General features: G+C 34.7%; 102 protein-coding genes, 3 tRNA genes and 3 rRNA genes (2 of these 108 running past the window's edge). 61 read left to right on the top strand and 47 right to left on the bottom strand.

The window, feature by feature from the left end; genetic code table 11:
• Positions 1 to 1,272, top strand: partial view of a replication restart helicase PriA gene (priA, locus tag M666_RS17930; protein ID WP_029445770.1) — the 3' portion only. The gene continues 1,185 nt to the left of window position 1, outside the view; the window shows 1,272 of its 2,457 coding nt (coding positions 1,186-2,457); its start codon lies beyond the left edge, outside the window; its stop codon occupies positions 1,270 to 1,272.
• Between the two features lies 1 nt (position 1,273).
• On the opposite strand, the gene M666_RS17925 is transcribed toward priA, so the two are convergent.
• A complete protein-coding gene (locus M666_RS17925; RefSeq protein ID WP_013548890.1) occupies positions 1,274 to 1,966 on the bottom strand; it encodes a LytR/AlgR family response regulator transcription factor in 693 nt (230 codons plus the stop codon).
• A gap of 244 nt (positions 1,967 to 2,210) precedes the next feature.
• Between M666_RS17925 and rpsF the strand changes: the two genes are divergently transcribed.
• The 6 genes from rpsF (at position 2,211) to hisS (ending at position 8,695) form a co-directional block, all read left to right on the top strand.
• Entirely contained in the window at positions 2,211 to 2,549 is a 339-nt protein-coding gene (gene rpsF, locus M666_RS17920; RefSeq protein WP_024479877.1) for a 30S ribosomal protein S6, read from the top strand.
• A 3-nt stretch (positions 2,550 to 2,552) separates the two neighbouring features.
• On the top strand, positions 2,553 to 2,849 hold the full coding sequence (gene rpsR / locus M666_RS17915; RefSeq protein WP_024479878.1) for a 30S ribosomal protein S18: 297 nt from the start codon (positions 2,553 to 2,555) through the stop codon (positions 2,847 to 2,849).
• 13 nt (positions 2,850 to 2,862) lie between these two features.
• A complete protein-coding gene (rplI, locus tag M666_RS17910; RefSeq protein ID WP_024479879.1) occupies positions 2,863 to 3,312 on the top strand; it encodes a 50S ribosomal protein L9 in 450 nt (149 codons plus the stop codon).
• A 109-nt stretch (positions 3,313 to 3,421) separates the two neighbouring features.
• On the top strand, positions 3,422 to 6,595 hold the full coding sequence (locus tag M666_RS17905) for a TonB-dependent receptor (RefSeq protein WP_029445771.1): 3,174 nt from the start codon (positions 3,422 to 3,424) through the stop codon (positions 6,593 to 6,595).
• Positions 6,596 to 6,707: 112 nt separating this feature from the next.
• Positions 6,708 to 7,178 carry a DUF6495 family protein gene (locus M666_RS17900; protein WP_029445772.1) on the top strand — a complete coding sequence of 157 codons (471 nt, stop codon included), beginning with the start codon at positions 6,708 to 6,710 and terminating at the stop codon, positions 7,176 to 7,178.
• Positions 7,179 to 7,318: 140 nt separating this feature from the next.
• Entirely contained in the window at positions 7,319 to 8,695 is a 1,377-nt protein-coding gene (hisS, locus tag M666_RS17895) for a histidine--tRNA ligase (protein ID WP_029445773.1), read from the top strand.
• Here the strand turns inward: hisS and M666_RS17890 are convergent.
• Positions 8,690 to 9,238: an NUDIX hydrolase gene (locus tag M666_RS17890; protein WP_029445774.1), complete on the bottom strand. Its 549-nt coding sequence runs from the start codon at positions 9,236 to 9,238 to the stop codon at positions 8,690 to 8,692. The genes hisS and M666_RS17890 overlap by 6 nt on opposite strands.
• A 45-nt stretch (positions 9,239 to 9,283) precedes the next feature.
• Positions 9,284 to 10,372, bottom strand: a complete 1,089-nt coding sequence (locus tag M666_RS17885; RefSeq protein ID WP_024479884.1) for a M42 family metallopeptidase — start codon at positions 10,370 to 10,372, stop codon at positions 9,284 to 9,286.
• A 103-nt stretch (positions 10,373 to 10,475) separates the two neighbouring features.
• Here M666_RS17885 and M666_RS17880 point away from each other — a divergent pair, with 103 nt between their 5' ends.
• From M666_RS17880 to rrf, 6 genes are all read left to right on the top strand, one after another.
• Positions 10,476 to 11,153 (top strand): DUF4294 domain-containing protein, encoded by a 678-nt coding sequence (locus M666_RS17880; RefSeq protein WP_029445775.1) that lies wholly within the window; start codon positions 10,476 to 10,478, stop codon positions 11,151 to 11,153.
• Between the two features lie 392 nt (positions 11,154 to 11,545).
• Positions 11,546 to 13,064: ribosomal RNA gene (locus tag M666_RS17875) — 16S ribosomal RNA — on the top strand.
• A gap of 139 nt (positions 13,065 to 13,203) precedes the next feature.
• A tRNA-Ile gene (locus M666_RS17870) sits at positions 13,204 to 13,277 on the top strand.
• Between the two features lie 173 nt (positions 13,278 to 13,450).
• Positions 13,451 to 13,524 (top strand) — tRNA-Ala (locus M666_RS17865).
• Positions 13,525 to 13,758: 234 nt separating this feature from the next.
• Positions 13,759 to 16,593 (top strand): 23S ribosomal RNA (locus tag M666_RS17860).
• A gap of 177 nt (positions 16,594 to 16,770) precedes the next feature.
• Positions 16,771 to 16,882, top strand: a 5S ribosomal RNA gene (gene rrf / locus M666_RS17855).
• Together the 16S, 23S and 5S rRNA genes with 2 tRNA genes alongside form the textbook arrangement of a ribosomal RNA operon.
• Before the next feature lie 521 nt (positions 16,883 to 17,403).
• Here rrf and M666_RS17850 read toward each other — a convergent pair.
• The 9 genes from M666_RS17850 to M666_RS17810 form a co-directional block, all read right to left on the bottom strand.
• The gene (locus tag M666_RS17850; protein WP_024481368.1) at positions 17,404 to 17,646 is read right to left on the bottom strand and encodes a DUF6095 family protein; all 243 of its coding nucleotides are present in this window, start codon (positions 17,644 to 17,646) and stop codon (positions 17,404 to 17,406) included.
• A gap of 9 nt (positions 17,647 to 17,655) precedes the next feature.
• Positions 17,656 to 18,456, bottom strand: coding sequence for a DUF4249 family protein (locus tag M666_RS17845; protein WP_029445100.1), 801 nt, complete (start codon positions 18,454 to 18,456; stop codon positions 17,656 to 17,658).
• Positions 18,457 to 18,459: 3 nt separating this feature from the next.
• Positions 18,460 to 20,859: a TonB-dependent receptor gene (locus M666_RS17840; protein WP_029445101.1), complete on the bottom strand. Its 2,400-nt coding sequence runs from the start codon at positions 20,857 to 20,859 to the stop codon at positions 18,460 to 18,462.
• 118 nt (positions 20,860 to 20,977) lie between these two features.
• Entirely contained in the window at positions 20,978 to 23,197 is a 2,220-nt protein-coding gene (locus M666_RS17835; protein ID WP_029445102.1) for an NADP-dependent isocitrate dehydrogenase, read from the bottom strand.
• A gap of 357 nt (positions 23,198 to 23,554) precedes the next feature.
• Complete coding sequence (rplS, locus tag M666_RS17830; RefSeq protein ID WP_024481364.1) at positions 23,555 to 23,905, bottom strand: 50S ribosomal protein L19; 351 nt, start codon at positions 23,903 to 23,905, stop codon at positions 23,555 to 23,557.
• A 188-nt stretch (positions 23,906 to 24,093) separates the two neighbouring features.
• A complete protein-coding gene (gene trmD / locus M666_RS17825) occupies positions 24,094 to 24,768 on the bottom strand; it encodes a tRNA (guanosine(37)-N1)-methyltransferase TrmD (protein ID WP_029445103.1) in 675 nt (224 codons plus the stop codon).
• Positions 24,769 to 24,845: 77 nt separating this feature from the next.
• Positions 24,846 to 25,472: a hypothetical protein gene (locus tag M666_RS17820; RefSeq protein ID WP_029445104.1), complete on the bottom strand. Its 627-nt coding sequence runs from the start codon at positions 25,470 to 25,472 to the stop codon at positions 24,846 to 24,848.
• A gap of 79 nt (positions 25,473 to 25,551) precedes the next feature.
• The gene (locus M666_RS17815) at positions 25,552 to 27,000 is read right to left on the bottom strand and encodes a glyceraldehyde-3-phosphate dehydrogenase (RefSeq protein WP_029445105.1); all 1,449 of its coding nucleotides are present in this window, start codon (positions 26,998 to 27,000) and stop codon (positions 25,552 to 25,554) included.
• Between the two features lie 123 nt (positions 27,001 to 27,123).
• A complete protein-coding gene (locus M666_RS17810; RefSeq protein WP_025615604.1) occupies positions 27,124 to 28,518 on the bottom strand; it encodes a S1C family serine protease in 1,395 nt (464 codons plus the stop codon).
• Between the two features lie 130 nt (positions 28,519 to 28,648).
• Here M666_RS17810 and dapF point away from each other — a divergent pair, with 130 nt between their 5' ends.
• The 4 genes from dapF to M666_RS17790 all read left to right on the top strand — a co-directional run bounded on the left by dapF (position 28,649) and on the right by M666_RS17790 (position 31,771).
• Complete coding sequence (gene dapF / locus M666_RS17805; RefSeq protein WP_029445106.1) at positions 28,649 to 29,425, top strand: diaminopimelate epimerase; 777 nt, start codon at positions 28,649 to 28,651, stop codon at positions 29,423 to 29,425.
• Positions 29,418 to 29,942, top strand: coding sequence for a GNAT family N-acetyltransferase (locus tag M666_RS17800; protein ID WP_024481358.1), 525 nt, complete (start codon positions 29,418 to 29,420; stop codon positions 29,940 to 29,942). Before dapF ends, M666_RS17800 begins: the two co-directional genes overlap by 8 nt.
• On the top strand, positions 29,942 to 30,985 hold the full coding sequence (mltG, locus tag M666_RS17795; RefSeq protein ID WP_029445107.1) for an endolytic transglycosylase MltG: 1,044 nt from the start codon (positions 29,942 to 29,944) through the stop codon (positions 30,983 to 30,985). Before M666_RS17800 ends, mltG begins: the two co-directional genes overlap by 1 nt.
• 150 nt (positions 30,986 to 31,135) lie before the next feature.
• Complete coding sequence (locus tag M666_RS17790) at positions 31,136 to 31,771, top strand: lysozyme family protein (protein ID WP_024481356.1); 636 nt, start codon at positions 31,136 to 31,138, stop codon at positions 31,769 to 31,771.
• Between the two features lie 43 nt (positions 31,772 to 31,814).
• Here the strand turns inward: M666_RS17790 and M666_RS17785 are convergent, their stop codons facing one another.
• The 3 genes from M666_RS17785 to dnaA are packed head-to-tail and all read right to left on the bottom strand — an operon-like array spanning position 31,815 to position 34,432.
• Positions 31,815 to 32,531, bottom strand: a complete 717-nt coding sequence (locus M666_RS17785) for an SAM-dependent methyltransferase (RefSeq protein WP_029445108.1) — start codon at positions 32,529 to 32,531, stop codon at positions 31,815 to 31,817.
• Between the two features lie 11 nt (positions 32,532 to 32,542).
• Positions 32,543 to 32,998 carry a low molecular weight protein-tyrosine-phosphatase gene (locus tag M666_RS17780; RefSeq protein WP_029445109.1) on the bottom strand — a complete coding sequence of 152 codons (456 nt, stop codon included), beginning with the start codon at positions 32,996 to 32,998 and terminating at the stop codon, positions 32,543 to 32,545.
• Positions 32,999 to 33,007: 9 nt separating this feature from the next.
• The gene (dnaA, locus tag M666_RS17775) at positions 33,008 to 34,432 is read right to left on the bottom strand and encodes a chromosomal replication initiator protein DnaA (RefSeq protein WP_024481353.1); all 1,425 of its coding nucleotides are present in this window, start codon (positions 34,430 to 34,432) and stop codon (positions 33,008 to 33,010) included.
• 211 nt (positions 34,433 to 34,643) lie between these two features.
• Between dnaA and M666_RS17770 the strand changes: the two genes are divergently transcribed.
• Positions 34,644 to 35,069, top strand: a complete 426-nt coding sequence (locus tag M666_RS17770) for an acyl-CoA thioesterase (protein ID WP_029445110.1) — start codon at positions 34,644 to 34,646, stop codon at positions 35,067 to 35,069.
• Here M666_RS17770 and M666_RS17765 read toward each other — a convergent pair.
• Genes M666_RS17765 through ribD form a run of 4 tightly spaced genes read right to left on the bottom strand, consistent with a single transcriptional unit; the run spans position 35,053 to position 38,178 of the window.
• Entirely contained in the window at positions 35,053 to 35,667 is a 615-nt protein-coding gene (locus M666_RS17765) for an IMPACT family protein (protein ID WP_029445111.1), read from the bottom strand. The two genes, M666_RS17770 and M666_RS17765, sit on opposite strands and share 17 nt — an antisense overlap.
• Positions 35,667 to 36,530: an EamA family transporter gene (locus M666_RS17760; protein ID WP_029445112.1), complete on the bottom strand. Its 864-nt coding sequence runs from the start codon at positions 36,528 to 36,530 to the stop codon at positions 35,667 to 35,669. The genes M666_RS17765 and M666_RS17760 overlap by 1 nt, the downstream gene beginning before the upstream one ends.
• Entirely contained in the window at positions 36,531 to 37,133 is a 603-nt protein-coding gene (locus M666_RS17755) for an HAD family hydrolase (RefSeq protein ID WP_029445113.1), read from the bottom strand. It abuts the gene before it with no gap.
• Positions 37,126 to 38,178, bottom strand: a complete 1,053-nt coding sequence (gene ribD / locus M666_RS17750) for a bifunctional diaminohydroxyphosphoribosylaminopyrimidine deaminase/5-amino-6-(5-phosphoribosylamino)uracil reductase RibD (protein WP_029445114.1) — start codon at positions 38,176 to 38,178, stop codon at positions 37,126 to 37,128. Before ribD ends, M666_RS17755 begins: the two co-directional genes overlap by 8 nt.
• Before the next feature lie 43 nt (positions 38,179 to 38,221).
• Here ribD and M666_RS17745 point away from each other — a divergent pair, with 43 nt between their 5' ends.
• Genes M666_RS17745 through ligA form a run of 3 tightly spaced genes read left to right on the top strand, consistent with a single transcriptional unit; the run spans position 38,222 to position 41,586 of the window.
• Positions 38,222 to 38,710, top strand: coding sequence for a GNAT family N-acetyltransferase (locus M666_RS17745; protein WP_024481347.1), 489 nt, complete (start codon positions 38,222 to 38,224; stop codon positions 38,708 to 38,710).
• A 5-nt stretch (positions 38,711 to 38,715) separates the two neighbouring features.
• On the top strand, positions 38,716 to 39,567 hold the full coding sequence (gene prmC, locus M666_RS17740; protein ID WP_029445115.1) for a peptide chain release factor N(5)-glutamine methyltransferase: 852 nt from the start codon (positions 38,716 to 38,718) through the stop codon (positions 39,565 to 39,567).
• 18 nt (positions 39,568 to 39,585) lie between these two features.
• Entirely contained in the window at positions 39,586 to 41,586 is a 2,001-nt protein-coding gene (ligA, locus tag M666_RS17735) for an NAD-dependent DNA ligase LigA (RefSeq protein ID WP_029445116.1), read from the top strand.
• 80 nt (positions 41,587 to 41,666) lie between these two features.
• Here ligA and M666_RS20415 read toward each other — a convergent pair whose 3' ends face one another.
• On the bottom strand, positions 41,667 to 41,834 hold the full coding sequence (locus tag M666_RS20415) for a lmo0937 family membrane protein (RefSeq protein ID WP_024481344.1): 168 nt from the start codon (positions 41,832 to 41,834) through the stop codon (positions 41,667 to 41,669).
• A 207-nt stretch (positions 41,835 to 42,041) separates the two neighbouring features.
• On the opposite strand from M666_RS20415, the gene M666_RS17725 reads away from it, so the two are divergent.
• The 3 genes from M666_RS17725 (at position 42,042) to M666_RS17715 (ending at position 44,668) form a co-directional block, all read left to right on the top strand.
• Entirely contained in the window at positions 42,042 to 43,046 is a 1,005-nt protein-coding gene (locus tag M666_RS17725; protein WP_024481343.1) for a sugar kinase, read from the top strand.
• Positions 43,047 to 43,136: 90 nt separating this feature from the next.
• Positions 43,137 to 44,375, top strand: coding sequence for a cation:proton antiporter (locus tag M666_RS17720; RefSeq protein WP_024481342.1), 1,239 nt, complete (start codon positions 43,137 to 43,139; stop codon positions 44,373 to 44,375).
• Complete coding sequence (locus M666_RS17715) at positions 44,372 to 44,668, top strand: hypothetical protein (RefSeq protein WP_029445117.1); 297 nt, start codon at positions 44,372 to 44,374, stop codon at positions 44,666 to 44,668. The genes M666_RS17720 and M666_RS17715 overlap by 4 nt, the downstream gene beginning before the upstream one ends.
• Before the next feature lie 55 nt (positions 44,669 to 44,723).
• Here the strand turns inward: M666_RS17715 and aqpZ are convergent, their stop codons facing one another.
• From aqpZ to M666_RS17690, 5 genes are all read right to left on the bottom strand, one after another.
• Positions 44,724 to 45,422 carry an aquaporin Z gene (aqpZ, locus tag M666_RS17710; RefSeq protein WP_029445118.1) on the bottom strand — a complete coding sequence of 233 codons (699 nt, stop codon included), beginning with the start codon at positions 45,420 to 45,422 and terminating at the stop codon, positions 44,724 to 44,726.
• 159 nt (positions 45,423 to 45,581) lie between these two features.
• A complete protein-coding gene (locus tag M666_RS17705; protein WP_024481339.1) occupies positions 45,582 to 45,773 on the bottom strand; it encodes a cold-shock protein in 192 nt (63 codons plus the stop codon).
• Positions 45,774 to 45,911: 138 nt separating this feature from the next.
• Positions 45,912 to 46,358 carry a GNAT family N-acetyltransferase gene (locus M666_RS17700; RefSeq protein ID WP_029445119.1) on the bottom strand — a complete coding sequence of 149 codons (447 nt, stop codon included), beginning with the start codon at positions 46,356 to 46,358 and terminating at the stop codon, positions 45,912 to 45,914.
• Positions 46,359 to 46,371: 13 nt separating this feature from the next.
• Positions 46,372 to 47,280 carry a bifunctional metallophosphatase/5'-nucleotidase gene (locus tag M666_RS17695; protein ID WP_029445120.1) on the bottom strand — a complete coding sequence of 303 codons (909 nt, stop codon included), beginning with the start codon at positions 47,278 to 47,280 and terminating at the stop codon, positions 46,372 to 46,374.
• A gap of 3 nt (positions 47,281 to 47,283) precedes the next feature.
• Positions 47,284 to 47,976 carry a 5'-nucleotidase C-terminal domain-containing protein gene (locus M666_RS17690; protein ID WP_316932431.1) on the bottom strand — a complete coding sequence of 231 codons (693 nt, stop codon included), beginning with the start codon at positions 47,974 to 47,976 and terminating at the stop codon, positions 47,284 to 47,286.
• 142 nt (positions 47,977 to 48,118) lie between these two features.
• Between M666_RS17690 and M666_RS17685 the strand changes: the two genes are divergently transcribed.
• From M666_RS17685 to M666_RS17625, 13 genes are all read left to right on the top strand, one after another.
• A complete protein-coding gene (locus M666_RS17685; RefSeq protein WP_029445122.1) occupies positions 48,119 to 48,655 on the top strand; it encodes a DUF6913 domain-containing protein in 537 nt (178 codons plus the stop codon).
• Between the two features lies 1 nt (position 48,656).
• The gene (gene dapA / locus M666_RS17680; protein ID WP_029445123.1) at positions 48,657 to 49,547 is read left to right on the top strand and encodes a 4-hydroxy-tetrahydrodipicolinate synthase; all 891 of its coding nucleotides are present in this window, start codon (positions 48,657 to 48,659) and stop codon (positions 49,545 to 49,547) included.
• 126 nt (positions 49,548 to 49,673) lie between these two features.
• Positions 49,674 to 50,498, top strand: coding sequence for an outer membrane protein assembly factor BamD (locus M666_RS17675; protein ID WP_024481333.1), 825 nt, complete (start codon positions 49,674 to 49,676; stop codon positions 50,496 to 50,498).
• 15 nt (positions 50,499 to 50,513) lie between these two features.
• Positions 50,514 to 50,849 (top strand): DNA-directed RNA polymerase subunit omega, encoded by a 336-nt coding sequence (locus M666_RS17670; RefSeq protein ID WP_029665057.1) that lies wholly within the window; start codon positions 50,514 to 50,516, stop codon positions 50,847 to 50,849.
• Between the two features lie 6 nt (positions 50,850 to 50,855).
• The gene (coaBC, locus tag M666_RS17665) at positions 50,856 to 52,061 is read left to right on the top strand and encodes a bifunctional phosphopantothenoylcysteine decarboxylase/phosphopantothenate--cysteine ligase CoaBC (RefSeq protein ID WP_029445124.1); all 1,206 of its coding nucleotides are present in this window, start codon (positions 50,856 to 50,858) and stop codon (positions 52,059 to 52,061) included.
• Complete coding sequence (gene porD, locus M666_RS17660; protein WP_024481330.1) at positions 52,054 to 52,944, top strand: type IX secretion system protein PorD; 891 nt, start codon at positions 52,054 to 52,056, stop codon at positions 52,942 to 52,944. The genes coaBC and porD overlap by 8 nt, the downstream gene beginning before the upstream one ends.
• A gap of 110 nt (positions 52,945 to 53,054) precedes the next feature.
• Positions 53,055 to 54,707: a DNA repair protein RecN gene (gene recN / locus M666_RS17655; RefSeq protein WP_029445125.1), complete on the top strand. Its 1,653-nt coding sequence runs from the start codon at positions 53,055 to 53,057 to the stop codon at positions 54,705 to 54,707.
• Between the two features lie 100 nt (positions 54,708 to 54,807).
• On the top strand, positions 54,808 to 55,620 hold the full coding sequence (locus M666_RS17650; RefSeq protein ID WP_029445126.1) for an enoyl-ACP reductase FabI: 813 nt from the start codon (positions 54,808 to 54,810) through the stop codon (positions 55,618 to 55,620).
• Between the two features lie 66 nt (positions 55,621 to 55,686).
• Positions 55,687 to 56,691: a glycosyltransferase family 2 protein gene (locus tag M666_RS17645; protein WP_029445127.1), complete on the top strand. Its 1,005-nt coding sequence runs from the start codon at positions 55,687 to 55,689 to the stop codon at positions 56,689 to 56,691.
• Between the two features lie 80 nt (positions 56,692 to 56,771).
• A complete protein-coding gene (locus M666_RS17640) occupies positions 56,772 to 57,656 on the top strand; it encodes a CdaR family protein (protein ID WP_029445128.1) in 885 nt (294 codons plus the stop codon).
• Positions 57,656 to 58,249 carry a dephospho-CoA kinase gene (gene coaE / locus M666_RS17635; RefSeq protein ID WP_316932430.1) on the top strand — a complete coding sequence of 198 codons (594 nt, stop codon included), beginning with the start codon at positions 57,656 to 57,658 and terminating at the stop codon, positions 58,247 to 58,249. The genes M666_RS17640 and coaE overlap by 1 nt, the downstream gene beginning before the upstream one ends.
• 70 nt (positions 58,250 to 58,319) lie before the next feature.
• Entirely contained in the window at positions 58,320 to 59,918 is a 1,599-nt protein-coding gene (locus M666_RS17630) for a sensor histidine kinase (RefSeq protein WP_024481324.1), read from the top strand.
• Positions 59,919 to 59,927: 9 nt separating this feature from the next.
• Positions 59,928 to 60,641, top strand: a complete 714-nt coding sequence (locus M666_RS17625; RefSeq protein ID WP_024481323.1) for a response regulator transcription factor — start codon at positions 59,928 to 59,930, stop codon at positions 60,639 to 60,641.
• Between the two features lie 53 nt (positions 60,642 to 60,694).
• On the opposite strand, the gene M666_RS17620 is transcribed toward M666_RS17625, so the two are convergent.
• The 8 genes from M666_RS17620 to M666_RS17585 form a co-directional block, all read right to left on the bottom strand.
• Positions 60,695 to 62,029 carry a GntP family permease gene (locus M666_RS17620; protein ID WP_029445130.1) on the bottom strand — a complete coding sequence of 445 codons (1,335 nt, stop codon included), beginning with the start codon at positions 62,027 to 62,029 and terminating at the stop codon, positions 60,695 to 60,697.
• A complete protein-coding gene (locus M666_RS17615; RefSeq protein WP_029445131.1) occupies positions 62,029 to 62,532 on the bottom strand; it encodes a gluconokinase in 504 nt (167 codons plus the stop codon). Before M666_RS17615 ends, M666_RS17620 begins: the two co-directional genes overlap by 1 nt.
• Positions 62,529 to 63,434, bottom strand: coding sequence for a tRNA (adenosine(37)-N6)-dimethylallyltransferase MiaA (miaA, locus tag M666_RS17610; protein ID WP_029445132.1), 906 nt, complete (start codon positions 63,432 to 63,434; stop codon positions 62,529 to 62,531). The genes M666_RS17615 and miaA overlap by 4 nt, the downstream gene beginning before the upstream one ends.
• Positions 63,434 to 64,282: an ion transporter gene (locus M666_RS17605; protein ID WP_024481319.1), complete on the bottom strand. Its 849-nt coding sequence runs from the start codon at positions 64,280 to 64,282 to the stop codon at positions 63,434 to 63,436. Before M666_RS17605 ends, miaA begins: the two co-directional genes overlap by 1 nt.
• A 3-nt stretch (positions 64,283 to 64,285) precedes the next feature.
• On the bottom strand, positions 64,286 to 65,656 hold the full coding sequence (locus M666_RS17600) for an exonuclease domain-containing protein (protein ID WP_029445133.1): 1,371 nt from the start codon (positions 65,654 to 65,656) through the stop codon (positions 64,286 to 64,288).
• 110 nt (positions 65,657 to 65,766) lie between these two features.
• On the bottom strand, positions 65,767 to 66,417 hold the full coding sequence (locus M666_RS17595; RefSeq protein WP_029445134.1) for a YggS family pyridoxal phosphate-dependent enzyme: 651 nt from the start codon (positions 66,415 to 66,417) through the stop codon (positions 65,767 to 65,769).
• Between the two features lie 14 nt (positions 66,418 to 66,431).
• Positions 66,432 to 67,322, bottom strand: coding sequence for a 3-hydroxybutyryl-CoA dehydrogenase (locus M666_RS17590; RefSeq protein ID WP_025615574.1), 891 nt, complete (start codon positions 67,320 to 67,322; stop codon positions 66,432 to 66,434).
• A gap of 20 nt (positions 67,323 to 67,342) precedes the next feature.
• Positions 67,343 to 68,302: a Gfo/Idh/MocA family protein gene (locus M666_RS17585; protein WP_025615573.1), complete on the bottom strand. Its 960-nt coding sequence runs from the start codon at positions 68,300 to 68,302 to the stop codon at positions 67,343 to 67,345.
• A 151-nt stretch (positions 68,303 to 68,453) separates the two neighbouring features.
• On the opposite strand from M666_RS17585, the gene M666_RS17580 reads away from it, so the two are divergent.
• Positions 68,454 to 69,095: a protein-L-isoaspartate(D-aspartate) O-methyltransferase gene (locus tag M666_RS17580; protein ID WP_025615572.1), complete on the top strand. Its 642-nt coding sequence runs from the start codon at positions 68,454 to 68,456 to the stop codon at positions 69,093 to 69,095.
• 12 nt (positions 69,096 to 69,107) lie between these two features.
• Here M666_RS17580 and smpB read toward each other — a convergent pair whose 3' ends face one another.
• Positions 69,108 to 69,569 (bottom strand): SsrA-binding protein SmpB, encoded by a 462-nt coding sequence (gene smpB / locus M666_RS17575; protein ID WP_024481313.1) that lies wholly within the window; start codon positions 69,567 to 69,569, stop codon positions 69,108 to 69,110.
• Positions 69,570 to 69,685: 116 nt separating this feature from the next.
• Here smpB and M666_RS17570 point away from each other — a divergent pair, with 116 nt between their 5' ends.
• The gene (locus M666_RS17570; protein WP_029445135.1) at positions 69,686 to 70,423 is read left to right on the top strand and encodes a DUF6503 family protein; all 738 of its coding nucleotides are present in this window, start codon (positions 69,686 to 69,688) and stop codon (positions 70,421 to 70,423) included.
• Here the strand turns inward: M666_RS17570 and M666_RS17565 are convergent.
• Positions 70,420 to 70,953: a SixA phosphatase family protein gene (locus M666_RS17565; RefSeq protein WP_024481311.1), complete on the bottom strand. Its 534-nt coding sequence runs from the start codon at positions 70,951 to 70,953 to the stop codon at positions 70,420 to 70,422. The genes M666_RS17570 and M666_RS17565 overlap by 4 nt on opposite strands.
• A gap of 253 nt (positions 70,954 to 71,206) precedes the next feature.
• Between M666_RS17565 and M666_RS17560 the strand changes: the two genes are divergently transcribed.
• Positions 71,207 to 73,237: a transketolase family protein gene (locus M666_RS17560; RefSeq protein ID WP_029445136.1), complete on the top strand. Its 2,031-nt coding sequence runs from the start codon at positions 71,207 to 71,209 to the stop codon at positions 73,235 to 73,237.
• Between the two features lie 94 nt (positions 73,238 to 73,331).
• Here M666_RS17560 and M666_RS17555 read toward each other — a convergent pair whose 3' ends face one another.
• The 3 genes from M666_RS17555 to M666_RS17545 are packed head-to-tail and all read right to left on the bottom strand — an operon-like array spanning position 73,332 to position 79,625.
• Positions 73,332 to 75,377 (bottom strand): tetratricopeptide repeat-containing sensor histidine kinase, encoded by a 2,046-nt coding sequence (locus M666_RS17555; RefSeq protein WP_029445137.1) that lies wholly within the window; start codon positions 75,375 to 75,377, stop codon positions 73,332 to 73,334.
• A gap of 58 nt (positions 75,378 to 75,435) precedes the next feature.
• Positions 75,436 to 77,487: a tetratricopeptide repeat-containing sensor histidine kinase gene (locus M666_RS17550; RefSeq protein ID WP_029445138.1), complete on the bottom strand. Its 2,052-nt coding sequence runs from the start codon at positions 77,485 to 77,487 to the stop codon at positions 75,436 to 75,438.
• A 59-nt stretch (positions 77,488 to 77,546) separates the two neighbouring features.
• A complete protein-coding gene (locus M666_RS17545) occupies positions 77,547 to 79,625 on the bottom strand; it encodes a tetratricopeptide repeat-containing sensor histidine kinase (RefSeq protein ID WP_029445139.1) in 2,079 nt (692 codons plus the stop codon).
• Positions 79,626 to 79,920: 295 nt separating this feature from the next.
• On the opposite strand from M666_RS17545, the gene M666_RS17540 reads away from it, so the two are divergent.
• Positions 79,921 to 79,996: transfer RNA gene (locus tag M666_RS17540), tRNA-His, on the top strand.
• Positions 79,997 to 80,110: 114 nt separating this feature from the next.
• On the opposite strand, the gene M666_RS17535 is transcribed toward M666_RS17540, so the two are convergent.
• Positions 80,111 to 81,673 carry a M28 family peptidase gene (locus M666_RS17535; RefSeq protein ID WP_029445140.1) on the bottom strand — a complete coding sequence of 521 codons (1,563 nt, stop codon included), beginning with the start codon at positions 81,671 to 81,673 and terminating at the stop codon, positions 80,111 to 80,113.
• A 229-nt stretch (positions 81,674 to 81,902) separates the two neighbouring features.
• On the opposite strand from M666_RS17535, the gene M666_RS17530 reads away from it, so the two are divergent.
• From M666_RS17530 to M666_RS17515, 4 genes are all read left to right on the top strand, one after another.
• Positions 81,903 to 83,486 (top strand): aldehyde dehydrogenase (NADP(+)), encoded by a 1,584-nt coding sequence (locus M666_RS17530; protein WP_029445141.1) that lies wholly within the window; start codon positions 81,903 to 81,905, stop codon positions 83,484 to 83,486.
• 11 nt (positions 83,487 to 83,497) lie between these two features.
• The gene (locus tag M666_RS17525) at positions 83,498 to 84,505 is read left to right on the top strand and encodes a 4-hydroxyproline epimerase (RefSeq protein WP_029445142.1); all 1,008 of its coding nucleotides are present in this window, start codon (positions 83,498 to 83,500) and stop codon (positions 84,503 to 84,505) included.
• A gap of 57 nt (positions 84,506 to 84,562) precedes the next feature.
• The gene (locus M666_RS17520; RefSeq protein WP_226989927.1) at positions 84,563 to 85,432 is read left to right on the top strand and encodes an AraC family transcriptional regulator; all 870 of its coding nucleotides are present in this window, start codon (positions 84,563 to 84,565) and stop codon (positions 85,430 to 85,432) included.
• 113 nt (positions 85,433 to 85,545) lie between these two features.
• Entirely contained in the window at positions 85,546 to 85,815 is a 270-nt protein-coding gene (locus tag M666_RS17515) for a CBU_0592 family membrane protein (protein WP_029445144.1), read from the top strand.
• A gap of 123 nt (positions 85,816 to 85,938) precedes the next feature.
• Here the strand turns inward: M666_RS17515 and cydB are convergent, their stop codons facing one another.
• Together cydB and M666_RS17505 are read right to left on the bottom strand one after the other, a co-directional pair.
• Positions 85,939 to 87,015: a cytochrome d ubiquinol oxidase subunit II gene (cydB, locus tag M666_RS17510; RefSeq protein ID WP_029445145.1), complete on the bottom strand. Its 1,077-nt coding sequence runs from the start codon at positions 87,013 to 87,015 to the stop codon at positions 85,939 to 85,941.
• 2 nt (positions 87,016 to 87,017) lie between these two features.
• Positions 87,018 to 88,349, bottom strand: a complete 1,332-nt coding sequence (locus M666_RS17505; RefSeq protein WP_029445146.1) for a cytochrome ubiquinol oxidase subunit I — start codon at positions 88,347 to 88,349, stop codon at positions 87,018 to 87,020.
• 189 nt (positions 88,350 to 88,538) lie between these two features.
• Here M666_RS17505 and M666_RS17500 point away from each other — a divergent pair, with 189 nt between their 5' ends.
• Genes M666_RS17500 through M666_RS17490 form a run of 3 tightly spaced genes read left to right on the top strand, consistent with a single transcriptional unit; the run spans position 88,539 to position 91,133 of the window.
• Positions 88,539 to 89,759 (top strand): sulfite oxidase, encoded by a 1,221-nt coding sequence (locus tag M666_RS17500; protein WP_029445147.1) that lies wholly within the window; start codon positions 88,539 to 88,541, stop codon positions 89,757 to 89,759.
• Complete coding sequence (locus tag M666_RS17495) at positions 89,760 to 90,242, top strand: hypothetical protein (protein WP_029445148.1); 483 nt, start codon at positions 89,760 to 89,762, stop codon at positions 90,240 to 90,242.
• Between the two features lie 12 nt (positions 90,243 to 90,254).
• A complete protein-coding gene (locus M666_RS17490) occupies positions 90,255 to 91,133 on the top strand; it encodes a sterol desaturase family protein (protein ID WP_029445149.1) in 879 nt (292 codons plus the stop codon).
• A 55-nt stretch (positions 91,134 to 91,188) separates the two neighbouring features.
• On the opposite strand, the gene M666_RS17485 is transcribed toward M666_RS17490, so the two are convergent.
• From M666_RS17485 to M666_RS17470, 4 genes are all read right to left on the bottom strand, one after another.
• The gene (locus M666_RS17485; protein ID WP_029445150.1) at positions 91,189 to 91,806 is read right to left on the bottom strand and encodes a Tll0287-like domain-containing protein; all 618 of its coding nucleotides are present in this window, start codon (positions 91,804 to 91,806) and stop codon (positions 91,189 to 91,191) included.
• Entirely contained in the window at positions 91,806 to 92,075 is a 270-nt protein-coding gene (locus M666_RS17480; protein WP_029445151.1) for a heavy-metal-associated domain-containing protein, read from the bottom strand. The genes M666_RS17485 and M666_RS17480 overlap by 1 nt, the downstream gene beginning before the upstream one ends.
• Positions 92,076 to 92,081: 6 nt before the next feature.
• A complete protein-coding gene (locus tag M666_RS17475; protein WP_316932429.1) occupies positions 92,082 to 92,507 on the bottom strand; it encodes a rhodanese-like domain-containing protein in 426 nt (141 codons plus the stop codon).
• A 71-nt stretch (positions 92,508 to 92,578) separates the two neighbouring features.
• Complete coding sequence (locus M666_RS17470; RefSeq protein ID WP_029445153.1) at positions 92,579 to 93,211, bottom strand: Crp/Fnr family transcriptional regulator; 633 nt, start codon at positions 93,209 to 93,211, stop codon at positions 92,579 to 92,581.
• A gap of 242 nt (positions 93,212 to 93,453) precedes the next feature.
• On the opposite strand from M666_RS17470, the gene M666_RS17465 reads away from it, so the two are divergent.
• From M666_RS17465 to M666_RS17415, 11 genes are all read left to right on the top strand, one after another.
• On the top strand, positions 93,454 to 95,787 hold the full coding sequence (locus tag M666_RS17465) for a chondroitinase-B domain-containing protein (protein WP_039326004.1): 2,334 nt from the start codon (positions 93,454 to 93,456) through the stop codon (positions 95,785 to 95,787).
• A gap of 2 nt (positions 95,788 to 95,789) precedes the next feature.
• On the top strand, positions 95,790 to 98,072 hold the full coding sequence (locus tag M666_RS17460) for an alginate lyase family protein (protein ID WP_029445155.1): 2,283 nt from the start codon (positions 95,790 to 95,792) through the stop codon (positions 98,070 to 98,072).
• A gap of 21 nt (positions 98,073 to 98,093) precedes the next feature.
• A complete protein-coding gene (locus M666_RS17455; RefSeq protein WP_024481290.1) occupies positions 98,094 to 98,468 on the top strand; it encodes a cupin domain-containing protein in 375 nt (124 codons plus the stop codon).
• Between the two features lie 575 nt (positions 98,469 to 99,043).
• Positions 99,044 to 102,145 (top strand): SusC/RagA family TonB-linked outer membrane protein, encoded by a 3,102-nt coding sequence (locus M666_RS17450; RefSeq protein ID WP_029445156.1) that lies wholly within the window; start codon positions 99,044 to 99,046, stop codon positions 102,143 to 102,145.
• Positions 102,146 to 102,166: 21 nt separating this feature from the next.
• The gene (locus M666_RS17445) at positions 102,167 to 103,615 is read left to right on the top strand and encodes a RagB/SusD family nutrient uptake outer membrane protein (RefSeq protein WP_024481288.1); all 1,449 of its coding nucleotides are present in this window, start codon (positions 102,167 to 102,169) and stop codon (positions 103,613 to 103,615) included.
• A gap of 16 nt (positions 103,616 to 103,631) precedes the next feature.
• A complete protein-coding gene (locus tag M666_RS20875; RefSeq protein WP_081977612.1) occupies positions 103,632 to 105,554 on the top strand; it encodes a PKD domain-containing protein in 1,923 nt (640 codons plus the stop codon).
• A gap of 192 nt (positions 105,555 to 105,746) precedes the next feature.
• The gene (locus M666_RS17435) at positions 105,747 to 106,661 is read left to right on the top strand and encodes a polysaccharide lyase family 7 protein (RefSeq protein WP_024481286.1); all 915 of its coding nucleotides are present in this window, start codon (positions 105,747 to 105,749) and stop codon (positions 106,659 to 106,661) included.
• A gap of 212 nt (positions 106,662 to 106,873) precedes the next feature.
• Positions 106,874 to 107,593 carry a FadR/GntR family transcriptional regulator gene (locus tag M666_RS17430; protein WP_029445157.1) on the top strand — a complete coding sequence of 240 codons (720 nt, stop codon included), beginning with the start codon at positions 106,874 to 106,876 and terminating at the stop codon, positions 107,591 to 107,593.
• Between the two features lie 194 nt (positions 107,594 to 107,787).
• Positions 107,788 to 109,095 carry an MFS transporter gene (locus tag M666_RS17425; protein WP_029445158.1) on the top strand — a complete coding sequence of 436 codons (1,308 nt, stop codon included), beginning with the start codon at positions 107,788 to 107,790 and terminating at the stop codon, positions 109,093 to 109,095.
• 50 nt (positions 109,096 to 109,145) lie between these two features.
• Positions 109,146 to 109,910 carry an SDR family NAD(P)-dependent oxidoreductase gene (locus M666_RS17420; RefSeq protein ID WP_024481283.1) on the top strand — a complete coding sequence of 255 codons (765 nt, stop codon included), beginning with the start codon at positions 109,146 to 109,148 and terminating at the stop codon, positions 109,908 to 109,910.
• A gap of 28 nt (positions 109,911 to 109,938) precedes the next feature.
• Positions 109,939 to 110,694, top strand: a complete 756-nt coding sequence (locus M666_RS17415; RefSeq protein WP_029445159.1) for an SDR family NAD(P)-dependent oxidoreductase — start codon at positions 109,939 to 109,941, stop codon at positions 110,692 to 110,694.
• Between the two features lie 67 nt (positions 110,695 to 110,761).
• On the opposite strand, the gene M666_RS17410 is transcribed toward M666_RS17415, so the two are convergent.
• Complete coding sequence (locus M666_RS17410) at positions 110,762 to 111,784, bottom strand: LacI family DNA-binding transcriptional regulator (protein WP_029445160.1); 1,023 nt, start codon at positions 111,782 to 111,784, stop codon at positions 110,762 to 110,764.
• Between the two features lie 155 nt (positions 111,785 to 111,939).
• Here M666_RS17410 and M666_RS17405 point away from each other — a divergent pair, with 155 nt between their 5' ends.
• Positions 111,940 to 112,986 (top strand): sugar kinase, encoded by a 1,047-nt coding sequence (locus M666_RS17405; protein WP_024481280.1) that lies wholly within the window; start codon positions 111,940 to 111,942, stop codon positions 112,984 to 112,986.
• 17 nt (positions 112,987 to 113,003) lie between these two features.
• Positions 113,004 to 114,224 carry a 6-phosphofructokinase gene (locus M666_RS17400; protein WP_025615550.1) on the top strand — a complete coding sequence of 407 codons (1,221 nt, stop codon included), beginning with the start codon at positions 113,004 to 113,006 and terminating at the stop codon, positions 114,222 to 114,224.
• Between the two features lie 158 nt (positions 114,225 to 114,382).
• Here M666_RS17400 and M666_RS17395 read toward each other — a convergent pair whose 3' ends face one another.
• On the bottom strand, positions 114,383 to 115,343 hold the end of the coding sequence (locus M666_RS17395; protein WP_029445161.1) for a TonB-dependent receptor. Its footprint extends 1,259 nt past the window's final position; 961 of the gene's 2,220 nt are visible here — the last part of the coding sequence; its start codon lies off the right edge, out of view; it ends in the stop codon at positions 114,383 to 114,385.

The following is a 115,343-nucleotide window of genomic DNA, read 5'->3' as shown; positions in this document are numbered from 1 at the left end:
GCGGACTTAGGTTTGGTCATTGTAGATGAAGAGCATGAGAGTTCTTTTAAGCAATATGACCCCGCACCAAGATACCATGCGCGTGATGCAGCAATTGTATTAGGTAAGTTACATAAAGCTAAAATTTTATTAGGTTCTGCTACGCCTAGCGTAGAAAGTTATTATAATGCGCAAACGGGCAAATACGGCTATGCCAGTATTTTAAGAAGATTTGGTAATGTGTTGATGCCAGATGTAGAACTAGTTGATATCAAAGAATTGACTAGGAAAAAGAGAATGAAAGGGCACTTCTCTGAACGATTATTAGAAGAGATTACAGAAACGCTAGAAAGCGGAGCGCAAGTTATTCTATTTCAAAACAGAAGAGGTTATGCACCAATCATGGAATGTACTACGTGTGGGCATTCTCCGCAATGTCCTAATTGTGATGTAAGTCTAACGTATCATCAGCATAAAAAACAATTGCGTTGCCATTATTGTAGCTATAATATTGCAGTGCCCTTAGCGTGTGAAGCTTGTGGTAGTAGCACATTGGATACTAAAGGTTTTGGTACGGAACAGGTAGAGCAAGAATTACAAACCTTATTCCCGGAAGTAAAAATTGGCCGTATGGATTTAGATACGACTAGAGGGAAGTACGGATATGAAAAAATAATTACGGCCTTTGAACAACAAGAGATAGATATATTAGTAGGTACGCAAATGCTTACTAAAGGATTGGATTTCAGGAATGTGAATTTAGTGGGGATTATGAATGCAGATACACTATTAAATTTTCCAGATTTTAGAGCCCACGAACGCAGCTATCAATTATTAACCCAGGTTTCTGGTAGGGCAGGACGTACTAAAAAACGAGGAAAGGTTATCATACAAAGTTATAATCCATACCATCAAATCTTAAAGCAGGTGTCTACGGGAGATTATGAAGGAATGTTTAAAGAACAATTATATGAGCGGCAACAATACAAATACCCACCTATAAATAGGATTATTAAAGTAACCTTTAAACACAAAGATTATAACAAGCTTAATGAAGCAGCAGAGTGGTTTACACAGGGACTAAGGAATGCATTTGGTATTCATGTGTTGGGACCAGAATTTCCTCCTGTTTCTAGAATTAGAAATCAATATTTAAAGCATGTTTTAATAAAGATACCCAACGGCCAAGCTTTGGGTAAAACTAAAAATAGCATTAAAAGAATTGAAAAATCTTTTAATGCTATTTCGCAGTACGCTAGCGTACGAGTAATCTACAATGTAGATTATATATAGTTTAAACGTTGTTTAACGCTTCCGCTAATTCTGTTTTCTTGTTTCTACTTAGAGGAATAGAGCGCCCACTTACTTCAACATTTTTACTGTTGAACTTCTCTACTTTTTCTAAATTGATAATATAAGATTTATGAATTCTTAAGAATTTATCATCTGGTAATTGTTCTTCAAAAGACTTCATTGTAGATAAAATTACAATATTAGCTTCATCCGTAACCAGTTTAATATAATCACCAAGTGCTTCAATCCATTTGATGTCGTTTAAAATTACTTTTCTCTTTTTCAGATTACTTTTAACAAAAATATGTTCCTCATCTTCATTAATCCTATGTAGTTGCTCAAATTTAGCGACAGCTCTTTTTACAGAAGCGTCAAATCGAGACATAGTGATAGGTTTATGCAAGTAATCAGTGACATCATAGTCAAAAGCTTTTAGTGCATAATCTGGTTTTCCAGTAATTAAAATAACTTGAGGTCTGTTGTCTAACGATTCAAGGAGATCAAAACCACTAATAATAGGCATTTCAACATCAAGGAAAATTAGATCAATTTCATTGTTCTTGATTCCATTTTTTGCCTCAATTGCATTACTGTACTCGGCTACTAGCGCCAGGTTCGGATGGTTATTCACCAATTTAGCAACTGCCATCCTCTGCATGGATGAATCGTCTACAATTATACTTCTTAATTTCATAAAAGGTTGATTTGTGGGGTTAAATCATAGGCAAAGTACTGAAAAAACACGATGAACTACAACAAAAGATGTGAATATGGTATAATTTGTTGTGTAATCAGCAAAATACATGATTAAAAATTTAGGTTAAGTTTATTTTTTTAGCATAACTTTATGGATACTGAATCTAATAACGAAGTTTTTGCAGAAATCTTGTGTAAAGTCAGAAATATTATTACTTTTGCGCTCTTAAAAATATATTAATATGAATCATTACGAAACTGTTTTCATTTTGAATCCCGTTCTATCTGATACTCAGATAGAGGAAACAGTTAAGAAATTTGAAGATTTCTTAATTACTAAAGGTGCCAAAATGGTATCTAAAGAAAATTGGGGCCTAAAAAAATTGGCTTACCCAATACAACACAAAAAAAGTGGTTTTTACCATTTGTTTGAATTCAGTTCCCCAGGAGAGGTAGTTTCCCCTTTTGAGTTAGAATTCAGAAGAGATGAGCGTATCATGCGTTTTTTAACTGTAAAGTTAGACAAGCATGCTATTTCATGGGCAGAAAGAAGAAGAACAAAGTTAAAAACTAAAGCTTAAGTTATGTCATCAATAGAACAACAAGCAAAAGGTAAAAAAGACGGAGAAATTAGATATTTAACTCCTTTAAATATTGATACTAATTCTCAGAAGAAGTATTGTCGTTTTAAGAAATCTGGTATTAAGTATGTAGATTACAAAGATCCAGACTTTTTAATTAAATTAGTTAATGAGCAAGGTAAATTACTTCCAAGAAGACTTACTGGAACTTCATTAAAGTACCAAAGAAAAGTGGCTGTAGCTGTAAAAAGAGCACGTCATTTAGCATTAATGCCATATGTTGGTGATTTATTAAAATAAAAAAAAACGGACAATGGAACTTATATTAAAAGAAGACGTTCAGAATTTAGGATTTAAGGATGATTTAGTTACTGTGAAAAACGGTTACGGTAGAAACTTTCTTATTCCTAATGGTTTAGCTACAATGGCTACTGTTTCTGCTAAAAAAGTATTAGCTGAAAACTTAAAGCAAAGAGCTCATAAAGAAAAGAAAATTGTTGATGCAGCTACTAAAATAGCAGAATCATTAAAGCAATTAGAAATTAAAATTGCTGCTAAATCTGGTGCAGGAGACAAGTTATTTGGATCTGTAACTAACATTGATTTAGCGGAAGCTTTAGCAAAAGAAGGTCAAGAAATCGAGAAAAAATTCATCTCAATTGCAGGTGGAGCTATCAAGAGAACAGGTCCTTACAATGCGCAAATCAGATTACATAGAGATGTAGTTGTAGATTTTGCTTTTGAAGTAGTTGGTACTAAATAAGAAAAATAGTTAACAAATAGTTAACAAATATTTTATAAAAAAAGAGTCATGTCCGCATGGCTCTTTTTTTTTGCGCTAAATTCGCCGTAAACTATAAACTCACTCAATTATGTTTAAAAAGGCTTATGCAGTATTTGTTCTGTTATTTGTCTCCTTCGGGGCACTATCTCAGGTTACGACCTCTAATATTAAGGGTCTTATTATTGACGATGTTAATGAACCATTATTTGGCGCTAACATTGTAGCAGTTCATACACCAACAGGTACTACCTATGGTGCAATTTCTAATGAAGACGGTAGATTTAATTTGCTAAATTTAAGAGTTGGGGGTCCTTACGAGGTATCTATTTCTTATATTGGGTATAAAACACAATCTAAGTCGGATGTTTATTTAACCTTAGGGCAAACCTTTAATGTAAATGTTACCTTGGCTTCTGATAGCCAGGCTTTACAAGAAGTTGTCGTAGTATCAGATCAAAGTGGAACCTTTGGTAGTGATCGTACAGGTGCAGAAACTAGTGTTGGGCGTAGAGAATTAACTCGTTTGCCAACAATCTCTAGATCTGCTTCAGATTTTACGCGATTAGAGCCTACAGCAAGTGGTAACTCTTTTGGAGGGCGTAATGATCAATACAATAACTTTTCTTTAGATGGTGCTATTTTTAATAACCCATTTGGTTTAGATTCTCCAACACCTGGAGGTCAAACAGGTTCGCAGCCTATTTCTTTAGATGCTATTGAGCAAATACAAGTATCTACAGCTCCTTACGACGTATCGCAATCTGGTTTTACCGGAGCAACCGTAAATGCGGTTACTAAAAGTGGTACTAACGAATTTCATGGTACGGTGTATGGTTTCTTTAGAAATGAAGACTTAACTGGGGGTAAGGTAAAAGGTGAAGATGTTATCAAACCTAAATTATCACAAAATCAATATGGTGTTAGTATAGGAGGTCCTATAGTTAAAAATAAATTGTTCTTTTTTGCGAACTTTGAAAAAGAAGAAAGAGATGACTTAGGAACTAATGGATGGATTCCGAATACGGGTTCTGGCGCTATCAATGAGTCTAGAGTATTAGAATCAGATTTAATGGCAGTGCAATCGGTATTATCGGGTCTTGGTTATGATACTGGTGCTTACAGTGGTTTTACCTACGGATCAGGTTCTACAAAGGGACTTTTTAAATTAGATTGGAATATTAATGATAAGAACAGGTTAGCACTTATCTATAATTTTTTAGATGCATCTAGTGAAAAACCAGCTCACCCTACGGCGATTGGGCTTAGAGGACCTAGTTTTTCTACGCTACAATTTGAAAAATCTGGATATGAAATCAATAATAAATTAAATTCATTTCAATTAGAATTAAACTCTACCTTATCTGATGAAGTAACAAATAAGTTACAAGTGGGGTATACGCATTTTGATGATTTTAGAGATCCGCTTTCTTCGCCGGCTCCAAGTATTCTTATTCAAGATGGTGCGGGATCTAATTATATAGTAGCGGGTCATGAGCCTTTTTCTATTCATAATAGGTTAGATCAAAAAGTTTTTCAGTTAACTAATAATATGAACATTTTTAAAGGGAACCACACCTATACGGTTGGATTTTCTTTTGAAAAGTTTCAATTTGATAACTCCTTCAATTTAGGTAATTATGGAGGTACGTTTGGTTTCGATGTTAATGGTACTCCAAATGATTTTAGTGATGATCGTAATTTTCAGTCTGTAGCAGAATTTTTATCTTTTGCACAACCAGGAGGATTAATTGATGGGATGATTCAAGGGGCTGAAGCTCAATTTGCAAATAACAATCAATTTGATGATGGAGACGGGTGGCAGTTGGCAGAAACTAACGTAGGTCAATTATCTTTCTATGTTCAGGATGAATGGAGTGCTACAGAGAATTTAAAATTGACCTATGGTATTCGTTTTGATAAGCCGCTTTATTTTGATACTAGAGATAAGATTAGAGAAAATATCGAAAGAAAAATTGGAAATTATCAGCCAGATAATTTATACTACAATCCAAATACAGGTGAGCAAACTACGATTGATTCGGAAACTTTACCGAATAATAACTGGTTAGTTTCTCCAAGATTTGGTTTTAACTGGGATTTAAAAGGTGATAAAACAACGCAATTACGAGGTGGCACAGGTGTATTTACAGGTAGATTACCATTTGTATGGTTAGGTAATCAAGTGCAAGGGGTAGATTTCTTTTTCTATCAAGCAGTAGATCCTGATTTTCAATGGCCGCAAGTTTGGAGAACTAATTTAGGAGTTGATCATCGTTTTGATAACGATATTGTGTTAACGGCAGATGTTTCCTATACTAAGGATTTGAATGCTGCACACGTTCAAAACTGGGGATTAGATACGCCTAGCGGAACTTTAAATGCACCGGGTGATAATAGACCTGTGTATGAGGCTGGTGATTTTGCATCAAATGCTTTTGGAGGGTCTACTAATGCTTATGTATTTACAAACTCAGATAAAGGAAGAGTATGGAATGCATCTGTTAAGGCTCAGAAAAATTTTAATAATGGCTTGTATGTAATGGGGGCTTATAGTTATTTAAATGCTAAAGATGTAAACTCAATAGAAGCAGAGATTACTGGAGATGCGTTTGATTTTAACCCAACTCTAGGAAATGCTAATGAAGATGTGTTAGGTTTCTCTAAATATGGAGATACCCACAGATTTATTGGGGTGTTGTCTAAGAACTTTGAATATGGTCAAGGAAAATGGAATACAACAATTTCAACGTTCTTTGAGTACGGACAAGGAGCTCGTTACAATTATACCTATGCAGGAAATATTAACGGCGATAGTTCTTTCCAAAATAACGATTTATTATACATTCCGACTGCTGCAGAAGTTGGGCAAATGCAATTTTCAGGAGCAGGTCAAGCAGAAGCTTTTGAAGCGTATATTCAACAAGATGATTATTTAAGTGACAATAGAGGTGAGTATATGGAGCGTTATGGCGCATTAGCACCGTGGAGAGGTAAATGGGATATGAAAATATTACAGGATTACACCTTTAATAATGATAATAAAATTCAATTTAGTATTGATGTTCTTAATGTGGGGAACTTAATCAATTCTGATTGGGGTGTTATCCAACAGCCTAATAATGTGAGTCCTATTGGAGTTTCTGTAGATGCTACCAATACGCCAACCTACACATTTGACCCTAGTTTAACTAAGACTTACGGGTTTGATGCTAGTTTAGCATCAAGATGGCAAGCGCAATTTGGAGTGCGTTACATCTTCTAATGAAAAATAAATAATATTAAATCTTAAAAAGGCTGTACAATTTGTACAGCCTTTTTATTTTTGCCAAGATTTTGAATTTGTACAAAAGCAAATCAAACAGTAAAAGCAAGTAATGAAGTATACAAGACTTACAAAGCAGCAGTTAGAAGAATTACATCAAGAATTTATTAATTTTTTAGCCACACAATCTATTACAGGAGATGAATGGGAGAAAATTAAAACAAATACACCTGAAGTAGCGGAAGAAGAAATAGACGTTTTTTCAGATTTAGTTTGGGAGGGTGTATTAAATAAAGTAGATTTTGTGGAGAATATTTCTGCGCAACAAATGCATTTATTCCATTTAACAGATAAAGAGATGAAATTAATATCTGTTAAGGTGATGAACCCTGAGATAGACTTAACAACAGAAATAGGCTTTAATTGGTTTAAGAAAAATTGGCAATCAGACTTTGTAGAATATCTTTCTGCATCTAAAGCCTACAAGGACGATAAGAACCTAGATAAATTTGAACTAATAAAAAAAGGTGCTGTGATTACAAAAGGGGAGTTGTATCAATGGTTTGAAAAAGTCATAGGATAAGTCGATATTAGCGGCTGAATCCTGGAAGCTTTCGGCGATTTTAAATTTCAGAACTTTAGCAACTGCAATCCAGGCGTAATTTAAGATAGCGTTTAATACTAATTTAAGGTCTTAGTAAAGACAAGAACACATACTATTACATGGCACAAAAACCATCTATTCCAAAAGGAACCAGAGATTTTACACCTTCAGAGGTCGTAAAGCGTAATTATATATTTGATACGATTAAAAAGAATTTTCAGACGTTCGGTTTTCAACCTATAGAAACACCCTCTTTTGAAAACTCTGATACCTTAATGGGGAAGTATGGCGATGAAGGAGATCGTTTGATATTTAAAATTTTGAATTCTGGAGATTACTTAAATAAAGTAGATGATGCTACTTACCGTGAAAAAAACTCAAATGCAATAACTTCAAAAATTTCTGAAAAAGCATTGCGTTATGATCTTACAGTTCCCTTTGCACGTTATGTAGTAATGCATCAAAACGAAATAGACTTTCCGTTTAAAAGATATCAGATACAACCAGTTTGGAGAGCAGATAGGCCTCAGAAAGGTCGTTTTAGAGAATTTTACCAATGTGATGCAGATGTCGTAGGTTCAAACTCTTTATTGCAGGAGGTAGAGTTTGTGCAATTGTATGATGCTGTATTTGCTGATTTAAAGTTAGATGGGGTGACCATCAAGATGAATAATAGAAAAATCTTAGCCGGTATCGCGGAAGTAATTGGTGCAAAAGATAATTTAATAGACTTTACAGTCGCATTAGACAAATTAGATAAAATAGGAGAAGAAGGTGTTAAGAAGGAAATGCTAGAAAAAGGTATTTCTGAAGCTTCTATAGAAAAAGCATCACCATTGTTTAATTTAACAGGAACTAATTTAGAGCAGTTAGATGCTTTAGAGAAGCTTTTGTCCTCTTCAGAAGAAGGAGCAAAAGGGGTAGAGGAACTTCGGTTTATACAAGAAACAATTTCTGATCTTGGTTTACAAACAGCAACTTTGGCTATAGATGTTACTTTAGCCCGTGGGCTTAATTATTACACAGGAGCTATTTTTGAAGTTGGAGCTCCGGAAGGAGTGAAGATGGGTTCTATTGGTGGTGGTGGTCGTTATGATGACTTAACGGGTATATTTGGATTAAAAGATGTAAGTGGCGTAGGTATTTCTTTTGGATTAGATAGAATCTACCTAGTTTTAGAAGAATTAAATCTTTTTCCGGAAGCTATAGATCGCTCTTTACAAGTGTTGTGTGTTAATTTTGGAGAGAAAGAAGCATTAACGGCATTAAAATTAGTGACTAGCTTAAGGAAAATAGGTGTCAAGGCAGATGTGTATCCTAGCAGCGCTAAAATGCAAAAGCAAATGAAATATGCAAATAACAGAAACGTGCCTTTTGTTATTTTGATAGGGGATGAGGAATTAGCAAATAACTCTTTTGTAGTTAAAAATATGAAAGCGGGTTCTCAAGAGACCTATAGCCTAGATAAGATAGAAGAATTTAGTGCTACACTATAATTCTTTTTTAATGGCTTTAATAACGGTTTTGTAATACGTTGCGGAATGTGGTACGTACTTTTTAGGATTTGCCATTCCCCAAATTTCTTCAGAAAATTTTATAAGCGAGGTGAGTTGTAAATCTTCCACTTCGCTTTCTTGTTTTATTAGCTCTTGTAATGGTACTTTTAATTCAGCAATAAAAGTGTGGTGAAACTCTGCGTCAATTAATTCAGAATGATGATTTTGAATGGATTTGAAGATGCCTATTTTTTTTAAATCATTCTTAGAAACTAGCAAACCAATCTCTTCTTTAATTTCTCTTAGTGCAGCAACTTCAATGGCTTCTCCAGCGTGTATGTGTCCCGCAACAGAAACATCAAACAATAAAGGGAAAGTATTTTTGCCTTTCCCTCGTTGTTGTAATAAAATTTGATGATTTTTTGTATAAAACCAGATATGAACTGTTTGATGAAAAATACCATCACGGTGAGCAACGGACTTCAAAACGGTTTCACCTGTTTTAAGGCCATTATCGGTTACGATGTCAATTAATTCATCCATATTCTAGTAAAAAATCTGTCACCTTAAAAAATAATAAGAGGTACTTTATTCGAAATAACTAAATGTTTCTCCGTCTTTAATATTTAACACAGTTTCATATATAAGTTTAATAACATTTTCTACGTCATCTTGGTGTACAGTTTCTACTGTAGTATGCATATAACGTAGTGGTAAAGAAATTAAGGCAGAAGCTACACCGCCATTGCTATACGCAAAAGCATCTGTATCCGTACCTGTATAGCGAGAAGAAGCCATTCTTTGAAAAGGTATGTTATTAGCTTCAGCAGTTTTGATAATACGTTCACGTAATTTATTTTGAACGGCAGGAGCATAAGAGATTACAGGGCCAGCACCTATTTCCGTATGACCTTGTTTTTTCTTGTCAATCATAGGAGTCGTGGTATCGTGACATACATCTGTAACTATGGCAACATTAGGTTTAATAGTTTGTGTAATCATCTCAGCGCCTCTAAGACCAATTTCTTCTTGTACAGAATTGGTAATATAGAGTCCAAACGGTAATTTCTTTTTATTTTCATGTAAAAGTCGCGCTACTTCTGCAATCATAAAACCACCAGCTCTATTGTCTATTGCTCTGCAGACAAATTTATTTCCGTTTAAAATTTGGAATGTATCAGGATAGGTAATAACACACCCCACGTGAACACCCATTTTTTCTACCTCTTTCTTATCCTTTGCGCCTATGTCAATAAATATATTGTCTAGTTTTGGAGCTTCTTCTTTAGAATTGTCACGAGTGTGTATTGCGGGCCATCCAAAAATACCTTTTACAATACCTTTATCAGTGTGGATATTCACCCATTTAGAAGGTGCAATTTGATGGTCACTTCCGCCATTTCTAATAACATACAGTAATCCTTCGTCAGTAATGTAATTTACATACCAAGAAATTTCATCAGAATGCCCTTCAATAACAACCTTGTATTTAGCATCAGGGTTGATAACACCAACAGCCGTGCCGTAGGTGTCCGTAATAAAAGTGTCTACATATGGTTTAAGATATTCCATCCAAATTTTCTGACCTTCAGATTCGTATCCGGTAGGAGAAGCGTTATTTAAGTATTTTTCTAAAAACTCAATTGAATTTTTAGTTAGAATTTTATTTGTACTCATTATATGTGTATTTTCTAACGAAGTTAAGAATATTCACTTTTATTTAATAGCAATGCTGTGGTTTATTATTAATTTTGATATTCAGTTTATGATAATTTTATAGATGAAAAAGAACTTCTTATTAGCCATGTTGTTACTTATATATTCTTTTTGCTTAGGGCAGGAAGAAGAAACCCCATTAGATTCCATTGCAGAAAAGATGATTATCATGGAGGGCGATTCTATTATGCAAAGCACTATTGCTTTGGAAGAGTATTATGTATTTAGTAAACTTAAATTTTCTAGCTACGAGGAAAAATTAAGGTATTATATATTAAGGAGGAAAACTTTAAAGGTGTATCCATATGCGAAATTAGCAGCCGATAGGCTTACGGAATTAAATGATAGCTTAACTAGGATAACGAAGAACTCAGATAAAAGGAAGTACACTAGAGAGATTCAGAAATATATTGAGGGAGAGTTTTCTGATGAATTAAAGAAGTTAACACGCACGGAGGGGCAGATCTTGGTAAAACTTATTCATCGACAAACGGGTAATACGGCTTTTGACTTGGTGAAAGAATTAAGGAACGGTTGGCGAGCATTCTGGTATAATGCCACGGCTAAAATGTTTAAGATAAGTATAAAGGAAGAGTTTCATCCGGAGTTAGTGCATGAAGACTATCTAATTGAAGATATTTTACAGCGTGCTTTTTCTGAATTTAGAATAGAAAGACAAAAGTCTGCCTTAAATTTTGACTACTCTCAGCTTACAGACAAGTGGTCTACACAAAAGAAATGATACTTGTATTTGTTTATATGGTTAATTTCATGTAAATTTAATACCCTGATTTTTTCAAAGGGAATATTTTTTAAACTTTTTTTGTATTATAAAACCTTGTAATAGTGGTTATTGCGAAGTGTGTGTAATATTTTTTAAAAAAACTTTCCAAAAACGCTTGTGGGTTTTAAAAGAGGGTGTATATTTGCAGCCGCTTAGGGAAACAACGATACGTAATTAAGCGGAGAGTAAAAGAGATAAAAAGTTCATTGACATATTGTAAGACAGCGTTTAATTACTGGAAACGGTAATTAAATAAATTGAATTAACATAATAGCTTAAAGAATATAGAGGGCTAGGATTCGGATGATTTATTAGTTGGTTAATAGATGTTATATAATATTTACAAAACAACGATGAAGAGTTTGATCCTGGCTCAGGATGAACGCTAGCGGCAGGCCTAACACATGCAAGTCGAGGGGTAACAGGGAGCTTGCTCCGCTGACGACCGGCGCACGGGTGCGCAACGCGTATGCAATCTACCTCTTACTAAGGGATAGCCCAGAGAAATTTGGATTAATATCTTATGTGATATTAGACTGGCATCGGTTTAATATTAAAGGTTACGGTAAGAGATGAGCATGCGTCTCATTAGTTAGTTGGTAAGGTAACGGCTTACCAAGACTTCGATGAGTAGGGGTCCTGAGAGGGAGATCCCCCACACTGGTACTGAGACACGGACCAGACTCCTACGGGAGGCAGCAGTGAGGAATATTGGACAATGGACGGAAGTCTGATCCAGCCATGCCGCGTGTAGGAAGACTGCCCTATGGGTTGTAAACTACTTTTATACAGGAAGAATAAGATCTACGTGTAGATTGATGACGGTACTGTAAGAATAAGGACCGGCTAACTCCGTGCCAGCAGCCGCGGTAATACGGAGGGTCCGAGCGTTATCCGGAATTATTGGGTTTAAAGGGTCCGTAGGCGGGCTGTTAAGTCAGAGGTGAAATGCTGCGGCTCAACCGTATGCACTGCCTTTGATACTGGCGGTCTTGAGTTATAGTGAAGTGGCTAGAATAAGTAGTGTAGCGGTGAAATGCATAGATATTACTTAGAATACCGATTGCGAAGGCAGGTCACTAACTATACACTGACGCTGATGGACGAAAGCGTGGGTAGCGAACAGGATTAGATACCCTGGTAGTCCACGCCGTAAACGATGGATACTAGCTGTTCGGTTTTCGGACTGAGCGGCCAAGCGAAAGTGATAAGTATCCCACCTGGGGAGTACGTTCGCAAGAATGAAACTCAAAGGAATTGACGGGGGCCCGCACAAGCGGTGGAGCATGTGGTTTAATTCGATGATACGCGAGGAACCTTACCAGGGCTTAAATGTAGATTGACAGGTTTAGAGATAGACTTTTCTTCGGACAATTTACAAGGTGCTGCATGGTTGTCGTCAGCTCGTGCCGTGAGGTGTCAGGTTAAGTCCTATAACGAGCGCAACCCCTGTCGTTAGTTGCCAGCATGTCATGATGGGGACTCTAACGAGACTGCCGGTGCAAACCGTGAGGAAGGTGGGGATGACGTCAAATCATCACGGCCCTTACGTCCTGGGCCACACACGTGCTACAATGGTCGGTACAGAGAGCAGCCACTTAGCGATAAGGAGCGAATCTATAAAACCGATCACAGTTCGGATCGGAGTCTGCAACTCGACTCCGTGAAGCTGGAATCGCTAGTAATCGGATATCAGCCATGATCCGGTGAATACGTTCCCGGGCCTTGTACACACCGCCCGTCAAGCCATGGAAGCCGGGAGTGCCTGAAGTCCGTCACCGTAAGGAGCGGCCTAGGGCAAGATCGGTAACTAGGGCTAAGTCGTAACAAGGTAGCCGTACCGGAAGGTGCGGCTGGAACACCTCCTTTCTAGAGAAAGACATCTCAATTAATAAAAACGAAAGAGTTCTAGTCCTTATATTTTTTTAGTTATGTTATGTAGTTCAAATTGCTGTCTTATAATTATGTTATTATAATATTGATTGGGTCGCAAGATTCGCAAAGTGAGAGTCTCATAGCTCAGCTGGTTAGAGCGCTACACTGATAATGTAGAGGTCGGCAGTTCGAGTCTGCCTGAGACTACTGCCTAGAGTAGATTTTTAGTTAAGGAATTGATTAAGAGTTTGGTTTAGAAAAACGTTCATTAAAATAAGGATGCTAATTAAATTAGTATCACTTGAAAGGAAATTTTAGAGGTTGAGTATAGCCGTTATAAGTACTGTTAACTAATAACTGTTAACTGATCACTAAAAGACGGGGGATTAGCTCAGCTGGCTAGAGCGCCTGCCTTGCACGCAGGAGGTCATCGGTTCGACTCCGATATTCTCCACTATCCCATCCTAGCCTTCCCTAAGGGAAGGAATAAGCACGAGTAAGTGCTCTCCCCCTTTGGGGAGTAGGAGGGGGAAAAAGTTCATTGACATATTGGGACAAAGTGAATTACAATTATCTTCAGGGGTATTGTAATCACAGTAAACACAAATTTAAAAATAGAGTAAAGTACGATAGAGGTACTGCTGTATTTATACAGTAGTAATTATATATAATAGAATAAAAAGGACTAGTGACAAGCTAGAAAAGGGCGTATGGGGGATGCCTAGGCTCTCAGAGGCGATGAAGGACGTGATAAGCTGCGAAAAGCTGCGGGGAGGTGCACACAACTTGTGATCCGCGGATATCCGAATGGGGCAACCTGTCTGGTTGAAGGCCAGTCGTGATCGTAAGATCAAGCAAACCCGGTGAACTGAAACATCTAAGTAGCCGGAGGAGGAGAAAACAAAAGTGATTCCGTTAGTAGTGGCGAGCGAACGCGGATTAGCCCAAACCAGTATTGTTTCGGCAATGCTGGGGTTGTAGGACCACGCTATTTGATGCGCGATGAATTAGAACTATTTGGAAAGATAGGCCGAAGACGGTGATAGCCCGGTATAAGTAAAGGACGTTATTGATAGTGGTATCCTGAGTAGTGCGGGGCACGTGAAACCTTGTATGAATTTGCCGGGACCATCCGGTAAGGCTAAATACTCCTGAGAGACCGATAGTGAACCAGTACCGTGAGGGAAAGGTGAAAAGAACCGTGAATAACGGAGTGAAAAAGATCCTGAAACCATACGCTTACAAGCGGTCGGAGCCCTTTGGGGTGACGGCGTGCCTTTTGCATAATGAGCCTACGAGTTACTTTTACTAGCAAGGTTAAGATTTTAAGAATCGGAGCCGTAGCGAAAGCGAGTCTGAATAGGGCGCCATAGTTAGTAGTAGTAGACGCGAAACCGTGTGATCTACCCATGGGCAGGTTGAAGCTTTGTTAACCCAAAGTGGAGGACCGAACCCGTTGACGTTGAAAAGTCTTGGGATGACCTGTGGGTAGGGGTGAAAGGCCAATCAAACTCGGAAATAGCTCGTACTCCCCGAAATGCATTTAGGTGCAGCGTTGCAATAGTTTTATAGAGGTAGAGCTACTGATTGGATGCGGGGGCTTCACCGCCTACCAATTCCTGACAAACTCCGAATGCTATAAAATGTTTTGCAGCAGTGAGGGCATGGGTGCTAAGGTCCATGTCCGAGAGGGAAAGAACCCGGACCATCAGCTAAGGTCCCCAAGTGTATACTAAGTTGATATAACGCGGTGGAATTGCATTGACAGCCAGGATGTTGGCTTGGAAGCAGCCATTCATTTAAAGAGTGCGTAACAGCTCACTGGTCGAGCGATTCCGCATGGATAATAATCGGGCATAAGTATACCACCGAAGCTATGGCTTCTGTACTCGGTACAGAGGGGTAGGGGAGCATTCTATGTGTGTTGAAGGTGATCTGTAAGGGTTGCTGGAACGCATAGAAACGAAAATGTAGGCATAAGTAACGATAATGCGGGCGAGAAACCCGCACGCCGAAAGACCAAGGTTTCCCCAGCTATGCTAATCAGCTGGGGGTCAGTCGGGACCTAACGCGAACCCGAAAGGGGTAGTGGATGGACAAGCAGTTAATATTCTGCTACCTGCTCACGCTAAAAGTGACGGGGATGTGGTGTTGGTGCGTGCTGACGGAATAGCACGTTGAAGGGAGTGGTAACACCCCGATAGTACGACAAAGCTTCGGCTGCGTCGATAATCCAGCGTAACATCCTCCGAGAAAAACAAGTGAAGCAGCCCGTACCGTAAACCGACACAGGTGGTTGGGATGAGTATTCTAAGGCGCTCGAGAGATTCATGGCTAAGGAACTAGGCAAAATAGACCCGTAACTTCGGGAGAAGGGTCGCCCTCCTTTTAGGAGGGCCGCAGTGAAGAGGTCCAGGCGACTGTTTATCAAAAACACAGGGCTCTGCAAAATCGAAAGATGAAGTATAGGGCCTGACACCTGCCCGGTGCTGGAAGGTTAAGAGGAGATGTTAGTTTCGGCGAAGCATTGAATTGAAGCCCCAGTAAACGGCGGCCGTAACTATAACGGTCCTAAGGTAGCGAAATTCCTTGTCGGGTAAGTTCCGACCTGCACGAATGGTGCAACGATCTGGACACTGTCTCGGCCATGAGCTCGGTGAAATTGTAGTATCGGTGAAGATGCCGGTTACCCGCAGTGGGACGAAAAGACCCCGTGCACCTTTACTATAGCTTCGTATTGGTTCTGGGTAAGTAATGTGTAGGATAGCTGGGAGACTTTGAAGCGGCGTCGCCAGGCGTTGTGGAGTCATTGTTGAAATACCAGCCTTTGCTTATCTAGGGCCTAACCCTAACACTAGGGAACAGTGCGTGGTGGGTAGTTTGACTGGGGTGGTCGCCTCCAAAAGAGTAACGGAGGCTTCTAAAGGTACCCTCAGTACGGTTGGTAATCGTACGTAGAGTGCAATGGCACAAGGGTGCTTGACTGAGAGGCATACAGGCCGAACAGGTTGGAAACAAGAGCATAGTGATCCGGTGGTTCCGTATGGAAGGGCCATCGCTCAAAGGATAAAAGGTACGCCGGGGATAACAGGCTGATCTCCCCCAAGAGCTCATATCGACGGGGGGGTTTGGCACCTCGATGTCGGCTCGTCACATCCTGGGGCTGGAGAAGGTCCCAAGGGTTGGGCTGTTCGCCCATTAAAGTGGCACGCGAGCTGGGTTCAGAACGTCGTGAGACAGTTCGGTCTCTATCTACTGCGGGCGTTAGAAATTTGCGTGGATCTGACTCTAGTACGAGAGGACCGAGTTGGACTGACCTCTGGTGCACCAGTTGTTCCGCCAGGAGCATTGCTGGGTAGCTATGTCGGGATTGGATAAGCGCTGAAAGCATATAAGCGCGAAACCAGCCACAAGATGAGATTTCTTTAAAGGGCCGTAGGAGATGACTACGTTGATAGGTCATAGGTAGAAGGGCAGTAATGTCTGTAGCCAAGTGATACTAATAGCCCATAGGCTTGCACAACTTGCCCCCTTTGATTAGGGGGCGGACTTCCTTTTTTTAAAGATATAATAACCAAAAATCGTAGCTTACTTTAGATTTAATCTAAAACTGTGTTTATAGTGCGTGTTTTATACACCATTTTGTCCCTTTAATATGTTAACAATATTAGTTACTATGCATTTGTGTAGTAAAACGATTTAAGGTGACCATGGCGATAGGGTCCACCCCTTACCATTCCGAACAGGGAAGTTAAGCCTATCAGCGCCGATGGTACTGCTATACCAAGTGGGAGAGTAGGTCGTCGCCTTTTTTTAATCAAGTCCTCAATAGAAATATTGAGGACTTTTTTTGTTTATATAAGGTTCTTATCCTTGATGATTCTTATTCCTAATAACTGTAGTATCCCAAAACACATTACTCTTGTGAGTAGATTACTTCAATAGCTATTTATAACAGTTTCGTAGCTATTAGCTAGTTATTACTCTTTACAAGACTATTGTATGCAAGCTTATATATCTTAGTTTAAGGGCTATTCCTAATACAATAGCTCATACCACAGGAATTCTTTCGGGTATTATATAAAGGATGTATTGGATATTTTCTTAAATATTGATCTAAATACCCAAGTAATTCATTGTCATTTATAATAAGCTAAGCTTTCCCTCTTTGATATATTCCATATTAAACTAGTTCAAGTCTTCTTTTAAACTATTTCTGCCATCAATTTATTAATATGGCTAATCTATTATACTACCGTAACTTGTTTATACCATACAGAAAAAGCCATTTACACGAATGCAAATGGCTCTTTGTACGATTAGTGATATGATATTATTGTTTCCTATTCTTTTTTTTACCAAATAGACTATCCATAATTGTCTTTATGGCCCAAAAAGCCATAAATAAAGCTCCTAGGCCTACTATAAAGCCTACTACTAGTACAGGTATATACAAATCATGTTGTTGATTTTTAAAGGCCTGATAAATTAGTATGGGTGATGAAAACATCAAAACAACGGTATAACCCAAATACTTAATACCTTTTACTAAAATATCTTTATCTGTATGCATCATAACCAAGGCTTATTCTATAGTAATGTTTTGTGTAAAACTTTCTGAAATGGAGAAGTACCCTAAGGCATAATTATCCTTTGTAGTTATATTAATAACATTTCCGCGAACAGTTCCGGAAGGCGTTTGAAAAGGTCCCTGACTTCCTCCGCTTTGTGCAATAATTTGATTCATATAGTTGTAGAATGTTTCATCTACCCCTAGTATGCTTACCTGAGCAGATTGTCCGGCTTGTAAATCTGAATCGTAAAAATAAGAAAACTCAAATTGTTCTCCTTCATAAAATGTGTCTTCAGAAACCAAAAACTCATTAAAATCAAAATCGAAAAGATAAAAATTTTCCGTGGACGCATCATCTGTGTAAGCTATAATGATCTCTGTTTCATCGTCATCAAATAAAGTTCCTTCTCCTTGAATCAATTTATCAATAGGTGCAGATGGTATAAATGCTGTGGTAGCTTCATATGTCTCATTATTATACACAATACGTAAAGTAATCGATCCATCTTTGAGTGATTCTGAAGAAACTGTCGTTGAATAATTTCCCGTCCCAGACTCTGTTAACGTTTCTTGGATTGTGTTGGTGCTGTTAAAAATTTGAATACTAGTAACAGTTTGTGGTTCAATAGTGCCGAAAAAAGAACTAGTTAAACTCGTTTTAATGCTAATATTGGTTGAAGGATCTGTATCTATTACGCGCACTAGTCCGTCAATTACTAACCTAGATTGCTCTGTAGGAACAGCGATCTCAACCACGTCCTCACAACTTGTGGTTAATAAAGATACTAGTAGGATTGTATATAAATATTTCATGTCTTAAAATTTGAAATTATAGGTAACGGCAGGTACAATACCAAAAATTGAAGTTCTTACAGCTTCATTAGCTCCTGTTTCATTGTTGTTACTGAAATTAATAGATGCGGCATTTTTTCTGTTATAAGCATTGTATATACTAAATACCCATTCGCCTTTAATCTTTCTATCTTTATTTTTTAATGGGGTTAAAGTAGCAGAAATATCTAATCTATTATAAGTAGGAAGCCTTTCCGAATTTCTTAATCCATAGTAAGGAACAGTCAAACCTTGATATTCAAATTGTCCTATAGGATAATTGGTTGGTTGGCCTGTTTGGAATACAAAATTAGCATTGAAATTCCATTTTTCATTAAATTCATAACTCCCAAATAATGAGATGTCATGTGTTTTATCATATGGTGTATTATACCACGCGCCATTATTGATACCGGTTTCTAACGGACTGATGCCATTTGTTTCTGTTGCGGTTCTGCCTGGGGTGCGTTGTTCTGATTTTGATAAGGTATAAGATAGCCAGCCTTGAAATCTTCCTTCGTTTTTACGGAATAGCACTTCTAAACCGTAAGCTCTTGCTTCTCCATTAAGAATAACTTGTTCAATAGCATTGTTGGCTATTAAATTGGCACCATCTATGTAGTCAATTCTATTTTGAATCTTTTTGTAATACACCTCTGTTTCTAAAGAATAGTCTCCATTTTTAATATTCCGGAAATATCCTAAAGCGTATTGATCTAATAATTGGGGTTTAATGAAAGAGCCACTTGGTGTCCAGACATCTAATGGGGTAGGAGAGCTGGTGTTTGATAATAGATGTAAATACTGTGCTAATCGAGTATAGCTAGATTTTATGGAATTGTTATCATCCAATCTATAAGACATGGATAATCTGGGTTCTAAATTAGTATAAGTTTTTAGTGATTTTTTTTTGCCTTCGGTATTTATGTCAATCGGATCTGCTTTTTCGTAGATGAGAAGGTCTGTATTAAAGTTCAACGGGTTATCATTCGCGTAAATGTTTATCTCATCTTGACCTAATCTATTAAAATTACTAACCCTTAGACCGTACTCTACACTTAATTGATCTGTAATTTCATGCTCAACATCAATATATGCAGCAAATTCATTCGCATATTTTTGAATAAGTTGTTCTTCAACAATACCAGAATCTTCACTACTAGGAACTATTTTTCCAGGGTTAAATTGGTAGTAGTTATTATTTAGGCCATAGTTAATCTGAAGATTGTTGTTTAGGTAATGCTTTAAGTCGTATTTTAAATTAAAATTTTGGATTCCAGAATTCCATTCGAAACCGACAAAATCTAATTTCAAGCCATAATAATAATCAGAATATATTAAAGATAGATTAGAGAATAATTTATCTGAGAATAGATGATTCCATCTCAAATTACCAACAGCATTCCCGTAGGTATTTACAAAACTATCGTTAATACTGAAAACATCTCTGCCAAAATAACCCGATAAGAAGATATTATTATTGTCATTTAATTTAAAATTTAGTTTTGTGTTTAAATCATAGAAATAGGCTTTATTATCAATGTCAAAGAGAGGCAAAAACAAGTGCGCATAGGAGGATCTTCCTCCAATAAGAAATGCAGCTTTATCTTTAATAATTGGACCTTCTAGTAATAATCGACTGGCAACGATACCTATACCGCCATTAGCCTTAAACTCTTTACTATTTCCTTCCTTCTGAAAAATTTCTAATACAGAAGACACACGTCCGCCATAGCGCGAAGGTATTCCGCCTTTAAAAAGCTTAATATCTTTTATAGCATCGGGATTAAAAACAGAGAAAAACCCGAAAAGGTGAGAGGAGTTAAAAATTGTAGCTTCATCTAAGAGAATAAGATTCTGATCTGCAGAGCCACCTCTAACATTGAAGCCAGATGACCCTTCGCCTGCATTACTTACTCCAGGAAGTAAAACAATAGCTTTAAGAACATCTGATTCTCCGAGTACTACAGGAATTTTTTTAATGGTTTTAACAGCTAGATTATTGACACTCATTTGTGGAGTGCCAAGATCTGTTTTTTCTACATTTTCCACTAAAACTATTTCCTCTAACTGTTCGGCAGCCTCTTCTAGCTGAAGATTTAGCTTTGTGTTCTGTGTTAAGCTTATCGTTTTACTAAGAGTTTTGTATCCCAAATAGCTAATTTCTAACGTGTATTCTCCTTCAGGAAGTGATAAGGAGTAAAAACCATATTCATTTGTTGTGACGCCGGTTGCTAATTGAGGGACGGCAATAGTAACACCAATTAGGGTTTCATTACTTTTTAATTCGCTTATAGTTCCACTTAAGGAGAATTTTTCTTGGGAGAATCCTGAGAAAAAAAATAGTCCCACGAACAAGAACAGTAAATATTTAATACGATTCATTAATTGCAATTTTTAGTAAAAATACTAGAATTGAATCTTTTAACAGCAGGAAAGTATGTTAATAAAAAAAGCCATCTTTAATAATAAAGATGGCTTTTAAATTATGTAACTGATACGATTATAGTGACGCTAAAATGGTGTTGAAGGTTTCACTAGGACGCATTGCTTTAGCAATTAAAGCATCGTCTCCTTTGTAATAACCTTTGATATCTACTTTATGACCTTGTGCGTCACTTAGCTCTTGAATAATTTTAGCTTCGTTAGCTTTCAATGCATCCGATATGGTGGTAAATTCAGCTTTTAATTCAGCATTTTTATCTTGTTTCGCTAATTCTTCAGCCCAATATAAAGTTAAGTAAAAATGACTCCCTCTATTATCTAATTCACCAACTTTTCTTGAAGGAGATTTATCGTTGTCTAAGAATTTTTCGGTAGCAGCATCTAAGGCATCAGCTAAAATTAAAGCTTTGTCATTTTTGTATTTTTCGCTATAGTGCTCTAATGAAACCCCAAGAGCTAAAAATTCTCCTAAAGAATCCCATCTTAAGTGACCTTCTTCTATAAATTGTTCAACGTGCTTTGGGGCAGATCCACCTGCGCCAGTTTCAAACAGGCCACCACCATTCATTAAAGGAACGATAGAAAGCATTTTAGCACTAGTACCTACTTCTAAAATAGGAAATAAATCGGTCAGGTAATCACGCAATACATTTCCAGAAACAGAAATGGTATCTTCTCCTTTTATGATTCTTTCAAGAGTTGCTTGAGTAGCATCTTCAGGAGAAAGAATTTTAAGGTCTAGGCCTGTAGTATCATGATTAGGTAAATAGGTGTTTACTTTTTTAATTAATTCGGCATCGTGAGCACGCTTTTCATCTAACCAAAAAATTGCGGGTAATTGAGAAGCTCTAGCTCTAGAAACGGCAAGCTTAATCCAATCTTGAATAGGTGCATCTTTAACTTGACACATTCTCCAGATATCACCCTCTTCAACTTTTTGAGAAAGTAAAACTTCCTTAGAGTTTACATCAACAACATTAACAGTACCATTCTCACTCATTTCAAAAGTCTTGTCATGAGAACCGTATTCTTCTGCTTTTTGAGCCATTAAACCAACATTAGGAACTGTTCCCATAGTGGTAGGGTCAAACGCACCATGTTTTTTACAAAAATCAATAGTTACTTGGTAGATGCCTGCATAACTGCTATCAGGAATAATTGCTTTGGTGTCTTGAGCTTTTCCATTCTTATCCCACATTTTACCAGAGTTTCTGATCATTGCAGGCATAGATGCATCTACAATTACGTCACTAGGAACATGTAGATTGGTAATTCCTCTATCAGAATTAACCATTGCTAAGTCAGGACCATTTGAAATAGTAGCTTCAATGGCAGAAAGAATTTCTTTATGTTTATCTTCTGGAAGTGTATTTAATTTGTTTAGAAGACTTTCTAAACCGTTATTAGCACTTACTCCTAATTCATCAAAAGTAGTTGCATATTTAGTAAATACTTCTGAGAAATAAGTTTCTACTACATGACCAAAAATAACAGGGTCAGATACTTTCATCATCGTTGCTTTTAAGTGCACAGATAAAAGAACCCCTTGGTCTTTAGCGTCTTTGATTTCTTTTTCTAAAAAAGTTATTAAGGCTTTTTTGCTTAGTACTGTTGCATCGATGATTTCGCCCTCTAATAAGGCTAAATTTTCCTTTAAAATAGATTTGGTACCATTGGCTGCTGTAAATTCTATATTTACGTTGGTAGCAGAAGGAATTGTTAATGACTTTTCATTTGCTTTGAAGTCATTTGTTCCCATTGTTGCAACATGAGTTTTAGAATCTGCACTCCAAGCACCCATAGAGTGTGGGTTCTTCTTCGCGTAATTTTTAACAGCTCTTGGAGCTCTACGGTCAGAATTACCTTCTCTTAAAACAGGGTTTACGGCACTACCTTTAATTTTATCGTATCTAGATTTTATTTCTTTTTCTTCATCAGACTTTGGTTCATCTGGATAATTTGGTAAAGCATAGCCTTTCTCCTGCAATTCTGTGATAGCCTCTTTAAGTTGAGGAACAGAGGCACTAATGTTTGGAAGCTTTATGATGTTTGCATCTGGACTTTTGGCAAGTTCTCCTAATTCTTTTAAATCATCGGCAATACGCTGATCTTCTTTAAGAAAGTCAGGGAAAGTAGCAATGATCCTTCCAGCTAAAGAAATATCTTTGGTTTCAATATTTATTCCTGATGTCTTTGTAAATGCTTTAACTATTGGTAAGAAGGACTGAGTCGCCAAAGCTGGAGCTTCGTCAGTCTTAGTATAAATTATTTTTGGCATTATTGCGATTTATTTGAATTAAGCGGTGCAAATATACAATATTCTATAGTTTTACCTTGAGTAGATTTAAGGATAATATGATGTAAAATTTACTAAAATGTTATTTTTTTTTATTACCAAAACGATAAAAGCCATATCAATGCATGTAGCATTTGATATGGCTTTTTTAGAATAGTTTGCAAACCTTTGTTGTCTTGTCTATTTACAAAACGGCAACCATTGATTGCATTTGCTTCCCTATTTATACTATGAATATAAGAGTAATGTTTGAGAATTCCAAATTTATGCTCGCTTTTTAACTTTTGAGCATAAAAAAACCCGCTAAATGCGGGTTCTTCTGTATGTTTAGGTCTTAGATTAAGAACGCACTTCTTTAATTCTTGCTTTCTTACCAGTAAGTCCTCTGAAGTAAAAGATACGAGATCTTCTAACTTTACCTCTTTTATTAACTTCTACTTTCTGTAGAGCTGGCATGTTAATAGGGAAGATACGCTCAACTCCTATTGTTCCAGACATTTTTCTAATTGTAAAGGTTTCTGATGATCCAGAACCTCTTCTTTGTATTACAACACCTCTAAAAAACTGAGTACGTGTCTTTTCACCTTCCTTAATTTCATAATAAACTGTGATAGTATCACCAGCTGAAAATTTTGGAAATTCTTTTTTAGTAACAAATTCGTCTTGAACAAATTTTAATAATGCTTCCATCGTATTGATTTACTGTTTGTTATAAAGCAACATTCACGATTATCGTCAGAGGTTGATTTATTGGATTGCAAAAGTAATAAAATATTAATAAGTGACAATATTTCAATGCTATTTTTTATAAAAAAATAAGCAATTGTCTTTTAAGGGGTATCAGAAAGTTTAATTCGTGTGATTCCAAAATGTAGATGCTATTTTAATAGGTCTGGCCTTAGCTTTTCGGTGCGTTCGTAAGCCATGTCTTCTCGCCATTTTTCAATTTTAGGAAAGTTACCACTTAAAAGAATTTCTGGTACTTTCATTCCTTTATATTCCGCAGGTCTTGTGTATACAGGTGGAGCTAATAAATCATCTTGAAATGTATCTGTCAATGCAGAAGTTTCATTGCTTAATACTCCTGGAATTAGACGAATAATGGTATCGCATAAAACGGCAGCTCCTAATTCTCCGCCGGACAAGACATAATCGCCAATAGATATTTCTTTAGTTATGAAAGCATCCCGAACTCTTTGGTCGACACCTTTATAATGACCGCAAAGAATAATGACATTTTCTAGGAGCGACATGCTGTTGGCTATTTTCTGATTCAGTGTGGCGCCATCTGGGGTCATATAGATGACTTCATCATAATCTCGCTGCTCTTTTAAAGCGGAAATACATTTGTCTATCGGTTCAATCATCATGACCATACCCGCGCCACCTCCAAATTGATAATCATCAATTTGATTGTAACTCAAATTAGTATAATCGCGGAGATTATGCATATGTACTTCAACAATACCTTTTTCAATAGCTCTTTTTAAGATACTTGCTTCAAAAGGACTCTTGAGTAATTCAGGTAAGACTGTAATGATATCAATACGCATGTTGTTCTAACTTTAACAGGCAAATGTACTATTAACTAATTGTATTTTAGAAATTCAAGTAAAAATAAAAAGGCTAATTATTTAGCCTTTTTATTTTTGTTAATCTCATCTTGATATTGTCTGCTAATTTTTTGCTCTCTCTCTAAAGCTCTTCGTCTGTGCTCTTCGTATTCTACTTCAAGCTCCGATAAGTTGGTTTTAGCTTCTTGGGTAAGAATATTGCTATTTCTAAACTTGTAAATAAAAAATAACAGAAATAATAGAAGCGCAGCAATTAAAGTCCATAAAATAACATTATAGGTAGCCTTAGCAATTAAGATTCCGAAAATAGACATACTATCTTTTTCCTCAGTAACAGAGGCAAGGTTGTTTGTTGTTTCAGATAACTTCTCATTTAAAGACTTAATATCTTTCTCTTGATCTACAATAACTTTATTTAACTCTGTAGTTCTCTTATTAATTAAGTTAAGAGTGTCAATAACATTTTGCTTAAGCTTTTCTAAGCTTGTAATTTTAACTACTTCGTAATACACACCATCTGCTCTGTAATTTCCAGATTTTTTAGCCAAGTAATCAAACTGCCCATGTATGGATCCTGTTTCTAATGAGACATCATCCTCATTATCATCTTGAGTTTCTTGTGCAAAGTGGAAATTAACCGATAACAGCGCTAGAGTTACAAGTATTAATCTAATTTTTTTCATCTAGTAAGTGTTCTTAATAATTATTTAATGATTTAGAGAAGCGCTAAATTACTTCAATAATATTAGAAAGGAAAAAAAATTAGTAATAAGTGAAGCGTCTAACTTTAGAAATATACTTTGCAAGTCTAATAACTTGGTGTGAATACCCGTATTCATTGTCATACCAGACATATAAAACTATATTTTTTCCGTCTTCAGAAACAAGTGTTGCCTTGCTGTCATAGATTGATGGGGCAGAAGTACCTACAATATCAGAAGAAACCAATTCATTATTGAAAGAATATTTAATTTGTTCTACCAAATCTCCTTCTAATGCATACTTTTTCATCATGGTATTTATTGCTTCCTTTGAGGTTTTGGCATCTACCTCTAAATTTAATATCGCCAAAGAACCATTAGGAACAGGAACACGAATAGCATTAGAGGTTAATTTGCCAACTAAACTTGGCAATGCTTTGGTAACCGCTTTACCAGCTCCAGTTTCTGTAATCACCATATTTAATGTAGCTGCTCTACCGCGACGGTACTTACTGTGCATATTATCTACTAAATTTTGATCATTAGTAAATGCATGTATTGTTTCTATATGCCCCTTTACAACACCTAAAGAATCTTCAATCACTTTTAAAACGGGAGTAATTGCATTGGTTGTGCAGGATGCTGCTGAAAATATTTTATTGTTTTTAGGATCAAAATCTTTATGATTTACGCCATGAACAATATTAGGAATACCTTGTCCTGGGGCTGTTAATAAAACTTTAGCAGCTCCTTTTGCTTTTAAATGTCTAGATAATGCCGCTTTGTCTCTGAAAGCACCGGTATTGTCAATAACCAAAGCGTTTGTTATGCCATAAGCAGAATAATCAATGTCTTCAGGTTTATCTGCATTAATAATGTGTACTGTAGTACCATTTATAATCAAAGCACTATTTTCAACATCTATATCTACTGTGCCATTGAATTCACCATGAATTGAATCAATACGCAATAAACTTGCTCTTTTTTCTAATACTTCCTTATTTACAGTTCCTCTGATGACGATAGCTCGCAAACGCATTTGATTGCCTTTTCCTGTTTTAGCCATCAATTCTCTAGCGACAAGACGGCCAATTCTACCAAAACCATAGAGAACAACATCTTTAGGCTTTATTGCCTCAGCAACTTCCGCATCTTTAAGTTTATTAAAAACAAATGCTTTGACTTGCTCTTCATTTTCATTTTCAGCATGATATTCATAGGTTAGCTTACCAATATCTAATTTAGATGGAGGTAATTTCATATCATTAATTGCTCTTAATATTTCTACAGAATCAAATATGGAAATTGGTTTTTGAACAAACTCACAAGCATATTGATGAAGGTTAATGATGTCACTAACGTTTTTGTCAATGATTTGATTTTTAAATAAAACTACTTCAATTGATTTATCATACCATAGGTCGCTTACAATTTTGATAAACTCTGTAGTAGCCTTGCGCCTATCTGCTTGAAAAGCAAGTTCTTTTTCGTAAGATTTAATTTTATCCATCAGTTATTTTTAAGTTGAGTTGTTAAAAATTTCTGCAAAAATAGAAAATTCAAACGTTTTCGTAACATTTTGTTGCAATAAAAAAAGCTCCACTAGGGAGCTTTTTGACAGGGGATATGCGTTTTACTGGAGAATGATGCGTTCTTTTTCTCCTTTTTTATTGAGCATTGTTATGCTTGTACTGCGGTATTTGGTGATTCTACCGAATAACACTTTCGCATCATTAATATCGTTTATTTCTTCATCGCCAACAGCAAGAAGAACTTTACCATCTAGGCCATAACCTTCATAGCGTTCCGAAACTCCCACAATTTTAACACCTTTTTTAGTTCTAAAGTCTTTACGGTCTTTTTCATTTAGATTTTTAACCTCTAAATCCATTATGGGTAAGATAATTGTCTGGCGTTCTTTTAATAACACAGGCAGTGTCATTAATTCTCCATCTCTTTCTATAGTAACTTGTACTTCATCTCCTGGTCTTTTGGTGGCAAGATATCCATTGAGCTGTGGGAAGTTTTTAATCTTCACTTCATCTATTTGTTTAATAATATCGCCTCTTTCAAGGTTTGCATCAGCAGCACCAGAGTCTTCTTCTACGCCATCAATAAAAATACCACTCAATTCATTTAAGCCTTTTTCTACGGCATAGGGTGTATTTAAAGAGGGTGTTTTTATTCCTAAAATTCCTTTCTGAACATTTCCATATTCTAAAATATCATCAATGACCTTTTTGGCGATATTGCTAGGTACAGCAAAAGAATACCCTACATAGGATCCGGTTTGTGAGCTTATGGCTGTATTAATTCCAATTAGATCTCCATTGGTATTTACTAAAGCGCCACCACTGTTTCCTGGATTAACAGCGGCATCTGTCTGAAGAAAAGATTGGTTGCTTCCGCCTAGTGACCTTGCTTTGGCACTTACAATTCCTGCGGTCACTGTAGAGGTTAGGTTAAATGGGTTGCCAACGGCTAATACCCATTCTCCAATTTTTGCATTATCAGAATCGCCAAATGCCAAATAAGGCATTTTATGATCTGCATCAACCTTAATTAAAGCAATATCAGAATTTGGATCTGTTCCTATTAATTCTGCTTGATAGGTCGTATTATCATTTAAAGTTACTTGTAGTTGTGAAGCACCATCAATAACATGGTTGTTGGTAACAATGTAGCCGTCTGGGGAAATAATTACACCAGAACCAGCTCCTCTTACCTGCGGTCTAGAGTCTGATTCGTACCCATATAAAAATTCCATTATATTTTTAGGACCACTATTAATTGCTACATTTTTAACGTGCACAACCGCATTGACGGTCCTTTCTGCTGCAGAGGTGAAATCAACCTCATTAATACCAGCGCCTCTAGCGCTTGTTGGAGTGTAGCTAGCAGTGGTGTAAGGCGTAGCTCCTGAATCTGTGAAAATATAGGAGTTTTGTTCAAAAAAAAGTTTGTATGCTCCTAAGGTAATAGCTCCTGCAAATACAGAAACCAATAATAAATTCGCAATATTCTTCATAATCAATTTACATTTTAACTTTTGTACTTCAAAATTAACAGTTTTGAGGACACTATTTTTCTGTTTAACGTTGTTTTAACTGCTAAAATTCCCTTAATAAAATGCTACCTTTGTACTATAAACGCAAAAGATGAAGCTTACATTTTATAAATTTCAAGGTACGGGAAATGATTTTGTAATGGTGGATAACCGTCAAAATATATTTGATAAAGAAAATACTGAACGTATTGCTTTCTTATGTGACCGAAGATTTGGCATAGGTGCGGATGGTCTTATATTATTAGAAAATGAGAAGGACTTAGATTTTAAAATGGTATATTTTAATTCTGATGGAAATGAAAGTACCATGTGTGGTAATGGTGGTAGGTGTTTGGTGGCTTTTGCTAAGCACTTAGGTATAATTAAAGATTCGGCGTCATTTAATGCTATAGACGGTTTGCATAAAGCATCTATTAAGGAAGGTTTAGTTAGTCTGCAAATGAAAGACGTGGAAGAAATTAAAGAGAAGCCTAATGCTGTGTTTTTAGATACAGGATCTCCTCATCATGTACAGATGGTTACAGGTTTAGAAGATTATCAAGTAAAGAAAGAAGGAGCTCGCTTGCGGTATGGCGTATATGGAGAGAAGGGCAGTAATATCAATTTTGTAGAACAGATTGATGCGACTAGTTTTTCTGTAAGAACGTATGAAAGAGGTGTGGAGGATGAAACCTTGTCTTGTGGTACGGGTGTTACCGCAGCTGCAATAGCAATGCATAAAACAGGAAAAACAACCAATAGCGAAGTATTTATCAAAGCTTTAGGTGGAGATTTAAATATTAAATTTGAGGTAAATGATAAGGTATATTCTAATGTGTTTTTAACCGGACCCGCAAAATTTGTATTCAAAGGAGAGATAGATGTATAGTCTAAAAGGAGAAAAAGTTTATTTAAGAGCGCTAGAACCGTCAGATCTAGATTTTTTATATCAATTAGAAAATTCTACAGAGGTTTGGGAAGTAAGTGGTACAACTGCACCATACTCCAAACAGGTTTTAGAGATGTATCTTGATAATGTGCATAGAGACATTTATGAAGTTAAGCAACTGCGCTTATGTATTTGCGCCCTAGATGGTACTGTAGTTGGGTTAATTGATTTATTTGATTTTGATCCTAAAAATAGAAAAGCGGGAATAGGTGTTGTTATTGCATCAAAAGATCATCGTAATAATGGTTTTGGGTCAGAAGCTTTAGAATTAGTTTGTGGGTATTCTCGAGTAACCTTAGAAATGCATCAGGTTTATTGCAATATTTTAGAAGATAATCAACCAAGTATTCATTTATTTGAAAAATTAGGTTTTGAAAAAATAGGAGTAAAAAAAGATTGGATTTTATCCGAAGGAACATATAAAAACGAAATTCTTTATCAAAAAATATTTAATTAATGTACTTAAAAAAAATAGTTCTTGCCGTTTTAGTTATAGGATTGATGGTCTGTGGTGTATTTGCTTATAAAGTGTATGGTGCATTTTTTACACCTAATACTGCTTTTAACAATGACGAAGCTTTTGTTTATATTCCTTCCGATGCAAATTTTGCGGTGGTGGAAGAGACTTTAGCGCCTTTATTAGAAGATGTTGATTCTTTTAAATCTGCAGCTCAGAAAAAGGGGTATGCTTCTTATGTAAAAGGAGGTAAGTATGCGATTAAAAAGGGTATGAATAACAATGAAATTATTAATACGCTAAGAAGTCAGAATTTACCTGTGAAATTAGCTTTTAACAATCAGGAAACGATTGAAGATTTAGCTGGTAGGGTAGCTACTCAGATAGAAGCCGATAGTTTGTCTTTATTAAATGCCTTCAATGATGCAGATTTTTTGAAAGAAAATGGTTTTAATGAGCAGACTAAGCTGGTGATGTATGTTCCTAATAGTTATGAGTTTTTCTGGAATACTTCTGCAGAAAAATTTAGAGACAAAATGTTGACGGAATATAAAAGATTTTGGAATGATGCTAGAATGGAGAAAGCCAAAGCCTTACATTTAACTCCGATAGAAGTGTCTACTTTGGCTTCTGTAGTACACAAAGAGACTGCAAAAGTAGATGAGAGGCCTAGAGTAGCCGGAGTTTATTTAAATAGATTGCGTGATGGTATACTATTACAGGCAGATCCAACGGTTATCTATGCGTTGAAATTACACACGGGAGATTTTAATCAAATTATTAAGAGAGTATTGTATCGTGATTTAGAATTGGATTCTCCTTACAATACTTATAAATATGCAGGTTTACCTCCTGGGCCAATTGCCATGCCAGATATTACGGCAATAGATGCTGTCTTAAACCCAGAGAAGCATAGTTATTACTATTTTGTGGCAAATGTCGAAAATTTTGGATATCACAAGTTCGCAAAAACGCTTGCGCAACATAACCAGAATAAAGAGCAGTACGTCCGATGGATTAATAGCAAAAACATAAATAGATAGGTTAAACGTCTGATTTTAACGTCACTTTATCTAAATGAGGCAATTTTTATGATTTCTACAACAATAAAATCTTCTGTATAGCGGTACATTTGCCCCGCGAATTTAAGCAGGCTACTTTTTTGTTGCTTTAAGTCTTAAGAAAACAATTGTATGAGAAAGTGGATAAGCATTAGTTGTCCCCTTATTATGACTTTTATTTTAATCAGTTTTGGATTCAAAAATAAACCAGTATTGGTTCCGGACAGCCTTAAAGTAAATACACCTACGTTAGTTTCGTTTCCCCAAGATGAAACTTTTAATGCAAAATTTTTATTAACGCCTCCATACATAGGTAGCTCTTATGTTGGTTTTAAAGAAGCATTAGCTTTCAAAGAATCAAGAGGCAGATACGGAGTTATTAATTCTTTAGGATATTTAGGTAAATATCAGTTTGGAGCAAGTACTCTCGAGTTAGTCGGTATTTATAATGTTGACTTATTTTTATCAAATCCAGAGCTTCAAGAAAAAGCTTTTATGACCAATATTGCTCGTAATAAATGGATTTTGAGAAGAGATATCGAGCGATTTTCGGGAATTAAAATTGGAAATTCTCAAGTTACAGAGTCTGGTATTATAGCAGCAGCTCATTTGGCAGGGCCTGGTAACGTAAAAAAGTATTTACGTTCGTATGGTGCCTATGATGTTTTTGATGATTATGGAACGAATATAGCTCGTTACATAAAATTGTTCTCAGGGTATGACATTTCAAATGTGGAGCCCAAGAGAAATGCTAGGATTTTAAAATAATAAATTAAAAAAAGCCCTTGTGAATCTTCACAAGGGCTTTTTTTTATGCTTGAATAATAAATATGGTAGGTCTTTTGTGAAGATCTATATTTTCTGTGGTCCATTGCTTTGCTGTTTTAGTTGCAATGAACTCTGTGGGCAAGGTGATGTCACAGGCAACGCAGATTTTAGTAAAAGGATGTACTGTTTTTATGAGTTCCGCTAGTAATTTATCATTACGGTAGGGGGTTTCAATAAATACTTGAGACTGATCTGCGTCTTTAGATAGTTTTTCTAAGCGTTTTATGGCGCTTCTGCGTTCGCTGTTATCAATAGGAAGGTATCCGTTAAAAGCAAAATTCTGACCGTTAAATCCGCTAGCCATTAAGGCTAGGAGGATAGAAGATGGACCGACTAATGGAACAACGCGTATGTTTTTCTCATGAGCAATACGTACCACATCTGCTCCAGGGTCTGCAATACCAGGGCAGCCTGCTTCAGAGATTACGCCTACATCATGACCTTCTAGGCACGGTTGTAAAAAAGTAGGAATCATTTCTGGTTCCGTAAATTTATTGAGCGATTCTAGGATGAGATCTCCCTGAGATTTTTTAGAACTAATTTTTTTTATGAACCTACGAGCTGTTTTTTCGTTCTCAACAATATAGTAATTGATGTTTTCTATGGCTTGCTTAACAGAAAGCGGTAAAACTTCCAGTGGTTCATTTTCACCTAATGTAGTTGGGATTAAGTATAACTTACCAAATGTAGTAGTGTCCATAGAGAGGCGGTTTATGTTGTTGTTAATTTCTCAGCAATAACCGTGCAAGCACTATCTATTAACTGAAAAACATGTTCGAAGCCATTATCATCCCAATAAGGGTCTGGAACTTCGTTGATATTAATATCAAGCTCATTTAAAAGTAATTTTACTTTTGATTTTTCATCTTGACTGCTGGCTAAAGCAATGATATTTTGGTAATTTTTAGAATCCATCACATAGATGTAGTCAAAAGTAGTGAAATCTTCTTTTTTAAATTGTCTACATTTTTGATGAGCAATAGCTATTTGGTGTTTTTTAGCAACGGCTATGGATCGTATATCAGGAGGATTACCTATATGATAATTTCCAGTACCTGCAGAGTCAACAAAAAATGAAGTGGTATCTAGTTTGTTTTGTAAAATACCTTCGGCTAACGGAGACCTACAGATATTTCCGAGGCAAACCATTAGTATCTTCGTTTTCATAAATGGTAATTAAGAAAATTTCTTAGTAAGATCGTCTATGTATTTGCGAAATTGTTTATCAGTTTCAGCAAGGTTATCTACGGTTTTACAAGCATGTAAAACTGTAGCATGATCTCTTTTTCCTATTTGTGAACCAATACTTGCTAAAGAAGCTTTCGTGAATTTTTTAGCAAAGAACATCGCTAATTGTCTTGCTTGTACAATATGACGTTTTCTAGTCTTAGATTGTAATGTAGCTACATCCATTTCAAAATAATCAGAAACTACTTTCTGGATGTAATCTATAGAAACTTCACGTTTTGTGTTTTTAACAAATTTCTCTACAACCTGTTGTGCAAGATCTAGGGTAACCTCTTTTTTATTAAACGAAGATTGTGCAATCAATGATATAATAGCACCTTCGAGCTCACGAATGTTTGTTTTGATGTGTTTTGCAACGTAATCTATAATATCATCAGGCATCTCAACACCATCACGATATAATTTATTTTTTAAGATAGAAATTCTAGTTTCGTAATCAGGGTTTTGCAGTTCAGCAGATAGTCCCCATTTAAATCTAGATAATAAGCGTTGCTCTATGTCTTGCATATCTACAGGAGCCTTATCTGATGTTAAGATAACCTGTTTTCCATTTTGATGTAAATGGTTAAATATATGGAAGAAAACATCTTGTGTTCCAGATTTACCAGATAAGAATTGTACGTCATCAATAATTAATACATCTATCAATTGGTAGAAATGTATAAAATCATTCCGAGTATTTTTCTTTACAGATTCTATATACTGTTGGGTAAATTTCTCTGCAGAAATATATAAAACAGTACGCTCTGGGTATTTATCTTTTATTTCAACACCAATAGCATGTGCTAAGTGTGTCTTTCCTAAACCTACGCCACCAAATATTAATAATGGGTTAAAAGAAGTTCCTCCGGGTTTATTTGCTACGGCCATACCAGCAGAACGCGCTAAACGGTTAGAGTCTCCTTCTAAAAAGTTTTCAAAATTATAATTTGGATTTAGCTGTGATTCTATCTTGATATTTCTAATCCCAGGAATTACAAATGGATTCTTTAATTGTGGGTTTTTAGATTTGATAGCAACGTCTAATTCTTGTGCAGGAACGGTACTTCGGTTTGAGCTTGGAATTTTTTCGGTAAATGGTTCTCTATTGCCGTAAGTGTTTTCCATTTTTATAATGTAAACTAATTTTGCACTTTCACCAAGTTCTTTGGTTAAGGATACTTTTAAAAGTTTTACATAATGCTCCTCGAGCCATTCGTAGAAAAATTTACTTGGTACTTGAATACTAAGCGCTTTATCCGTTAACTTGACAGGCTTAATGGGTTCAAACCATGTTTTGAATGCCTGCGGTTGAATGTTGTCCTTGATAAAGTCCAAACAATTGTTCCATACGGAAATAGCAGTAACACTCATTTTTTAAATTAATCTTAAATATTGGTTAGTAATAAAATAGGCTTTCTAAACTGAAATCAGCGAATAATCTCCTCGCTTAATCGGATGACAAATATGTGAACAAAAAAACTAAAAAAAAAATTCATTAGTATTGAATTTTCGGTTTTTTTTTACCATGTTGCCCCTTCAAAGAAGTACAGCCTTTAAATATATAATTTTTACTTTTAAAATAATGGATATTAACAAAATTTCTTTTAGAGTTAGATATGGTGAAACAGATCAAATGGGAGTCGTATATCACGGCAACTATGCGCAGTATCTAGAGATGGGCCGCGTAGAGATGTTGCGCGGGTTAGGAATTTCTTACAAAGCACTAGAGGAAAGTGGTATTATCTTGCCGGTTATTTCTCTAACTGTAAATTTTAAGAAATCTGCCTTGTATGATGATTTGATAACGGTGGTTACCAACTTAAAAAAAATACCGTCGGTGAAGATAGAATTTGACTATATGATTTTCAACGAGAAAAAGGAGTTGTTGGTCGAAGCTCATACCGTTTTAGCATTTATAGATTCGAAAAAAAATAAGCCAATGAGATGTCCGGAAGATTTATTAGAAAGAATTTCTGAGTATTTAAATTCAGTTAAGAAACAGGTTTAATTTTAATGGTGTGCATATCTGAAAAAATACTATGTATTTTTTCTTCATCATCTTTTCGAACGGAAATCACAATGTTACAATCCAATTCCATCTTTTGAGAAACGATGGATAATTGTTCTTGTTTTATAATCCGCATCACTTTATCCATATCGGCGTATTCGAAGAATAATGCAAATTGTACTTGAATAATTTTCTCTATAATCTTAGCGTTCTCTAGAGCCATTTGTGCTCCAGTTTTGTAGGCGCTAATTAAGCCGCCTACACCTAGTTTTGTACCTCCGTAGATACGCGCAACTGCAACTAGTACATTCGTGACCTCAAAAGACTGTATTTGACCGTAAATAGGCATTCCTGCCGAATTATTTGGTTCCCCATCATCATTTGCTCTGTAATTAGGATTTTCTATTCCTAACTGCCAAGCATAGCAAACATGGCCTGCTGTATAATACCTCTTCTTTATTTCTTCGAGTAAAGGTTTTACATCGTCTTCAGATTCAATCGGAAATGCGTAACCGTAAAACTTACTTTTTTTCTCTTTAAAAAGAATTTCATCGGATGGTTTTGAAAGTGTTTTGTAGGTGTCTGAGTGTGTTTCCATTAAAACAAAGCTACTAATATGATACTAATTACGGCCAATCCTATTCCAATCCAGTTCTTAGGAATCAATTTTTCCTTAAATAATAAAATTCCTAAAAGCGTTGAAAACAATACGGTTGCGACATTATTTATAGTAAAAATGGAAGAGCTGTCAGAGAAATCATTTTGTAACGCACGTAGTAAAAAGTGCAGGGTTAAATAATTGAAAATTCCCAAAACAATTCCCCCCAAAATATTTCTGTAATTTATTTTTAGAGGTATTTTAAAAGACCGAATGAGGATAAAAAGCACACCAAATATGCCTGCGGAGGAAAATACAACTGTGCTAAACAAAGGAAATTCATGCTTGGGAACAAAGGTGGTTTGTATGTATTTTATACTAGTATCTACCAGCCCAGAACCTATAAATAACAGCAAGGGGAGTACTAGTGTTCCTGTTTTTACTGTAATGGTGCGGTTTTTTAGTGAAGAGAAATAAACGGCAATTAAAGCTAAAACAATTCCGATAATTTTGATACCCCCTAATTCTTCCTTGTAAAGCATTACGCCTGCAAGAACAGGAATGACTAAAGACATTTTTGAAGCTACAGAAGCTACGGAAACGCCTATTTCTTGTGAAGTCCTTGCCGTAATATAAAAAACGGTAATAAATAAAAACCCTAAACTAACCGTGGGTAAAAACCAGCTTTTCTCTGGTATTGAAGATAACTGAATGCTCTCTTCGTAAAAAAATGTAGAAAAAATACCTGCAACAAAATAGTTAGTGATAATAGCAAAAAGTGTCTGAACTTTATACGTGTTATAAAGTTTGAAAATCACAAATAGCGAACTAGAAAATAGTATGCATAATATTAAGTCTATCATTTACAACTTGGTTTTTAATTGTATAATATCTTCTTTTCCTACCAGTAAATTCCAACTTTTAATTCCCAAAGCTGCCGAAGCAGCTGTATTTTCCTGAGTATCATCTACGAAGAAAGTTTCTTCGGCAATAAGGTTGTTTTCATTCAGTACAAACTCATAAATGTCTTTGTTGGGTTTTCTAAGTTTAATTTCGTGAGAAAGGTAAAACTTTTCAAAGCAATCTTTAAATCTATTAAATTGAGCTTCACCCATTGCGTTAATCACATAATCTATATGAATTTCATTTGTATTGCTCAATAAAAATAGGCGGTATTTTTTTTCTGCCGCTAATTGCTCTAAAAATAACAATCTGTTTTCTGGAAAATCAAGGAGGATACTGTTCCAAGCATCTTTTAGTTCTTTGGGTATAGCACTTGGGAAAATCTCATTTAACTTTAGAATGAAATTCTCAGAAGTCATTAAGCCCATTTCGTAGGCTTTGAAAATGTCATCTAATTCAGGAGTAACTTCTGTATAACCAACGTTTGCAAGAGCTTTAAAGACAGCAGGTTTGTCTAGGTTGATGAAAATGTCTCCAAAATCAAAAATGATGTTTTTAATCATTGTAATATAGGTTTAAAATGTCTTGGTCTAATGTGTTAGTCTCTTTTAAAGTACCGACGAGCGAAGGTGCTTTTATGCCGTTTTTGAACGTGGAATTTCCTATAAAAACACGAGCTTCATCCCATAGATTTTCGTCAATAAAAGTTTGTAAGGTGCGTTGGCCTCCTTCAATAAGGATGCTTTGTATATTTTGCAGGTATAGTGCTTCACAGATTTGTGCAGCTATCTCTTTAGAAAAATCAATTAAGAGGTACGCCACATCCGGTTTGTATTTAGTTTTATCTGAAACGGCCGTAAATACAATCGTCTTTACGGTTTTGTCTAACACATGATAGTTAGCATCAATCTTTAAATCTCTATCTATTATTATGCGTGTTGGGTTGCGTCCCGTCCAGCTACGTACGCTTAATTTTGGATTATCGGCCAGTACGGTATTGGTACCTACTAAAATGGCCTGTTCTTCTGCGCGCCATTGGTGTACAAGTTGTCTAGAATATGGGTTGGTAATCCAAAAAGCTTGTTTTTCTTCTGCTCTTAAGTGGGGGGCTGGTGCTATAAAACCATCTCTAGTTTCTGCCCACTTTAAAATAAGATAAGGCCTTTTCTTTTCTTGAAATGTCAAAAAACGCTTATGATGTTCGCGACATTCTTTTTCTAAAACACCAACAGTTACGTGGCAGCCCGCATTTCTTAGTTTTTGTATACCTTGACCAGCAACTTTTTCATGAGGGTCTAACAGCCCAACCACCACATTTTTAATATGGTGCTTTAGGATTAAGTCCGCACAAGGGGGCGTTTTTCCGTAATGAGAACATGGCTCAAGCGTCACGTAAATAGTGGATTCGCTAAGTAGGCTTTTATCTTTGACGGAGTTAATGGCATTTACTTCGGCATGAGAGCCTCCGTAAGGGCTGGTGTATCCTTCTCCAATAATTTTATTTTTATGAACAACAACGGCTCCAACCATTGGGTTAGGAGCTGTAGTGCCTAATCCGTTTTGGGCAATTTGAATGCAGCGTAAAATATAAAATTCATGTATCTTCACATCGCAAAAATAGGATATTAAATAGATATCGATTTAAGAAATTATGGGAAGTATTATAATTCGAGAAATTCAACAAAAAGATAATTCGGCTGTAGCAGAAGTTGTTAGGAAGGTGTTGGTAGATTTAGGAGTGCCAAAAGTAGGGACAGCTTATGAAGATAAGGCCTTGGATCATATGTTTGAGAATTATAATGTTCCAAAAGCTACCTATTTTGTGGTGGAAGAAAATGATAAGGTGATTGGTTGTTGTGGCGTTGCGCAATTAGAGAATTATGAAGGGAATGTATGTGAGCTTCAGAAAATGTACTTTTTAGAAGAAGCAAGAGGAAAAGGAGTAGGTAAACAGATGATTGATATTTGTATAGCGAGAGCGAAAGAATATGGTTTTGATAAAATGTATTTAGAAACCATGCCATTTATGAAGGCTGCACAAAAATTGTATCAGAAATCTGGCTTTGAATATTTAGAAGCTCCCATGGGGAATACAGGTCATTATTCTTGCCCTGTTTGGATGTTGAAAGACTTAAAATAACAAGAATGCTTTTAAAAGAAATTAAAAATATATTTCACCAAGAGCTTGATGCTTTATATCAAAAGGAAGAAGTAAATAGCTTTTTTTATATACTTATAGAACATTATCTAGGGTTGCAACGCTTTGTCCTAGCAATGGAGCCTCATCTAATTATAACTAAAGAAGAAGAGTCTCCATTGTTTGAAGCTTTGAGTAAATTAAGGCTTCAGGTACCTGTTCAATATATTACTGGTAGCACAGAATTTATGGAGATGGAATTTATCGTGAATGAAGATGTGCTTATTCCAAGGCCAGAAACGGAAGAATTGGTGCGGTGGATTCTCGACGATATCAAAGATCATCAATCTAAATTAAAAATACTAGATATAGGTACAGGAAGTGGTTGTATACCTATTGCTTTAGCAAAGTACTTGCCAAATGCAGAAGTGTATTCATTAGATGTTTCAGAAAAAGCTATTGCAGTTGCTAAGCAAAACGCCGTTTTGAATAAAGTTTCTATTCAGTTTATAAAGGATAGTATTTTGGAAATAGCGACACTAGATGAAGATTTTGATATTATAGTATCAAATCCGCCTTATGTACGGGAACTAGAAAAGGCAGCAATGCATGAAAATGTACTAAAACATGAACCAGCATTGGCATTGTTTGTTGCAGATGATAATCCGTTAGTTTTTTATAATAAAATCACGGCTATTGCAGCTCATAACCTTGTAAAAAAAGGTAGTTTATATTTTGAGATTAATCAATATTTAGGGAAAGAAACAGAACTTCTTTTAGAAACTCATAATTTTTCTGATATTACACTGCGACAAGATATATTTGGGAACGACCGAATGTTGAAAGGAATAAAGAATTAAAATAACCCATCTTTTTAAATGGATAGTAAGCAAAAAATAGAAGCACTAAGGTTAGCACTTAGAGAACATAATTACAATTATTACGTACTAGATACGCCAACGATATCTGATTATGAATTTGACATGCAATTAAAAGAATTGCAAGATTTGGAAGCGAAACACCCGGAGTTTTATGATGCTACATCGCCAAGCTTACGTGTGGGTGGTATGGTAACCAAAAACTTTAATACCGTGGTGCATGAGAGTCGCATGTATTCTTTAGACAACAGTTACTCCAAAGAGGATTTAGAAGATTGGGAAAAACGTATACAGCGTAATTTAGGGGATGTTCCTGTAGAATTTACGTGTGAGCTTAAGTATGACGGGGCATCAATTAGTATCACTTATGAAAACGGACAGTTGGTTCGGGCATTGACACGTGGAGATGGTTTTCAAGGTGATGATGTGACGAATAATATAAAGACGATAAAATCAATTCCTTTACAATTAAAAGGCGATTATCCGCCTAAGTTTGATATTCGTGGTGAGATTGTTTTACCATTTGAAGGCTTTGCAAAAATGAATGCGGAACGTATAGAAAATGGGGAAGATCCATATATGAATCCAAGAAACACAGCCTCTGGGAGTTTAAAACTTCAAGATAGTGCGCTAGTGGCGCAACGGCCTTTAGAGTGTTTACTTTATGGCATTGTAGGAGAAAAAACCGGTATAGAATCTCAGTTTCAAATGTTAGAAAAGGCTAGGGTTTGGGGGTTTAAAGTGCCAACGGTTGCAAAGCTTTGTACATCTACAGATGAAGTAATGGCTTTTGTAGAATATTGGGATATTCATAGACATGAATTGCCGTATGAAACGGATGGGGTGGTAATAAAAGTAAATAACCTACAGCATCAAGAAGAGTTAGGGTATACCTCTAAATCTCCGCGTTGGGCCATGGCTTATAAATTTAAGGCAGAGCAGGTTTCCACTCTTTTAAATGAGATTACGTATCAAGTAGGTAGAACAGGAGCCATTACGCCAGTAGCTAATTTAGTCCCTGTTCTTTTAGCCGGAACTACGGTAAAAAGAGCTTCTTTACACAATGCTGATCAAATTGCAAAATTTGATATTCGTGAAGGAGATACCGTTTTTGTGGAAAAAGGGGGAGAAATTATTCCAAAAATTATAGGTGTAGATTTTGCACAAAGACCAGAAAATTCTGAACCAACAAAATATATAGAGCATTGCCCAGAATGTAATACGGTTTTAGAACGTACTGAGGGCGATGCAAAGCATTATTGCCCTAATTTCTACGGATGCCCTCCTCAAATAACGGGCAGAATTCAACATTACATTTCTCGTAAAGCAATGGATATTGAAGGTCTGGGAGGTGAAACGGTAGAGTTGCTGTATAAGGAGCAACTGATTAAAAATTATGCCGATTTATATACGCTAACCAAAGCTCAAGTAATGCCCTTAGAGCGTATGGCAGAGAAGTCTGCAGAGAATTTGATTAACGGAGTTAAAGCGTCTGTTAACATCCCTTTTGAACGTGTGCTTTTTGCATTAGGTATACGGTTTGTAGGTGAAACTGTGGCTAAAAAATTGGCGAAAGCTTACAAAAATATGGATGCTTTGAAAATTGCATCAGTAGAAGAGTTGGTGAAAGTTGATGAAATTGGAGAGCGTATTGCTACTAGTGTGGTTGAGTTTTTTCAAAATGAAACCAATCAGGAAACTATTGAGCGTTTAAAAAGTTATGGTGTACAATTTGAATTATCTGCTGAAAAATTAGAAAACCAGACAGAAGAATTAAAAGGACAAACCTTTGTGGTTTCTGGTGTTTTTGAAAAAGTAAGTAGGGATGAGCTTAAAAAACTTATTGAAGACAATGGTGGTAAAGTAGGGTCATCGGTATCTTCCAAAACTACTTTTTTAGTAGCCGGAGATAAAATGGGGCCGAGTAAACGAACTAAAGCAGAAAATTTAGGGGTAGCCATTATCACAGAAGATGATTTTCTAGCCCTCTTGGATTCTTAAAGCTTAAATTATAGTAGAAATAGAAAAGTCAGTCTAAGTAAAGACTGACTTTTTTATTTATTTCCTTTTCACGGCAATTTTTATAATACTTTTCTTCCTGAAATTATATTGTAGAGAATTACAATTACTGCAATTACAATAAGAATATGAATTAAACTATTAGTTCCAATTCCAGGTACGACTCCTAACATTCCCAAAAGCCATACGATAATACAAATTACGGCTACTAACCAAAGAAGACCTCTCATAATGTGTTGTTTTTAAGTTATACCGCAAGGTACTTTTAGAGGCTAAACTTGGGTAACTTAAAAAATTAAATAACTAACTCAATTCATCTAGGGTTACATGGATGTGTTGTTATGAGTCAATTACGAGAACATTTGTTATTAATTCATCTTTTGTGTTAAAAAAGCCAATTTCTTATTTAATTTTACAATTCATCAAACGTTTTCGCAATGAGTCAAACAATAACTTTCGGAGAAGTACTAATGCGTTTATCGCCAGAAGGGAATAAAAAGTTTATACAATCTAATACGTTGGAATTTTATTTTGGAGGAACAGAGATTAATGTAGGGATTTCTATTGCTAACTTCGGTGGAAAAGTAAAACATATAAGCTGTATTTCTAACGATTTTATTGGAGATACTGCCATATCATACTTGAATAAATTTGATGTAGATACATCTTCTATCGTGCGTTCCAGTAGACCTTTGGGAGTTTATTTTCTTGAGGTGGGTGCGGTTATGAGACCTAGTTCCATTTCTTACAATAGATCTCATTCTTCATTTTCGGAAATTCAGCCGTCTATGGTAGATTGGGAATCTTCTTTAGAAAATGGCTCTTGGTTTCATTGGACTGGAATTACGCCAGCCTTATGTCAAGGAGGGTATGAAACGCTACGAGAAGGCTTAGTTTTAGCTAAAAAAAAGGGCATCACTATCACAGCAGATCCTACTTATAGAAGCGGTTTGTGGAAATATGGCAGCGATGCCAAAGAAATACTTTCAGAATTGTTGGAGTATTCTACCATTTTTATTGGAGGTATTAATGAGATGAATGAAGTTTTAGGAACTACATTTAATTATACCAATGAAGACTTTATTGCGGCAAGCAAACAGTTAATGGAGCGTTTTCCTTCAATAGAGAAGGTTTTTGATAAAATTAGAACTTCTTTAAATTCTTCTTGGCACAAAATAAGAGCTAGAATGTGGAATGGAAAAGAGTTTAGGGAAACAGAAGATTTGGATATTACTCATATTGTAGACAGAATCGGTACTGGAGATGCTTTTGCTGCAGGATTAATTTATGGATTGCAAGAATTTGATGATTTTAAGGCGATGGAGTTTGCTAGCGCTGCTTGTGCTTTAAAGCATACGTATGAAGGGGATGTTAATTTTGCCACGGTAAAAGAGGTGATGGGTATCTTAGAAGGGAATACAACTGGTAGGTTTAATAGGTAATACTCGTATAAAAAGACTTTTTTGGTCTTTGGATTATTATTCTTTCTTGTTTTATCGCATTTTTGCAAAACATCTAAACCAAACTGATTTATGGATTATTTTGTAATTATAGCCATTTTAGTATTTCTATCGGCCTTATTTGGCTATATCAACGTTCGTTTTTTTAAACTCCCTAATACCATAGGGTTAATGTTGATTACTATTGTATTTACACTAGCGGTTTTTGGCTTGAGCTATTTTGACGATACCTTATTAAATGCGGAGAAGTATATCATCACTAAAATAGATTTTAAGTCCGTTTTGTTAGATGTGATGCTAAGTTTTTTGCTTTTTGCAGGGGCATTACATACCAATTTTGAACAATTAAAGGTCCAAAGAGGACCAATACTGCTCTTTTCCACCTTAGGAGTTTTAGTATCTACCTTTCTAGTAGGAACTGTAGTATTCTATCTGCTCCAACTATTGAGTTTAGATGTAGAATATGTACATTGTTTATTGTTTGGTGCTTTAATATCACCAACAGATCCTATTGCCGTACTCGGCATATTAAAAAAAGCAGGAGTACCTAAACAATTAGAAACCAAAATTGTTGGAGAATCGCTATTTAATGATGGAGTGGGAGTAGTAGTGTTCTTAACTATTTATCAATTTGCAAGTCCGTCTACAGAAACAATTACAGCTTTAGATGTCGTAGAATTATTTGGAGTAGAGGTAATTGGCGGAATCTTGTTAGGCTTATTTTTAGGGTGGGTTACTTACCGCTTAATGCGTTCTATAGATGATTATGATATTGAGGTCATCATCACTTTAGCGACGGTGATGGTAGGAACGGTTATTGCACAAAAATTGCATTTGTCAGCGCCACTAGCAATGGTTACAGCAGGTTTGGTTGTAGGTAATGATACCTTACGTGATAGTTCTATGTCTGAAATAACAGAAACCTATGTCGATAAGTTCTGGGAATTAATAGATATTCTATTGAATACTTTATTGTTTGTTTTAATTGGGATGGAAATGTTGGTATTGACTTTTAATATCAATTATATAATAGCAGGGCTACTGGCAATACCAATTATATTAGTATGCCGTTATATATCTTTAGTGTTGCCTATACGGATTTTTGAAAAGAAACTAAACTTTGTGCCCAACACTAATTTAATTATGACTTGGGGAGGTTTAAGAGGAGGTATTTCTATAGCTTTAGCCTTAGGGTTATCGGATGAAATGAATAGAGATCTATTCTTGGTGATTACTTATGTTGTCGTGGTTTTCTCTATTGTTGCTCAAGGCTTAACCGTTGGTAAATTAGTAAAAAAACTAGCAAAATGATACCCGTAAACTACACAGATTTCACATATACTTTAGAAAATAAGGCTCCAGACAAGAATTGGCCTGAAGGATTAAAGGCCATGTGGTTTGATGCTAAAGGCGATTGGCAAAAATCTCATGCCATAGCGCAAGATTTAAATACTCCTTTAGGAAGTTTAATTCATGCTTATTTACATCGAAAAGAAGGTGATGAATTTAATGCAGGGTTTTGGTATCGGCAAGCAGGTGTATCTTATCCTCAAGTAAGTTTAGAGGAAGAGTTACAAGAAATTGTAGAAGAAATTTTAACATAAAAAGAGACCCATGTGTATTCGCATGGGTCTCTTTATTTTATGTAATTAGCTTCGTTTATTTATTCGGAGCTATAAACTTATAGAGTAGTCCTGCTAAAATAGCACCAACAATGGGTGCTACCCAAAACAACCATAATTGTCCCATAGCTTCAGCGCCAACAAATAGTGCTTGAGCAGTGCTTCTAGCAGGGTTTACAGAAGTATTTGTAACGGGAATACTAATTAAGTGAATTAATGTCAATGCTAGACCAATAGCTAGCCCTGCAAAACCAGGAGAGGCATTTTTGTGCGTAGCTCCTAAAATAACGATAAGAAACATAAAGGTCATAACTACTTCAGTTACTAAAGCAGCTGTCATGTTAAAAGTATGGCCATATTGCTCGACACCATAAAAGTTAGTCGCAAAGTCACCAGCTTGAGAATATCCAGAAAAGCTAGCCTGGTTGCTTACAATCAAATAGAGTATTCCTGCTCCTGCAATACCACCTAAAACTTGTGATATTATATAAGGGAGTAGCTCTTTGGCCTCGAAACGGCCACCAACCCAAAGTCCAATAGATACTGCGGGATTAAAGTGTCCGCCAGAAATATGACCCAAGGCATAGACACCAGTTAAAACGGTAAGTCCAAATGCTAAAGCAACGCCCACAAGGCCAATACCAATTTCAGGGATACCAGCAGCTAGTACGGCACTACCGCACCCGCCTAAAACGAGCCAAAAGGTTCCAATAAACTCTGCAATAAGTTTTTTCATAATTAATGTGTTTAGTGATTTATATTAATTTGTTAATGGTTTTAACTTTGTCAATATACTCAAAAAGAAATAAAAGGGACTAACGATTGCGGCTTGGGCATAAAAAAAGGTCCCATTCAAATAAATGAATGGGACCTTGTAAATTCTAGAAAGTATATATTATAGTACTCTTACGTTTACCGCATTTAAACCTTTCTTACCTTCTTCTAGATCGAATTCAACTACATCGCCTTCACGAATTTCATCGATTAATCCAGAAATGTGTACAAAGTGATCTCTGTCTACACCTTCTTCAGTAATAAAACCAAAACCTTTGGTGTCATTGAAGAATTTTACTGTTCCTTTACTCATGTTAAAAATTTAATTATTAATACTTTATCCTAATACAAAGATGATGCCAAAAAAATATAATTACAATCTACTTTAAGATTTTTTGGTATTTAAATTTGTTGCTTTAAGGGCAATCGATACTTTTTTTAGGGATGGCATTTAGAGAATTTTTTTAAAACAAATACTATTTTTTACATCGGTATAAGGGCCATAATTAGGTATGGTCGTGTATTTGTTTTTATGATAAAGCGCAACAGCTTCTACTTGCCTAGTACCTGTTTCTAAAATAATGGATGTGTATTTTAATTCTCGACTCCATTGTTCGAGCTCCTTCAAAATTTTAGAAGCTAGGCCTTTTCCTCTGTATGCTGGCTTTACATACATTCGCTTAATTTCTACAGTAGCTTCGTCAAAGTGCTTGATAGCACCACAGCCTATTGCAAGATCATCCTCATAAACTACAAGAATGTTATCTAAATGATCTGTTCCATTAAATTGATTGTAAAAATCATGCTCCTCTCCGTCTGTAATTTTAAGATAAGCATCTAAAGCTTCAATTAATTTTAAAAAATCTTTATTTGATGCGTCTGTTCTTAGAAAAATCATGCTATTGAGTTTTTTAAACCGTAATACTGATGCCGTCTGCAGCCATATTTTTATGGCTATCTAAGTAGAAATCAATTCTACCTAAATTGATGCCAAAACATCCTACTTGATTCACTAATATATCTTCTTGCAGACTGTTTTTTACAACAGTTGGTTTGTCTAGAAAGGTATGGGTATGGCCACCAATAATAAGATTGGTGTATTTTGTTTTTGCAGCTAATTTAAGATCGTCTGGTTTATCTGTGTCGTATTGGTATCCCAAGTGAGACAAGCATATAATGATATCGCAAGCCTCTTCTTCTTTTAGGATTCTTTCCGTGTCAGAAGCAATCTCATAGGGGTTTAAGTACGTTGTTTCCTTGAAAAGCCTTTTGGTAACTAATCCGTCTAATTCTATTCCTAAGCCGTAAACGCCAATCTTGATACCGTCTACCGTGTAGATGTCGTAAGGTTTGGTGAAGCCTTGCATGGTGGTATTGGTGAAATCATAATTGGCACTAAGTAATTTAAATTTAGCGTGTGGTAATTGTGCAAAAAGGCCGTCTATACCATTATCAAAATCATGATTTCCTATTGTAGCAGCATCATATTTAAGCATGCTCATTAGTTTAAACTCTAATTCGCCACCATAAAAATTAAAATAAGGGGTTCCTTGAAAAATATCTCCTGCATCAAAAAGTAAGGTATTAGGGTTTTCTCTTCGGATGTTATTTACTAAGGTTGCACGTTTAGCTAAGCCACCAAGACCAGGGAATTCAGAATGTGAACTTGGAAAGCTATCAATATGACTATGCACGTCATTAGTATGTAGAATGGTGATCTTCTTTTTTGTATCTAGGCCACAAGAATTTAGCGTCAAACCACCCAGTCCTATAAATGCAGATGTTGCTGTAGTATTGGTAATAAATTTTCTTCTATCCATGATTTAGTAGTCTAATTTTATAAATCGATCATCAGTTATTGGAGCAATGGTATCTTTTTTTGTAAAATAATCAATCATGATATTTCGTATGAGATAATCAGTCTCTGTAAAGGTTAATTTCTTTTTAAAGAAATCCATGCGGTCACCTCCATTTACTAAATAGTTAGAAGTCCCTACATAATAGGTTTTATTTTCATCAAAATCTTCTCCTTGTATCTTAATAGTATTTATAGTATCATCTTTATTTAAGATAATTTGAATTCCGGCTAGAGGATGTGGTCGCTTTGCTTTTATGAGGTAGTCTACCATTTCGAGAATAGCATCTCCTTTTAAACCTACAACGACAATGGTATTTTCAAAAGGCATAATTTCATAAGCTGTTCTTGCAGAAACGTTTCCAGCAGAAATAATACTTCTAATTCCTCCATGATTTAATAAAACAAAATCTAAAGAGCTGCCTGTTCTAGATTTGAAAATTGGTCCTGCTAATTCTAAAACAGCATCGGCCATTAAGTTCCCCGCTGTGGTGTTTAAAATGCCATCATTTTTTGTGATGTCTTTTGGAGCATAGGCTATGGTACTATCTAAAATTTCATTAATTCTATTTCTGTATGGAGCTACAAATGCTTCAATACTATCCGTTGCAATAAGGGTGTCTGAGACAGCGATTTTTTTTCCCGAGATTTCGGTAAGCACAGGTTTTTCTTGTTTACAGGAAAAGAAACAAGTGATTGTTATAATTATAACAATTTGTTTAATTTTTAAAATCATTTTAGTATGTATCTTCGTGTTATAATTGCTGTGAATATTATTTACATTTGTACAAATGTAAAAATACATGTTTTTAAAAGCTTTAAAACAAAAATTAAAACTTAAATCTGCTAGAAAGCACGTAAAGCAGCTATTGTCAGGCCCTTTAGAGAATGTTAAAAAAGGACATGGAATAGCTTCTGTAGGTTGTATAGTAGATTTAGATAAGTTCGAGGATGCGAGTTTGTTTTACCAATTGGTAGATGAATTCAAGCTAAGGCCTAATTCGGTGAAAATTATTGGGTACAAAAATTTTTATGACAAAAATTCACCTTATGCAACACCTATTTTTTCGGATAAGGATTTAGGTTGGAATGGAGCAATAGAAAATGGATATGCTTTAGAGTTTTTTAGCAGGGAATATGATCTGTTGTTAAATTATTATTCGGAAGAACAATTGCTATTGCAATTAATGACATTAAAAACAAAAGCAAGAATTAGAGTAGGTTTTGGTAGCGTAGATCACAAATTGAACGATCTTATCTTGCAAACGCCTATTTCAAATTTTGGATTATTTAAAGAGGAATTAAAAAAGTACCTTAAAATATTTAAGGAAATAGAATAGTATGAAGAATTTGTTTGGCACAGGAGTAGCATTGATAACTCCCTTTAATGAAGATTTTTCTATCGATGTAGCGGGTTTACAGCGGGTAGTAGAATATAGTATTACGGGTGGTATTGATTATTTAGTAGTTTTAGGAACTACTGCAGAAACCGCTACATTGAGTGCGCAAGAAAAGCAGCTGGTAATACAAACTGTGGTAACGACTAATGCTGGGAGGTTGCCATTAGTTTTAGGAGTAGGTGGGAACAATACATTTGCGGTAGTTGAAGAACTTAAAACTATAGATTTATCTGATTTTGAGGCTATATTATCTGTTTCTCCATATTATAATAAACCAACGCAGGAAGGTATTTATCAGCACTTTAAGGCTATTTCTATAGCCTCTCCTAAGCCTATAATAGTCTATAATGTTCCTGGTAGAACAGGAAGTAATATGACGGCTGCAACAACATTGCGACTAGCGCACGATTTTGAAAATATTGTTGCGATAAAAGAAGCTTGCGGTGACATGGTTCAAATCAATGAAATTATCAAAGGCAAGCCGGAAGATTTTCTGGTAATCTCTGGAGATGATAGTACCGCTTTGGCTACCGTACTAGCCGGTGGAGCAGGAGTAATTTCTGTGATTGGTCAAGGGTTACCTAATGAATTTTCTAAAATGATAAAATTAGGTTTAGAAGGTAAAGTTGGTAACGCCTATGAATTGCATCATCAAATGGAACTGGGTATGACTTTGATTTTTGAAGAAGGGAATCCTGCCGGAATTAAATCTATTTTTGAAACTTTACAAATTTGTAAAGCGGCTGTGCGTTTACCTTTGATAGAAGCGAGCACGGATTTAAAACAAAAAATAGCAAATTTCTTAAGTACGGTTGTAAAGGTTTCTGCCTAAAAAAAACAGTCGGAACTCTAATTTTAAGTTAAAAGTTAGCCAAAACATTTGTAAAAGGTATACTGCAGGTTATTTTAGCGATAGAAAATGTTTTTTAAATCCATTAAGAATAACTAATTTTGCAGAATGTTTAGAAAAATGCGACCTTTTTTAAGTCTCTTAGTTTTAACGCTTGTCTTAAGTTCTTGTAGTGAGTACCAAAAAGTGCTTAAGAATGATGATGTTAAAGCAAAGTATGATATGGCTGAGAAGTTTTATGAAGCCAAAGATTTTAAGCGTGCTAACAGGTTGTTAGAACAAATTACGCCTAAATATATAGGGAAACCTCAAGGCGAGCGTGTGATGTTTTTCTTAGCAGATTCTTACTATCAGATTAAAGATTACAATACAGCAGGATATCAATTTGAACGTTTCTTAAAATCGTATCCTAAAAGTGATAAGGCACAAGAGTCTGGTTTTCTAGTAGCAAAGAGCTATTATATGTTATCTCCTGACTATTCTTTAGATCAAACAGATACAGATAAAGCATTACAGAAGTTACAAACCTTTATTAATACGTTCCCGGAGTCAGAATTTATGCCAGAGGCCAATCAAATGGCTAAAGACCTTACGGAGAAAAAAGAGCTTAAAGCAATTGAGATTGGTAAGCAGTTTACGAAATTAGGACAATATTACACATTGGACTATTCTATCTCTGCAGCAGCAGCAATGGATAACTTTATTTTGGATTTTCCAGGATCTATTTACAAAGAAGATGCACTATTTTATAAGATGAAAGCGTTAACTAATTTAGCGTTGAATAGTACAGAGCAAAAAAAGAAGCAACGTTTACAAGATGCAAAGGCATCATATAGTACTTTAAAAAAGAATTTTCCACAAACGCAATATGAAAAAGATGCGGCTAATTTGATGGAGAAAATTGAAAAAGAATTAGAAAATTATTCCAAATAAATAACAGGTTTTATTATGAACATGAACGATTTAAAAAATTCAAAAGCTCCTGTTTCTACAGTGACTATCAATAAGAATGAATTTGATGCTCCTACTGGAAACATTTATGAAGCAATCTCTATAGCTTCTAAAAGAGCTGTTCAGATTAACTCAGAGATTAAAAAAGAGTTACTAGAAAAGTTAGAAGAGTTTGCAACCTATAGTGATAGTTTAGAAGAAGTTTTTGAAAACAAGGAGCAAATTGAAGTGTCTAAGTTTTATGAAAAATTACCTAAGCCACATGCGTTAGCAGTAACGGAATGGTTAGATGATAAAATCTATTACAGAAATACAGCGAAAGACTTAAAGTAACATGTCATGTTGAGCGGAAAAAACATCCTTTTAGGAATTACTGGGGGTATTGCCGCTTACAAAACAACTTTTTTAGTCCGCTTACTTATTAAAGCTGGTGCTAATGTCAAAGTGATTTTGACAGATAGCGCCAGCTCTTTTGTTTCTCCACTTACGCTTTCTACCTTATCTAAAAATCCCGTACTGTCTTCTTTTGTAAATAAGGAAGATGATACTGTTTCTTGGAATAATCACGTAGAATTGGGGCTGTGGGCAGATTATATGATTGTAGCTCCTGCTACAGCCAATACGCTTTCTAAGATGGCTAATGGTACCTGTGATAATTTGCTTTTAGCAACTTATTTATCTGCAAAATGTCCTGTTTTTTTTGCTCCAGCAATGGACTTAGATATGTATGTACATCCGTCTTCTAAAGCGTCTTTTGAAAAATTACAGGCTTACGGTAATATTATGATTCCTGCTACTTCTGGTGAACTGGCCAGTGGTTTACACGGAGAAGGAAGGATGGCAGAGCCAGAAGCGATTGTGTCTTTCTTAAAAGACTATGTGGTAAAAGGATTGCCTTTGCGTGGTAAGAAAGTTTTAGTAACGGCAGGTCCTACATACGAGGCTATAGATCCAGTGCGTTTTATTGGAAATCACTCCTCAGGATTAATGGGTTTTGAAATAGCAAAAGCTGCAGCAAATTTAGGGGCAGAAGTTATTTTAGTATCTGGTCCTTCTCATTTGAAGGTCTCTCATGATTTAATTGAGCTAATTCGGGTAGTTTCTGCAGAAGAAATGTATCTAGAAGTACATAAACATTTTGAGAAGGTAACTATTGCGATAGCAGCAGCAGCAGTAGCAGATTACAAGCCGAAAACTGTAGCAACGCAAAAAATTAAAAAGAAAGCAGAAGATATAAGCATTGAATTGGTTAAAAATAAAGACATCTTATTTTCAATGGGGCAACAAAAAACACATCAGTTTTTAGTGGGGTTTGCTCTAGAAACAGAAAATGAGATAGAAAATGCAAAAGGAAAGCTGATCCGTAAGAATCTGGATGCTATTGTTCTTAATTCTTTAAACGATTCTGGTGCTGGTTTTGGAAAGAAAACAAATAAAATATCATTCATAGATAAGAATTCTACGATTAAAGCGTTTGAACTAAAAACCAAGGCAGACGTTGCCAAGGATATCATGAATGAAATAATGAACAGGTTACATGCGTAATTTTCTTTTTCTATTGATCGTTTTACTTGTTCCATTCTTTGGTGGAGCTCAGGAATTAAATGCTGTAGTTACAATAAACTCAGACCAAGTAGGGCAAACAAATCAACAAATTTTTAAAACTCTAGAGCGTTCGTTAAATGATTTTGTTAACAAGACAAAATGGACGAACAGAACCTATAAAGAAGTAGAGAAATTAAATGCACGTATGTTTATTACGGTTTCTGAATATCAAAGTAATAAATTTAAAGCAAGTATTCAATTGCAATCTTCGCGGCCTATTTTTAATACGTCTTATGACAGTCCTATTTTCAATTACAAAGACAACGAATTAAACTTTGAATATACTGAGTTTCAACCATTGGTCTATAATGAAAATGTATACGACTCTAACTTGGTTAGTGTGGTAGCTTACTACGTATATATCATGTTGGGTATCGATGCAGATACATTTGAATTGGAAGGTGGAACAGATTTTTATAGAAAGGCTCAAAATATCGTAACGCAAGCACAAGGAAGTAATGCGGCTGGATGGAGTCAAGATGCTAGTGAACGTACGCGTTTTGAATTGGTAGATAATTTATTGTCTAACACCTTTAAAGAGTACAGAGTAGCTATGTATAATTACCATAGAAAAGGAATGGATATCTTAGCAGATAATAATAGTACTGGTAAGCAAGTTATTTCTGGAACTATGAGGTTGTTAGAGACTTTAGTAAAGCGTAGACCTAACGCTTTTCTTATACAGACCTTTTTTGACGCCAAATCCGAAGAAATTAAAAATGTTTTTTCAGACGGACCGAAAGTAGATATTGTGCAGCTTAAAGAGACACTTGCTCGCATAGCTCCATTGTATTCAAGTACTTGGAATTCAATTACCTATTAAATCTCCTGAATTAAATTATAATGCGATGCAATAAAATTGTATCGTTGCTGCTTAATAGTTTCAAACTCAAAGAATATAAATTATCTTTACAGCACTAAATTTTTTTAGAATTGCTGAACTCACTATCAATACGGAATTACGCCTTAATAGATACTTTAAATGTTACTTTCAATGATGGTTTTACCATCATCACAGGAGAAACAGGAGCAGGAAAGTCTATTCTATTAGGAGGCCTAGGGCTTGTTTTAGGAAAAAGAGCAGACTTAAGCGCTCTTCGTGATGAAACACAAAAGTGCATTATAGAAGCTACTTTCGATATTAAAAAATATCATTTAAAAGAGTTCTTTATTTCGGAAGATCTTGACTTTGAAGAAAAAACAATCATTCGAAGAGAAATTTTACCTAGCGGTAAATCTAGAGCATTTGTAAATGATTCTCCAGTAACCTTAGGTGTCTTATCAAGTCTAGGTGATAGGTTGATAGATATACATTCTCAGCATCAAACCTTGCAATTAGCAGACAATGATTTTCAGTTAAAAGTAATTGATGCACTTGCAGGTAATGCAGAACTATTGGTAGATTTTGGAAAAGGTTTATCTGCTTATCAAAAAACACAAAGGGAATTAAAGAAATTAATTGCATTTCAAGAAAATGCAACGAAAGAATACGATTATAATAGTCACCTGCTAAAAGAGTTAGAAACGGCGCCTTTAAAGTCCGGAATATTAGAGGAGTTAGAAGAGCAGTATGAGCAATTAAATAACGTAGAAGTTATTGAAGAGCATCTTTCTAAAGGAAATGCTTTGCTTAATGACGAACAAATAGGAATTGTAACCTTATTGACAGAACTTAAATTAGCAGCTAATAAATTGGCAGCATTTGGGCAACAGTTTGTGGGCTTAAATGAGCGTATTAATTCTGTTTTTATAGAGGTTGATGATATCTCATCGGAATTGCAACTTCTTCAAGAGAATTCTGAAGCAAATCCAGAGCTTTTAGAACAAGTAAATACAAAACTTCAATTACTATACAATCTGTTTAAGAAACACAGTGTAGCTACAATAGAAGAATTGGTTGAAATTAAAGAAAAGTTATCAGAAAATGTTAGTGCTGCCGATAGTGTGGAATCTGATATTAAAGCAAAAGAAAAAGAACTCAAAGTAAAGGAGGAGTCTTTAGATAAACTTGCTTTAACCATTAGAAATAAAAGAATCAAGGTAATTCCTGTGTTGCAGAAACAACTGCTAGAAAGTCTTGGGCAGTTAGGTATGCCAAGTGCTACTTTTAAAATTGAGGTGAATGCCGCTACTGTTTTTAATGCATCAGGAAAAGATGAGCTAGTGTTCTTGTTTGCTGCCAATAAAGGATCAAATTATGGTGACCTTAAGAAAGTTGCCTCTGGCGGTGAATTGTCTCGAATAATGCTAACAATCAAATCTATTTTAGCAAAGTATGAGCAATTGCCAACCATGATGTTTGATGAAATAGATACGGGTGTTTCTGGTGAAATTTCGGGTAAAATGGGAGATATAATGAAAGCAATGAGCGGTACAATGCAAGTGTTTTCTATTACCCACTTACCGCAAGTAGCGTCTAAAGGGGAGCATCACTTTAAAGTATACAAAGAAGAGCAAGGGATGGTAACACATACCAGAATGAAAAAACTGACAACAGAAGAGCGTATAAGAGAGCTCGCAGAAATGTTAGGAGGTAAAGATATTTCAGAATCTGCACTAGCACATGCAAAACAATTATTAGGATAATTAGATTGGAAAATCGTCCTAAATAAATAAATTTCAAATAAACGAACTATTCAAATTTTAATATCTTTGAATTTAATTAGCGAATACTAAAACAAATAAAATGTCATACAACCTATTAAAAGGAAAAAGAGGGATAATCTTCGGAGCTCTTGATGAAAATTCAATTGCATGGAAGACTGCAGAACGCGTTCATGCGGAAGGAGGAACTTTTGTCTTAACCAATGCGCCTATCGCCATGAGAATGGGGCAAATAGATGCACTTGCAGAAAAAACAGGTTCAGAAATTATTCCTGCAGATGCTACTAGCGAAGAAGATTTAGCTAATTTAGTAGAGAAGGCTACCGAAATTTTAGGAGGTAAGTTAGATTTTGTTTTACATTCTATAGGAATGTCTGTGAATGTTCGTAAGGGAAGAAAGTATACAGATGAGAAATATGATTTCACTGCTAAAGGTTGGGATGTTTCTGCGCTATCTTTTCATAAAGTAATGCAAACACTTTATAAAGCAGATGCTATGAATGAATGGGGAAGTATTGTTGCCTTAACTTATATGGCAGCACAACGTACATTCCCTGATTATAATGATATGGCTGATAATAAGGCATATTTAGAATCTGTAGCACGTAGCTTTGGATATTTTTATGGAAAAGAAAAGAAAGTTCGGGTTAACACTATTTCTCAATCTCCAACACCAACTACAGCGGGTCAAGGGGTAAAAGGTTTTGATGGTTTCATCAGTTATGCAGAAAAAATGTCTCCTTTAGGGAATGCAACTGCTCAAGATTGTGCAGATTATACAGTTACCTTGTTTTCAGATTTAACAAAGAAAGTAACTATGCAGAATTTATTTCATGACGGAGGCTTCTCTAACACAGGAGTTAGTCAAGAAGTTATAGAGTATTTTAGCAAATAATAGTTAGATTTTTAATCGAAAGCCATTCGTATATGCGAGTGGCTTTTATGTTTATAGTCATTTCAAATGAAATTAGATTTCTCCTTTATAGTTCCTGTGTATAATAGGCCTAATGAGATTAAAGAGTTGTTAGAAAGTTTGGTCTTGCAAACGTATAAAACACCTTATGAGATTGTTATTGTAGAGGATGGCTCCACACGTAGTTCAGAAGCTGTAATTGCCACATTTGAAGATAAATTAGCCATTACATACCTTAAAAAAGCCAATAGTGGTCCTGGAGATTCTAGGAACTTCGGCATGCGTAAAGCCCGTGGTAATTATTTTATAGTGTTAGATTCTGATTGTATTTTGCCGCCGCAGTATTTAGTGGAGGCAGAAAAAGCACTCCAAAAAGAGTATGTAGATTGCTATGGAGGTCCAGATGCAGCTCATGAAAGCTTTTCATTAGTGCAAAAGGCTATTAACTATGCTATGACTAGCTTTTTAACAACCGGAGGTATTCGTGGAGGAAAGAAAGCTGTAGGTAAGTTTCAGCCAAGAAGTTTCAATATGGGGATTTCAAAGAAGGCGTTCGAGGCTACAGGTGGTTATGGAAATATACATCCTGGAGAGGATCCAGATTTGACGATAAGGATTTGGAATAATGGCTTTAAGACCAAGCTAATTTCGGAAGCATATGTTTTTCATAAAAGACGAATAGATTGGAATAAATTTTACATACAAGTAAATAAATTTGGGATGGTAAGGCCTATTCTAAATAAGTGGCATCCTGAAACTAAAAAAATAACTTATTGGTTTCCTACAGTGTTCTGCATGGGCTTTGTGTTCTCTTTACTATTTGCTCTGATCGGGTTTAATTTTCCGATCTATTTTTACCTATTTTACTTTTGTTTGTTATTTGTAGATTCGCTTTTAAAAAATAAAAATGTAGCGATAGCTTTACTTTCGCTAGCAGCTGTTAGTATTCAATTTGTAGGGTATGGTTATGGTTTTTTAAAATCAACATTGTTGCTTAACTTTAGTTCAAAGAAAGCAGAAGAGTTGTTTCCTAAATTATTCTTCAAAAACTAATGCAAGCAATGATAAGGATTAAGAAAAGCCTCCAAAAAAGAAAAGTTAAAATCTTCTTGATTTTCCTTTTCTTTTCGAGTATGTCTTGGTTTATAAACAAACTTTCTGAAGATTATACAGGTAGGGCTGTGTTTGATGTGGTGTATACGAATGTTCCTGACAGTCTTTTGTTTGTGGGCGCTTCAAAAGATCATATAGATGTAAAACTAAAAGCTAGTGGATTTACATTTTTAGGTTTTGGCTTTAAAAATAAAACAGTAACTATAGATGTAGCTAAAGCCCAACAAGAAGAGGGAACTTATTTTGTGCCAAGGAGTGGGTATCAATTGCAAATAGAAAAGCAGTTGCCACAATCTATGGAGTTTATGGGGGTAGATGAAGATGATGCTATAGTCTTAGAAATCTATTCATTAAAGACAAAAAAAATCCCTGTGACGCAACGTTTAAAAGTAGATTATTCTCAAAATTTCATGTTAGAGGGAGAAATTGTAATACAGCCCGATAGTATTCTAATTCAAGGACCCGAAGCAATGTTAGATACTATAATGGGTATTCAAACAGAAGAAAAGACGATCAATAATATTACGGAAGATTTTAAAGAGGAACTACAGTTGCAAATTCCTGAAAATAATTCAACTATTAAATATGCTTCTACAAGTATTTTTGTAAGTGGAAAAGTAGTGCGCTTTTCGGAAAAAATAATTGAAGTGCCTATTACAGTTACTAATACGCCAGAAGATTTTGAGATTAAACTATTTCCAGATACGGTAAAGATTGTTTGTAGCGCAAAAATAGATGATCTTAAAACCCTTCATGAGTCAAATTTTAAGGTTATTGCAGATTGTAGTACTATTCAAGATAATGCTCAAAACGGAATCCTATTACAGTTGGTATCAGCTCCCGAGATGATAAAGGATGTGCGTTTAATGTCTAATGAAGTACGGTATATTTTAAAGCGGAAATAATGATTGTAGGGCTAACAGGCGGAATAGGTAGTGGCAAAACTACAGTGGCAAAAATGTTTCACGCGTTAGGTGTTCCTGTATATAACTCAGATATTGAAGCTAAAAAGTTAATGGTAACTTCGGAAGTTCTCAAGGTTAAAATAAAAGAACTTTTAGGAACAGAGTCGTATATTGATCATAAGCTTAATAGAACTTATATTGCCGATAAAATTTTTACGGACCCTGATTTATTAGCACAATTAAATGCGATAGTGCACCCTGCTGTAAGGCAACATTTCATGTCTTGGGTAGCGCAGCAAAAAGCTGCGTACATTATTCAAGAAACGGCTATTATTTTTGAAAACGACACCCAAAATAAGTTTGATAAAATAATATTGGTCACAGCGCCGGAAAAGATTAGAATAGAAAGAGTTACCTCGCGTGATGCTATTTCTACGGATAAAGTAAAAGAGCGTATAGAAAACCAATGGCCAGATCAAAAGAAAGCTGCCTTGTCTGATTATGTGATTAATAATTTGGAATTAGACAAAACCACTGTTTTAGTCGCTGAAATTCATAAACAACTTCTTAAATTTTCCTCTTTTACATCTTAATTTTAACATTTGTGTTAAGGTTAGGTTAAACGCATTAACTTCTATCTGTTAAATTTTTAATTTTACCGCAATGAATAGACGCTTATTTATTCTTCTTGTCATTTTAATGAGTGTTTCTCTAATAGGAATAATTTTTGTTCAGGGCTATTGGATTAAACAATCTGTTGAAGATAAGGAGGAACAGTTTACGAGTATGGTGACCGAAATTTTAAATAAGGTCACAGAGAAAATTGAAAAGCGAGAGCTTGCAGATTATACGAGCGAGCTTTTAAAAATTAGAGATAGTGCGGGGGGGCAAGCAAAGGCCCCAGACTTATTGAAGAATATCTTTTTCATGGAGAGAGATATGAACTCTAATGAGATTACGTATTATTCACACGGTATATTAGAAGAGAGTTACAATGTGCCATCAACGTTCTTTGACAATAATAATATTGGTTTTGGATTGGATTCAACCATTCTAAAAAACTATACGAGTATTCGCAATAAAACTATTTTCAAAGAAGATTATGGGTTAGACGGGAAAGCAAATATGTTGACACCTATTCAAAAACTTGAGAAAATTGGTGGATTAACTTCTATAGAAAAAGCAGCTTGGGAAGATGTTTTCAAAGAAAAGGCAAAGACTAGACCTATTCATAAGCGGGTCACAAGACAAGAGATAGAACTTTTGTTTGATATGGAGCTTAAAAATAGAAACATAGATACGGAGTATGAATATGGTATCTATAGCCGCAGTTTACCTACTAAGGTAAAATCTAGAAAATTCAAGTTTGCAAAAAGCAGCACACTTTATAAGTATCCAATTTTTAAAGATTCTGATGGGGAGAGTAATTTTGCGCTGTTAGTCACATTTCCAGCGAAGAAGAAATATTTAATCAAGACAATTTTACCTATGGCAATTTTGTCTTTGCTATTTACTTTGGTCATTGTTGTAGCTTATACGAGTGCCATTTATCAACTAATAAGACAAAAACAAATTTCAGAAATAAAATCTGATTTTATCAATAACATGACGCATGAGTTTAAGACTCCTATTGCTACCATAAACTTAGCAGTAGAAGCTATTAGAAACCCTAAAATTATTGATGATAAAGAAAAGGTAGAGCGCTATCTAACGATGATTAAAGATGAGAATAAAAGAATGCATGCTCAAGTAGAGAATGTACTTCGTATTTCTAAATTAGAAAAGAATCAATTAGATATAAGTAAGGATAGAGTAGATGTTCACGACATAATACATGATGCTATGGCACATGTAGAGTTGATTGTAGATGATAGAGGAGGTTATATCAATCTGCATCTAGAAGCAGAAAGTAGTGAGGTTTTAGCGAGTGACATGCACTTTACTAACGTTATCGTGAATATACTGGATAATGCTATTAAGTATTCGCCAGAGGCGCCTAAAATAGATGTGTATACAGAAGTAGCAAACAACAATATTATTATAAAGATTAAAGATCAAGGTGCAGGAATGAGTAAAGCCGTTTTGAAAAAGGTTTTTGAAAAATTTTACAGAGAGCACACGGGTAATATACATAATGTAAAAGGTCACGGTTTAGGTTTAGCCTACGTGAAAAAAATTATTGAAGATCATCAAGGTGAAGTTTACGTTGAGAGTGAGAAAGGAAAAGGAAGTACATTCTACGTGAAGTTACCTTTAATATAAAAAAGAATTATGGAGACAGTAAACAAGAAAATACTTTTGGTAGAGGATGACCCAAATTTTGGTATCGTTCTTAAAGATTATTTGTCTATGAACGATTTTGATGTCGTTTTAGCAAAGAATGGGATGGAAGGTTTTGAGAAATTTAAAAAAGATAATTATGACATCTGTATTCTTGATGTTATGATGCCTTATAAAGACGGATTTACATTAGCTAAAGAGATCCGTGAGAAAAATGAAAATGTGCCAATTGTATTCTTGACAGCTAAAACCATGAAGGAAGATGTCTTAAAAGGATACAAAGCAGGAGCAGATGATTATTTAAATAAGCCGTTTGATTCTGAAGTACTTTTAATGAAACTTAAGGCTATTCTTCAAAGAAAAGCATCAAGTACTTTGGCTGACAGTCGTAAATTTGAATTTACTATCGGTGAATTTCAATTGAATTCTAAGCTACGTTTTCTTAAATTTAAAGATCAAGAGCCTGTAAAATTATCTCCAAAAGAGAATGAATTGTTACGTCTTTTAGCATTGCATGAAAATGATTTAATGCCAAGAGAACTTGCTTTAACAAAAATATGGAGAGATGATAACTATTTCACTTCTCGTAGTATGGATGTTTATATAGCAAAGCTTAGAAAGTATTTAAAAGTTGATGATTCTGTAGAAATTTTGAATATTCACGGAGAAGGCTTTAGATTGGTCGTGAAAACAGCCGAGGAATAGACCTTTTACGATCATAATATATAAGGGCCACTTGAATTTTTAAGTGGCTTTTTTTATAGGAATAAACTAATAATGCAAACAGAAATAAATCCTGTTAAAGCCAATATGGTAGTCATCATGGTCCACGATTTAAAAGTCTCTTTTTCTGAGATTCTCAGGTATTGGCCTACAAGCCAAAACCCACTATCATTTACGTGAGAAAAAATACTGGCACCAGATGCTATAGCAATGACCAAACAAGCCAATTCAGGATTGCTTAGAGAGGCATCTACGAGTAAAGGAGCAACCAATCCTGCAGAAGTAATCATGGCTACGGTAGATGAGCCCTGAATTATCCGAACGATAGCGGCACTGGTAAAGGCAAATGCTAAAACAGGAAAACCTACATCACTTAATGAGGTGGCTAATAACTCTCCTGCTCCTGTATTGGTTAACACTTGTTTAAAAACACCACCCGCGCCTGTTAGTAAGATTATAGTTCCTGCAGGCTCTAAAGATTTGCTAGTAATCTTAAACAGTTCATTTTTTGTCATCCCTCTTTTTATGCCGAAGAAATACCATGCTAATAAATTGGCGATAATTAATGCGGTGAACGGATGTCCTACGAGTTCTACTATATTTAATACTTGAGGATTTATAGGACCTAAAACTCCGCTAGTAATACACGTATTTAGTAGTATAAGTATGATTGGAATTCCAATTATTCCTAAGGTGAGTCCAACCTCTGGTAGGCTATCATGTAAAGTACTTTCTGTTTCTTCAGGCGCTTCAATATGTATCTTTTGAGCAATGTACTTTCCGAAAAGTAATCCACTAGTCAATGCAGTTGGGATACCTACAATAAATCCCATAAGAATTACCCACCCTAATTCTGCACCTATAATTTCGGCTACAGCGATGGGTCCTGGAGTAGGAGGGATAAATGCATGAGTAATGGCTAAACCCGCTAATAGGGGAATGGCATATAGTAATAATGATTTTTTTGTTTTACGCTGTAAAGCATAGATCATTGGAACCAAGATTATAAAAGCGACATCAAAAAAAACAGGAATAGCTATTAAAAACCCAGAAATGACCATAGCAGAAGGGGCATTCTTTAATCCGAATTTAGAGACCATAAAATTGGCAATGGTTTTTGCTCCGCCAGAACTTTCTAGTATAGCTCCGAACATAGCGCCCAGGCCTACAACCGTAGCGACAAACCCTAAGGTACCGCCCATTCCGTTTTTAACGGTATCAATAATTTCTTTAGCATTAAGGCCTGCAACCAAACCCACAGTAATACTTCCTATGAGTAAAGCGATAAAGGCATTAATCTTAAGCTTGAGGATTAAAAATAAGAGAATGGCAATCCCTAGTATAACGGCGAGAATAAGTTGAGTTTCCACTAGTTGAGTTGTTTTTTTATTTCAGTAATAATTTCTTCAGGATTTAAACTTATGGATACTGTAATTACGCTTTCAGTAGTGTCTGGAATTTCTAAAGCATCAAATTGAGATTTTAGAAGGTCTGAAGGCATAAAATGACCCTCTCTACTATTCAGTCGATTATAAATAAGCTCAAAAGAGCCCTCCAGAAATATAAAACAATGCTTTTGAAGTTTGTTAGCTAATAATGTTCTGTACTTTTTTTTAAGCGCAGAACAAGCAATTAAAGCGCCTTTACTACTATTTTGTAGCGCAATACTATTTAGTTTTAGCAGCCAATCATGGCGATCATCATCATTTAAGGGATGACCAGCAGCCATTTTATCAATATTTGCTTGTGGATGGTAATCATCGCCATCAAAAAACGGAATACCCCATTCTTTAGAGAGTAACTTTCCAATGGTGCTTTTTCCTGTTCCTGATACTCCCATGATGTAAAATACTACGCCATCAACCTTATTCATTTAATTTCAGTTTCAATTTTATCTATTATTACGGTGATTTCTTCGTCAAAGTCTACCCAAATAGTTTCGGTAGCTCTGCGAAACCAAGTAAGTTGCCTTTTTGCAAATCTTCTGGTGTTTTTCTTGATTTCAGAAATAGCAAAATCTAATTGCCAAAGACCTTCAAAGTAGTTAAATAATTCTTTGTAACCTACAGTTTGTAAGGCATTTAACGCTTTGTGTTCTATTAGTGATTTCACTTCGTCTATAAGTCCGGCATCAACCATCAGATCTACCCGCTGGTTTATACGTTCATAAATCATCTCTCTTTCTGCTTCAATACCGAGGGTAATAGTTTTAAAAGGTCTTTTGTTTTTGTCCTTATTTAAAAACGAAGAGTAGGGTTTCCCTGTTCCGATACAAATTTCTAAGGCACGTACTAATCGGTGTGGATTTTGGATATCTACTTTGTTAAAGTATTCAGGATCTAATTCCTTTAACCGGTTCTGTAAGACGGCAATTCCTTCCGACGCAAGCTCCTGGTTTAGTCTTGGCCGAATGGCAGCGTCTACTTCAGGGAAATGATCTAATCCTTTTGTAACAGCGTCTACATAGAGTCCGCTACCACCCACTAAAACAACAATATCTTTAGTTTCAAATAAGCTTTCAAGTTTAGCAATAGCATCTCGTTCAAAGTCTCCAACCGAATAAGGCTCTAAAATACTTTTGTGTTGTATAAAATGGTGTGGTGCAGCCGCTAATTCTTCTGGAGAAGGCACGGCAGTACCAATATTCATTTCTTTAAAAAACTGTCTAGAATCTGCAGATATAATTTCTGTTTTGTACTCTTGTGCTATAGCAATAGCAAGTTTCGTTTTACCTATAGCGGTAGGTCCTACTACTGAAATTACTGTTTTCTCCATTACAATTTGCTTCCACAGTTATAACAATGCGAGGCGTCATCTCTATGACCTTCAGCAGAGCAAGAAGGACAAGATTGTGTATTTACATGCACATAAGTACCTTCTTTCGCATTTGAATTTCCTTTAGTTTGTTTGCCAAATTCTACCGTAACAATACCTGTAGGGACGGCAATGATACCATAACCGACTAACATAATCAAGGTTGCAATAAATTGTCCTTGTGGCGTGATAGGGGCAATATCTCCGTAACCAACAGTGGTTAGTGTAACAATAGTCCAGTAGATACTTATAGGAATACTTGTAAAGCCAGCTTCTTCACCCTCAACCAAATACATAAGTGTTCCTAGAAGCACAGAGACAATTAAAACGGCGAATAAGAAAACAATAATTTTAGCCCTGCTTGCCTTTAAGGCACTTTTTAACTGCGAAGCTTCACCAAGAAATTGTACAAGTTTCAGAATTCTAAAAACTCGTAAAAGACGTAAAGCTCTAATAGCTAATAGTACTTGGGAGCCTGCTAGAATATAAGAGATGTATAGCGGTATTGTGGATAGTAAATCTATAATACCATAAAAACTAAAGATATATTTTAGAGGTTTTTTTATACTAACTACCCGGGCTATATACTCAATGGTAAAAAATATGGTGATGATCCATTCAAAAGCAAGAAGAATAGAATGGTATTTGGCATCTAGTTCTTTGATGCTCTCTAGCATTACAATAATTACGCTAATGATAATTAAGATAATCAAGATAATATCAAAACCTTTTCCCATAGGGGTGTCAGCTTCATATATTACTTCATGAATTTTATGTTTCCAACCTTTATCTGGCTTATATCTTCTCAATGGTTATTCCTTAATGTCGATTATTTTTTGAACTTTTCTTTTGCGTAAATAGGTTTCAATAATATGATTGGTATTTGCATTCCCCGTCATAGGAGTGATAATCGATTCTAAGATAGGTAAATTATTAATTTGATAGTTTAGATCACAGAAACCTAAGCCCGTAAATACACCATCTTTAATTAAAATAACACTTTTCTCTCCCAACTCTCTACCTTTATCTACAATGGCAATATTTTTTTCTATTAAACTATATTTCTTGACGAGTTCTGTTACTCTAATATTATAGGACTCTGGATTTTCTTTTGCAATACAAGCTCCTAAGCAAGTTTCGTCATCATAGTTAGAACAATTGGTTTTTGCCTGTGATAAACCGTTAATTTTATTACAGAGTTGAAATTCATCTCGTACGGCATGTAAAAAGTTTTCGGCAGCAACCAAACTATTAAAGGTTGTAATTCTTTGATGAATGGTATTGTTTATTTTTTCGGCCTTAAGTTGGAGGTATCCATGGTCATTTAATGAAACGTATATGCCAAAAGTAAATAGCTTTTTTTTGTTGAAAGGATTGTATTTTGGTTTATTACGCGCCAATTCTTCATTTTCTTTTAATAAGGCAATCAATTCATTACCTGTTTTTTCAAAAGTTACACTACGCGTTTCTTTCTGAATTCTTCGTGCTCTATTACCGCTATTGGTAAAGTATTGATTGACGCGTTTTTTAATGTTGTTACTTTTGTTTAATAAGATGATTTCTCCATCTTTATTATGCATATAAAACACCCCTACTTCTGATGGTAAATCATCTACAATATCTAATTGCCTTGGCGATAACTCTCCAAGAGTTTCTGCCTTCATAACAGATTTTATGATGGTCTTATCTAAATCTTTAGAAAGCAATAATTTAAAAAGTTTTAGGGTGGCTAGGGCGTCACCATTAGCTCTGTGACGATCGCTAACAGGAATACCTAATGATCTTACTAATTTACCAAGACTATAAGATTCTGCTTCGGGTAATAGTTTTTGTGAAAGTTCTACGGTGCAAATGGTTTTACGTTCAAAATTAAAACCCAATCGTCTAAATTCTGTGCGCAATATCCGGTAATCAAATTGCGCATTATGTGCTATTAAGACGGTATCTTCAGTGATCTCTACAATGCGTTTAGCTACTTCGTAAAACTTGGGAGCGGTTACTAACATTTTATTAGTAATTCCCGTTAAATTAACTACGAAAGGCTGAATTTCTTTTTCAGGATTTACTAAGCTAATAAATTGATCGACGACTTGATGACCATCAAATTTATGAATAGCTATTTCTGTGATACCTTCTTCATTATATTTTCCTCCAGTAGTTTCAATATCTAATATTGCGTACATGTATCGTATTCAGAATTCATTTTTAATTTATAGTATTTGATCAACTAAATACTATTTTAACGTTTAAAGGTAAGTTTTTTTAACTTTTGGCCTGTAGTCTTTGTGTTATTTTACCTACTTCCGAAGATACTGCTCCCAATTCTAACCATGGTACTACCTTCTTCTATGGCGCTAAGGTAGTCGCCACTCATACCCATAGATAGCGTATCTAGGCCTGTTAATTTGGTAGTTGCTACATCGTAAAGAGATTTTAAGGATTTAAATTCTCGTCTTACTTGTTGCTCATTATCCGTAAAAGTAGCCATTCCCATGAGTCCCTTTATCTTAATGTTTTCTAAGGCCTTAAAAGTGTCTGATTCTAGAATACTTAATAATTCTTCTTTATCTAAGCCAAATTTAGTATCCTCTTCTGCAATATGTATTTGCAAAAGACAATCTATTATTCGGTTGTTTTTTTTTGCTTGCTTATTAATTTCCTTCAATAACTTAAAGCTATCTACGCCGTGAATTAGGTTTACGTATGCTGCCATGTACTTTACTTTGTTGGTTTGTACATGACCAATCATATGCCATTGAATATCTTTGGGAAGTTCTTCCCATTTTTGGGTCATTTCTTGAATCTTATTTTCTCCAAAAATTCGTTGTCCCACTTCATAGGCTTCTTTTAGATCTGCAATAGGTTTTGTTTTAGAAACAGCAACTAAAGTTACAGTATCCGGTAGTGTGGCTTTAATCTTCTCTAAGTTATTAGCAATAGACATAAATTGTACTGTATTTATTTAATAAAGCTTTTCGCTACTTTTTCTGCTTTACGCGATTCTGAATAATCATAAAAGCCTTCTCCAGATTTTATACCAAGTTTTTTTGCAGTCACCATATTTACAAGTAAGGGGCAAGGGGCATATTTAGGATTTTTAAATCCGTCGTGCATGACATTTAAAATAGAAAGACAAACATCTAAACCAATAAAATCTGCTAATTGTAAAGGTCCCATTGGGTGTGCCATACCTAATTTCATTACAGTATCTATCTCTTCAACACCAGCAACGCCATTGTAGAGGGTTTCTATAGCTTCATTAATCATAGGCATTAAAATCCTATTAGCCACAAAACCAGGATAATCATTTACTTCGGTAGGTATTTTACCTAGTTGTATTGATAAATCCATTATGAGCTTTGTTACTTCATCAGAAGTAGTATACCCTCGAATTATTTCTACCAATTTCATGATGGGAACTGGGTTCATGAAGTGCATTCCTATCACTTTTTCTGGTCTATTTGTTACCGCAGCTATTTGAGTGATCGAAATAGACGAAGTGTTGGTCGCTAAAATTGTTTCAGCATCCGTCACTGCATCTAATTGTTTGAAAATTTTTAATTTCAATTCAATATTTTCGGTAGCAGCCTCCACGACTAAATCCATATTTTTCACGCCTTCTTCAAGTTGTGTATAGGTGGTGATATTTGCTAAGGTATTCTTTTTATCCGCCTCAGAAATAACTTCTTTCGTTAGCATTCTATCTAAGTTCTTGGTAATTGTAGCAATCCCTTTTTCAAGTGATGCTTCAGCAATATCAATTAGATGTACTTTAAATCCGTTTTGAGCAAAAACATGTGCAATACCATTTCCCATAGTACCTGCACCAATAACCGCAATATTTTTCATAATCAATGTTGTGTTTTAACTTAAAAAGAAGCTATAATTTGTAATGCGACACGTAATGCATTGGTACCTTGTTCTAAACTAACTACAGGTACGGTGTCATTTACGATAGCATCTGCGAAGGTTTCTAATTCATCTAATATTGCATTATTATTTTCAACGTCAGGATTTTCAAAATAGATTTGCTTTTTTACTCCTTCTGCATTCTGTAAGATCATATCAAAATCGCCAGGGTTCTCAGGAGCATCTTTCATTTTTACAACTTCTACCTTTTTTTCCAAGAAGTCTACTGCGATATAGGCATCTTTCTGAAAAAAGCGAGATTTACGCATATTTTTAAGAGAAATTCTACTTGCGGTAAGATTAGCTACGCATCCGTTTTCAAACTCTATACGAGCATTTGCGATATCAGGAGAATTACTAATCACAGATACGCCACTGGCATTAATATTTTTAACCTTTGAAGGCACCACACTTAAGATGGCATCAATATCATGAATCATTAAGTCTAATACAACAGGAACATCTGTTCCTCTAGGGTTAAACTCTGCTAGCCGGTGAGTTTCAATAAACATAGGATTATGTATATTATTTTTTACTGCAGTAAATGCAGGATTAAAACGTTCTACATGCCCCACTTGCCCTTTGACTTGGTGTTTTTTTTCTAAAAAGAGTAATTCTTCAGCTTCTTCTAGGGTATTGGTGATGGGTTTTTCTATGAAAATATGCTTTCCTTTTTCTATGGCTTTCTTAGCACAATCAAAATGAGATAGGGTAGGAGTTACAATGTCTACCACATCAACCGCATCTATAAGTTTGTTGATATTGTCAAAATAAGTATACCCAAATTCATCGGCTACTTTTTTACCATTAATAGCATCTGGATCAAAAAAACCAACCAAATTGTATTTTTCGGATTGATTTAGTAATCGCAAATGAATTTTGCCTAGGTGTCCTGCACCTAAAACGCCAACGTTGAGCATAAAAAAAATATTTTTTCAAAAATACGGATACTTAAATGTATTTGCAATCAGATTATTAAGATAAAGCTTGTTTTTAATTGATTGTTTTAAAAATATTATTTCAGATTTCTAACACAGTTTTTTTTAACTTCGTGGCACAAAACCAAACCCATTGAGAGATACACTAAAGCATAAAGGCATGCGAAATAAACTGGCGGAAACGCTAGTTGAAAAAGGCATAACAAGTAAAAGCGTTCTAGAAGCAATCAAAACAATTCCGCGTCATTTATTTTTAGACAGTAGTTTTGAAGATCATGCGTATCAAGATAAAGCTTTTCCTATTGGAGCAGAACAAACAATTTCTCAGCCGTATACTGTCGCATTTCAAACAGAACTTTTAGAATTGAAGCCTAATGCTAAAGTATTAGAGATAGGGACGGGGAGTGGGTATCAAACAGCCGTATTATTACATCAAAAAGCAAAAGTGTACACTATTGAACGACAATTAGAATTGTTTAAAAAAACAAAGCTATTTTTTTCAAAAATGGGCTATAGACCTAAGAAGTATATTTTTGGAGATGGTTATAAAGGATTACCAGAAGAAGCACCCTTTGATGGAATTATTGTTACTGCAGGGGCACCTTATGTGCCTAATCCATTATTAGCACAGTTAAAAATAGGTGGTAGGCTCGTAATTCCTGTAGGTGATGAAGAACAAGTGATGACCTTGTTTGTACGAAAATCTGAAAAAGAATTTGAGAAAAAAGAGTTTGGTTCCTTCCGTTTTGTTCCCTTATTAGAAGATAAAAATTAATAAAAAAGAGCTTTAGTTATTAAAGCTCTTTTTTATGCGATCTAAATCTTTCTTATTGTCACGGTCTTTCATTGTCTCTCGCTTATCATAAAGCTTTTTACCCTTTGCAAGGGCGACATTGATTTTGGCTAGTCCTCTATCATTTAAAAATAAATTTAAAGGAACAATTGTTAAGCCTGTATTTTTAACTTCTTTCTCTAATTTTTTAAGTTCACCACGATTTAACAGCAATTTGCGTTCTGCTTTAGGTAAGTGATTGTAGTGCGAGCCATGAGAGTATTCATCAATTTGCATATTGATAATAAAAAGTTCTCCACGGTCATTAAATTCACAGAAGCTTTCAGAAATAGAAGCCTTACTTAAACGTATGGATTTTATTTCAGTACCAGATAAAACTAATCCGGCGGTATACGTGTCTAAAATTTCAAAATCGAAACGTGCACGTTTGTTTTTTATATTTATTTTCTTTTGTATCACAACAACAAAAATAGTAACAATTAAATGATATGCAATTTAACCAATAGATTAATACTTTGATTAATTTTGTAATGAGTAATCTACTTCTGCGATTAAGATAAAAATATATACCGATGAAATATTTTTTATTACTAGTAATATTAATGCTTTCCGCTTGTAAAAACACAACGGAAAAACAGTTAACAGCCGACGAAATTGTAACGAAGAGTATCGTTGTAAGTGGTGGAGATCTTTACAAAACGAGTAAAATTGCCTTTAAATTTAGAGATAAAGAATATGAGTCAGATGCCAATGGGGCTATTCAAAAACGTAAGTTTTTTAGTGATTCTTTAAATTATATTGATATTAAAACAGCTTCTGATTTTCAACGTTATATTGAAAATACGCCAGTTGTCGTTTCAGACTCTTTGGCTTTTGTGTATAGTGAGTCTATAAATTCTGTGCATTATTTTGCGCAATTACCATATCATTTAAATGATAAAGCGGTACATAAAAAGCTTTTGAAAGAAGAGACTATTCAAGATAAATCTTATTATTTAGTGCAAGTTACCTTTGATCAAAATGGTGGTGGTGCAGATTTTCAAGATACGTATTACTACTGGTTTAATAAAGAAACATTTACGCCGGATTATTTGGCTTATGATTTTCAAACCAATGGCGGCGGAGTACGGTTTAGAAAGGCTTATAATGAACGCTATGTAAACGGAATTCGGTTTGTAGATTATGAAAATTACAAACCAAAAGATGGTTCAGAAACAATACAAAATGTAGCTAATTTATATGCTACAGGTCAATTAGAATTGCTGTCTAAAATAGTCTTAGAAAACATTACCGTAGTTTCTGAGAATTAATCCATTTTTAAACGAATAGCTGTAGCTTTATCGTCTATAATGCGCACAATAAATAAGCTACTGTTATCATAATCATCCATAGCAGGGTATTTCTCTTCGCCTAACATTTTATTGACAAAATCTGGCGTGGTATTGCTATGCCCTACGACAAGTACATTTTCTCCTTCATGGATAATTTTGAAGTCTTCAACATTAATAGTGGCAGGATCATAATTTTGAATGCTTAATTCTCTGCTTACTGCTGTAGGAGCAGCAGTCATCATTGTTCTTTCATAATCAGTACTATAAATGGTGTTTAAATCTATTTCACTAAAAACGCGTTCCCATCTAATGGCTCTACCTAACCCATCTTGATTTAATTCAGGATCTCTATTGTCAGGATTACTTCTGTCTTTTTCTCCATGCCTAATAAAATAATAGGTAGAAATAACGCTTTCTTTAGGTGTTGATTCTTCAACAGGCTTATCGTCTTTACAGCTTGTAAAGTTTAACAAAATAAGAGAGACTAAAAGTATTTTAAGAGCTTTCATAAAGAGGTTACAATCATTTGCGTGAATAAAATAAACTACTAAATATAACTCAATATCTTTAAATATAGTATTTCTAAGTGCGCTTTTAAGTTTTATATCCCCTTCAAGTTTTAAATTTTCTAACAATAATGAATCAATTCGTAAGAAAATAATTTATGCAAAAAATAGGTTGCAGATGGGCGCAAAGGGTTTTATCTTGCAAACTATAAAAATTGAGTATAAATAGTACATTATAAAGGATAAATCAGGCAAGATGAACAAGAAAATAGACCAGTTAGCGGCAGATAATATAAGAGCTTTAGCTATTTCTATGGTAGAAAAAGCAAATTCTGGACACCCAGGTGGACCAATGGGAGGCGCAGATTACATGCATATTTTGTATTCTGAGTTTTTTAATTACGATCCTTCTGATATGACATGGCCATTCCGTGACCGTTTTTTCATGGATGCAGGGCATTTATCGCCTTTAATGTACGCTCAGTACTATTTATTAGGGAATTTTGCTAAAACAGATGTGCAGAGTTTCAGACAATGGGGTTCTGTAACTCCGGGTCACCCTGAAGTAGATGTGAAAAGAGGAATTGAAAATACTTCTGGACCATTAGGACAAGGACATACTATGGGAGTAGGAGCCGCAATTGCTGCTAAATTCTTGCAAGCAAGATTCGGTGATTGGATGAACCATAAGGTATATGGATTTATATCTGATGGTGGTGTTCAAGAAGAAATTTCTCAGGGTGCAGGTAGAATTGCAGGTCATTTAGGCTTAAGCAATTTTATTATGTTTTATGATTCTAATGATGTACAATTGTCTACAAAGACAGATGAAGTTACTTCGGAAGATACCGCAATGAAGTATGAAGCTTGGGGTTGGAAAGTTGTAACTATTGATGGTCATAACCATGACGAAATTAGAAAAGCATTGAAAGATGCTAATGCTGAAACTGAAAAGCCTACATTAATTATTGGTAAAACAATAATGGGTAAAGGATGTGTTACCGCTACCGGTGAAACGTATGAAGGCTATACAGAATTACATGGTAAGCCTATTGGGGATACAGGAGCAGATTTTGTAAAAACATTAATTCATTTAGGAGCAAATCCTGAAGACGAATTTGCAATCTATGCAGATGTAGAAGCATCGTACAAAGAGATTATTACTAAGAAAATAAAAGAAGCTCAACTTAAAAAACAAGAAATTTTAGCTTGGAGAGAAGATAATAAAGAGTTGTCTACAAAACTAAATTCTTTCTTAGCGGGAGAACTTCCTGAGTTAGATTTTGAATCTATTGAAAATAAAGCAGGTCTAGCTACTAGAGCAGCTTCTGCAAACGTATTAGGATATTTAGCAGGAAAAGTAGAAAATATGATTGTTTCTTCTGCCGATTTATCTAATAGTGATAAAACAGACGGATTTTTAAAGAAAACACATTCATTACAAAAAGGAGATTTTACCGGTTCTTTTTTACAGTCTGGGGTAGCAGAACTTACCATGGCTACAATGGCAAACGGGATGGCACTGCATGGTGGAGTGATTCCTGTAGTAGCAACGTTCTTTGTGTTTTCTGATTATATGAAACCAGCTATTCGTTTGAGTGCTATTCAAGAACTTCCAGTAAAATTTGTCTGGACGCATGATGCTTTTAGAGTAGGGGAAGACGGACCAACACACCAACCTATTGAGCAAGAGGCTCAAATTCGTTTGCTAGAAAAATTAAAGAATCATAGTGGTGATGCTAGTTTTATAGCATTACGCCCTGCAGATTCTGCAGAAACCGTAGTGGGGTGGAAAATGTTGTTAGAAAATGATAAAGTACCTTCTGGATTGATACTTTCAAGACAAGGTATTAAAGATATAGTTGCAACGGGAGCTACTAGATATGAAGATGCACTACAAGCAGAAAAGGGTGGGTATTTGGTACATAAATCAGACAATCCAGCTATTACATTAATTGCAAATGGATCTGAAGTAGCTACACTAGTAGAAGCAGCAGCTTTATTAGAAGAGAGAAAAGGAGTAAAAGTAAATATAGCGTCTATCATTTCTGAAGGATTGTTCAGAAAACAATCTAAAGAATATCAAAATAGTGTTATTGCTACAGATAAACCTGTATTTGGTTTAACAGCCGGATTACCTGTTAATTTAGAAGGTTTGGCTGGTGCAAATGGAAAAGTGTTTGGATTAGAGCATTTTGGATATTCAGCTCCTGCGACTGTTCTGGATGAAAAGTTTGGATTTACGGGAGAGAAAGTTTACGAACAAGTAGTATCTTTCTTAGGATAATCTAAAAAAGTTTATAAATTAAAAAGGTCTAACAATGTTTGTTAGACCTTTTTTCATTCCTATAGGTTTTTGGTTTAGTTTGCGATAATATTGTTTATTCCCCAACGGGAACTGTAAAGTAAAATGTAGTTCCTTCACCTTCTTTTGTTGCTACACCAATAACACCCCCATTATTTTCCACCATCTCTTTGCATAGTAGTAAGCCTAAACCAGTCCCTTTTTCTTTATTTGTTCCATAGGCACTTTGCAAACTAGAATCGGGCTTAAAGAGCTTGTTTTTAACCTCAGGACTCATGCCTACACCATTGTCTTGAATTGTTACTTGCCAGTGCTTGTTTTTTAAAGTAGCATCAAGAATTATTTCTCCACCAGTTGGAGTAAACTTTATACTGTTGTTTAATAGGTTTCTGATAATTAAATTAAATTGATTTCTGTCACAAAATACTTGGGCAGCTTCGGGGATGTTATTTTTTACCGTAATATTCTTTTGGTTAGCATTTTCTTGTAACAAATAGATGCTATCATTCACGCTTGTGTGTACGTTTAATTTTTCGGGTTTGTTCACAAAGCCATTCATCTGAGACTTACTCCAATTTAATAAATTATTTAGGGTAAAAGACATCGCATCTACATCATTGTATAATTTAGGAACAAAATTTAAAAAGTCATCTGGCTTGATATCTCCATTTTTGATTAATAAAAGTAAATTCATTAAGGCGTTGATTGGAGACCTTAAATCATGGCTAATAATTGAAAAAAGCTTTTCTTGAGTTTCATTGGCATAGGTTAACTTTTGTTTGCTTTCTTCAAGAGTTGTGGCTTTTTGTTCTAATTGATTATTAAGTTTTTGTATCAACTTGTTATTTTTATACACGTAGAAAGAAATTAAGACTGCCAAGAAAACAGCAAATAAACTAAAGATGATATATGTTTTTTGTTGCGCTAATGCCGTGTTTGTTTCCTTCTTTAATTCCTCTTGTTCTAGCTTAAAGCTGGTTTTAGCTTTCAGCATAAGTAAGGCATTCTTTTTATCTTTTAAAGCGGTACTATCGGTTATTGTTTTAAAGTTCTCATAGTAGTTCAATGCTAAAGGAGTGTTATTCTTTTTCTTATTTATGAGGTATAATATTTCCGATAGGGTAGCAATGCCCGCTTGGTATTTTTGTTTCTCAGCAATTTTTAAACCCTTAAGCGCTAAATCTTCTGCGCTAGTATAATCTCGAAGTTGTAAGTAGCTTTTTGCTTTTCCGCTGAGCAAATCGGCCTTTCTGATCTGATCCTGAAGCTTTTTGTGACTTTCTTCACTTAGCTCAAAATACTTTAAAGCTTCTTTGGGATTCTTTTTTTCTAGATAAAGTTCTCCTTTTGTGATATAGGCGAAAGAAAGCCATTCTTCTTTCTCCTGCTCTTTAAATATTACAATACTCTGGTCTAAAAATTCAAGAGCTTTATCAAAATTTTTATTTTTTACATTTAGATAACCTAGATTACTCTTTATGACTCCTATCCAATGCTTTTTGTTTAATGCTTCTGATAATTTTAACGAATTTTCATAATATGGTACCGCTTCTTTGGTGTCCCCTAATAATAAGAATAATGTTGCTAAATTCGTATTTAGTTTAATTTCACTGAGTAGATCTTTTTTGTTTTTGCTGAATTCTAAAGCTTCTTGGTAAATTTTATAAGCATTTTCATGATTTCCAGCATGCATTTGCATCATTGCTTTAACATTATAGGCAGATAGTAAGGTGCTATCTGCAGCAACTTCTTTAGAGAGCTTTATGGCTTTATCTATATGCTCGTGAGAAACCTTTGTTTGGTTAGAAGTGATGGTTGAAGAAAATGCAAGTGCTATATGTGCCTTGGCTTGTCCTCTTTTGTAATTTATTACTTTACTAAGTTTTATCGCTTTATGGCTAAGCGAGCTTACACTGTCATAATTGGAATACACCAATTCCCACGCTAGTTCATTTATCAAATTAATATACACAGTATCTTTTTGAAATGAGGTATGATTCAATTTATATTCCTCTATTTCGGAAAGGATAACTTGTTTTTTGCCCTGTGCATACGTATTTGAGATACTAAATAAATAAATGATAAAAATTAAGAATAAAAACGGTTTGAAGTTATAGTTCATTGTATACGAAGTAGATGGCTTCGTTTAAAGTAATGAAATAATTCGGGAATAAATAATTTTAGTTGTTGTCGATAGGATTTTTGGGTATTGTAAAGTAAAATGTACTTCCTTCATTATTGGTACTCTTTACAAAGATTTTACCACCGTTATTTTCTACCATTTCTTTGCACAGTAAGAGGCCTAACCCTGTGCCTTTCTCTCTATTTGTGCCATAGGTGCTTTGTAAAGCAGAATCTGGCTTAAAAAGTTTCTTTAGGATCTCAGGAGTAATACCGACACCATTATCTTTGCAAGATATTTCCCAAAACTGTTCTTTTTCTGAGGCATGTATTTTAATTTCCCCGCCGGTAGGGGTAAATTTAATACCATTGGTAACTAAATTTCTAACAATTAAATTAAATTGATTAACGTCACAGTAAATTTGAGCTGATGTTGGTACATCGTTAATTATTGTTATTTTTTTCTGATTAGCATTTTCTTGTAATAGTTGAATGCTACTATTCACTTTTTCATGTATTTGAAAGGAGATGGGTTTATTTACGAAGCCATTCATCTGAGATTTACTCCAGGTTAATAGGTTGTTTAAAGTGAAAGACATAGCATCTACATCGCTATATAATTTAGGAACAAAGTTTAAAAAATCTTTGGGTTCAATATCTCCATTTTTAATTAATAAAAGCAGATTTTTTAAAGCATTGATAGGAGATTTTAGATCATGGCTTATGATGGAAAAAAGTTTTTCTTGAGTCTCATTGGCATATTTTAAAGTCTTTTCACTTTTCTCTAGAGTGATTGTTTTTTCTTCTAATTGATGATTTAAATTGGTGATGGTGTTGTTATTTCGGTAACCATAATAGGCAATAAGAATGACTAAAAATACAATAAAGAGACTGAATATTATATAGGTTTTTTGCTGCTTTATTGTTCTTTGGTTTTCTAGTTTTAGATCGTTTTGTTGTTTTTGAAAATTAGTTTTTGCATTCAAAAGTGCCAATGCGTTTTGTTTACTCTGAAGGGCGGTACTGTCTGTAATGTTTTTAAATTTTTCTAAATAGAAAAGCGCTTCTTTTTGGTTTTCTTTCTCTTTGTATAATTGATAAAGAATTTCAGAAAAGTTAGCAATCAGGATCTGATTTTGGTTTTCAATTGATGATAAGTACCCTTCTTTTGCTAATTGTTCTGATTTTTCCAGTTCATTTATTTGCTGATGATATTTGGTGTAGCCTAAGAGTAAGTCTTGCTTTAATTTTTCATCTATTAGATTTTTTTGCAGGCCTTTACTTAAATCGAGATAACGCAAAGCCTCTTTAGTTTCATTTATATTGAGAAGTATATTTGCTTTGGTGAGATAGGCGTAAGCAAGCCACTCTTTACGGTCTACTTCCGTAAAAATTTGAATGCTTTCATCTAAAAACGTAATTGCTTTGTCAAACTGATGCGTTTTATTATATAAAAATCCTAAGTTACTTTTTACAACCCCCACCCAAAATTTATCTTCCAGACGGTCTGTGATGGCCAGTGCTTTTATGTAAATTTTTATAGACTCATCATTATCGCCCAATACAGAGAATAGTGTAGCTAGGTTGGAGTAGAGTTTTGTTTCCTCTAAGGGATGTTTATTATTTTCACAAAGGAGTAAAGCATTTTGATACTGTTCATAAGCTCCTTCATAATCGTTAACATAGGTTTTATAAATAGCTTTAATATTATACGCAGAAATCAGGGTACTGTCGGCTTTAATTTTAGTGCTTAATACTATAGCTTGGTCAATGTGGTCTAAGGTTTTTTTAGAGTCTTTACAGGCTATGATTTCACTAAAGGATGCTGTTAGCAGTGCTTTTGCTTGACCCTGTTTGTAATTTATTTTTCTACTTAAATCTAGGGCCTCTGTGCTTAAAATTTTAACACTGTCGTAGTTAGAATATCTTAATTCCCGACTTAATGCGTTAATTAGATTGATGTAAGAAGAATCTTTCTCCTTACCTTCTAATCTATGCGCTGTAATTTTAGAAAGAATTTCTTGTTTTTTTGCTTGAGCAGTAAGTTTAGGTATATTAAAAAAAGAGCAGAAAATTAATACGGCAATAAGTGTTGTGTAATTACATTTCATAAGTTCGCAAAGTGGCTGGCATTGCTGAAATTAAAGAATTAAATGTTAAGAAGGAAATTTTATTTCGTATTATTTTCTCTTAGGGGAACCGTGAAATAAAATATGCTGCCCTCGTTTAATTTACTCGTTACAAAAATTTCTCCTCCATTGTTATTTACCATTTCCTTACATAGAGAAAGTCCTAGGCCAGTACCTTTCTCATTAGATGTACCATAGGTAGTTACAAGGGTGGCATTTTTTGAACTAAAAACTTGGTCCAGAATCTCTGGAGACATACCTACGCCTTTATCTTTTATGGCCACTTTAAGAAAATCGCCCTCTTTTGTAGCATTCACGGTTATGGTACTTTTTGGGTGAGAAAATTTGATAGCATTGCTCAAGAGGTTCCTAATCACGACATCAATCTGGTTAATATCTGCCCAAACAAAAGCTTTCATAGGAGTGGTGTTGGTGATAGAAATGTTTTTATTCTTAGCTGTTTCTTGGAGTAATTTAATATTTTCAGTAACTAATTCATGAATATCAAAAGAAGATGCTTCAGTTTTAGAACCCGTCATTTGTGTTCTACCCCATGATAATAAATTGTTCAAAGTAAATGAAATGGCATCTACATCATTTTTAACTTTAGGTGTAAACTCCAAAAATTCTTCTTGAGAAATTTCATCGTCTTTTAACATATTCAGAACACTGGCTAGGGCATTTATAGGACCTCTAAGGTCATGACCAATAATTGAGAATAGCTTATCTTTTGTGGCGTTTATTCCACTCAATTCTTCTTCTCTTTTTTCTAAGGCTTTAGTTTTTAGCCTAAGCTCTTTGTTAAATATTTTACGAGCTTTAGATTGTTTGCGTAATAAGAATATAATTAATGCTAAAATAGCCAATGCAATTAATGCCATGTAGAAGTAAATATTCTGTCTAGCTTTTACCTTTTCATTTGCCAGTTGTGCATCTTTTTGCTGCTTTTCAAACTCTAATTTAGTTTTAAGTATACCTAGGCTATTTAGGTTTTCTTTTCGTGAAATAGAATCTGATAATAGTTTAAATACCTCGTGGTATTTCAAAGCAATATCAGCCTTGTTATTCTTTTTATTAATTTCATACAATAGCTGATTTGATTTTTTAGAATCATCTAAAAGGCTAAGTCTTGTTCCAATTTCTAAGGACGCAATGGCATTCTCTTCGGCTTGGACATAATTAAAGAGTTTAAAATAAGCTTCAGACAAAGAGTTTAAAAGTTGAGCTTTACTTCTGTCATCATTTAAGCCTTCGTGCAAGGTTAATGCTTTATCATACCAGTATAAGGCTAATTTGGGCCTGTTCTGCCTTAAATACATGTCGCCTTTTACCATATAAGAGTAGGCTAACCAGTCATCAATCTCTTTTTCTTCAAAAATTACAATACTACTATCAATGTATACTTTAGCATTTTCAAAATCTTTTAGTTTCACATATAAATCAGCAATATTACTACTACTTTGTGCGGTGTAAACATCATTCCCTAATTGATGGTTGATGTCTTGAACTTTTTTGTAAAGGCTTAAACTTTGCTGATAATCTTTTTGAGAAAGATATAAGTGAGCTACATTTTCTTGAATAAAGGACAAATTTAAAAGATCGTTGGTGTCCGTAGCAATCTCAATAGCTTTTAAATATGCTTTTAGCGCTTCTGCATGATTTCCTATATCATAATGTAAAATACCTAAAGGATTTAATGCACGAATTTTTAATTTCTGATTTTCTATTTTTTTTGCGAGATTATACGCTTTTTCTAAGGATTGTATAGCCTTATCGTTTTCACCATTATACGCTTCATAATGACTAAGTCCTATTAGCGCCATAATGGTACCTTCTGCATAGTTTGACTTGCGACTTAATTCTTGTGCTTTTTTAGTGTAAAAGTATAAACTATCTATATTTTTGAAGTAGTACTCATGACCTATAGCATTCAATAGATTTATATGCTCATGATTTGAAGCATCAAAATTGTCATTGCGCTGTAATTGAAATAATACGGTAGATAAACTATCTAATTTGTTGTTCTGTGCATACGTGCAGTTGACATTAAGAAACAGGAATACAATAAGCAGACATAAAGGCCTTTTAATGTAGTTAGGAATGATAAAATAGGCAACCATACTCGGGGGAAGATATTATCCGTTTCTTTTTTATAAAACTACCGCATAAGCGTATAGTAATAAAATATTTGTTGTGAAACGGCGGTTTTTATTTGTATAAATACGGTCTGCAGGATAATACAAGTTGATTTAAACTAAAAAAAGGAACGAAAAATAAGCAGTTGAATTGTCAAAACACTTGATTATTAGTACTATAATCCGAGAATGAATGATTTTATGAAAATTTATTTAAAATAGTGATTATTTTATTTTGCAAATAGCATCTAAAAAATTAACTTTGCAGCCGCTTACAAATGGTGGTTGTAGCTCAGCTGGTTAGAGCATCGGTTTGTGGTACCGAGGGTCGCCGGTTCGAACCCGGTCTTCCACCCAAAAATAAAGCCTTATCAATTTTGATAAGGCTTTTTTTGTGGCTATAACTAAAGAAAAAGCCCTTGTGCAAATACAAGGGCTTTTAAATCTTAAATTAAGATTGTAGTGTAGGCTTATTTATTTTCCTTATCTACAACAAGCCTATCTTGTCTATTAGCAACTTCCCACCCGGTATAGAATACCAATCGTGATCTGTTTTCTAGTAAGTCATAATTAATCTTATCTGGAGTATCTCCAGGAGCGTGGTAATCATCATGTGTACCATTAAAGTAAAATATAATAGGAATATTATTTTTCACAAAGTTGTAATGATCACTTCTATAATAAAATCTGTTCGGATCATTTTCATCATTATACGTATAATCTAAAGCAATATTCATGTATTTTTTATTTGCTTCTTCAGAGATCATATGCAAATCGGTACTCAATTTATCAGATCCTATTAAATAGATATAATTACGATCTCCTTCTCTTTTAGGATCAATACGGCCTATCATATCTATATTTAAATCGGCAACCGTTTGTGCTAACGGAAAGATAGGATCAAAATCGGTATAATACTGAGAACCTAATAATCCTTTTTCTTCACCAGTTACATGTAAAAATACAATAGATCTTTTAGGACCTTTGCCTTCGTCTGCTGCTTTTTTGAAGGCTTGAGCTATTTCTAATAAGGCTACCGTTCCGGAACCATCATCATCAGCACCATTGTTTACCTCACCATCTTTAGTTACCCCAATATGATCTAAATGCGAAGAAATAATTAAATACTCATCCGGTTTTTCTGAGCCTTTTAATATAGCTACAACATTTTCAGAATCTACATCCTCGTCAGAACTTTTAATCGCTAAATCTATTTTAGCAGCAATAAGCTTTGCTTTGTTTTCCGTTTTAATGTTCGGTAAGATAGCGTTAGCGATGGTCTCGTTAATAAAGAAATTAAAGAAAGTGCTAGTTTCATCTTCTTTGATACCCATTCTTCCGCTATCGTTCTTTTTCATGTAATCAAAGCGACTTTCAAAACGAGCAAAATTATTTTCATCAAAATATAAAACACCTTTAGCGCCTTTAGCTTGTGCAGCTTCAAATCTTTTACCTACAGATTCTGATAAGTTGCTCCAAACAGATTTTTCAGTACCTCCAGAGATTACATATGTTCCATCAGCCTTCATTGGTTCACCAGCTTTAATCAAGACAATTTTATCTGTAACATCAATAGCACTGTAGTCAGAATATTTTTCGTCTTCTATTCCAAAACCAGCATATACAATGTCATTGTAGGTTCCTTCTGCAGCAGTGAAAGTCAAAAGGCCCTCTCCGTTATTGTAGGTTTTACCATTTATAGTAATAGTTCCTTCTGGAAGTTTGCTTACCGTTAAGGGTACATTTTGAAAATAGTTCCCATCTGCTTGCGCTGCAGGAATCCCCATTTTCTTATATTGCTCTGCTAAATATTCTACGGCCTTTTTTTGCCCAGGCTTTCCTGTTTCTCTACCTTCAAATTCATCAGAGGCATAAATGTATAAATGCTCTTTTAACTCTGCTTCCGTAATGGTTTCTGCATAAGGTTTAGGATCCATGGCAGTCTTAGCTTCTGAAGAAGTATCAGAAACAGTTTTCTGTGAAGAATTACAGGCCATGGCCAATAATGTCACAACAAATGCTATTTTTTTCATTTTGGTGTTCAATTAATTAATTAGTCTTTTCAAAAATAATGAAAACAATGAACTTTAAGCCAATCAATTAAAAAATCTATCTATGGTTTTCATTGGAATAATAGTTTAACGCTTCATTTTTTCAAAAAGACCACCAAGCGCTAAAAAAATGTTAGAAAAATAAACCGAAGCATGATAATTACTTTATAAACTAGTAGCTTTATCAAAGCATTATATAAAATGTATACGAATGATATCTGGAAAAAATTATATAGGGAACAAATTGTCGGCAAAAAATACAAAAACGTACAAGACGTTTAACCCAAAAACGAACACGGAGAATACCATAAGTTTTTACGAAGCAAATCAAGAGGAAATTAATGAAGCGGTGCTATTGGCTTCGAATGCTTTTGAAGCTTATAAGAATATTTCTAATGAGAAAAAAGCCCTATTTTTAAATACAATAGCAGATGAAATAGTAGCATTAGATACTGCGCTTATAGATACGTATTGTTCTGAAACAGGACTTACGGAAGGGAGAGTATTAGGAGAAAGAGGAAGAACCGTAGGGCAACTGCGTATGTTTGCAGATTTGGTGCGTCAAGGAAATTGGGTAGATGCCACTATAGATACGGCCATTCCAGACAGAGTGCCAATGCCAAAATCAGATCTACGTAAGATGATGGTGCCCTTAGGACCTGTAGTAGTATTTGGAGCAAGTAATTTTCCGTTGGCCTATTCTACTGCTGGTGGGGATACCGCTTCTGCATTAGCCTCTGGTTGTCCTGTAATTGTTAAAAGTCACCCTATGCATGCTGCAACAGGAGAACTGGTTGCCTCAGCTATTAATAAAGCAGCAGAAATAACAGGCATGCCAAATGGTGTATTTTCTAATCTTAACAGTAGCGGAATAGAAGTTGGGGTTGCTTTGGTGCAACATCCTGGTGTTAAGGCAGTTGGTTTTACGGGTAGTATTAGGGGGGGTAGCGCTTTATTTAATTTAGCGGCGCAAAGAGAGGAGCCTATTCCTGTATTTGCAGAAATGGGGAGTATTAACCCTGTCGTGATTTTGCCTAAGGCTTTGGCCGCCAAAAATGAAGAATGGGCAAAGACTTATGCCAGTTCCATCACATTAGGTTCAGGACAATTTTGTACCAATCCTGGATTACTATTGGGTATTAGCAGTGACTCTTTGAATAAATTTATAGTGCACTTGTCTGATGAAATTGTAAAAATAGCTCCCACATGTATGCTGCATCCTAATATTTATAAGGCATATACGACGAATAAGGAGAACGCAGAAACACAACAAGGAGTTGTTATAGCAGCCTCTTTTGAAACTAAGGTGGCAGATAATTATGCAAAACAAGCAGTAACAACGGTAGACGGTGCTACATTCTTGAAAAACTCAAGCTTGCATCATGAAGTTTTTGGACCCTATTCTATGGTAGTGCGCTGTGAGAATGCGAAAGAATTAGAAGCAGTTATAGCAGCTCTAGAGGGGCAATTAACCGGTACTGTAATTGCAGAGGAAAATGATGCGGAAAACTATGTTGAAATAATTAACGCCTTAAAAAATAGAGTGGGGCGTATCATCTATAATGGGGTGCCTACGGGAGTAGAAGTTTGTCCATCTATGCAACATGGGGGGCCATATCCTGCATCTTCAGATAGTAGGTTTTCTGCTGTAGGAGTACATGCTATAAAAAGATGGATTAGACCTTTTTCATATCAGGACTGGCCAAATGCCTTATTACCTTTAGAATTACAAAATGAAAACCCGCTGCAATTAAGTAGATTGGTAAACGGAGAGCAAACTACAAGATCTATCTAAGAAAACAACAAATGGCTAATAAAACATTTTTCTGTGTTGATGCACATACCTGTGGAAATCCTGTACGCGTAGTAGCAGGAGGCGGACCTATATTAAGTGGAGAAAACATGAGTCAAAAACGTCAACATTTTTTATCCGAATTTGATTGGATTAGGAAAGGGTTAATGTTTGAGCCTCGAGGTCATGATATGATGAGTGGAAGTATTTTTTATGCGCCTTCTAATCCTGAAAATGACTTTGGAATTTTATTTATAGAAACTAGCGGTTGCTTACCTATGTGTGGGCATGGTACCATAGGAGCAATTACTATAGGCATAGAAGAAGGATTAATAAGCCCTAAGATTCCAGGTCACGTACGGATGGAAACACCTGCGGGCTTAGTATTAATTGAATACCAACAGACAGGAAATAAAGTGGATTGGGTAAAACTTACGAATGTCAAATCGTATTTAGCGGAAACAAACTTAACAATAGACTGTACAGGCTTAGGAGAACTAACTTTTGATGTTTCTTATGGAGGTAATTTTTATGCGATTATAGATCCACAAGAAAACTTTAAAGGAATTCAAGATTTTTCAGCGAGTAAACTAGTACAGTTTAGTCAAGAAATTCGCTCTAAAATCAATAAAAAATATCCAAATTTATTTATTCACCCCGAAGATGAAACGATTAGAAATGTAAGTCACGTTTTATGGACAGGAGATACCATTTCTCCAGAGGCTACTGCACGTAATGCCGTATTCTATGGAGATAAGGCTATAGATAGATCCCCATGTGGCACTGGAACTTCTGCCCGAATGGCACAATGGCATGCCAAAGGAAAATTAAAAATAGGAGAAAAGTTTATTCATGAAAGTTATATTGGCTCTCAGTTTATAGGAAGAATAGAAGAGGAAGGCACGCTAGAAGGAAAGAAAGCTATCATTCCAAGTATACAAGGTTGGGCAAAAATATATGGGTACAATACTATTCTTATAGATGATGACGACCCTTATGCACACGGGTTTCAAGTGCTGTAGAGAAATTTAACCTGGTTTTATTTAGTGTATATAAATAGAACTAAAGAGATACTTAGTTTGAATAAAGTAATAGAAAAATACGAATTTAAGAAGGGACTCCCTCAAGAGCTTGAAATAAAAAATCTAGCTACATTGTACCGTGATTCGCGTGAAGACTTGATACAACCTCATAGAACAGATTTTTATCAAATTATATGGTTTAAGAAAGGAGCACCTAAGCATATGGTTGATTTTAATCCGGTACAGATAGAGCCAAATACTATTTTATTTGTGGATAAGAATAGTGTTCAACGTTTTGACGAAAATGAATTGGTTGATGGGGAAGTACTTTTATTTACCGATAATTTTTTCTCTAAAACAGAAGAGGATACAAGGTTTTTAAGAAGTAGCATGTTGTTTAATGATTTGTATGCAATATCAACCATAAAGATAAATGGGGAAACTACTATTTTCGAAACCTTTTTTGAGCTTATGAAAACGGAGCTAGGTTACAGTGCAGATATCTATCAGTCAGATATTCTTAGAAACCAGCTTAAAAACGTATTGTTGGTATCAGAAAGAGAAAGGCAAACCCAAAATAGTGAGATGATAAATAAGGGGCCAGATTTAGACTGTGTAATTAAGTTTAGAGATCTCTTAGATAAACAGTTTCAAATACAAAAATCTGTAGCTAAATATACAACGCAGTTAAATGTTACTCAAAAACGTTTAAACTCGGCCACCTTAAAAGTAATGGATATTACTCCCAAACAAATGATAGATGCTAGGGTTATCTTGGAAGCTAAACGTTTGTTAGTCCATACATTAGATAGTGTCAAGGAGATAGGGTACACGCTTGGTTTTGAGGAGCCTACAAATTTTGTGAAGTATTTTAAAAAACATCAAACAATAACGCCGATAGAATTTAGGAATAAATTTGGTAATTAGTTTTTAAGGCGTAAAATTACCATTTTAAACTGCTTTTTTATCATAATAAATTAATCGTCTTACCGCAAATTTGCTTCTAAGTTTAACTACAATAATAGAACAAATTTGAAGAAATGAAATTGTTAATAGATGTTATAGGGTGGTCAGGTTCTGGCTTTTTAATTCTTGCTTATGGACTAACATTAGTAGAGAACAATAAGTATGTTAGTTACTCGAAATATTTAAATCTTTTTGGAGCGCTTTTAATAGCCATTAACTGTTACTACTATAATGCCATTCCTTCATTTGTTTCTAATTTAATTTGGTCTGTGATGGCAACCTTAACCATTTACAAAACAAAAAGACGGGAGCGTTATTTTATGAAGGCTAAACTTAAGGTATAAGCTAATCTTTCTATTTTTAATAAATAGATCTCTGGTGGTGATTTAATTAGGGTGTTCTAAAAAATGCCATATGATACAGATCATTGAGGGACTTATTATGAAATAGAAAAGAATTATTTAGTATTAATGCTCTCCATAACCCACATCATCCATCTTACCTTTAAAAACTCTGTATTGAATGACCATATAGATGGCTACAAGCACGATTGCGATAGCAAACCAATAAACACCTACCCATAGGCCGTATTCGTCCGCAGCAACGTTGTAAATGGTTAAACTAGGGTTTATATCATTTGTTGATGGCAATACCTTAGGAAAAATCGATGCCACAGTTGTTGTTAATCCTCCAAATAAGAACAGGGAAGAAAATAAAAATCCCAATCCATCTCTTTTAAATCTTTTAACCTTAAATAACCCAAACAGGCCAATAAAAGTGAGCAGAGGAAAAATCCATAGCCAAGGAGTTTTTAAGAAATTTTGAAAAGGTTTTGGTTCTATAACATGCCAAACAGATAAGGAGATAATGACCAAAGCAAGCAATACAAAATTCAGCCTAAAAATAACCGTTTTTAATTTTTCATTAAGATCAGAATTTGTTTTAAAGATGATCCAATTCGCCCCATGAATGCTTAAGGAAACTACCCCTATAACGCCTAGTAATAAAGTAAACCAATCTAAAATTCCTAGGTGCTCTGCTTGCGGACTAAAAGTAGGGTTCCATAAGGGGAGAAAAAAGTAATGCGCCTCTTGTGTAGAGACACCTTCTGTTACAATACCTAAATTAACGCCCCGTACAATATTTCCTAAGGCTACACCGAAAAACAAGGCGAGCAGTAAACTTGCTATTCCAAAAGCCTTATCCCAAATAGCTTCCCACATGGCATTATGTACCTGTCCTCTAAGTTCTAGGCCTATAGCTCTGAAAATCAAAAGCCATAATATCATAATTAACGGCAAGTAAAAACCACTAAAAGAAGAAGCATAGAGCGTAGGAAATGCAAAGAATAAAACGCCTCCAGAAGCAATTAACCAAACTTCGTTGGCATCCCAAAAAGGACCAATAGCATTGGTGATAGCTTTTTTATCTTTTTCTGTTTTAGCAAAGAATAAATGAATAATTCCAGCTCCAAAATCATAGCCATCTAAGATAACATACACAGCAAGCATGGTCATTAAAACGATGTACCAAAATAGTTCCATAATTAGTGTTTTACAAGTTGAGGTCCTTTATTAATAATTTTACCCGCTAATATTAAAAATAGTAGTCCTAGCAATAGATATAAGCCTACAAATCCTAATAGAGTAAAGAGTGTATTTCCCGCAGACACGGTTGGAGAAGCTCCAGCACTTGTTCTTAATAAATTAAATACTAACCAGGGCTGTCTGCCCAATTCTGCGGTATACCAGCCCATTGTATTGGCGATATAAGGGAAAGGTAGAAGGAAAACCAAGGAATAAAGGATCCATTTTGTTTTGTATAATTTTTTTCGAAATAATTGCACAATAGCTAAGAATAATAATCCTATAAAAATGGTACCTAAACCTACCATGATATGATAGGCATAATACAGTCCTGGAATATTTGTAGGATGTACAGATTCATCAAATTCATTTAAACCTTTTATTTGTGCATCCCACTTTTGGTAGGTAAGAAAACTTAAAATGTTAGGCACGGCAATTTTGTTGTCTAATTTTTTCTCTACAATATTTGGTTGACCAATTAAAACAATTTCAGACCCCCCTTCCTCGGTTTCAAAAATACCTTCCATTGCAGCGAAAGTTGCAGGTTGATATTTCACGACATTTTTCGCAGCTAAATCTCCCGTAGGAACGGCAACGAATACGCTAGCAACAAAACCAAAAATTACTCCAGTTTTGACAAAAAGCTTTCCAAAATCATGATGTTTATCATTTAATAAATAGAAGGCGCCAATAGCAGCCATTACAAATGACGCTGTTACTAATGAGGCTAACTGGTTATGGAAATAAGAGGGAAGTAACCAAGGGTTGGAAAATAAGGCGCCAAAATTAGTCAACACAAATTTTCCGTTTTCTAAAATTTCAAAACCAACGGGGTGTTGCATCCATGAATGCGTAGCGATAATAAGATATCCACTCGCCCAAGAGCCCAAGAAAACTAGAAACCCTGTTACAAAATGTAGTTTGTGGCCTAATAGCTTTTCTCCAAAAATAAATAAGCCTAAGAATGAAGATTCCAAAAAGAAAGAAAACATTCCTTCCATAGCAAGTGTTTGCCCTATAATACCTCCTGTAAGTTCCGAGAATTTAGCCCAATTGGTGCCAAATTGAAATTCCATTGGAATACCTGTAACTACACCCATTGCAAAGTTTAGAGCAAATATCTTCATCCAAAATTTAGCAGCATCATTATACATTTCTATCTTATTGAATAGAAATTTTCCTTTGTAATACACAATTAGGAGTGATAATCCCATGGTTAGTTGTGGGAACAAATAATGAAAGGTGATGGTGAATGCAAATTGTATTCTATCGTAGAAAAGCATGTCTTCCATAAACTATAATTTTAGAGATGGCAATTATGAGTATAAAAATAAGCATCAAAGCTTACTTGGAAGGTAACAATGGTTACATATTTATGTTATTTAACGTATTACCGAGTTCTGTTGTCTTCTGTAACTTTTGTTACCGAAATATAGCCTAAAATTCAGTATTTTTAGAAGCTTAAAGTATGATGAGATCCTATGGAGAGAAGAAAATTTATTACAAGGTCATCTTTAGCTACGCTGACAGGAATTTTAGGGATGGATATCGTGTTTGGAAATTTACTTCCCGATAAATATATCCCTTTGGAACTACAAGAAACAGATCCGTTTAAATTGTTTGGTTTAAATAAGGAGATGCAGGTGCTAAATGATAAACCTTGGAACATAGAAGCACAAGCACATTTGCTTGATGATAAAGTTACACCGAACACTGCGATGTTTATTCGGAATAATGGAAAAATTCCGGAAGCCATAGATGTAAATACATGGACATTAACTTTTGATGGAGAATCCATCAACCAAAAGAAAACATATACCTTAAGTGAACTCAAAACTAAATTTAAGCACTATACCTATCAGCTTACCTTAGAGTGTGGGGGAAATGGTCGGAGTGAGTTTAACCCGCCAGCGAAAGGCAATCAGTGGACTATCGGAGCAGTTTCTTCTGCGAAATGGACGGGAATTCGTTTAAAAGATATTTTGGCTGAGGTCGGTATAAAATCTGACGCCGTATATATTGGATATCATGCGGCAGATACCCATTTAAGTGGTGATCCTAGCAAAGAACCTATTTCACGTGGAGTGCCCATCGCAAAAGCCCTTCAGGAGGAAACTATTTTGGCTTTTCAAATGAATGGTGAAGATATTCCAGTAGTACATGGTTATCCCTTGCGCTTAATAGCTGGTGGCTATCCTGCCTCTGCCTCAGGGAAATGGTTACAGAGAATTAGTGTTCGGAATAAAATACATGACGGAGAGAAAATGACAGGGAGCTCTTATAAAGTTCCTAGGAACCCAGTGGCACCTGGGACAACCGTAAAAGAAGAAGATATGCGCATTATAGAATCTATGCCTGTAAAGTCTTTAATAACCTATCCTAAATCTGGAGCTACTTTTAATTTAAATAAACAATTAGCAATTAGAGGTCACGCTTGGGCAGGAGAGTTGAATGTTTCTAAAGTTGCGTATTCTATTGATTTTGGTAGTACGTGGAGCAGTTGTGATTTAGAAAAGGAGGTAAACCGATTTGCATGGCAGCATTTTTCCGCTAAAATAAAATTTCCTCAAAAAGGATATTATGAGGTTTGGATAAAAGCTACAGATAGGGATGGGCGTTCTCAACCTATGCTTGTTCCGGGATGGAATCCTAAGGGGTATTTAAATAATGCATGTCATAGAATTGCCGTAAAAGTTGTTTAAATGGGAGTAGAGGAAAAATTTAAACAAAGTGTTAAGGGTATTCATAAAGTATTAGCAATTCTACTGATAGGTTTTATAGGCGTACTTGTAATTCTGTTTTTTACGGTTAAGGATTTGGCGAGTACAACGACCAATGCTCCAGTTATATCTCCTGATTATGTTGAGGTACCTGGCAATGAAGAAGATTTAGACAAAATAGAAAATGGCATTCATGTGCGAACAGGTTTTGTAGAAGGTGAAGGTTTGATGTTGGTAGTGCAAAACTGTACCAGTTGTCATTCCGCTAAATTAGTAACGCAAAATAGAATGTCTAAAGAGAAGTGGTTGGCAACAATTAGATGGATGCAAGAAACTCAAAATTTGTGGGATTTAGGTGTCAATGAAGAACCTATCTTAAAGTATCTGAGTACCTATTATGCGCCCAATCAAATAGGTCGTAGAGCTAATTTAGAAAATGTTGAATGGTATCATCTCAATGAATAGTGCGATAGTAAAATGAATGAATATATAGCTGTTTTTGTAAAAGCCTTAATGAATACCATAAGTTGGACTTGGAAATCTATTATTTTTGAGGTGCCTTGGTATACCAATTTTTTCTGGGGGCTAATTGTAATTTCTTTAGTAGTATGGGGATTAGAAATAGCATTTCCTTGGCGAAAAAATCAATCCGTTTTCAGAAAAGATTTTTGGCTAGATGGGTTCTACATGTTTTTCAATTTCTTCCTCTTTGTAATTATGATAAGTGGATTTTATAAAATACTTGAAAAATTCTTTTCAGACATAGGAATTAGTGCATCTAGCTTTACATTGATAGATTTTTCTACTTGGCCGAATTGGGCACAATTGCTAATATTCTTTATTATTTTAGACTTTGTACAGTGGTTTACGCACACGTTGCTTCATAAATATGAGTTTTTATGGAATTTTCATAAAGTACACCATAGTGTAAAAGAGATGGGTTTTGCTGCTCATTTACGGTATCATTGGATGGAAAACATCTTATACAAACCATTAAAAACTTTTGGAGTGATGATCTTGGGAGGCTTTGAGCCAGAACAAGCCTATATTGTTCACTTTATAGCCATCACAATAGGGCACTTTAACCATTCTAATATAAAAATAACTTGGGGTCCTTTGAAGTATATTTTAAACAATCCAGTAATGCATTTATACCATCATGCCTATGACTTACCCAAAGGTACTTATGGCGTAAACTTTGGTATAAGCTTAAGCGTTTGGGATTATATCTTTAGAACAAATTACATCCCAGAAGATAGTGGTACAATTGAATTAGGGTTTCATGGAGATGATAAGTTTCCTAAAGATTTTATCCATCAAAATATGGAAGGTTTTAAAAGTTCTAAAAAACAATAAAAAATCCTTTGGTTTTAAAACCAAAGGATTTTTTATTAGAACTGCTATTATTGTATTATTGTTCTTTAAAGCTAATACTCCAAATCCCGCGTACTTCATTTGTTCCATAGCCTAAAGCCATGTCTTTTGGATAAAGGCTTCTAATTACCGCACGTGTTTCTGGATTTACTTCTTTTTCTGTTCCGTGACATTGTAGACACATTGCATTGGTTATAATTGGATAATAGAATTCAACCATATCGTCCATATGTTTTTTAACCACAGGGGTGGGGGTAATACCATTGACTATATCTTGTTTATAAGATTTAATATATACCAATTCGGCCTCATTTGCTTTATTCGCTTGGTTTCTAGGTTTATCAGAGACTCTTTTGAGGGTTGCGTTATGTTTTAAGGCCATACTATCAGTAATTGGATATGCCTGAATATTACAGAATTTTAAAGCTGCCGAAGTTCCTTTTTTCTGTATAGTGCCTATCAATTGCTTACCTAAAGCTTGTTGTGTTGTCTGGGCATATTCTAAGCCTATAGCTGCCAGATTTTTTTTATTTTGAGTAGTCTTTTGCGTCGCATTTTCAATCATAGGATTCTGCTTAGTCGCGTTCGTTTTAGTTTCAGAATCTTTACAACCAGCTAAAACTAACAAAAGTAAAGATGGAATTATAAATTTCATTATGATGAGATTTTACCTGTAGCACAACTTACGAAAGATTTTGCTTTTGAAACAAATGAATTATCTTCATCTATTGACGGGTATCCAATAGCTTTGAGCTTATCTTTAACTCTTAAAAGGTCTTTGTTATTTTTAGTAGAGAATGATATATTAGAACTGTCTATATCGATCTCAATACTTGAAATATTTTCTATTTCCGAAACTTTGTTCTTAATTGTATTGGCGCAACCACCACATTTTAAATTCTGAACGGTAATTGAATTTTGCATAGTTCTTTATTTATAAGTCATATAGCCACCTTTTAAATCAATAATATCTATAAAGCCCATTTTTGCAAGCTTATTCGCTGCTCTTTTACTGCGCATTCCAGATTGGCAGTAGATATATAGAGGCTCATCTTTCTTGAACTTGTTAAAAGCATTTTCAAAAACAGTAGTATTGAAAAAATCGATATTAACAGCTTTTTTTATAGCACCTCTAGAGAATTCATTAGGGGTTCTAACGTCTACTAACTGAACTCTTTTTTCAGAAATAGCAGCTTTGTAGTCTATAACATTAATAGTTGTAATGCTATCGGAGTTTTTGTTTCCGAATAGAAAATTTAAGAACGACATATAGTATATTTTTTTAAAAAAAATGGAAGTAGTCACAACCACATCACTACTTCCATTGAAACAACCAACTAATAAACTATTTGCCAATAAAGGCTCTAATTTATTACTGTAAAATTACAGATTGTTTGTATCATTGAAAGTAACCTAGGTTACATAGGCTATAAATTAATTACTTTTATGTAATTACGATGCAATTCTATTTTTCCTAATTCTTCCAATTTCTTTAGCAGTCTAGAAATAACTACTCTTGAGCTATGTAAGTCATACGCTATCTGTTGGTGTGTATTATGAATGGTGCTGTCGTTGGTAATTCTTATTTTTTCTTTTAAGTAACCTAGTAAACGTTCATCCATATTTTGAAAAGCAATAGAATCTACCGTGTTTAAGAGCTCTGTTAATCTATTATGATAGCTTTCGAAAACAAAGTTTCTCCATGACTTATATTTGGCTGTCCATTCTTCCATTTTTTGAACAGGAACCATAATCAATTTTGTTTCTGTTTCAGCAACGGCCCTAATTTCACTGATAGATTGAGATAAACAGCAACTCAGGGTCATAGAACAGGTATCTCCTTTTTCTAAATAATATAAAAGGAGTTCATCGCCATCTTTATCTTCTCTTAATATTTTTATAGCACCAGAAATTAGTAAAGGCATGCTCTTGATATATTCACCAATCTCAATTAATTTAAACCCTTCGGGCACTTCTTTGAATGTTCCTACTTGAACAATTTCTTCTATGAGTTCTTTTTCAAATATAGTTCCGTAGTTGTCTATTAAATCTTTTATCATGGGCAGTGGGGTTCAGTAAAAACAATCAATCTCAAATTTAAGAATAATAAAGGAGTACCGCTTAGAATAAAAGTATCAAAACCTAGTGGTGCACTATTCATTTTTTAAGAATCTTCTTGTCTTTTAGCAAAATTAATTTCAATTTATTATTATATCATTACAATTGGGTCATATTTTTTGCTTAATAGGTAAATATGCATATATTTGGTAAACCAATTTGGTGAACCAATTAAATTAACAATATGAAACATAGCCTGTTATCAATACTTTTGCTTGTGGTGGCATTCTCTTCTTGTAATCCAAAATCTCAGGGAATTGAGATGGCCAACAATGTAGAGGAATTTAATGAAATGGTTAAAAATTTACAACCAGGAGATTCTATTGTATTGGCAAATGGCGTATGGAGAGATGCGGAGCTTGTTTTTGAAGGAAAAGGAACTGAAGAAAAACCAATTACATTAACTGTAGAAGATAAAGGGAAGGTTATTTTAGAGGGGGCTTCAAATCTTCAGTTAGCGGGGGAGCATTTAATTGTTAGTGGTCTTGTTTTTAAAAATGGTTATACCCCTACAAATGCGATTATTTCTTTCAGAAAGAATAGAGAAGAAATTGCTAATAATTCTAGATTAACAGAGTGTGTTATAGATAATTTTAATAATCCAGAACGTCAAGTGCAGGATTATTGGGTTACTATTTATGGAAAAAATAATCGTATAGATCACAATCATATTGTAGGTAAGAAAAATTTAGGAGTTACTATGATTGTTGGTTTAGATACAAAAGAAAGTGTACAGAATAATCATAAAATTGATCATAATTACTTCGGTCCTCGTCCAACTTTTGGAAACAATGGGGGAGAAACATTACGGATAGGTACTAGTCATACTGCTTTAGAAAACTCTAATACGTTGGTGGAATCTAACTATTTTGATAGAACCAATGGCGAGCACGAAATTATATCAAACAAATCTTGTCAAAATACTTTTAAGTACAACACGTTTTTTGAATGCACAGGAACCTTAACCATGCGCCATGGGAATGAAACCTTAGTTGATGGGAATGTCTTTATCGGTAACGACAAACCAAGTACTGGTGGGGTTCGTATTATTAATGAAGCACAAACCGTTATTAATAATTATCATATTGGTTTAACAGGGTACCGCTTTAGAGGTGCGTTTGTTATGATGAATGGAGTGCCAAATTCGCCACCAAATCGTTACGTTCCTGTAATTGATTCTAAATTAAATAACAATACGTTTGTTAACTGTGATCATATACAATTATGTGCAGGGAGTGATTCAGAAAGAAGTCAAGCACCTAGAACTTCCGAAATTTCTGGAAATATCTTTTACAACGATGATAAAGAAGACATTTTTACGGTGTATGATGATATTAGTGGTATCGCATTTAAAGATAATCTTTTAGGAGAAAATGGTAAAACTAGTATTGCTAGTGGATTTGAGAATGCGGCCATCACTTTAGTAAAAAACGAACAAGGGTTTTTGATTCCTACTTCAGATAAAATAAAAAACAAAGTTACGATTAGTCCAAATATAGCAACCAAAGAAAACACAGGAACAACTTGGTATTCTAAAGCAGACACGGGTATTGCCTTAAATTCAGGAAAAACAATAAAAGTAGACGCAGGGATTAATACCTTATATGAAATTGTTCAAAAGTCTGAAGCAGGAGATGTTATTGAATTATCAGAGGGGGGCACCTATTTAATCACAAAAGCAGTTCAGATTCATCATCCGTTGACATTTAAAACTTCAGGAACAGAGAAGGCAACCATATTATTTGAGCGTATGATGGCTTTCGAAATTCAAAATGGAGGCAGTCTATCATTAGAAAATATAACTTTTGATGGTACAAAATCTCCAGATTATGCGGGTAATTCAGTAATTAGCACTAGTAAAAATTCCATGCTAGACAATTATAAGCTGTTTATTGATAACTGTGAATTTAAAGATATGGTGGTTAATCATTCTTTTGATGTTTTAAGAGTATCTAAAGGAACCTTTGCAGATACCATTAGTATTCAGAATTCAACATTTAAAAACATATCAGGGCACATTGCTGCATTAGATAAGGAAACAGATGATATTGGAGCTTATAATGTAGAGTATATGCTAATGAAAAACAATACCGTTACAGATATGCAAGGTGCTGCGTTAAGATTATACAGAGGAGGAAAAGATGAAAGTACCTTCGGTCCATTTTTAGAAGTAGACCACAATGTGTTCAATAATGTTGGTTTTGGTAAGAAAAATAAATATAATGCAGCGATGTCTTTGTATGGTGTTCAAGTAAATGATATTCAAAATAATAATTTTAATAATACCAATGGTTTAAAAATGCATTTGGTTGTAGGAGAGCCAATTGTAAATGTGGTGAATAATAATTATTATAAATCAGGTGACATAGAAGTTACTGGAGATGAAAAATATACTATAGCGAACCTTTATAATATCGAGTCAGAGTTTAAAGAAGGAACTTTTCAATTATCAGAAAATTCTTCCTTAATAGGAAAAGGAACAGACCAAAAAGAAATAGGAATTATTGCCAAGAACTAATTATGAAGTTAATACAAAGTATCACATTAAAAATCGTACCAGTTGTACTCCTTATAAGCCTATTTTCTTGTAAAGAAGAAGTAACGGTGGTTTCAAAAGAAGAAGGTAAGACAGTCTCAGAGCAAGGGGCGCACCCTAATTTAATTTTAACGGCGCAAGGCGTTAAAGATATTAGGGCACAATTGGGTAGTATTCCCATTTTTGATGCTTCTTTAAAAGCTGTTCAAGAAGAAGTGGACGCCGAAATTGCCTTAGGGATTGACACGCCAATTCCTCAAGATTATTCCGGAGGTTATACCCACGTGAGACACAAGAGTAACATGATAATGTTACAAAAAGCAGGTGTTTTATATCAAATTTTGGATGATGAAAAGTATGCAAAATATGTAAAAGACATGCTTATGCAATATGAAGCCATGTATAAAACCCTGCCACTGCATCCCAAAACAAGATCTTATGCACGTGGAAAATTGTTTTGGCAATGTTTAAATGATGCTAATTGGTTGGTTTATGTGAGTCAAGCGTATGATTGTGTCTACAACTATTTATCAGAGGAAGAGCGTAATAAGCTAGAAGCCAATTTATTTAAACCATTTGCAGATCATATATCTGTAGATAGTCCGCAATTTTACCAAAGAGTTCATAACCATAGTACTTGGGGTAATGCAGCTGTAGGGATGATTGGTTTAGTAATGAATGACGAAGAATTAATTGATCGTGCTTTATACGGTATTAAAGATTTAAAATTAGATACCGAAGAAAAAGATGATGATGGTGGATTCTTAAATAAAGATGGTAAAGCTGGCTTTTTGGCGAATATAGAAGAGCCATTTTCTCCAGATGGTTATTATAATGAAGGACCATATTATCAACGCTATGCGATGTATCCTTTTTTAATTTTTGCGGAAGGATTACATAATGTTAAACCAGAATTAAAGATTTTTGAATATAAAGAGGGTGTATTGTTGAAGTCTATAAATGCACTTTTAAATTTATCGGATGCAGATGGTGATTTCTTCCCATTAAATGATGGTCAAAAAGGAATGTCTTACTATAATGATGCTTTAGTTACGGCGACAGATATTTCATATTATTTTGGAAAACAAGATCCAGGCCTATTGAGTATTGCTGAAAAACAGAATAAAGTATTATTAGATGATTCAGGTTTGGCAGTCGCTCTTGGTATAAAAAAAGGATTAGCAAAACCATTTGAGAAAAAATCAATTAACTTATCAGACGGACCAGAGGGTACTCAAGGAGGTGTTGGTATTTTAAGAAATGAGGATATAGAACTTGTTTTTAAATATGCAGCACAAGGATCTAGTCATGGTCATTATGATAAGTTATCCTATTCCTTATATGAAAATGGGGGAGAAGTAATTCAGGATTATGGTTTAGCACGTTTTGTAAATATTGAACAAAAAGGAGGCGGGAATTACTTAAAGGAAAATAAGACCTGGGCAAAACAAACGATTGCACATAATACCGTGACACAAAATGAAACGTCTCATTTTGATGGGAAATACGAAATAGGAAGCCAACACCATTCCGTGTTACATTATTTTTCCTCCGACAATGATAACGTTCAAGTTGCTAGTGCAAAAGAAGTAAATGCATATCCTGGAACTGAAATGCTTCGTACCATGGCCATCATTAAGGATGAAGATTTTGAAAAACCTTATGTGTTAGATATCATGAAAGTAAGTTCTAATACAGCAAATCAATATGATTTTCCGTATTATTTTTTAGGACAAGTATTGAATACAAATTTCAAATATAAAGTGCCAGAAACCTTAAAAGCTTTAGGTAGCAAAAATGGATATCAACATTTATATGTAGAAGGGACAGCGAAAAATGAAAAGGAGAATACGAAGTTTTCTTGGCTAAATAAAGGTAAGTTTTATAGTTTAACAACCGTATCAAATATTAATGACGACATACTTTTTACAAGAATTGGTGCAAATGATCCAGAATTTAACTTGCGCCGCGAAGCTGCTCTAATGCTTAGGCGAAAAAATACTAAAAATACACTTTTTGTTTCTGCCATAGAAGCGCACGGAAGTTATAGTCCAGTGTCAGAATCTGCAATTAATTCTAACAGTGCCATTACAGCATTAAAAGTAGTTTTAGATACAGAAGATTTTACGGCAATAGCAATAACGAATGTAAACGGTACTACTAAACTGTTTATAACAGCAAATACTGATGCTAATAAAGAGGTAAGGCATAACTTAAAAATTAATGATAAGGAATATGAGTGGTCAGGTCCTTATTGTTTCAAATAAATTAATCATAAAAAATAAAAAATGAGTAGATCTAGTGAAAAATACGTCATTACAAAAGACATGGAATGGGAAGTTCTTGGAGGAGGAGTTTCAAGAAAATTCTTAGGGTATGATAATCAAATCATGATGGTAAGAGTAAAATTTGAGACAGGAGCATTAGGAGCTCCGCATCAACATTTTCATACGCAAGCTACTTACTGCGTTTCTGGTAAATTTGAATTTGAGATTGACGGAGTAAAGCAAATTGTTGAAGGTGGAGATGGCGTGTATATTGAACCTAATTTGTTACATAGTGCAGTTTGCTTGGAAGAGGGCGAATTAATTGACACTTTTAGTCCTGTAAGAGAAGATTTTTTAAGTGGAGACGCCGTATCTTATTTTAGTGATAAGGCATAATAAAGAGGGTAGCCTATTAATAGTGCTTTAATGTAATGCTGGTAATAATGGGAATTTCGAACAGGAAAACCTGTTCGAAATAATAAATTGGAATTTGAGGCTTTGTTGGAATAATGAGGATCTCACTGAAATATAAGATTCTTTTTATCAATACATCCAATCCAGATCCTAAAAATTAGCATTTCGTCATTTTAGCATGTTAAAAATTAGGATTATATTTTTTTTTAACAAAGTAATAACATATATTTGGTTATTCAGATTGGTAAACCAATTTGGGTAACCAAATTTTTTTTAACTCAAAACTCAATTTATGAACCAAATAAGAAAATATGAATTTAAAAAAATGAAATAAAAAAAGGATAGGCTTTTGACCCATCCTCCTTTATTAAATCACTTCTTGTCGTAGGGAAGTAAGTAAGAATACATTAATTGCTTTACAATAAAATGCTATATCAAAAATAGTAATTTTAAATATAACTTCTTCATTGAAATTATTGTGATCTCGTAAAGCAAGTACCATAGGAGCTATTATCCTAATGAATTAACTCAATTGTACTAACGTAACAAAATCACAAATGAATTTAAAAACTAAACTTTTATTAATAGCAATAACATTGCTTAATATTTCGCTTTATGCGCAGGACAGCTACCAGTTGAAAGGTGTTGTTTCTGATGCTAATAACGTGCCAATTCCAGGAGTAAATGTTGTGATCCTGAATACTACCACGGGAACTTCTACAGACTTTGATGGTAATTATGAAATTAGGGTAAAAGAAGGGGCTGTATTAAACTTTTCATATATTGGATATACGGCTAAGCAAGTTATTATCTCAAACCAACAAAATTTAAATGTAACCTTAGTAGAAGACGCTAGTCAGTTAGATGAGGTTGTTGTAGTTGGTTATGGGACACAAAAAAAGTCAACAATCACTGGTTCTATTTCTAAAGTAACTAATGAGAAATTAGATCAAATTGCCGTTTCAAGGGTTGATGATGCACTTATTGGTCAAGTATCAGGGGTGAATATTCAAGCAACAAATGCAGAAGCGGGTGGAGCTCCAACCATTACAATTAGAGGTGTTGGTTCTGTTAGCGCAGATTCTGGTCCTGCACTTGTAATTGATGGTGTTATTGTAAGTTCAGAGTTCCTAGGAAACATTGATATGAATGATGTGGAATCTTTTGAGGTTCTTAAGGATGCTGCTTCTGCAGCTATTTATGGTAGTGAAGGCTCAAATGGTGTTATTTTAATAACAACTAAGAGCGGTAAAGCTGGTAAAACTAAATTTAGTTACCAAACCTACACGGGTTATAAGAGCGCTCACGGGAGTGATGATTACAGAAAGAGTGTTTCAGATTGGGCGGCTAAAGAACAAGCAGCAACAGGTACGCTATCTGGGGAAACCCTCTATGCTCAATTGTTAGTAAATACTACTGGAGTTGACAGAGATTGGCAAGATGTCTTTTTTGATGGAGGTACAGTAACTAGTCATTCGTTTTCTGCAAGAGGTGGTACAGAGGATACTAAATTTAGTACTTCGTTAAGATACTTACATGATGAAGGCGTTGTAATCACCGATGATTATAAGTTATATACTGCAAACTTAAAAATTGATACTAAACTAGGCAAAAAGTTCAAATTTGGTCTTGCGGCTACACCTTCTTTTACTAAGCAAAGAGTTTTGCCAACGTCTATTCACAATCCATTACGTCAATCGCCATGGCTTCCAATTTACCATACGGAAGAATCATTGCAATTTATTGATCGTGGAGTATATCCTGATGTCGGTGTTGGAGATTATTTCTATGAGAATCATTTAGTGAACTTAGATTTGGATAATGACGGTAATACAGAGAGACCACGAACTTCAGGTGATTCTAATCCATATGCTCAATATGTGGAAAGAGAACATTATGAAAATAATACTAAATTGTTTGGGTCTACTTATTTAAGTTATAAAATTTTGGACGGTCTTACGGCTAAGACTTCATTAGGTGTAACGATAGAGCAAAGAAAGAGAACAAGATGGGATGGTACTGAGCATCATGCCTCTGGTAATAGCAGGGCGCAATATAATTTACAAAATAGATTCAGATTAAGGACTGTTTTGGATAATACCTTATCATATAGTAAAAATTTCGGAGATCATGATTTAGATTTATTAGCAGGAACAACAGTTCAACAGCGAAAAAGTGAAAACAGCGAAGTTACGGGTAATGGTTATACTAATGACTTACTTAAAAACTTACAAGGAGCTACAGCAGTTTCTGAGTTTCAAGAGATAAATACAGAATTAAGAAAAGTAGGATATTTTGCAAGATTAAATTATGCGTACAAGGACAAGTATTTATTTAATGCTTCATTTAGACGTGATGGAAGTTCTGTTTTTGGTATCAATAATAAGTATGGTAATTTCCCAGCGGTATCTGTAGGTTGGAATGTGGCTAAAGAAAATTTCTTATTAGATAGCGAAGCTATTACTACTTTAAAATTCAGAGCTAGTTATGGTTTTACAGGTGCTGAAAACTTTAACGTTGGAGATGATAATATAAATTTATATCCTTATTTGGCATTGTTAAATAATTCTAATGCGGTAATTGATGGTAATGTTGTTACAGGTGTTTCTCCATTAAATATTGCTAATGCTTTTTTACAATGGGAGGCTTCTGAAGAATTAACGATTGGTTTAGATTACGGATTTTTAAATAATAAAATTTCTGGTTCTTTAGATTATTATAAAAGAACAAGTAACGATTTATTGTTAGAGAACCCTGTGTCTTATGTTACAGGTTTCAGTAGTGGTATTGTTAATTTAGGTGAAGTTGAAAATTCAGGATGGGAATTTGAATTGAGAACAAAAAACATCTCGAGAGAAAATTTCAAATGGAATTCTACATTTATTGCATCAACTAATAAAAATGAGTTAGTTAGTTTTGGTGATTCAAATAACGCTTTAATTGAAGATGACTACGGAAGAAATTCTCAGTGGATTAACCGAATTGGAGAGCCTATTTCCTCTTTTTGGGGTTATGTTGTAGACACAGATGCTTATGATGAAACATCATTTAGAACAACTTATGTTGACAATCCGTGGAATAGAATTAATGGAGAAGCGGAAGATACAATTGTTAAAGATTTAAATGGCGATGGTATAATTACAGCAGAAGACAAAACTATTTTAGGAGATCCTTACCCAGATTTAGTATATAGCTTTACCAATGAATTTAAAGTTGGAAACTTCGATTTTTCTTTTATGCTACAAGGAAGTGTAGGTGCTCAAGTAAATAATATTGGTGATCAATATTTTTACAACTGGTTTGGAAATGGTACTAGAAGTGGAGGGGCTATACAAGCTGTAGCAGACGGACTTATATCAGATGTATCTTTTATACAAGAAAAAGTATTAACAAGTGAAGTTATCGCTAGTGCTGATTATTTCTCACTACGTAATGTTAACATGGGATATAATTTTTCAGGTGATACCTTAGATAAAATAGGCTTACAAGGTTTAAGAATATATGCAACGGCTCAGAATTTAGTATATATAACTGCGGATGACTATCATGGTTTCAACCCAGAACATGTAGATAGTTCTAATCCTAGAGCTTATGGAGCTCAAAGGGCAGGAACTCCTATATTTAGTACTATAACGTTAGGTCTTAACGTAGATTTTTAAACTCTAATACATAAAATAATTATGAAAAATATAAAATTTCTAATATTTGTTATAGCAGGTTCTGTTGTCATATCCTGTAGTGACGATTTTTTAAATCCCTTACCAGAAACAGCTATTGCAGTTGAATCGTTTTTTCAATCGGATGATGATGTCTTAGCTGGTATATTTGGTATTTATGATGCGCTTCAAGGAGTTAATGATAATACCGAGAGTAGCGAAGCTAATTTTAATAGAGGTGTACAGTTTGAGCATCTTTTAACAGAACACCGTTCTGATAACACTAAGACACAAACTTTAGAGGGGTCAAAAGCTGATTTCCATAGATATGTTGTAGATGCTACAAATGTAGAATCTGAGGATTATTATCAGTCGATGTACGAAGTTATATTTAGAGCGAATAATATCCTGACTTTTATTGATATAGCAGATGAGGTTAACCAAGCTAAATATAGTGGAGAAGCTAAATTTTTACGTGCCTATGCTTATTTCAATTTAGTAAGACTTTATGGAGACGTACCATTGGTTACAGAGGTAGTTGGACCAACAGAAACAGAAGCTCTTTTTACTAGAATTTCTACTGTAGATATCTATGCGCAAATAGAAGATGATCTTTTAGATGCAATTAATGCCTTGGATAACTCATCAAAAGCTAGAGCTTCTAAGGCAGCTGCACAGGCACTATTAGCTAAATCTTATATGAGTCAGCCAACACCAAATTATTCAGATGCGAAGCTTTTATGTGAATCAATAATTAACAGTAATGATTTTGCTTTGGAGGATAATTTTTCTGATGTCTTTTATTCAGAATTAAATAACGAAATCATTTTTGCTATTCAATATCAAAGCGGGAATGCTCTTGAGAGTCAAGGGTTTTCAGCAGAATTTACTTCTACCGTTCGTCAAGGTTCTGATGATGGTCAGAATATAGTTAATGATAATTTGATCACAGACTTTACTTCTTTTGGAGGAGTAAGAAGTAGCCAATCATATATTACATTTCCAACGCGTAGTGAAGTTATTAAATTCTTGCCAGATGGGTCAGATATTTCTGTTTTTCCACCAACTTATGGTGATAATGCACGTAATGCAGGTAATGATTATATAGCTATTCGTTACGCAGATGTGCTATTAATGCACGTTGAAGCTGCAATTGGATCAGGTACTAATACGAATGATGGTGGAGCATTAGTTTCCTTTCAAAAAATAAGAGACAGAGCATTTCCAGAGACAGCACCTAATATTATCTCGAGTGTTTCTAAATCGGAATTGTTAATTGAAAGGCGTGTTGAATTAGCATTTGAAAATCAACGATTTTATGACCTTTTAAGATTTGGCGTTGCAGACGAAGTGCTAAGTGCTCATGCCGCAGAAATGGGGTATATATTTACAACACGTTCTTTACTGTTGCCAATTCCAGCAAGCGAGATCAATTTAAGTGGAGGATTATTAACACAAAACCCAGGTTATTAATTTTAAAAAAACGACTATGAGTTATAAAATAAATTTATTGAGTAGGACAAAATTGTTGTTCTTATTTCTTGCCACAATGAGTATTCTTACTGGTTGCGTTGGTGATGAACTATTCAGAGATGCTTTGCCAGATTCAAATTCTAAAGTAGATACTGTTTTTCCTGGAGCTAATTTTTCTTATGCATCATCTTCAGATGATTTTAGAACAGTTAATTTTAGTAATTTATCTTCAGAAGCTACTAATTTTATATGGAATTTTGGAGATGGTAATACCTCTACAGATAAAGATCCATCTTTTACGTTTGAAGCAGGAGAGGGTACTTATCCAGTTACATTAACAGCAACAGATGGAAATGGAATTACAGGCACTACTTCTATAGATGTTTTAGTTGTAGAAGGGCCATTTCAACCAGTTATTTTAGAACCGGGATTTGAAGATCTTAGTTTACCTGATGGAACAGGAGATGGTCGTGACTCATGGAGAGCAGACTGGAGTGATGAAAGAGCTATTTTTGGCATATCTGGTAGTCCAGTAACTTTTGGGGATCAAGCTGCTAAATTAGAAGTAAGTAGTGCCCGTCAAGGATACCAAGAAATTGTTGTAGAAGCAGATACCAACTATGATTTAACTTTCTGGTATACGATGACAGATTCATCGGCTGATCCATATGCAATAGTTGCAATTGTTGGTGTTACTGAATTTGGTCCTATTGGTAGTATTGCAGACGCAGAAGCAGGTGTTATAGCTTCGGTTACAGTTAGTGATACGTCTGAGCCTTCAACATATGTACAGGAAAAATTATCATTTAATTCTGGAAATAATAATGTAGTAGCAATTTATTTCTATAATGATGCGAATGTCGAAACTAGATTTGATGACTTTGATATTGAAATAGGAGTTGCGGGTGCATTGCCTCCATCCGTAGGATTTAGTGCTGCTCAAAGTACTGAAAACTTTTTAGAATATGCTTTCACAAATTCATCTACAGATGCTACCAGTTATCTTTGGGAATTTGGCGATGGAAATACTTCTACAGAAGAATCTCCAACACATATATACGATACTGCGGATACATATACGGTAACTATGACTGCCACAAATGATTTAAATTTATCTGCTAATTTGAGTAGAACCATTGATATTCAGGCACCAGTTACAGCAGGTTTTACATTTGAGGTTGATGCAGTAGATTATAAAACGTACACTTTTACTGATACTTCTGTAGATGCGGTTACTTTGTTATGGGAATTTGGAGATGGTTTCCAATTTACAGGAATGAATCCTTCACATACCTATGAAGAGGATGGCACTTATGATGTAACCTTGACAGCAACCAGTGTTACAGGTAATACAGATGTGATTACAGAACAATTGATTATCTCTGAAGGTTTTGTTGTGAGGGTCCTTAACGGTGATTTCTCAGATGGTACTTCCAGTTGGAAACCATCCATCTTTACAGGAAGTAACAGTAATGCTTTCAATACTAGTTCTGATGGTGATACATTGGATTATAGTGGCGCAGATACGGGTGTTAAAACACCAGGAGCAAAATATACAGGAACTTCGAGCATGGTTGGGCCTCTAGGAAGCTTATCTAGAACTTCTGATTCAAGAGCTGCTTATCAAGAGATTACAGTAGAGGCTAATAAACAATATGAAATAGAATTTAGTGCAGCTATCACTAACAGTGGTGATGCAGTTTATGTAGAAATATTAGATGGTTGGTTTAATGGTGTTGGAGAAGATGCTTTTACTAGCTCTACTGTTAATGGTCCATTGGCAAGAGCTGTCGTAGATGTTGCTAACGGCAAAGCTAATTTCACTGTCGGTACGGATACTTTTACAGCAAACTCTAGTGGACAGGTTACTATTTGGATGTATTCTTTAACAACTGCAGATGCTTGGGTGGATAATATTAAAGTTACCGAGGTCGAATAATACCTTTAGATTATAATTTGTTAACGTAAGGAGTATATTGATTTTTTATAATACTTCTGAAGTATTTTAATAATTAATTATCTATTAATTGATAAAAACCACCTAGTCGCTATAATTAGTACTAGGTGGTTATATTAAAAACGGATTTAAAAGAATAATAGTTTATTCACAGGTTAATATCCAATCAGTCAAATGAAAATGTTTCAAAAATATATTGTATTTGTTTTAATAGTTTTTTTTGTTGCTATAAATGTACATAGTCAAACTACAAGGGCTGTACAGCAAACAAAATCAAAAACGGAGGTTAAGAAAAACAAGAAAAATAAGAAGAAGAAAACAAAAATTTCAAAAATTGATTTAAGTCATTGGAAAGTGACTTTACCTGTTGCAAATGATAAAGGGAAGCCAATTGAATTAGAGTCTCCTGAAATTTTAGATTATGCAACTAATGAAAAAGTAAAACCTTACTTCTATAATGATTCTACAGATGGTTCAATAGTATTTTACGCCTTTCCCAATACTACAACGGCCAATACAAAATATTCAAGAAGTGAGTTAAGAGAACAAATGGTCCCTGGTGATAATAACACCAATTGGACTTTTGAGCAAGGTGGTCGAATGAAAGGTAAACTTGCTATAGAAGAGGTTACGAAAGATGCTGATGGAAAATATCATAGAGTAATTATCATGCAGATTCATGGTAGATTAACCAATGAGCAAAAAGAATTAATAGGGGCAAAAGATAATAATGCTCCTCCCATATTGAAAATATATTGGGATAAAGGGAAGATCAGAGTTAAGACTAAAGTATTAAAAAATAAATCTGTTAATAATACAGCAATCTTACTGGATGACGCTTGGGATGATGATGAAGGGTATAATTTTCCAACAGAAGTAGGTTTTAGAAAATTTACTCTTGAAGTTAAAGTAGAAAAAGGAAAAATGGTGATTATTTTGAATAATTCAGAATATGCCGTTTATGAAGGTATTGATATAAATAGGTGGAATATTTTTGAAAACTATTTTAAAGCAGGTAACTATTTTCAAAGTAAAGATGAAGGTTCATATGCAAAAGTGAAGTATTACGAACTAGAAGTATCGCATTAAAAGGCTATTACATATAAAAAAAATATATAAAAAGAGTTTGAGTTAGTTGATTTAAGGAGCTTACTGGCTTGATTTACAGGTCAGTAATTTCTTTTTTAAAGCAGTTAAAATGAGTTTGTTTTTAATGTGAATATTGTTTTTTTAGTCGAAATATATTTTATAATTTTAACAAACCAATCTGGTTAACCAATTTTAGAAGCCATTTTATTATTATGAAGTTAGAAATTATCACCAAAACTGAAAATCAAGATATTCAAAAAGGGATTATTGCGAATATACGAGAGCTTATAAGTTATAAGAATCTTGAGCCTGGAGATAAATTACCTTCAGAAAGAATGCTTTCAGAAAAATTTGGAGTTAGTCGTAGTAATCTTCGTGAAGCGATTCAAAAATTAGAATTTTATGGGATTCTAAATTCTAAGCCGCAGAGTGGAACTTTTATAGCAAATATTGGAGCTATAGCTATGGATGGTATGTTAGAAGATATTTTAAGACTAGAGGAGCCAGGTTTTAAATCTTTAGTAGAAACTAGAATTTTATTAGAATTAAAAACAGTTAGATTGGCAGCTTTACGCAGAACAGAGGAGGATCTGAAGGTTTTAAAAGAGGCTATAGATGCTTATGAAGCTAAAGTTAGAGCTGGTAAAGATGCAGTTCAGGAAGATTTATTATTTCACTTGGCCATTGCCAGAGCTAGTGGTAATAGTTCTATGAACACTTTCATGTTAATCATAACACCAGAAATCATAACAAACTTTGAAAAATATCACGTATGTGATAGCAATCAATCATTATTAGGAATTCAAGAACATACGGAAATTTACGAAGCCATTAGAGATCAAAATCCGCAATTGGCAAAAGAAAAAATGAAAATACATTTTAAGACATTATATCAATATTGCTATAATACCGATGATATAAAAATAGACTAAATGCATGGCGCAGGTATTTAGAAATTACACAGAGTAGGCTGCGTTAAATAGCGAAGTATTTTTTTGAGAAATAGCTGACTTTTAAAAACATTGTTTTTATTAGCTAGGGTTTTAATTTCTTTTTTTAAGATTAATATTTTTTAAATAACTGATTATCAACTAATTAAATTAGTAATAGTAATAATTCAAAGCATATGAAATTAAAAGGATTAAGATGGTGGGTTGTCGCTTTAATAGCACTAGCAACGGTCATTAATTATATAGATAGGCAGTCTTTAACTGTGTTATGGCCGCAAATTTCTAAGGACCTGTTTCCAGATGAGTCAGATTTTGAACGTAAACAAATTTATTCTACTATATCTGTAATATTTGTTTTTTCTTATGCATTTGGGCAAGCCATTTTTGGTAAGATTTTTGACTGGATTGGGACTAGATTGGGTTTTGTATTATCTATAGGGGTTTGGTCTGTAGCTACTGCTTTTCATGCAATAGCGGGTTCGTTAACTAGTTTTGCAATATTTAGATCAATTTTAGGAATTGCTGAGGCGGGAAACTGGCCTGGAGCTGCAAAAGGAAATGCAGAATGGTTCCCAACTAAAGAAAGAGCTCTTGCTCAAGGGATATTTAATTCGGGAGCAGCCATAGGTGGTATTATCGCAATACCAATTATTGCCACTTTGACTATATTTTTTGATTGGAAAATGATTTTTGTAATTATTGGATTAGTTGGTTTATTATGGCTTATTCCATGGTTATATTTAGTGAAGAGTCCACCAAAAAATCATCCTTGGATTACAGATAAAGAGCGCGAATATATTTTAAGTGGACAAAGAAATCAAGATTTAGATGAAGATGGAGATCCTGATGAAGGGTACACTCCTAATACCGTAGAATTATTGTCTAAAAAACAAAGTTGGGGTGTAATTATTGCTTCTGCAGCCATTGATCCAATATGGTGGCTTTTTGTTTTTTGGATTCCAATTTATTTGTCTGAAGTGTATGGTATGGATGTTAAGGGCATCGGTATTTATGGGTGGGTACCTTATGTAGGTGCTATGTTAGGTGCATGGTTTGGAGGATTATTTGCTCAGAATCGTTTAAAAGCAGGATGGTCTGTAGACAAAACGCGTAAAACAGTAATTACTATTGGTTGTTTAATAATGCTACCTTCTTTATTAGCAATGGCTAACCCAGGAGAACCAATTGTAGCGGTTTTAATTATGGCAGTTATATTATTTGGTTTTCAAACGGCAATAGGTAACGTACAAACCTTACCAAGTGATTTCTTTGGAGGTAAAACAGTAGGTACTCTTTCCGGTTTTTCTGGTATGGCAGCAAAATTAGCAGTGGCAGGTTTAACGTCATTAGTTCCTTGGTTGACTAAAGGGGGGAATTATACACCAGTCTTTGTTATTGGGGCTGCTTTGGCAATATTGGCATTAGCAAGTGTTTGGGTATTATGTGGTAAAATAGAACCTTTAAAGCCAAAATTAAAAGCATAATAAAATAGAATAGTTTAAGTGAATTAGTTTTAAATATAAAAATGAGTAAAATGAGTGAGAATAAAGGAAAAGTAGCTGTAGTAACAGGTGCAACTGGTGGTATTGGATTTGAAGTAGCTAAAAGATTAGGTAAAGACGGGTATACTGTAGTTTTAAATGGTATCGAAGATGAAGCAGGAGCAAAAAGAGTTGAAGAGCTTAAAGCAGAAGGTATTACTGCTGAATATTACGGGTTTGATGTAACTAAAGAAGAGCCTGTAACTGAAAACATTACTGCTATCGGAAATAAGTATGGTAGAATTGATGTTTTGGTAAACAATGCAGGTGGTTTAGGTGGTAGATCTAGATTTGAAGAAATGACAACTGAATTTTACAGATTTGTTATGGCTTTAAACCTTGATTCTGTATTTTTTGCTTCTAGAGCAGCAATTCCTTTCCTTAAAAAAGGAGAGCACCCTTCTATAATTAACTATACATCAAATGCAGGTTGGACAGCAGGTGGTCCAGGAGCAGGTATTTATGGTACTTCCAAAGCAGGTGTTCATGCTATAACTAGAGCATTAGCTAAAGATTTAGCGGAATACGGAATTAGAGTAAATGCAGTTTCTCCAGGAACTATTGATACTCCTTTCCATGCACAGATTAAAGCAACTAAGCCAGAAGTTTTTGCTTCATGGGCAAATAATATTATGTTAGGAAGATTAGGTCAGCCAGAAGATGTAGCTGGTGTTATTTCTTTCTTAGCAAGTAAAGATGCTTCTTTTATTACTGCTGAAACTATCCAAATTGGTGGTGGTCAAGCTTTAGGAATCTAATATTGAAATCTATTTATAAAAAAGGATAATGAGTAAATTTGAAGGTAAAGTAGCGGTTGTTACAGGAGGTTCTAGAGATATTGGTAGAGCTATATCAATTAAATTAGCAAAAGAAGGCGCTAAAGTAGTGGTAAACTACAATAGTTCTGAAACTGGAGCTAATGAGACGGTAGCAGAAATCAAATCTTTTGGAGGTGAAGCTATTGCTGTTAAAGCTGATGTGTCTAAATTAGAAGACATCAAAAATTTAAAAGCAAAAACAATTGAAGCATTTGGAGAAAATGTACATGTTTTAGTTAATAATGCTGGTGGTCTTTTTGCACGTAAAACGTTGCAAGAACTAGATGAATCATTTTATGACTTGCTTATGAATGTTAACTTTAAGTCTACTGTATTTGTAACGCAAGCCTTTGAACCTTTAATGAGTAAAGGATCAGCTATCGTAAACCTGTCTTCGCAAGCAGCAAGAGATGGTGGTGGTGGTGGATCTTCATTGTACGCTTCTTCTAAAGGAGCTGTAACTACATTTACTAGAGCAATGGCAAAAGAACTAGGTCCTAAAGGAATTAGAGTTAATGCCCTTTGTCCTGGTTTAATAGGTACAAAATTTCATGATGACTTTACTAAAGACGAAATTCGTGTTAAAGTAGCGGCAGGAACACCTTTGCGAAGAGAGGGCTCTGCTGCTGAAGTAGCAGATTTAGTTGCTTATTTAGCTTCTGATGAAGCATCATTTATCTCTGGAAATAATTTGGATATAAATGGAGGATTAGCCTTTAGTTAATCATTATCTTTTAAAGTCTTAAAGCTACAAGCTTAGAAATTTAATTTCTTGCTTGTAGCTTTTTTTATTACTTAATTTTAGAGGAATCTCTAATAATTAGCTCGGCTTGTAAAATTTGCTTATGAAGTGTTTGTTTTAAATCTGTTGTGTCAACATGTTTTAAAAAGGTTTCTGCTGCCAATTTACCAATTTCCGCACTATGTTGGTTAATACTAGATAGAGTAGGAGTTACCATTCCCGTAAATGGTTCATCGCCAAAGCCAACCAGAGCAATATCATTTGGGACATCAATATTATTTTCTTGTAACACTTGTAAGGCACCTAATGCCGCATAATCACTAGCAACGTATACCGCATCGGGTCTGTCTTCTAAATCTAGTAGTTGCTGCATTTTTAGTCGACCATCTTCTGTAGTTAGACTACTTTCTATCAACAAAGCATCATCTGTAGGTAGCTTGTGCTTCTTGATGGCATCAATATAACCTCTAATCCGGTTATTAAAAATTCTAGTATGCCTGTAACCGCCAATGTGTGCAATTCTTTTACAGCCTTGCTGTGTTAAGTGTTCTATAATCATGTGGCTACTATCATAATCGTTAATCCCAATATAATCTACATTTAAATCATTCTCACCACGATCAAATAATATAAGCGGAATACCTTTTGATTTGATTTTCTCAAAATAGTCTAAATTAGTAGTTTCATTGGCCATGGAAGCTATGATACCATCTACTTGTGTAAAGAGTAAAGTGTCAATATTTCTACATTCTTTTTGATAGGATTCATTCGATTGCGTAATGATAATATTATACCCTTTTTTATTAAGTACCTCTTCTATATTTTGAATAACAGAGGAGAAAAAGTTACTATTGGTTCTAGGAACAACAACACCCACTAAATTACTCTTCCCTCGTCTTAAAGCACTTGCAAGATGATTAGGCTGATAATTTAACTCTTTAGCCACTTTTTTAACCGCCTCTTTCGTTTTTGTACTAATTCTAGAATCATCGTGTAATGCTTTAGAAACCGCTGCAGTAGAAATACTTAATGCATTTGCAATATCTTTTATTGTAGTTTTTTTATTTGCCAACTTTTTCTATATTTGCTTAATCGATTAAACAAATATATTGTAATTAAGTTAGGGAATCAAAACTGCTTTAGTATTTAAGAGGTTTTGATTTTTATTTACAGCGTTGCTTAATCGTTTAACTAAAGTGATATTTAATTTAAAACAATACCCAAAAAATGAAAAAAGTTGTAACGTTCGGAGAGATTATGCTTCGTTTAGCTCCAGAAGGATTTTTAAGATTTTCACAAGCTAGTAGTTTTGATGTTGTTTACGGAGGTGGTGAATCTAACGTAGCAGTATCTTTAGCTAACTATGGTGTTCCGGTAGATTTCGTAACGCGTTTGCCAAAGAATGATATTGGAGAATGCGCAATGATGGAAATGCGTAAGCGTGGTGTAGGCGTTGATAAAATTGTATGGGGTGGTGACCGTTTAGGAATATATTTCCTAGAAACAGGAGCAGTATCTCGTGGTAGTAAAGTGGTTTATGACCGTGCACATTCTGCAATTTCTGAAATTAAGCCAGGTATGGTAGATTGGAAAGCTGCTTTTAAAGATGTTGCTTGGTTTCATTGGACAGGTATTACGCCAGCTATTTCTCAAGGAGCGGCAGATGCATGTTTAGAAGCTGTTAAAGTAGCAAGTGAAATGGGAGTTACTATTTCTACGGATTTAAATTATAGAGCAAAATTATGGACCTACTGTGATGATGCTCATAGAGAAAAAGTAATGACGGAATTAACGTCTTATTGTGACGTTGTTTTAGGGAACGAAGAAGATGCAGAAAAGCATTTCGGAATTCACCCTGAAGGTTTAGACGTGCATAAGAATGGTCATGATGTAAAAGCAGAAGCATTTTTATCTGTATGTAAGCAAATGATGGAGAAATTTCCAAGAGCTAAGAAAGTTATTACAACTTTAAGAGGTTCTATTTCTGCTTCTCATAACACATGGGCGGGTGTTTTATATGATGGTACAAAGATGTACGAAACTCGTCAATACCAAATTACAGATATCGTAGATAGAGTAGGTGGAGGAGATTCTTTCATGGGTGGATTAATTTATGGTCTTTTAAAGTACCCTGAAGATGATCAAAATGCATTAGATTTTGCTGTTGCAGCTTCTTGTTTAAAACATACGATTAAAGGTGATGCTAACTTAGCAACTGTTTCAGAAGTTGAAAAACTTATGGGTGGAGATGCTTCTGGTAGAGTAGCTAGATAATTAACAAAAAGATATAAATGGCTTCTAAATCTATATTAATTATTTGTGGCGGAGGCCCAGCACCGGGAATTAATGCTGTAATAAGCACAGTTGCTAAAATCTTTTTAAAAGATGGATACCGAGTTTTAGGCTTGCACGAAGGCTTCAAAGGAATTTTTTCTGATAAGCCAGAAATTAAAGAGTTCGATTTTGCACACGCAGATCGTATTTTTAGTCGTGGTGGATCAACACTTATAATGAGTAGATTTAAGCCAAGTGATGAGAAAATCAACACAGAACTTTTTATTCAGAATAACGTAAAATTATTAGTTAGTATAGGCGGTGACGACACCGCCTCTACGGCTAATAGAATTACAACGTATCTTTCTAAAGAAAATATTTCTATAGCCAATATCCATGTGCCTAAAACTATAGATAATGATCTTCCTTTACCTGATAGAAATCCTACTTTTGGATTTCATTCAGCAAAAGATGAAGGTGTTAGAATAGGAAATACTACGTATGAAGATGCGCGTACCAGTCAGAATTGGTTTGTGATGTCTACCATGGGTAGATCCGCCGGTCATTTGGCTTTTGGTATTGCTACAAGTTGTCATTTTCCAATGATGGTTATTCCTGAAATGTTCAATAACACAGAAATTACCTTTGATAAGGTAGTGCGTTTGATTATTTCATCGATGATTAAAAGAAAAATAGAAAACATTAATTATGGCGTAGCTTTAATTAGTGAAGGTGTTTTTCATATTATGCCAGATTCAGAACTTGAAAATTGTGGTATTAATTTTACTTATGATGATCATGGTCATCCAGAGCTTGGTAACGTAAGTAAATCGCATATTTTTAATATGTTAGTTCAGCTTAAATTAAAAGAGCTTGGAATTAGTATCAAAAGTAGACCAGTAGAATTAGGTTATGAACTTCGGTGTTGTCGGCCAATTGGTTTTGATTTAACCTTGTGTACCTTATTAGGGTTGGGGGTTAAAAAACTATATGATGAAGGTATAAGTGGTTGTATTGTTACGGCCAATTCTAAAGGAGAAGTAAGTCCTTTGTATTTAAAAGACTTACAAGATGGTGAGGGGAAAATTTCGCCTCGTTTGGTAGATATAAATTCGGAATTTGCAAAGCTATGCTTCCAGAATCTACATTATTTATCGGAGGATGATTTTGATAAGGCTAAAGAATACGTGGCGCATCCTGAAGAATATTATTTTAATAACATTTTAAAAGAAGCTTAATTATAGTCGATTTTGCTTTAATAATACCCGTTTGGAACCTCAAGGTTATTAAGCGGAATATCTCTAGTAGATCTACTAGATAATTTTTTTGAGAATTTAACTAATAAGAGCGCTGAAACTTTGGTTTCGGCGCTCTTTGCTTTAATAAAATCTAAAAGTTATAGAGGTACGCTAATACCAATACTAATATTTCTTCCAATATTACCTATAGCATCATATTTTAAACGAGATAAATGCGATACATAGTTTTTATTTAGCAAATTATTACCACTAATTCTCAGATCCATTGGATTGTTGAATATGGTTACAGTACCTCCTAATCCAACGCTTAAAAGATTATATCCTTCTGTAGTTGTTTCAAAAAGGCTTATTTTATCTTGCTGAAAAACAGACTTTAAGGTGATGAAGGTATAGCCACTAGTGATCCATCCATTACGCTTGGTAAATTCCCCTCTTAATGTGTTGGTGATACTATTTGCAGGAATTAACGGTAGATTATCTCCATCCTTTAATTTCCCGCGAACGGTTTGAAAGCTACTTTCAAAATGCAACCAATCTAAAGGATGCGGATGAATATGAATTCCTGCTTCTCCACCGTACAAATAGGCATCTTGTTGGTTGTATACAAATACTTGATTTTCGTCTATTTCATCGCCATTAGGAGCAATAAATACATAATCATTTATAGTATTATAAAATCCATTTACAAACACCTCAAAATGCTGATTTTTGTATTCTAATGCAACGTCTGTCTGTAAGTTTTGCTCATTTTTTAAATTAGTATTTCCTATTTCGTATCTATTTGTGCCTTCGTGTACGCCATTTGAAGTCAATTCAGCAAGATTTGGGGCTCTAAATCCTGTAGCCAGATTCACTCTAGCAATGAGGTTGTCAGCGAAGTTTGCTTTATAGCCTAAAGCTGCGTTAAAACTGCTAAAATCTCTATCTAGAGCGGCGATATATCCTTCTTCTCCTGAAATACCATTGGCATCACCCTTAATGGTTCTATGATCGTAACGTAAACCTACTTGAATATCATTAAAATCATTTAAATGTATGTGTGAGGTACCAAAAAAGCCAATATCATTTGTTATCGCATCAGGAACTAAAAGCTCTTCA

The organism is Cellulophaga baltica 18, from assembly GCF_000468615.2.
Classification (GTDB): domain Bacteria; phylum Bacteroidota; class Bacteroidia; order Flavobacteriales; family Flavobacteriaceae; genus Cellulophaga; species Cellulophaga baltica.
The sequence above is the reverse complement of the archived record's forward strand: the minus strand, read 5'-3'. Positions and strand labels throughout refer to the sequence as shown.

Excerpts from the sequence above, each read along its gene's own strand:
- M666_RS17925 (WP_013548890.1), bottom strand. The coding sequence starts at position 1,966 with ATGAAATTAAGAAGTATAATTGTAGACGATTCATCCATGCAGAGGATG.
- rpsF (WP_024479877.1), top strand. The coding sequence starts at position 2,211 with ATGAATCATTACGAAACTGTTTTCATTTTGAATCCCGTTCTATCTGAT.
- rpsR (WP_024479878.1), top strand. The coding sequence starts at position 2,553 with ATGTCATCAATAGAACAACAAGCAAAAGGTAAAAAAGACGGAGAAATT.
- rplI (WP_024479879.1), top strand. The coding sequence starts at position 2,863 with ATGGAACTTATATTAAAAGAAGACGTTCAGAATTTAGGATTTAAGGAT.
- M666_RS17905 (WP_029445771.1), top strand. The coding sequence starts at position 3,422 with ATGTTTAAAAAGGCTTATGCAGTATTTGTTCTGTTATTTGTCTCCTTC.
- M666_RS17900 (WP_029445772.1), top strand. The coding sequence starts at position 6,708 with ATGAAGTATACAAGACTTACAAAGCAGCAGTTAGAAGAATTACATCAA.
- hisS (WP_029445773.1), top strand. The coding sequence starts at position 7,319 with ATGGCACAAAAACCATCTATTCCAAAAGGAACCAGAGATTTTACACCT.
- M666_RS17890 (WP_029445774.1), bottom strand. The coding sequence starts at position 9,238 with ATGGATGAATTAATTGACATCGTAACCGATAATGGCCTTAAAACAGGT.
- M666_RS17885 (WP_024479884.1), bottom strand. The coding sequence starts at position 10,372 with ATGAGTACAAATAAAATTCTAACTAAAAATTCAATTGAGTTTTTAGAA.
- M666_RS17880 (WP_029445775.1), top strand. The coding sequence starts at position 10,476 with ATGAAAAAGAACTTCTTATTAGCCATGTTGTTACTTATATATTCTTTT.
- M666_RS17850 (WP_024481368.1), bottom strand. The coding sequence starts at position 17,646 with ATGATGCATACAGATAAAGATATTTTAGTAAAAGGTATTAAGTATTTG.
- M666_RS17845 (WP_029445100.1), bottom strand. The coding sequence starts at position 18,456 with ATGAAATATTTATATACAATCCTACTAGTATCTTTATTAACCACAAGT.
- M666_RS17840 (WP_029445101.1), bottom strand. The coding sequence starts at position 20,859 with ATGAATCGTATTAAATATTTACTGTTCTTGTTCGTGGGACTATTTTTT.
- M666_RS17835 (WP_029445102.1), bottom strand. The coding sequence starts at position 23,197 with ATGCCAAAAATAATTTATACTAAGACTGACGAAGCTCCAGCTTTGGCG.
- rplS (WP_024481364.1), bottom strand. The coding sequence starts at position 23,905 with ATGGAAGCATTATTAAAATTTGTTCAAGACGAATTTGTTACTAAAAAA.
- trmD (WP_029445103.1), bottom strand. The coding sequence starts at position 24,768 with ATGCGTATTGATATCATTACAGTCTTACCTGAATTACTCAAGAGTCCT.
- M666_RS17820 (WP_029445104.1), bottom strand. The coding sequence starts at position 25,472 with ATGAAAAAAATTAGATTAATACTTGTAACTCTAGCGCTGTTATCGGTT.
- M666_RS17815 (WP_029445105.1), bottom strand. The coding sequence starts at position 27,000 with ATGGATAAAATTAAATCTTACGAAAAAGAACTTGCTTTTCAAGCAGAT.
- M666_RS17810 (WP_025615604.1), bottom strand. The coding sequence starts at position 28,518 with ATGAAGAATATTGCGAATTTATTATTGGTTTCTGTATTTGCAGGAGCT.
- dapF (WP_029445106.1), top strand. The coding sequence starts at position 28,649 with ATGAAGCTTACATTTTATAAATTTCAAGGTACGGGAAATGATTTTGTA.
- M666_RS17800 (WP_024481358.1), top strand. The coding sequence starts at position 29,418 with ATGTATAGTCTAAAAGGAGAAAAAGTTTATTTAAGAGCGCTAGAACCG.
- mltG (WP_029445107.1), top strand. The coding sequence starts at position 29,942 with ATGTACTTAAAAAAAATAGTTCTTGCCGTTTTAGTTATAGGATTGATG.
- M666_RS17790 (WP_024481356.1), top strand. The coding sequence starts at position 31,136 with ATGAGAAAGTGGATAAGCATTAGTTGTCCCCTTATTATGACTTTTATT.
- M666_RS17785 (WP_029445108.1), bottom strand. The coding sequence starts at position 32,531 with ATGGACACTACTACATTTGGTAAGTTATACTTAATCCCAACTACATTA.
- M666_RS17780 (WP_029445109.1), bottom strand. The coding sequence starts at position 32,998 with ATGAAAACGAAGATACTAATGGTTTGCCTCGGAAATATCTGTAGGTCT.
- dnaA (WP_024481353.1), bottom strand. The coding sequence starts at position 34,432 with ATGAGTGTTACTGCTATTTCCGTATGGAACAATTGTTTGGACTTTATC.
- M666_RS17770 (WP_029445110.1), top strand. The coding sequence starts at position 34,644 with ATGGATATTAACAAAATTTCTTTTAGAGTTAGATATGGTGAAACAGAT.
- M666_RS17765 (WP_029445111.1), bottom strand. The coding sequence starts at position 35,667 with ATGGAAACACACTCAGACACCTACAAAACACTTTCAAAACCATCCGAT.
- M666_RS17760 (WP_029445112.1), bottom strand. The coding sequence starts at position 36,530 with ATGATAGACTTAATATTATGCATACTATTTTCTAGTTCGCTATTTGTG.
- M666_RS17755 (WP_029445113.1), bottom strand. The coding sequence starts at position 37,133 with ATGATTAAAAACATCATTTTTGATTTTGGAGACATTTTCATCAACCTA.
- M666_RS17745 (WP_024481347.1), top strand. The coding sequence starts at position 38,222 with ATGGGAAGTATTATAATTCGAGAAATTCAACAAAAAGATAATTCGGCT.
- prmC (WP_029445115.1), top strand. The coding sequence starts at position 38,716 with ATGCTTTTAAAAGAAATTAAAAATATATTTCACCAAGAGCTTGATGCT.
- ligA (WP_029445116.1), top strand. The coding sequence starts at position 39,586 with ATGGATAGTAAGCAAAAAATAGAAGCACTAAGGTTAGCACTTAGAGAA.
- M666_RS20415 (WP_024481344.1), bottom strand. The coding sequence starts at position 41,834 with ATGAGAGGTCTTCTTTGGTTAGTAGCCGTAATTTGTATTATCGTATGG.
- M666_RS17725 (WP_024481343.1), top strand. The coding sequence starts at position 42,042 with ATGAGTCAAACAATAACTTTCGGAGAAGTACTAATGCGTTTATCGCCA.
- M666_RS17720 (WP_024481342.1), top strand. The coding sequence starts at position 43,137 with ATGGATTATTTTGTAATTATAGCCATTTTAGTATTTCTATCGGCCTTA.
- M666_RS17715 (WP_029445117.1), top strand. The coding sequence starts at position 44,372 with ATGATACCCGTAAACTACACAGATTTCACATATACTTTAGAAAATAAG.
- aqpZ (WP_029445118.1), bottom strand. The coding sequence starts at position 45,422 with ATGAAAAAACTTATTGCAGAGTTTATTGGAACCTTTTGGCTCGTTTTA.
- M666_RS17705 (WP_024481339.1), bottom strand. The coding sequence starts at position 45,773 with ATGAGTAAAGGAACAGTAAAATTCTTCAATGACACCAAAGGTTTTGGT.
- M666_RS17700 (WP_029445119.1), bottom strand. The coding sequence starts at position 46,358 with ATGATTTTTCTAAGAACAGACGCATCAAATAAAGATTTTTTAAAATTA.
- M666_RS17695 (WP_029445120.1), bottom strand. The coding sequence starts at position 47,280 with ATGGATAGAAGAAAATTTATTACCAATACTACAGCAACATCTGCATTT.
- M666_RS17685 (WP_029445122.1), top strand. The coding sequence starts at position 48,119 with ATGTTTTTAAAAGCTTTAAAACAAAAATTAAAACTTAAATCTGCTAGA.
- dapA (WP_029445123.1), top strand. The coding sequence starts at position 48,657 with ATGAAGAATTTGTTTGGCACAGGAGTAGCATTGATAACTCCCTTTAAT.
- M666_RS17675 (WP_024481333.1), top strand. The coding sequence starts at position 49,674 with ATGTTTAGAAAAATGCGACCTTTTTTAAGTCTCTTAGTTTTAACGCTT.
- M666_RS17670 (WP_029665057.1), top strand. The coding sequence starts at position 50,514 with ATGAACATGAACGATTTAAAAAATTCAAAAGCTCCTGTTTCTACAGTG.
- coaBC (WP_029445124.1), top strand. The coding sequence starts at position 50,856 with ATGTTGAGCGGAAAAAACATCCTTTTAGGAATTACTGGGGGTATTGCC.
- porD (WP_024481330.1), top strand. The coding sequence starts at position 52,054 with ATGCGTAATTTTCTTTTTCTATTGATCGTTTTACTTGTTCCATTCTTT.
- M666_RS17650 (WP_029445126.1), top strand. The coding sequence starts at position 54,808 with ATGTCATACAACCTATTAAAAGGAAAAAGAGGGATAATCTTCGGAGCT.
- M666_RS17645 (WP_029445127.1), top strand. The coding sequence starts at position 55,687 with ATGAAATTAGATTTCTCCTTTATAGTTCCTGTGTATAATAGGCCTAAT.
- M666_RS17640 (WP_029445128.1), top strand. The coding sequence starts at position 56,772 with ATGTCTTGGTTTATAAACAAACTTTCTGAAGATTATACAGGTAGGGCT.
- coaE (WP_316932430.1), top strand. The coding sequence starts at position 57,656 with ATGATTGTAGGGCTAACAGGCGGAATAGGTAGTGGCAAAACTACAGTG.
- M666_RS17630 (WP_024481324.1), top strand. The coding sequence starts at position 58,320 with ATGAATAGACGCTTATTTATTCTTCTTGTCATTTTAATGAGTGTTTCT.
- M666_RS17625 (WP_024481323.1), top strand. The coding sequence starts at position 59,928 with ATGGAGACAGTAAACAAGAAAATACTTTTGGTAGAGGATGACCCAAAT.
- M666_RS17615 (WP_029445131.1), bottom strand. The coding sequence starts at position 62,532 with ATGAATAAGGTTGATGGCGTAGTATTTTACATCATGGGAGTATCAGGA.
- miaA (WP_029445132.1), bottom strand. The coding sequence starts at position 63,434 with ATGGAGAAAACAGTAATTTCAGTAGTAGGACCTACCGCTATAGGTAAA.
- M666_RS17600 (WP_029445133.1), bottom strand. The coding sequence starts at position 65,656 with ATGTACGCAATATTAGATATTGAAACTACTGGAGGAAAATATAATGAA.
- M666_RS17595 (WP_029445134.1), bottom strand. The coding sequence starts at position 66,417 with ATGTCTATTGCTAATAACTTAGAGAAGATTAAAGCCACACTACCGGAT.
- M666_RS17590 (WP_025615574.1), bottom strand. The coding sequence starts at position 67,322 with ATGAAAAATATTGCGGTTATTGGTGCAGGTACTATGGGAAATGGTATT.
- M666_RS17585 (WP_025615573.1), bottom strand. The coding sequence starts at position 68,302 with ATGCTCAACGTTGGCGTTTTAGGTGCAGGACACCTAGGCAAAATTCAT.
- M666_RS17570 (WP_029445135.1), top strand. The coding sequence starts at position 69,686 with ATGAAATATTTTTTATTACTAGTAATATTAATGCTTTCCGCTTGTAAA.
- M666_RS17565 (WP_024481311.1), bottom strand. The coding sequence starts at position 70,953 with ATGAAAGCTCTTAAAATACTTTTAGTCTCTCTTATTTTGTTAAACTTT.
- M666_RS17560 (WP_029445136.1), top strand. The coding sequence starts at position 71,207 with ATGAACAAGAAAATAGACCAGTTAGCGGCAGATAATATAAGAGCTTTA.
- M666_RS17555 (WP_029445137.1), bottom strand. The coding sequence starts at position 75,377 with ATGAACTATAACTTCAAACCGTTTTTATTCTTAATTTTTATCATTTAT.
- M666_RS17550 (WP_029445138.1), bottom strand. The coding sequence starts at position 77,487 with ATGAAATGTAATTACACAACACTTATTGCCGTATTAATTTTCTGCTCT.
- M666_RS17545 (WP_029445139.1), bottom strand. The coding sequence starts at position 79,625 with ATGGTTGCCTATTTTATCATTCCTAACTACATTAAAAGGCCTTTATGT.
- M666_RS17535 (WP_029445140.1), bottom strand. The coding sequence starts at position 81,673 with ATGAAAAAAATAGCATTTGTTGTGACATTATTGGCCATGGCCTGTAAT.
- M666_RS17530 (WP_029445141.1), top strand. The coding sequence starts at position 81,903 with ATGATATCTGGAAAAAATTATATAGGGAACAAATTGTCGGCAAAAAAT.
- M666_RS17525 (WP_029445142.1), top strand. The coding sequence starts at position 83,498 with ATGGCTAATAAAACATTTTTCTGTGTTGATGCACATACCTGTGGAAAT.
- M666_RS17515 (WP_029445144.1), top strand. The coding sequence starts at position 85,546 with ATGAAATTGTTAATAGATGTTATAGGGTGGTCAGGTTCTGGCTTTTTA.
- cydB (WP_029445145.1), bottom strand. The coding sequence starts at position 87,015 with ATGGAACTATTTTGGTACATCGTTTTAATGACCATGCTTGCTGTGTAT.
- M666_RS17505 (WP_029445146.1), bottom strand. The coding sequence starts at position 88,349 with ATGGAAGACATGCTTTTCTACGATAGAATACAATTTGCATTCACCATC.
- M666_RS17500 (WP_029445147.1), top strand. The coding sequence starts at position 88,539 with ATGGAGAGAAGAAAATTTATTACAAGGTCATCTTTAGCTACGCTGACA.
- M666_RS17495 (WP_029445148.1), top strand. The coding sequence starts at position 89,760 with ATGGGAGTAGAGGAAAAATTTAAACAAAGTGTTAAGGGTATTCATAAA.
- M666_RS17490 (WP_029445149.1), top strand. The coding sequence starts at position 90,255 with ATGAATGAATATATAGCTGTTTTTGTAAAAGCCTTAATGAATACCATA.
- M666_RS17485 (WP_029445150.1), bottom strand. The coding sequence starts at position 91,806 with ATGAAATTTATAATTCCATCTTTACTTTTGTTAGTTTTAGCTGGTTGT.
- M666_RS17480 (WP_029445151.1), bottom strand. The coding sequence starts at position 92,075 with ATGCAAAATTCAATTACCGTTCAGAATTTAAAATGTGGTGGTTGCGCC.
- M666_RS17470 (WP_029445153.1), bottom strand. The coding sequence starts at position 93,211 with ATGATAAAAGATTTAATAGACAACTACGGAACTATATTTGAAAAAGAA.
- M666_RS17465 (WP_039326004.1), top strand. The coding sequence starts at position 93,454 with ATGAAACATAGCCTGTTATCAATACTTTTGCTTGTGGTGGCATTCTCT.
- M666_RS17460 (WP_029445155.1), top strand. The coding sequence starts at position 95,790 with ATGAAGTTAATACAAAGTATCACATTAAAAATCGTACCAGTTGTACTC.
- M666_RS17455 (WP_024481290.1), top strand. The coding sequence starts at position 98,094 with ATGAGTAGATCTAGTGAAAAATACGTCATTACAAAAGACATGGAATGG.
- M666_RS17450 (WP_029445156.1), top strand. The coding sequence starts at position 99,044 with ATGAATTTAAAAACTAAACTTTTATTAATAGCAATAACATTGCTTAAT.
- M666_RS17445 (WP_024481288.1), top strand. The coding sequence starts at position 102,167 with ATGAAAAATATAAAATTTCTAATATTTGTTATAGCAGGTTCTGTTGTC.
- M666_RS20875 (WP_081977612.1), top strand. The coding sequence starts at position 103,632 with ATGAGTTATAAAATAAATTTATTGAGTAGGACAAAATTGTTGTTCTTA.
- M666_RS17435 (WP_024481286.1), top strand. The coding sequence starts at position 105,747 with ATGAAAATGTTTCAAAAATATATTGTATTTGTTTTAATAGTTTTTTTT.
- M666_RS17430 (WP_029445157.1), top strand. The coding sequence starts at position 106,874 with ATGAAGTTAGAAATTATCACCAAAACTGAAAATCAAGATATTCAAAAA.
- M666_RS17425 (WP_029445158.1), top strand. The coding sequence starts at position 107,788 with ATGAAATTAAAAGGATTAAGATGGTGGGTTGTCGCTTTAATAGCACTA.
- M666_RS17420 (WP_024481283.1), top strand. The coding sequence starts at position 109,146 with ATGAGTGAGAATAAAGGAAAAGTAGCTGTAGTAACAGGTGCAACTGGT.
- M666_RS17415 (WP_029445159.1), top strand. The coding sequence starts at position 109,939 with ATGAGTAAATTTGAAGGTAAAGTAGCGGTTGTTACAGGAGGTTCTAGA.
- M666_RS17405 (WP_024481280.1), top strand. The coding sequence starts at position 111,940 with ATGAAAAAAGTTGTAACGTTCGGAGAGATTATGCTTCGTTTAGCTCCA.
- M666_RS17400 (WP_025615550.1), top strand. The coding sequence starts at position 113,004 with ATGGCTTCTAAATCTATATTAATTATTTGTGGCGGAGGCCCAGCACCG.